The 97,658-nt window shown below is 62.0% G+C and carries 58 protein-coding genes and 2 rRNA genes (1 of these 60 only partly in view); 42 read left to right on the top strand and 18 right to left on the bottom strand.

From position 1 onward, the window contains the following. Positions 1 to 164: 164 nt before the first annotated feature. The 3 genes from CD175_RS05850 (at position 165) to mrdA (ending at position 5,438) form a co-directional block, all read left to right on the top strand. Positions 165 to 3,058 (top strand): 23S ribosomal RNA (locus tag CD175_RS05850). Positions 3,059 to 3,228: 170 nt separating this feature from the next. After that, positions 3,229 to 3,344: ribosomal RNA gene (rrf, locus tag CD175_RS05845) — 5S ribosomal RNA — on the top strand. 201 nt (positions 3,345 to 3,545) lie between these two features. Beyond that, on the top strand, positions 3,546 to 5,438 hold the full coding sequence (gene mrdA, locus CD175_RS05840) for a penicillin-binding protein 2 (RefSeq protein WP_104448048.1): 1,893 nt from the start codon (positions 3,546 to 3,548) through the stop codon (positions 5,436 to 5,438). A gap of 12 nt (positions 5,439 to 5,450) precedes the next feature. Here the strand turns inward: mrdA and CD175_RS05835 are convergent, their stop codons facing one another. After that, positions 5,451 to 6,410 carry a LysR family transcriptional regulator gene (locus tag CD175_RS05835; RefSeq protein WP_104448047.1) on the bottom strand — a complete coding sequence of 320 codons (960 nt, stop codon included), beginning with the start codon at positions 6,408 to 6,410 and terminating at the stop codon, positions 5,451 to 5,453. A 155-nt stretch (positions 6,411 to 6,565) separates the two neighbouring features. Here CD175_RS05835 and CD175_RS05830 point away from each other — a divergent pair, with 155 nt between their 5' ends. From CD175_RS05830 to CD175_RS05805, 6 genes are all read left to right on the top strand, one after another. Further along, positions 6,566 to 7,867: an MFS transporter gene (locus CD175_RS05830; RefSeq protein ID WP_104448046.1), complete on the top strand. Its 1,302-nt coding sequence runs from the start codon at positions 6,566 to 6,568 to the stop codon at positions 7,865 to 7,867. Beyond that, positions 7,864 to 8,619 carry a class II aldolase/adducin family protein gene (locus tag CD175_RS05825; protein WP_007988289.1) on the top strand — a complete coding sequence of 252 codons (756 nt, stop codon included), beginning with the start codon at positions 7,864 to 7,866 and terminating at the stop codon, positions 8,617 to 8,619. Before CD175_RS05830 ends, CD175_RS05825 begins: the two co-directional genes overlap by 4 nt. Continuing rightward, complete coding sequence (locus CD175_RS05820; RefSeq protein WP_104448045.1) at positions 8,616 to 9,557, top strand: 2-hydroxyacid dehydrogenase; 942 nt, start codon at positions 8,616 to 8,618, stop codon at positions 9,555 to 9,557. The genes CD175_RS05825 and CD175_RS05820 overlap by 4 nt, the downstream gene beginning before the upstream one ends. Positions 9,558 to 9,702: 145 nt before the next feature. After that, positions 9,703 to 11,082 (top strand): MFS transporter, encoded by a 1,380-nt coding sequence (locus CD175_RS05815; RefSeq protein ID WP_104448044.1) that lies wholly within the window; start codon positions 9,703 to 9,705, stop codon positions 11,080 to 11,082. Positions 11,083 to 11,100: 18 nt separating this feature from the next. Further along, a complete protein-coding gene (locus tag CD175_RS05810) occupies positions 11,101 to 11,493 on the top strand; it encodes a RidA family protein (RefSeq protein WP_007970696.1) in 393 nt (130 codons plus the stop codon). Beyond that, positions 11,486 to 12,097, top strand: a complete 612-nt coding sequence (locus tag CD175_RS05805; RefSeq protein ID WP_104448043.1) for an RraA family protein — start codon at positions 11,486 to 11,488, stop codon at positions 12,095 to 12,097. Before CD175_RS05810 ends, CD175_RS05805 begins: the two co-directional genes overlap by 8 nt. Here CD175_RS05805 and CD175_RS05800 read toward each other — a convergent pair. From CD175_RS05800 to CD175_RS05760, 9 genes are all read right to left on the bottom strand, one after another. After that, positions 12,094 to 13,011: a LysR family transcriptional regulator gene (locus CD175_RS05800; RefSeq protein ID WP_104448042.1), complete on the bottom strand. Its 918-nt coding sequence runs from the start codon at positions 13,009 to 13,011 to the stop codon at positions 12,094 to 12,096. The two genes, CD175_RS05805 and CD175_RS05800, sit on opposite strands and share 4 nt — an antisense overlap. A 145-nt stretch (positions 13,012 to 13,156) precedes the next feature. Next, entirely contained in the window at positions 13,157 to 14,287 is a 1,131-nt protein-coding gene (locus CD175_RS05795) for a glycosyltransferase family 4 protein (protein ID WP_104448041.1), read from the bottom strand. Next, positions 14,288 to 15,418 (bottom strand): glycosyltransferase family 4 protein, encoded by a 1,131-nt coding sequence (locus CD175_RS05790; protein WP_104448040.1) that lies wholly within the window; start codon positions 15,416 to 15,418, stop codon positions 14,288 to 14,290. Continuing rightward, positions 15,402 to 16,769 (bottom strand): glycosyltransferase family 4 protein, encoded by a 1,368-nt coding sequence (locus tag CD175_RS05785; protein WP_104448039.1) that lies wholly within the window; start codon positions 16,767 to 16,769, stop codon positions 15,402 to 15,404. The genes CD175_RS05790 and CD175_RS05785 overlap by 17 nt, the downstream gene beginning before the upstream one ends. After that, a complete protein-coding gene (locus CD175_RS05780; protein ID WP_104448038.1) occupies positions 16,766 to 18,019 on the bottom strand; it encodes an ABC transporter ATP-binding protein in 1,254 nt (417 codons plus the stop codon). The genes CD175_RS05785 and CD175_RS05780 overlap by 4 nt, the downstream gene beginning before the upstream one ends. Then, entirely contained in the window at positions 18,019 to 18,816 is a 798-nt protein-coding gene (locus CD175_RS05775; RefSeq protein ID WP_104448037.1) for an ABC transporter permease, read from the bottom strand. The genes CD175_RS05780 and CD175_RS05775 overlap by 1 nt, the downstream gene beginning before the upstream one ends. Then, a complete protein-coding gene (locus tag CD175_RS05770) occupies positions 18,817 to 20,259 on the bottom strand; it encodes a mannose-1-phosphate guanylyltransferase/mannose-6-phosphate isomerase (protein WP_104448036.1) in 1,443 nt (480 codons plus the stop codon). 3 nt (positions 20,260 to 20,262) lie between these two features. Then, positions 20,263 to 21,234 (bottom strand): GDP-mannose 4,6-dehydratase, encoded by a 972-nt coding sequence (gene gmd, locus CD175_RS05765; RefSeq protein ID WP_007988274.1) that lies wholly within the window; start codon positions 21,232 to 21,234, stop codon positions 20,263 to 20,265. After that, entirely contained in the window at positions 21,231 to 22,145 is a 915-nt protein-coding gene (locus CD175_RS05760) for a GDP-mannose 4,6-dehydratase (RefSeq protein ID WP_104448035.1), read from the bottom strand. Before CD175_RS05760 ends, gmd begins: the two co-directional genes overlap by 4 nt. 422 nt (positions 22,146 to 22,567) lie before the next feature. On the opposite strand from CD175_RS05760, the gene CD175_RS05755 reads away from it, so the two are divergent. The 6 genes from CD175_RS05755 (at position 22,568) to CD175_RS05730 (ending at position 29,468) form a co-directional block, all read left to right on the top strand. Then, entirely contained in the window at positions 22,568 to 24,145 is a 1,578-nt protein-coding gene (locus CD175_RS05755; RefSeq protein ID WP_240628898.1) for a glycosyltransferase, read from the top strand. Next, on the top strand, positions 24,139 to 25,434 hold the full coding sequence (locus CD175_RS05750; RefSeq protein ID WP_104448033.1) for a glycosyltransferase: 1,296 nt from the start codon (positions 24,139 to 24,141) through the stop codon (positions 25,432 to 25,434). The genes CD175_RS05755 and CD175_RS05750 overlap by 7 nt, the downstream gene beginning before the upstream one ends. Then, positions 25,431 to 26,315, top strand: coding sequence for a class I SAM-dependent methyltransferase (locus CD175_RS05745; protein WP_104448032.1), 885 nt, complete (start codon positions 25,431 to 25,433; stop codon positions 26,313 to 26,315). The genes CD175_RS05750 and CD175_RS05745 overlap by 4 nt, the downstream gene beginning before the upstream one ends. Continuing rightward, positions 26,312 to 27,469, top strand: coding sequence for an acyltransferase family protein (locus CD175_RS05740; protein ID WP_104448031.1), 1,158 nt, complete (start codon positions 26,312 to 26,314; stop codon positions 27,467 to 27,469). The genes CD175_RS05745 and CD175_RS05740 overlap by 4 nt, the downstream gene beginning before the upstream one ends. Then, positions 27,463 to 28,296 (top strand): class I SAM-dependent methyltransferase, encoded by an 834-nt coding sequence (locus CD175_RS05735; protein ID WP_104448030.1) that lies wholly within the window; start codon positions 27,463 to 27,465, stop codon positions 28,294 to 28,296. Before CD175_RS05740 ends, CD175_RS05735 begins: the two co-directional genes overlap by 7 nt. Before the next feature lie 461 nt (positions 28,297 to 28,757). Further along, positions 28,758 to 29,468 carry a response regulator gene (locus CD175_RS05730; protein WP_104448029.1) on the top strand — a complete coding sequence of 237 codons (711 nt, stop codon included), beginning with the start codon at positions 28,758 to 28,760 and terminating at the stop codon, positions 29,466 to 29,468. A 44-nt stretch (positions 29,469 to 29,512) separates the two neighbouring features. On the opposite strand, the gene CD175_RS05725 is transcribed toward CD175_RS05730, so the two are convergent. Further along, entirely contained in the window at positions 29,513 to 31,021 is a 1,509-nt protein-coding gene (locus CD175_RS05725) for a sensor histidine kinase (RefSeq protein WP_104448028.1), read from the bottom strand. A 72-nt stretch (positions 31,022 to 31,093) separates the two neighbouring features. Here CD175_RS05725 and CD175_RS05720 point away from each other — a divergent pair, with 72 nt between their 5' ends. The 9 genes from CD175_RS05720 to qhpG all read left to right on the top strand — a co-directional run bounded on the left by CD175_RS05720 (position 31,094) and on the right by qhpG (position 52,723). Further along, positions 31,094 to 31,435 carry a hypothetical protein gene (locus tag CD175_RS05720; RefSeq protein WP_104448027.1) on the top strand — a complete coding sequence of 114 codons (342 nt, stop codon included), beginning with the start codon at positions 31,094 to 31,096 and terminating at the stop codon, positions 31,433 to 31,435. Positions 31,436 to 31,734: 299 nt separating this feature from the next. Next, on the top strand, positions 31,735 to 42,684 hold the full coding sequence (locus CD175_RS05715; protein WP_104448026.1) for a peroxidase family protein: 10,950 nt from the start codon (positions 31,735 to 31,737) through the stop codon (positions 42,682 to 42,684). A 358-nt stretch (positions 42,685 to 43,042) separates the two neighbouring features. Further along, a complete protein-coding gene (locus tag CD175_RS05710) occupies positions 43,043 to 44,353 on the top strand; it encodes an MFS transporter (RefSeq protein WP_104448025.1) in 1,311 nt (436 codons plus the stop codon). Positions 44,354 to 44,488: 135 nt separating this feature from the next. Continuing rightward, on the top strand, positions 44,489 to 45,718 hold the full coding sequence (locus CD175_RS05705) for a Zn-dependent hydrolase (RefSeq protein WP_104448024.1): 1,230 nt from the start codon (positions 44,489 to 44,491) through the stop codon (positions 45,716 to 45,718). 151 nt (positions 45,719 to 45,869) lie between these two features. After that, positions 45,870 to 46,895 carry a histone deacetylase family protein gene (locus CD175_RS05700; RefSeq protein ID WP_104448023.1) on the top strand — a complete coding sequence of 342 codons (1,026 nt, stop codon included), beginning with the start codon at positions 45,870 to 45,872 and terminating at the stop codon, positions 46,893 to 46,895. Between the two features lie 246 nt (positions 46,896 to 47,141). Next, complete coding sequence (locus CD175_RS05695) at positions 47,142 to 49,046, top strand: sigma-54-dependent Fis family transcriptional regulator (RefSeq protein WP_104448022.1); 1,905 nt, start codon at positions 47,142 to 47,144, stop codon at positions 49,044 to 49,046. Beyond that, positions 49,046 to 50,764, top strand: coding sequence for an ABC transporter ATP-binding protein (locus tag CD175_RS05690; RefSeq protein WP_104448021.1), 1,719 nt, complete (start codon positions 49,046 to 49,048; stop codon positions 50,762 to 50,764). The genes CD175_RS05695 and CD175_RS05690 overlap by 1 nt, the downstream gene beginning before the upstream one ends. After that, positions 50,754 to 51,431, top strand: coding sequence for a subtilisin-like serine protease QhpE (qhpE, locus tag CD175_RS05685; RefSeq protein WP_104448020.1), 678 nt, complete (start codon positions 50,754 to 50,756; stop codon positions 51,429 to 51,431). Before CD175_RS05690 ends, qhpE begins: the two co-directional genes overlap by 11 nt. After that, a complete protein-coding gene (qhpG, locus tag CD175_RS05680) occupies positions 51,428 to 52,723 on the top strand; it encodes a flavin-dependent monooxygenase QhpG (RefSeq protein ID WP_104448019.1) in 1,296 nt (431 codons plus the stop codon). Before qhpE ends, qhpG begins: the two co-directional genes overlap by 4 nt. A 140-nt stretch (positions 52,724 to 52,863) precedes the next feature. Here the strand turns inward: qhpG and CD175_RS05675 are convergent, their stop codons facing one another. Beyond that, positions 52,864 to 54,354, bottom strand: a complete 1,491-nt coding sequence (locus CD175_RS05675; RefSeq protein ID WP_104448018.1) for an aldehyde dehydrogenase family protein — start codon at positions 54,352 to 54,354, stop codon at positions 52,864 to 52,866. Positions 54,355 to 54,905: 551 nt separating this feature from the next. Here CD175_RS05675 and peaA point away from each other — a divergent pair. The 4 genes from peaA to peaD all read left to right on the top strand — a co-directional run bounded on the left by peaA (position 54,906) and on the right by peaD (position 59,495). Further along, positions 54,906 to 56,486: a quinohemoprotein amine dehydrogenase subunit alpha gene (peaA, locus tag CD175_RS05670; protein ID WP_104448017.1), complete on the top strand. Its 1,581-nt coding sequence runs from the start codon at positions 54,906 to 54,908 to the stop codon at positions 56,484 to 56,486. A gap of 96 nt (positions 56,487 to 56,582) precedes the next feature. Continuing rightward, complete coding sequence (gene peaB / locus CD175_RS05665; protein ID WP_104448016.1) at positions 56,583 to 58,013, top strand: quinohemoprotein amine dehydrogenase maturation protein; 1,431 nt, start codon at positions 56,583 to 56,585, stop codon at positions 58,011 to 58,013. Between the two features lies 1 nt (position 58,014). Beyond that, complete coding sequence (qhpC, locus tag CD175_RS05660) at positions 58,015 to 58,338, top strand: quinohemoprotein amine dehydrogenase subunit gamma (protein ID WP_007971075.1); 324 nt, start codon at positions 58,015 to 58,017, stop codon at positions 58,336 to 58,338. Positions 58,339 to 58,376: 38 nt separating this feature from the next. Then, entirely contained in the window at positions 58,377 to 59,495 is a 1,119-nt protein-coding gene (peaD, locus tag CD175_RS05655; protein WP_104448083.1) for a quinohemoprotein amine dehydrogenase subunit beta, read from the top strand. A gap of 122 nt (positions 59,496 to 59,617) precedes the next feature. On the opposite strand, the gene CD175_RS05650 is transcribed toward peaD, so the two are convergent. Both CD175_RS05650 and CD175_RS05645 read right to left on the bottom strand, forming a co-directional pair. Then, a complete protein-coding gene (locus CD175_RS05650) occupies positions 59,618 to 60,019 on the bottom strand; it encodes a lysozyme inhibitor LprI family protein (RefSeq protein ID WP_104448015.1) in 402 nt (133 codons plus the stop codon). A gap of 63 nt (positions 60,020 to 60,082) precedes the next feature. Beyond that, positions 60,083 to 60,481 (bottom strand): GFA family protein, encoded by a 399-nt coding sequence (locus CD175_RS05645; protein WP_104448014.1) that lies wholly within the window; start codon positions 60,479 to 60,481, stop codon positions 60,083 to 60,085. Positions 60,482 to 60,679: 198 nt separating this feature from the next. On the opposite strand from CD175_RS05645, the gene CD175_RS05640 reads away from it, so the two are divergent. Next, the gene (locus tag CD175_RS05640) at positions 60,680 to 61,168 is read left to right on the top strand and encodes an SRPBCC family protein (RefSeq protein WP_104448013.1); all 489 of its coding nucleotides are present in this window, start codon (positions 60,680 to 60,682) and stop codon (positions 61,166 to 61,168) included. Positions 61,169 to 61,502: 334 nt separating this feature from the next. Here CD175_RS05640 and inhA read toward each other — a convergent pair whose 3' ends face one another. Next, positions 61,503 to 62,189, bottom strand: a complete 687-nt coding sequence (gene inhA, locus CD175_RS05635) for an isonitrile hydratase (RefSeq protein ID WP_104448012.1) — start codon at positions 62,187 to 62,189, stop codon at positions 61,503 to 61,505. A gap of 88 nt (positions 62,190 to 62,277) precedes the next feature. Here inhA and CD175_RS05630 point away from each other — a divergent pair, with 88 nt between their 5' ends. Further along, on the top strand, positions 62,278 to 63,261 hold the full coding sequence (locus tag CD175_RS05630) for a GlxA family transcriptional regulator (RefSeq protein ID WP_104448011.1): 984 nt from the start codon (positions 62,278 to 62,280) through the stop codon (positions 63,259 to 63,261). Between the two features lie 40 nt (positions 63,262 to 63,301). Here CD175_RS05630 and CD175_RS05625 read toward each other — a convergent pair whose 3' ends face one another. After that, positions 63,302 to 65,125 carry a glycoside hydrolase family 15 protein gene (locus CD175_RS05625; RefSeq protein WP_104448010.1) on the bottom strand — a complete coding sequence of 608 codons (1,824 nt, stop codon included), beginning with the start codon at positions 65,123 to 65,125 and terminating at the stop codon, positions 63,302 to 63,304. A 256-nt stretch (positions 65,126 to 65,381) separates the two neighbouring features. On the opposite strand from CD175_RS05625, the gene CD175_RS05620 reads away from it, so the two are divergent. The 7 genes from CD175_RS05620 to CD175_RS05585 all read left to right on the top strand — a co-directional run bounded on the left by CD175_RS05620 (position 65,382) and on the right by CD175_RS05585 (position 94,039). Next, on the top strand, positions 65,382 to 66,554 hold the full coding sequence (locus CD175_RS05620; protein WP_104448009.1) for an MFS transporter: 1,173 nt from the start codon (positions 65,382 to 65,384) through the stop codon (positions 66,552 to 66,554). Between the two features lie 186 nt (positions 66,555 to 66,740). After that, positions 66,741 to 67,475 carry a thioesterase II family protein gene (locus CD175_RS05615; RefSeq protein WP_104448008.1) on the top strand — a complete coding sequence of 245 codons (735 nt, stop codon included), beginning with the start codon at positions 66,741 to 66,743 and terminating at the stop codon, positions 67,473 to 67,475. A 244-nt stretch (positions 67,476 to 67,719) separates the two neighbouring features. Next, the gene (locus tag CD175_RS05605) at positions 67,720 to 76,953 is read left to right on the top strand and encodes a non-ribosomal peptide synthetase (protein ID WP_104448006.1); all 9,234 of its coding nucleotides are present in this window, start codon (positions 67,720 to 67,722) and stop codon (positions 76,951 to 76,953) included. Between the two features lie 52 nt (positions 76,954 to 77,005). Then, the gene (locus tag CD175_RS05600) at positions 77,006 to 78,064 is read left to right on the top strand and encodes a TauD/TfdA family dioxygenase (RefSeq protein ID WP_104448005.1); all 1,059 of its coding nucleotides are present in this window, start codon (positions 77,006 to 77,008) and stop codon (positions 78,062 to 78,064) included. An 11-nt stretch (positions 78,065 to 78,075) separates the two neighbouring features. After that, positions 78,076 to 81,174 carry a non-ribosomal peptide synthetase gene (locus CD175_RS05595; protein WP_104448004.1) on the top strand — a complete coding sequence of 1,033 codons (3,099 nt, stop codon included), beginning with the start codon at positions 78,076 to 78,078 and terminating at the stop codon, positions 81,172 to 81,174. After that, a complete protein-coding gene (locus CD175_RS05590) occupies positions 81,171 to 92,978 on the top strand; it encodes a non-ribosomal peptide synthetase (RefSeq protein ID WP_104448003.1) in 11,808 nt (3,935 codons plus the stop codon). The genes CD175_RS05595 and CD175_RS05590 overlap by 4 nt, the downstream gene beginning before the upstream one ends. Before the next feature lie 95 nt (positions 92,979 to 93,073). Further along, on the top strand, positions 93,074 to 94,039 hold the full coding sequence (locus tag CD175_RS05585) for an alpha/beta hydrolase (protein ID WP_104448002.1): 966 nt from the start codon (positions 93,074 to 93,076) through the stop codon (positions 94,037 to 94,039). Between the two features lie 159 nt (positions 94,040 to 94,198). On the opposite strand, the gene CD175_RS05580 is transcribed toward CD175_RS05585, so the two are convergent. Beyond that, a complete protein-coding gene (locus tag CD175_RS05580; protein ID WP_104448001.1) occupies positions 94,199 to 94,546 on the bottom strand; it encodes a DUF6124 family protein in 348 nt (115 codons plus the stop codon). A gap of 583 nt (positions 94,547 to 95,129) precedes the next feature. Here CD175_RS05580 and CD175_RS05575 point away from each other — a divergent pair. The 5 genes from CD175_RS05575 (at position 95,130) to CD175_RS05555 (ending at position 97,577) form a co-directional block, all read left to right on the top strand. Continuing rightward, complete coding sequence (locus CD175_RS05575; protein ID WP_104448000.1) at positions 95,130 to 95,537, top strand: VOC family protein; 408 nt, start codon at positions 95,130 to 95,132, stop codon at positions 95,535 to 95,537. A 50-nt stretch (positions 95,538 to 95,587) separates the two neighbouring features. After that, entirely contained in the window at positions 95,588 to 96,043 is a 456-nt protein-coding gene (locus tag CD175_RS05570) for a GNAT family N-acetyltransferase (protein WP_104448082.1), read from the top strand. Positions 96,044 to 96,051: 8 nt separating this feature from the next. Beyond that, the gene (locus CD175_RS05565; RefSeq protein ID WP_104447999.1) at positions 96,052 to 96,504 is read left to right on the top strand and encodes a hypothetical protein; all 453 of its coding nucleotides are present in this window, start codon (positions 96,052 to 96,054) and stop codon (positions 96,502 to 96,504) included. A gap of 196 nt (positions 96,505 to 96,700) precedes the next feature. Further along, the gene (locus CD175_RS05560; RefSeq protein ID WP_104447998.1) at positions 96,701 to 97,207 is read left to right on the top strand and encodes a PaaI family thioesterase; all 507 of its coding nucleotides are present in this window, start codon (positions 96,701 to 96,703) and stop codon (positions 97,205 to 97,207) included. Positions 97,208 to 97,298: 91 nt separating this feature from the next. Beyond that, positions 97,299 to 97,577, top strand: a complete 279-nt coding sequence (locus CD175_RS05555; RefSeq protein WP_104447997.1) for a hypothetical protein — start codon at positions 97,299 to 97,301, stop codon at positions 97,575 to 97,577. A 41-nt stretch (positions 97,578 to 97,618) separates the two neighbouring features. On the opposite strand, the gene CD175_RS05550 is transcribed toward CD175_RS05555, so the two are convergent. Continuing rightward, positions 97,619 to 97,658: the final stretch of a diguanylate cyclase gene (locus tag CD175_RS05550; protein WP_104447996.1), read on the bottom strand. 1,574 nt of this gene lie beyond the right edge of the window; the window shows 40 of its 1,614 coding nt (coding positions 1,575-1,614); the start codon falls outside the window, past its right edge — the gene reads right to left on this strand; it ends in the stop codon at positions 97,619 to 97,621.

The following is a 97,658-nucleotide window of genomic DNA, read 5'->3' as shown; positions in this document are numbered from 1 at the left end:
TCGTTCTTTAAAAATTTGGGTATGTGATAGAAAGATAGACTGAACGTTACTTTCACTGGTAACGGATCAGGCTAAGGTAAAATTTGTGAGTTGCTCTTAGGAGCTCAATCGAATTTTCGGCGAATGTCGTCTTCATAGTATAACCAGATTGCTTGGGGTTATATGGTCAAGTGAAGAAGCGCATACGGTGGATGCCTTGGCAGTCAGAGGCGATGAAAGACGTGGTAGCCTGCGAAAAGCTTCGGGGAGTCGGCAAACAGACTTTGATCCGGAGATGTCTGAATGGGGGAACCCAGCCATCATAAGATGGTTATCTTGTACTGAATACATAGGTGCAAGAGGCGAACCAGGGGAACTGAAACATCTAAGTACCCTGAGGAAAAGAAATCAACCGAGATTCCCTTAGTAGTGGCGAGCGAACGGGGACTAGCCCTTAAGTGGCTTTGAGATTAGCGGAACGCTCTGGAAAGTGCGGCCATAGTGGGTGATAGCCCTGTACGCGAAAATCTCTTAGTCATGAAATCGAGTAGGACGGAGCACGAGAAACTTTGTCTGAATATGGGGGGACCATCCTCCAAGGCTAAATACTACTGACTGACCGATAGTGAACTAGTACCGTGAGGGAAAGGCGAAAAGAACCCCGGAGAGGGGAGTGAAATAGATCCTGAAACCGTATGCGTACAAGCAGTGGGAGCCCACTTTGTTGGGTGACTGCGTACCTTTTGTATAATGGGTCAGCGACTTATTTTCAGTGGCGAGCTTAACCGAATAGGGGAGGCGTAGCGAAAGCGAGTCTTAATAGGGCGTCTAGTCGCTGGGAATAGACCCGAAACCGGGCGATCTATCCATGGGCAGGTTGAAGGTTAGGTAACACTGACTGGAGGACCGAACCGACTACCGTTGAAAAGTTAGCGGATGACCTGTGGATCGGAGTGAAAGGCTAATCAAGCTCGGAGATAGCTGGTTCTCCTCGAAAGCTATTTAGGTAGCGCCTCATGTATCACTGTAGGGGGTAGAGCACTGTTTCGGCTAGGGGGTCATCCCGACTTACCAAACCGATGCAAACTCCGAATACCTACAAGTGCCGAGCATGGGAGACACACGGCGGGTGCTAACGTCCGTCGTGAAAAGGGAAACAACCCAGACCGTCAGCTAAGGTCCCAAAGTTATGGTTAAGTGGGAAACGATGTGGGAAGGCTTAGACAGCTAGGAGGTTGGCTTAGAAGCAGCCACCCTTTAAAGAAAGCGTAATAGCTCACTAGTCGAGTCGGCCTGCGCGGAAGATGTAACGGGGCTCAAACCATACACCGAAGCTACGGGTATCACCTTCGGGTGATGCGGTAGAGGAGCGTTCTGTAAGCCTGTGAAGGTGAGTTGAGAAGCTTGCTGGAGGTATCAGAAGTGCGAATGCTGACATGAGTAACGACAATGGGTGTGAAAAACACCCACGCCGAAAGACCAAGGTTTCCTGCGCAACGTTAATCGACGCAGGGTTAGTCGGTCCCTAAGGCGAGGCTGAAAAGCGTAGTCGATGGAAAACAGGTTAATATTCCTGTACTTCTGGTTATTGCGATGGAGGGACGGAGAAGGCTAGGCCAGCTTGGCGTTGGTTGTCCAAGTTTAAGGTGGTAGGCTGGAATCTTAGGTAAATCCGGGATTCTAAGGCCGAGAGCTGATGACGAGTTACCCTTTGGGTGACGAAGTGGTTGATGCCATGCTTCCAAGAAAAGCTTCTAAGCTTCAGATAACCAGGAACCGTACCCCAAACCGACACAGGTGGTTGGGTAGAGAATACCAAGGCGCTTGAGAGAACTCGGGTGAAGGAACTAGGCAAAATGGCACCGTAACTTCGGGAGAAGGTGCGCCGGTGAGGGTGAAGGACTTGCTCCGTAAGCCCACGCCGGTCGAAGATACCAGGCCGCTGCGACTGTTTATTAAAAACACAGCACTCTGCAAACACGAAAGTGGACGTATAGGGTGTGACGCCTGCCCGGTGCCGGAAGGTTAATTGATGGGGTTAGCTAACGCGAAGCTCTTGATCGAAGCCCCGGTAAACGGCGGCCGTAACTATAACGGTCCTAAGGTAGCGAAATTCCTTGTCGGGTAAGTTCCGACCTGCACGAATGGCGTAACGATGGCGGCGCTGTCTCCACCCGAGACTCAGTGAAATTGAAATCGCTGTGAAGATGCAGTGTATCCGCGGCTAGACGGAAAGACCCCGTGAACCTTTACTATAGCTTTGCACTGGACTTTGAATTTGCTTGTGTAGGATAGGTGGGAGGCTTTGAAGCGTGGACGCCAGTTCGCGTGGAGCCATCCTTGAAATACCACCCTGGCAACTTTGAGGTTCTAACTCAGGTCCGTTATCCGGATCGAGGACAGTGTATGGTGGGTAGTTTGACTGGGGCGGTCTCCTCCTAAAGAGTAACGGAGGAGTACGAAGGTGCGCTCAGACCGGTCGGAAATCGGTCGTAGAGTATAAAGGCAAAAGCGCGCTTGACTGCGAGACAGACACGTCGAGCAGGTACGAAAGTAGGTCTTAGTGATCCGGTGGTTCTGTATGGAAGGGCCATCGCTCAACGGATAAAAGGTACTCCGGGGATAACAGGCTGATACCGCCCAAGAGTTCATATCGACGGCGGTGTTTGGCACCTCGATGTCGGCTCATCACATCCTGGGGCTGAAGCCGGTCCCAAGGGTATGGCTGTTCGCCATTTAAAGTGGTACGCGAGCTGGGTTTAGAACGTCGTGAGACAGTTCGGTCCCTATCTGCCGTGGACGTTTGAGATTTGAGAGGGGCTGCTCCTAGTACGAGAGGACCGGAGTGGACGAACCTCTGGTGTTCCGGTTGTCACGCCAGTGGCATTGCCGGGTAGCTATGTTCGGAAAAGATAACCGCTGAAAGCATCTAAGCGGGAAACTTGCCTCAAGATGAGATCTCACTGGGACCTTGAGTCCCCTGAAGGGCCGTCGAAGACTACGACGTTGATAGGTTGGGTGTGTAAGCGCTGTGAGGCGTTGAGCTAACCAATACTAATTGCCCGTGAGGCTTGACCATATAACACCCAAGCAATTTGCATGCTTCGAGCTGAAAAGGCGAAAGAGCACCAGATTGCGGTGTGTGAAGACGAAACGAACCGAAAGTTCGAGATACTCACAAAACACCAGCTGTCACATACCCAATTTGCTGAAGCGCGGCCAACTGGCCACGACTCAGTACCCGAATTTCTTGACGACCATAGAGCGTTGGAACCACCTGATCCCATCCCGAACTCAGAAGTGAAACGATGCATCGCCGATGGTAGTGTGGGGTTTCCCCATGTGAGAGTAGGTCATCGTCAAGATTAAATTCCGAAACCCCTATCTGCGTATGCAGGTAGGGGTTTTGTTTTTGCGCGCGAAAAAACAGGAACGGCCCATTCAAGGTCAATTGTAAAAAAAATCACACAAACCGGACTCCCCGGGTTTGGTAAGGTGCAGCTCATTTTTAATGGACTGAGTCTGCGCCCACGGATCGGCATTCTTTTCAAAGAGTTGCTGCACAAGTGCCTGAACCGATACCGATCAAGGACCACGAAAAAGAAACACGCCTGGTCAACAAGAGACTCCTGGCCTGCGCCTTGTTCGTTGCCGCCATTACCTGCGCTCTGGTGGTACGCCTGTATGTCCTGCAGGTCGTCGAGTTCGACTATCACTCGACCATCTCCGAAAACAATCGCGTACATGTCCTGCCGATTACGCCTACCCGTGGATTGATCTATGACCGCAACGGCGTACTCCTTGCGGACAACCGCCCAAGCTTCAACCTGACCATCACCCGCGAACGTGCTTCCAATGTCAACGAAGAGCTGGACGAGGTCGCCAATCTCCTGCACTTGCCCGCTGAAGACCGCTCGCAATTCGACAAGGTGATGAAGCAGGCACGTCACCCCTTCGTACCGGTGACGCTGTTCTATGAACTGAGCGAAGAACAGATCGCCGTACTCGCCGTCAACGAGTTCCGTTTGCCGGGCATCGATGTCGAGCCGCAGTTCGTTCGGCACTATCCGTTGGGTGCGCACTTCGCGCATTCGGTCGGCTACGTCGGACGCATCAACGAGAAAGAGTCAAAGGCCCTGGATACGGTCGAGTACCGAGGCACCCAATCCATTGGCAAGACCGGGATCGAAAAATTCTACGAGACGCAACTGCACGGCCATGTCGGTTATGAGGAAGTCGAAACCAATGCCCAGGGCCGTGTGCTGCGAGTGCTCAAGCACACGGATCCGGTGCCGGGTGAAAACATTGTCCTGAGCCTCGACGTCAAGCTGCAGGAAGCCGCCGAACAAGCTCTGGGCGATCGTCGCGGCTCGGTGGTTGCGCTCGATCCGTCGACCGGTGAAGTGCTGGCCATGGTCAGCAACCCGAGTTTCGATCCTAATCCGTTCGTCACCGGCATCAGTTCCAGGGAGTACTCCACGCTACGCGACTCCGTCGACCGACCGCTGTTCAACCGAGTGCTGCGCGGCCTGTACGCGCCGGGTTCGACCATCAAGCCGGAAGTCGCAATCGCCGGCCTCGACACGGGTGTCGTCACGCCGCAGACCCGTGTGTTCGACCCCGGTTATTACCAACTGCCGGATTTCGATCACAAGTACCGCAACTGGAACCACAGCGGCGATGGCTGGGTGGATATGGACGCAGCGATCATGCGTTCCAACGACACCTATTTCTATGACCTCGCACACAAGCTGGGGATCGATCGCCTGCACGACTACATGGCGATGTTCGGACTGGGTGAGAAAGTCTCCCTGGACATGAACGAAGAATCCCCCGGCCTGATGCCATCCCAGGCATGGAAGCGCGCAACGCGTCGGCAGGCCTGGTTTCCGGGCGAGACGGTGATTCTCGGTATCGGCCAGGGCTACATGCAAGTCACGCCGCTGCAGTTGGCCCAGGCCACGGCGCTGATTGCCAACAAGGGCGTGTGGAATCGCCCGCACCTGGCCAAAACCGTGGACGGCGTCGCGCCGGTGGATGAGCATCCAATGCCCAATATTCTGCTCAAGGATCCACGCGACTGGGAGCAGGTCAACCATGGCATGCAGATGGTGATGCACGATGCCCGCGGGATTGCCCGGGCCGCTGCCGCGGGCGCGCAGTACCGTATTGCCGGCAAGAGTGGTACCGCGCAAGTGGTGGCGATCAAGCAGGGCGAGCGTTACAACCGGGAGAAAACCCGTGAGCGTAACCGCGACAATGCCTTGTTCGTCGGTTTCGCCCCGGCCGAGCACCCGAAGATCGTGATTTCGGTGATGATCGAAAACGGGGAGGCGGGTGGCCGCGTCGCCGGACCGGTCGTCCGGCAGATCATGGACGCCTGGCTACTCGATCAGGACGGGCACCTGAAGCCGCAGTACGCGGCACCGGGCAAGGCGCCGGGCGATCTTCACGTCTGAAGCGTCAGGGCTTCACAGCACAGGCTCGCGGATGCTGAGCATGTGCTGGAAGGCCTCGAGGAACACCGTTTCGGCCTGGCTCATCTTCTGTTCGCGATTCCACAACAACTGGATATCGAAATCCACCACACCGTCTTCCGGCGGCAGGCGCCACAGCAGACCTTGCTCGACATCCCGGCGCACCAGATGCGTGGGCAAGGCGCCTATGCCGTAACCCGCGCAGATCAGGCGGTAAATTTCTTCGAAACTGGTGGAAGACGCGACGATCTTGCCGGTGAAGCCTTGCTGATCGCGGAACAGCGTCAGGGGTGAAAGATTGCCGCCTAACTGGTCGCTGGTGAAGCTGACGAAGTTTTCCGCCGCCAGTTGTTCCAGGGTCAGATTCTCTTGCCCGAACAGGCGATGGCGCTGGCCACAAAAGTAAGCGTAGGTCTCGCGAAACAGCACCCGCTGTTCCAGCCGCGGCTGTGGCAGACGACACAGGCCGACCCCAATGGTCGCGGTCTTTTGCAGCAGCGAACTGATGATGTTCGAGCTGCCCATCACCTCGACTTCCAGCTCGATTTTCGGGTGGGTTTCATGGAAGTCAGCGAGGAAATCATCGTAATGCCGAGCCTGCACACCGCTGACGGTGAGGATACGGATCTTGCCCACCACGTCGTCGTGACGACTCTCCACCACCGTCCCCAGGCGTGAAACATCACCGTAGATATCGGCCGCGATGCGCAGGACTTCTTCCCCGGTTTCCGTCAGGTCAAAGCGTCGACCGCTGCGGGCAATCAGCACGCATTCCAGCTGTTCTTCCAGTCGTTTCAACGCCTGGCTGACGGCCGACTGGGTGATGTGCAGTCGCGCGGCAGCGCGGCTCATGCTGCCTTCCTGGCCGATGACCAGATAGGTGCGCAGCAGGTTCCAGTCGAGGCGGTCATTGAGAAAGCGCCGGCCGACCCACGGGTTGGAAGTGGAGGACATAAAACCTCATGCAGTAGCAGTGCTAATAGTAAAGATAAGGATTTGAAAATTGACTAATCCTGGCATGGAAGCGATAAAGCCTACAAGCGCCATAGAGCGCAACCGTCATCCGCCTTAACACCTGCCCAAAAACTATAAGTACACAGGGTCCTTGCATGCACACTACTCCCCAACCGCGCCGAGCCGCGGCCGCTGCCTTCATTGGCACGACCATCGAGTTCTACGACTTCTACATCTACGCCACCGCGGCGGCGCTGGTCCTCGGGCAAGTGTTCTTTCCCAGCAGCGACCCGGTCATGAGTACCCTCGCGGCATTTGGCAGTTTCGCTGTCGGCTTCATTGCGCGGCCCATGGCCGGGATGGTGTTCGGTCATCTGGGCGACCGTCTCGGGCGCAAGAAAATGCTCCTGGTGACCATGGCCCTGATGGGCATCGCCACCGCCGGCATTGGCCTGTTGCCCAGCTATGCCAGCGTCGGCATCTGGGCGCCGATCGGTCTGATCGTGCTGCGTTTGATCCAGGGCATTTCGGTCGGTGGCGAGTGGGGCGGGGCGGTGCTGATGGCGAGCGAACACGCGCCGGCCAGGCGCAAGACGTTCTACGCCTCGTTCGCCCAGCTCGGCAGCCCGGCCGGCTTGTTGCTGGCACTGATCGCTTTCCGCCTGGTGACGTCCCTTGAACCCGAGGAGTTCCTCGCCTGGGGATGGCGCCTGCCGTTCCTCGCCAGCGGCGTATTGATGATGGTCGGCCTGTTGATCCGCTCCGGGGTTCACGAGTCTCCGGAGTTCGCCAAGGTCCAGGACAACAACGAGACCGCCAAATACCCGGTGATGGACGTGATCCGCACCTGCTGGCGGCAGATCCTGTTCGCTGCCGCTGCGGTGACCATCGGTTCGGCCGGGTTCTTCTTCACCAACACCTTCATGATCACCTACGTCACCCAGTACCAGGGCATTGCCCGTTCGACGATTCTCGATTGCCTGTTTCTGGTGACGGTCATCCAGTTGCTCTCGCAACCGCTCTCGGCACTGCTGGCCGAACGTATCGGTGAAGGACGTTTTCTCAAATGGGTCGCACTGCTGTGCATGCTCACGCCCTACCCGATGTTCCTGCTGGTGGGCACGCAGAACATTCTGTTGATGACACTCGGCATCGCGTTGGCCGTGGTGATTCTCTCGGCGCTGTACGCGGTGATCGCCGGCTACATGACCCAGGCCTTCCCGGTGCACCTGCGCTACTCGGGCATTTCCATCGCCTATCAACTGGCTTGTGCCGTGGCCGGGGGCACCACGCCGCTGATCGGCACCCTGCTGGCCAGCAAGTTTTCCGGACAATGGTTGCCGCTGGCGGTGTTCTTCACCTTGCTCTCGGCCCTGTCCCTGATCGGTGTTTGCGGGTTGGCCCGCCTGCGCGCCAACCCGGTCGTCACCCACGCTGTCAAAGAGGTGTATTCGTGAGTAAACCTGCACACATCGACCCGGTTGAATGGCAAGCCCGTTGCGAACTGGCGGCGCTGTATCGACTGGTCGCGCACTTTCGCATGACCGATCTGATCGACACCCATATCACCCTGCGGATTCCGGGGCCTGAGCACCACTTCCTGATTAACCGCTACGGGGTGATCTTCGACCGTATGCGCGCCTCGGACCTGGTGCGCATCGATCAGGAGGGGCGGGTGGTCGACCCGGAGTACGCCGGCCATCGGGTCAACGCTGCCGGCTTCGTGATCCACTCGGCGATCCACATGGCGCGTCCGGACCTGAACTGTGTGATCCACACCCACACGGCGGCGGGCATGGCGGTCGCGGCGCAGAAGCAAGGCTTGCTGCCGATCAGTCAGCACGCGCTGAAGTTCTACGGCAAGCTGGCCTATCACACCTATGAGGGTATCGCGCTGTCGCTGGATGAACGCGAGCGTTTGATTGCCGACCTCGGCCCGCACCGGGCGATGATCCTGCGCAATCACGGCTTGCTGGTGGGTGGTTCCGGGGTGGCCCAGGCGTTCCAGGAAATCCACTTTCTGGAGCGCGCCTGTCAGGCCCAGGTGCAGGCGCTGGCCGGTGGTTCGGCATTGCATTACCCGTCGCCGGAAGTGTGTGCGCACACCGCCGAGCAGTTTGACCGTGATGAGCAGGACAACATCATCGACCTGGCCTGGGAGGCCGCCCTGACGTTGATCGAATCCCAGCGCGAGTCTTATTTGTCATGAACGCCGACATCAACACCGTGGTTCTGCTGTCCCGCGACACCTTGCTGCTCAAGCAATTGCAGGCGGCGTTCGCCCGCAGTGCGCCGCAGCTCACCGCCGTGCTGGCCGACGATTCGCGGGCAGCCCATGCACAGATGGCGGCGTGCTGGTTTCCTTTGCCGGGCAGTCTCGGTGCATTGCCGAACCTGCAGGTGATTCACTCGGTGGCCGCCGGTATCGACCACCTCGACCACGATCCGTCCTGCCCGGACCTGCCGATTTGCCGCGTGGTCGACCCGGGTCACCGCCAGGGCATGACCGAGTACGTGCGCTGGGCGGTGATCCACTATCACCGCGGTTTCGACCAGGTGTTGTCGCAACAACGGGAGCAACGCTGGGAGCGGCCGCTGCAACGGGCGGCGGGGCAGTTCAAGGTCGGTGTGATGGGGCTCGGATCGCTGGGCAGCGCGATTGCTCTGGATCTGGCCGCCGCCGGTTATGACGTGCGCGGCTGGGCGCGGCGCTGCAAGGACCTGCCGGGTGTGCGTACGTTCGCCGGGGCCGATGGGTTAAATCCGTTTCTCGACGGCGTCGAGTTGCTGATCAACCTGTTGCCACTCACCGGCGAAACCCGCGGCATCCTCGGCCGGGACACGTTCGACCGACTCGCCAACGGTGCAGCACTGGTCAACTGCGGCCGGGGCGGTCATCTGAACATCGACGATCTCGAACAGGCATTGGCCAGAGGACAATTGCGCGGTGCGCTGCTGGATGTCTTCGAACAGGAACCGCTGCCGGTCGATCACCGGCTCTGGAGCATGCCCGGTGTCACCATTACCCCGCACATGGCTTCGGCGGCGTCCCATGATTGTATTGCCGAACAAGTGGCGGAAAACTTCCGCCGATTGAATAGCGGCGAACCGTTATTGAACTGTGCGGACCGATTACTGGGTTATTGAACCCACCGCTCTCCAACCCATAAAAATGCCCTGCGAACTCGCCCGCTCAGTTGGGCGAGCCATAACAACAACCTTCGCCTCAACCGTTTTACTGCCAGTTAAAACAATTAAATAACGAGTTCTTGATGAATTCCTGGAGACAGTGATGAGCGATCTATCGTCCGCAGAAAAGTCCGGCGCACCACCGGAAGTTAATATCAGTATGAAAAAAGTCGCGGTGGCCAGCGTGATCGGCACCACCGTGGAGTGGTACGACTTGTTTGTGTTTGCCACCGCCTCGGCGCTGGTGTTCAACAAAGTGTTCTTTCCGGATTTCGTGCCGCTGATCGGAACACTGCTGGCTTTCGGCACCTTCGCTTCGGCGTATCTGGCGCGGATTGTCGGTGCGGCATTGTTCGGGCATTTCGGTGATCGCCTGGGGCGCAAGTCGATGCTGTTGATTTCGCTGCTGACCATGGGGGCGGCCACCTTTGCCATCGGCTTGTTGCCGGACTTTGCCACCATCGGTATCTGGGCGCCGATCCTGTTGTTGCTGCTCAGGGTCGTGCAAGGCCTGGCTTTGGGGGGCGAATGGGGCGGGGCGGTGTTGATGGCGGTGGAGCATGCGCCGGCCAACAAGCGTGGCCTGTACGGTTCCTGGGTGCAGATCGGGGTACCGGCCGGGACCATGATCGCCAACCTGGCCTTCCTGTTGATCGCGGCGTGGCTGTCCCCTGAGGAACTGTTGGCCTGGGGCTGGCGTATTCCGTTCCTGGCCAGCGTGTTGCTGATCGCCGTCGGTTTGTACATCCGCCTGAACATCGCGGAAACCCCGGCCTTCAACAAGGTCAAGGAGGCCGAGGTGCAGGTGAAAATGCCGTTGGCGGAAGTGTTCCGCAAGTACTGGAAGCAAGTGGTGCTGGGCGGTATCGCCACCATGTCCACGGGCGCTTCGTTCAACATTATCGTGGCGTTCGGTTTGACGTATGGCACGCAGAACCTCGGCTTCAGCCGCGGCGTGATGCTCGGTGTGGTGCTGCTGTCCTGCGCCTGGTGCATCGTCATGTTGCCGGTGTTCGGTGCACTCTCGGATCGTTACGGACGCAAGCCGATCATTGTCGGCGGCATCATCGCCGAAGCGCTGGTGGCGTTCCCGATGTTCTGGCTGATGGACACCAGGGAGCTGCCGATGGTGGTCTTCGGTTATCTGTTGTTGATGACCGCATTCGCCGCCAACTACGGGCCGATCGCGACCTTCCTTGCCGAACTGTTCGGCACCCGGGTGCGGTATTCCGGGTTGTCCATCAGCTACATGTTGTCCGGCCTGCTCGGCAGCGCGGCGACCCCCATCGTCACCACGGCATTGCTGGCCGCGACGGGCAAAGGGTCGTCGGTGGCCTGGTACATGATCGGTGCGGCCCTGATTTCACTGGTGGCGCTATTGCTGCTGACCGAAACCTTCAAGAAGGACATCAGCGAAATCCCGAGCGTCGCCCCGACCGACGATCCGGCCCCCGGCAAACCCTTCAAATCGGCTACGGCCTGACTTCCGGAGTTCAACAGCATGCGCAGAATTCAATCGGCCCCGGGCTACATCGGCCCGGTCGGCCCTTACTCCCAGGCCGTGGTCAGCGGTCACCTGGTGTTCACTGCCGGGCAGATCCCGGCTCACAGCGGCCTCGACGACCAGCCTGCCGATTTTCCCGAGCAGGTGCGGCAAACCTTGCGCAACCTCGAAGCGATCCTGATTGAAGCCGGGTCTGGTTTCAGCCACGTGATCAAGGTCAATGCCTACCTGACCGATCCCGCACAGCTGGAGCCGTTCAACGCCGTGTACCGCGAATTCCTCGGCCATGCGCCGCCGGCGCGCACCACGGTGTGCGTTGCCTTGTGGGGGGTGTCGCTGGAAATCGACTGTGTTGCCGAACTGATTGCCGGGGAGCCGCAACATGGATGAGTCGCAATTGATCGAACAGCTCAAGGCGGTGAGCTTTCCGACCCTCGGGCATTTTCTCGAAGAGGGTTTCGCCGACCCGCAACTGCGGGCCATGGTGCCCAATGTGAAAGTCGTTGGCCGAGCCTTGACCCTGAAACTGCTGGGCGCCGATGCCATTGCCGTCAACCGGGCCCTGGCGCAGATCAGGCTGGGCGACGTGCTGGTGATCGACACGGGAGGTGACCATCGGCACGCCCCGGTCGGTGCGGTGACCAGTTGCGCGGCACGCTGCGCCGGGGCGGTGGGCATTGTGGTGGATGGCGCGGTGACCGACCTGCTGGAGCTGCGCGAAGCCGGGTTGCCGGTGTTTGCCCGTGGCACCAGCCTGTTGACCACCAAGCTGCACGGACGCAATGACAGCGCGATCAATCAGCCCGTTCACTGCGCCGGCGTGACGGTGCAACCGGGGGATTGGGTGCTGGCGGACGACAACGGCGTGCTGTTTCTCGACACGGCATCGGCGCTGGCGGTCATCGAGCAGGCACTGGCTTCGGACCGTGCCGAGCCGCGCTTGCTCGAACGCTTGTGCGCCGGTGAGCCAGTGACGCAAGTCTTGCGCGTCTAGTTCGTCAGCCGTTGCTGCAGGCTTTCAAGAAAGATCGTCTCGGCCCGGCTCATGCGCTGTTCGCGGTTCCACAGCAAATGAATGTCGACATCGGCAATCCCTTCGTGGGGCGGTAGGCGCCAGAGCAATCCGGCGTCGACATCCGCCGCCACCACGTGCTCGGGCAAACAGCCGATACCGAAGCCGGCGATGACCAGTCGCCGGACTTCTTCCAGGCTCGGCGACGAGGCGACGATGCGCCCGCTGAAACCCTGTTGATCACGGAAGATCGTCAGTGGCGAGAGCATGCCGCCGATCTGGTCACTGGTGAAGCTGACGAAGTTCTCCCGTTGCAAATCCCCTTCGGCGACGTCCTGTCGGCCGAACAGCCCATGGTGCTTGCCGCAGAAAAACGCATAGCGTTGACGCAGGAACAAACGCTGCTCCAGGCGTGGCTGCGGGCGCCGATTGAGGCTCAGGCCGAGGGTCGCGGTTTTTTCCTGGAGGGCGCTGACGATGTCGGAACTGCGCATCACATCGACTTCCAGATCGACACGCGGGTATTGGCGATGGAAGTCGGCGAGGAAGTCATCAAAGCGCTCGGAGAAAATCCGGCTGATGATCAGCAACCGCACTTTGCCGATCACTTCATCGGCCGGTTGTTCCAGCACGCTGCTGACCTGGGACATCTGCCCGTAGATTTCCCCGGCCAGGGCGAAGATCTGCTCGCCGACTTCGGTCAGGGCAAAGCGTGGTCCGCGACGGGCAATCAGTTGGCGGCCCAGTTGTTCTTCCAGGCGCTTGAGTGCCTGGCTCACGGCCGGTTGTGTCAGGTGCAGGCGGGCGGCGGCGCGGCTGATGCTCAGCTCCTGGCCAATCACCCGAAAGGTGCGCAGCAGGTTCCAGTCCAGGCGGTCATTGAGCAGGCGTTGCATAGGCATTCAGCAGCCAGTCAGGGGCCAATGGGGAAAGTCCATGGCTTGCACACGCTGTGCGCAAGCCATGGGAAATCTACAGTCGCGGGATCGTAACACTGTTGGCACGCCGCAGCCGAGGCCAGTCGGATCCGGCAAAAAAGCGTCATGCGTAGGCGAGGTTTTTTTCTTCCAGCAGTTCCTCATACAACGCCGCCCATTTGCGACCCATTTCGTCCGCCGTAAACAAAGTCTGATAGCGGGCCTGCGCCTTCTCGCCCATTTGTGCCGCCAGCACCGGGTTTTCCCAAAGCGTGCGCATCGCCTCACGAAACGCCAGTGGATCACTGGGCGGCACCACCAGCCCGGTTTCGTTATGGATGTTGATGTAACTGGTGCCCGTGCCAATCTCACTGGAGATCATCGGTTTGCCATACATCGCGCCTTCCAGCAGTGAAATGCCGAAGGCTTCGGAGCGCAGGTGCGACGGGAACACGATGGCGTAGCTCAGTTGCAGCAGCGCCACTTTGTCCTCGTCTCCCAGACGCCCGAGGAAGTGAACATTGCGTAAACCCAAGGCGGCCGCCTGGGCATGAAGCTCTGCTTCGAGTGGGCCGGCACCGACAATCACTGTCGGGTAATCCAGGTCTTTCAGGGCGTCGAGCAGGATGTGCAAACCTTTGTAGTAGCGCATTACACCCACAAACAGAAAGAACTTGTCGCCAAGCTTCTGCCGCCAGTGGGCCGTTCGATCACTGTCAGGCTCTGGGTAACCTGCCTTGTTCAGTCCATAGGGGATCACTCGGGTCTTGTGCTGAAACTGTTGCAACACATCACTGGTGTGCAGGTAATTGGGCGATGCAGCGACGATCCGGTCGGCGCTGTGCAGAAAGCGATTCATCAGCGGTCGGTATAGTTTGAGCAGGTTTTTCTGGCGGATAATGTCCGAGTGATACGTCACCACGCTGGGTTTTTTCAGGCCGCTGGCGAAATGCACCAGGTCCATGAACGGCCATGGAAAGTGGTAATTGACCACGTCGGCCTCGGCCGCCAGCTCGCGAAACTGTTTGAAGACGCTCCAGGAAAACCCGGTGGAGGCGAACTGAATGTCGAGCCGGGCTCGATGGACTTCATGTTGAGCGATCTGCATCACCGGCGGTGTCGGGTCGGCACTGAGTGTCAGCACCTTGCCTTCAACGCCGTGCAGGGCACCGCTTTCGCACAACTGGAAAATCACTTGTTCGATCCCGCCGACCGAATCAGGCAGGTACGTCTTGAAAAAATGAAGAACTCGCATTCAATCTCCCATGGCCTGGCGATAGGCGCTGGCCGTGACTTGTGCACAGCGCTCCCAGGTAAAAAGCCTGGCCTGTAGCAATCCGGCTTCTCGGCATGCCTGCCAATGCGCTAGATCCTCGATCAGACGGTTCATTGCATCGCGCAAGCCGTCGGGATCATCAGGTTCAATATAGTTGCCCGCAGGGCCTGCCACTTCGGGCATGGCCGAGCGTCGAGTCAAAATGACCGGCGTGCCGCAGGCCATGGCCTCCAGCACCGGCAGGCCAAAACCTTCGTAAATCGACGGAAAAATCAATGCCCGTGCTCCCGCCAACAGCTTTGCAACGTGCTCATCAGGCAGATAGCCCAGCAAGCAGACGTAACCGCAAGCCAGGGCCTGCTGCAATTCTTCACTGAACTGCTCGCGCTGCCAGCCGGCCATGCCGACGATCAGCAATGGAAAACGCTGACGGACTGATTCCGGCAATCGGGCGTGGGCGCGCAGGGCCAGGGACAGATTCTTGCGCGGCTCCAGGGTGCCGACACAGAGGAAGTATTCCCGCACCTCGACGCCATGAGCCTTCAGTACAGTATCGATGGCCTCGGGGGGGCGAGGGTGAAAACGTCCGGCTACGCCCAGCGGCGCGACGACAAACTGCTCGGCCGGTAGCCCGAAATGTGCCTGGGCTTCGTCGGCAATGTATTGCGAGTCGGTCAGTATCAGGCTCGCCCGCTGCACGCCCTCGGTCACGCGCCGTTCGATTTCTCGCAAGCGCGCGGGCGGCTGCGTTTCGGGGTAGTGCAGGTGCGTCAGGTCATGCAGGGTGATGACGGTCGGGCCATCGAACGACAGCGGCCACAAGCTTGGTTCGTGGTAGAGGTCGATAGCCTGCGCGCGACCTTGATCGAAGCGTTTCTGTTCCAGCCACCGTCGGGCCTGATAGGCCCCCGGAATCTGCCGTAGCAAAGGTGTCAGCCGGGAATAACCGGGCATGGCCGCCTCAGGCAGCACAGAACTCCAGCCCCAGCCATGAAACAGCGCCAGCTCAACATCCGGTTCACCCGCCAGGGCGTTCGCCAGTTCGGCGACGTAGTGGCCGATGCCGGTACGTGGCGCCTGGAGAATCCGCGCGTTAAGGGCAATTCGCATGTTGCCTCTCTTCCATGAGCGGCACGTCTACAAGATTGCGCAGGGTGCGTTCAGCCAGTTGCGCACTGGCCTCACGCCAGCCGATCCAGCGCCAGTCTGCGACGTCGCGAGGGGCCGGGAATTGACCGCTGCTCTCGAAACGAACGACCAGATCAGCCAGGCTTTGTGGCTCGGCCAGGTCGAAATACGCCATGAACTCGCCGCCGATTTCACGAAAGACCGCAATGTCGCTGCCCATGGCCGGTAGTCCACGCTGCATGGCTTCTACCAGTGGCAAGCCGAAGCCTTCCACAAAAGACGGAAACACCAGTGAACTGGCGTGGGTGTAGGCATGTTCGAGGCTGGTGTCGCTCAGGTCATTGAACATGAACAGTCGTTGGTTCAGTTGCGGGTGATTGCGTACCCGGGCGAGCAGGGCGTCGCATTTCCAGCCGACTCGACCGGCGATACACAGCCGGGCCCTGGAGCCCGCCGCCCAGGCCAGCTCGAAAGCGTCCAGCAGGTAGTCGTGGTTTTTGCGCGGTTCGATGGTACTGACCATCAGGAATACAGGTTCCGGCGTCTCGAACAGCCGGGCAAGACGCGGTTCCACGGCGGCGGTGACTTCCCTCAGATCGAGTTCGGAACCCAGGTGAAAATAATCGAACCACAACTGGTTGGCCCTGGCAGTGCCCAGGCGCTGCTGAACCTCCTCTCGCACCTGGTCACGCACCGTGGCGGAAATGGCCACGTAGCCATCGGCGGTCCGGGTGATCCAGTCGAACCACTCGTTGAACACCTGCACCAGTCGTGTGTCGTAAAACTGCGGGTGAGTCAGGGGAATCAGGTCGTAGATCACTGAAACGATGCCCACGCCTTCGCGTTTGAGCTGTTCGGCAAACGGGAAAAAGTCGGTGTGCCAGGACGAGTCCAGCAACACCAGTTGATCCCCCGGTTGATGCTGCAACGGTGCGCAACGTTTGGGCAGTTGATACTGATCGAGCTGGTCGATCAGGCGCAACGGCACGCTGAAGCAGGTCAGTGCTGTCAGTCGATAAACCACGTACACCACGCGTCGGGCGAACCGCGATGTCAAACGTTGGTCGAGCCGCTGGTACCCTTGCCAGAAACGATGTGCCAGCCGGCCAAGTCTCCCGCCGAACATCATCAACTGATCGAAAAACGGAATGTTCAGCGCGCCGAGTTTCAGTACCCGATAGAGTTTGCCCTTGAGCATCACCACCGGAATGCATTCAACACCGTCGAGCGATTCCGGTAGCTGGTTGACGACGTTGCGCACTACCCGCTGAATGCCCGAATTGACCTTGGGGTGTTGGAATACGTGGGTGCATTCCACCAAAAGACGGGTCATGGCGTACTCCCCGAGGTGACCGGCGCGCTCGAGCGCGTGACGGTGGTCTTCGCGGCCAGCCACGAGCAGCCGACAAAATCTTCCTGGCGGTTGTTGATCACATGGAACACCAACCCGTAATCGCGCCACTCGAAGTTGCGGTCCAGGTGCGAATCCAGGCGTGACAAGCTCAACGCCACGGAATAGTTACCCTTGCCCAGCCCCATGACGAAAGCAAAGCGGTAGGTCACGCGCTCGCCAGCCTGCAGATCGGTCAGCGCCTGATCCTGGCGATGGGTGTTGATGCCGTACATGGCCTGGCCCAGGCGATCCTTGATCATGAAGCCCAGCACCAGCCGCTCGATGTCCTGGCAAACTTCGACATTCACCTCCAGCACCACCGGCTGGCCGACTTCGGCGGCGTCGATGGACCGCTCATGTTTGTCGAGCAGACGCACGTTCAGAATCCTGGCCTCACCCGTTCCCGAAATGGTACTCACCTGACCGCCAGAGAGCATTTCCTGGCGCACGGTCTGTCCTTCTCGCTCGGCGAGCAGGGCGTTGTAGTAATCCATGACGGCCTCGGGGGTGTCGTGCATGGCCATGTGGCCGTTTTCCAGGAGGATCGCCGAGTCGCAGATGGACTGAATCGCCGAGCGGTCATGGGAGACGATCAACAGCGTGGTGCCGGCTTTGCGAAAGCTGCGGATGCGGTCGAAGCTTTTGTGCTGGAAGTAGGCGTCGCCCACCGACAGTGCTTCGTCGACGATCAAAATGTCCGGGCGTCGTGCAGTGGCCACGCTGAACGCCAGACGCATTTGCATGCCGCTGGAATAGGTGCGCACCGGGTGGTCGATGGCGTCGCCAATTTCCGCGAAACGTTCGATTTCCGGCATCAATGCTTCTATTTCTTCGACCTGCATGCCCAGCAATTGTCCGGCCATGACCGCATTCTGCCGGCCGGTGAAGTCCGCATGAAAACCCATGCCCAGTTCCAGCAGGGCGGCGACGCGGCCTTCGAGCTCAATGGTGCCGCAGGTGGGTTGGGTGGTGCCGGTGATCATCTTCAACAAGGTGCTTTTGCCGGCGCCGTTGACCCCGACGATGCCCACCGATTCTCCGGGGGCAATCTGGAAAGTCACGTCTTGTAGCACCCAATGCTGGCGATGACGGATCGGCGAAAACGGGATCAGCCACTCGGCCAGTCGACTCCAGCGGGTAGGGTACTGTTTATAGGCCTTGCCCAGGCCGGTGACGCGTATGTGTCCCATCAGAGTTCATCCACCATTTCGCCGACCCGCTGTCGAAACAGGCGCAGTCCGATGACGAAGAACAAGACACTGGCGACCATGATCGGCAGCAGCGAACTCCAGACGGGCCATTGATCGTAAAGAAACAGGTTCTGGTAGCTGGACATCAGGTTGGTCAGAGGGTTGAGTTGCAGCAGGCGCTGCACCCAATCGGGCAGAATACTCATCGGGTACACGATCGGCGTCAGCCAGAACCAGAATTGCAGGCAAATGGCGAAAAATTGCCCGACATCGCGAAAGAACACATTCAGTACGCCAAGAATCATCCCCAACCCGGCACAAAACATCACCTGTAACGCGAGCAGAGGAATGAGCGCCAGCAGCGCCATGCCCGGCAGTCGCCCGGTGAGCAACAGAAAGCCGAGGAACAGGCCGATGATGATCGCGAAGTTGATGCCGGCGTTGAACAGCACGATGACCGGCAGGCAGATCCGCGGGAAGCTGATTTTTTTAAGCAGGTTGGCGTTGTCCAGAAACATGTTCTGACTGCGGACGGTGATTTCTGCGAACAAACCCCACGTCAGCAATCCGGCACAGAGGTAGACGCTGTAAGCCAAGCCGTCATCCACCCCAGGCAAACGGGCACGCATGATGTGGGAAAAGATCACGGTGTAGACGATGATCATCGACAGCGGGTTGAGCACGGTCCACAAGGCACCGAACAGTGAATTGCGATAACGCGCCTGGAACTCTCGCTTGACGCTACCGAGGATGAAACCCCGGTAACTCCACAGCGAGCGGTACAAAGAAAGCAGCATTCAAACTGTCCTGCCGTATTGGTCTTCGAAGCGGACGATGTCGTCCTCTCCCAGGTATTCGCCGCTTTGCACTTCGATGATCACAAGGTCGATCACGCCGGGATTCTCCAGGCGATGCTTGTGACCGGCGGCAATGAAGGTCGATTCGTTCTTGGCCACCAGGTGCGTGCCGGTGCCGTTGTTGGTGACCTTGGCCATGCCTTCGACCACCACCCAGTGTTCATTGCGATGGTGGTGCATCTGCAATGACAGCTTGGCGCCGGGCTTGACCACGATACGTTTGATCTTGAAGCGCGGACCCTCCTCGAGCACGGTGTAGGTGCCCCATGGCCGGCTGACCGTACGGTGCAGGCGATAGGCCTCGTGCTCTTTGTCCTTGAGTTGCCTGGCCACCCGGCGCACATCCTGGGCGCGGTCGGCGTGGGCCACCAGCACCGCGTCGGCGGTGTCGACGATGATCAGGTTATCCACGCCCACGGTCGCTACCAGGCGGTTGTCGCTCTGGACAAAGTTGTTGTGGCTGTCGATGAAAATCGCTTCGCCGACGGCGCGGTTGTTCTGTGCATCCGCCGGTACCAGCGCGGCCACCGCCCCCCAGGAGCCGATGTCGCTCCAGTCGAAACGGGCGGGCACGACGACCACCTTGTCGGAGCGCTCCATCAACGCGTAGTCGATGGAAATGTCCATGATTTCGCCAAACAGCGCCGGTGACAGTTCCTGTTGCACGCTACCGGCGTTTTCCACCGCAGCGCTGGCGGCCATGCAGGTTTGCGTCTGCTCCAGCAACGTGGGAGCGTGGGTTTGCAGTTCGGCCAGCAGGGTGGCGACCGAGAAGCAGAACATCCCGGAGTTCCACAGGAAGTTGCCGCTTTCTACGTAATGCGTCGCGGTTTGCAGGTCGGGTTTTTCGACGAAGCGCCGCACGCTGGCAGCGCCCCTGTCGTCCAGTGGTGTGCCGGCTTCAATGTAGCCAAAACCGGTTTCCGGAGCGCTCGGCACCACACCGAAGGTCACCAGGTGACCGCTCCTGGCCAATGTCACGGCATGCTCGACCGCGTCCTTCAGTGCCTCGACATTGACGATCAGATGGTCGGCCGGCATGACCAGCATGATCGCGTCGTCACCATGCAGGGCCTGGAGCGAGAGGGCGGCGGCGGCAATCGCCGGCGCCGTATTGCGCCCCGTTGGCTCGAGCAGGAAGTGCCCGCGATGACGGCCCAGGTGCGCGTCCCGAAAGTGATCCTTGCTCTGGAAGTAGTACTCGCGGTTGGTCACCGTGACGATATCGCCCCAGCCGTCGAGCAGGTCGGCGGCACGCCGATAGGTCTTGCCCAGCAGCGACTGGCCGTCAGGCAAGGCCATGAACGGTTTGGGATGGCCTTCACGCGACACCGGCCACAACCTTGTCCCGGCACCGCCGGAGAGAATCACGGGAATCAGCATGGCCTACTCCTTGGCGACGCGTTTCATGTCCGCATCCATCATCATGCGGATCAAGGTATCCAGGTCGGTTTTTGGTTTCCAGCCCAGCACACGCTGGGCCTTGGCCGGGTTGCCGAGCAGCACTTCCACTTCGGCCGGGCGGAAGAACGCCGGGTCGATCTTCACGTAGTCGCGGTAGTTCAGGCCCACATGATCGAAGGCGATCCGACACATCTCGCGCACGGTGGTGGTCACGCCGGTGGCCACCACGAAGTCGTCGGGTTTGTCCTGTTGCAGCATCAGCCACATGGCTTCGACGTAGTCGCCGGCAAAACCCCAGTCGCGCTTGGCGTCGATGTTGCCCAGGCGCAGTTCCTGCTGCTTGCCCTGTTTGATCCGGGCGGCGGCGTCGGTGACTTTGCGAGTGACGAACTCGATGCCGCGCAGCGGTGATTCATGGTTGAACAGAATCCCGCTGCTGGCGTGCAGGTTGAAACTTTCGCGGTAGTTCACGGTAATCCAGTGGCCATACAGCTTGGCCACGCCATAAGGGCTGCGCGGATAGAACGGCGTGTTCTCGTCCTGCTGTTCGGCCTGGATCAGGCCGAACATTTCGCTGGTGGACGCCTGATAGAAACGCGTGTGCGGACTGAACTGGCGGATCGCTTCGAGCAGGTGGGTAACGCCCAGTCCGTCGACGATGCCGGTGGTCACCGGTTGATCCCAGGAGGCCGCGACAAAGCTTTGCGCGGCGAGGTTGTAGACCTCGTCCGGCGCCGACTTGATCACCGCGCGTTGCACTGAACAGGCATCGGCCATGTCGCCATCCAGGTAGACGATGTCCGCCTCGACCCCCATCTCGCGCAGGCGCCAGCGCGAGTCGCTGCTGCGACGCGCGACCAGACCGTGGACTTTGTAACCCTTGTCGAGCAGCAGTTTGGCCAGATAGGCGCCATCCTGGCCGGTGATCCCCGTGATCAATGCACTTTTAGTCATACTTGTCGTACTCGCTTCTCCCAGTCGGACAGGATCGCCCGCAGGGATTGTTGTGTTGTGATTTCAGACTTCCATCCGGTGATCTGGGCCAGCCTGTCAGGGCTGCCACACACCCGACGCTGATCCGCGCGGCGGAGTCGCGCAGGGTCCTGGACCAGTTGCAGGTCGACCTGGGCAAGATCTGCCAATTGTTCGATCAAACTGCGAATGCTCTGCTCGCGTCCCGAGCAAATGTTGTAGACCTGCCCCGGTGTGCCTTTTTCCAGCAAGGCCAGGTAGGCCGAGACCACGTCCGCGACATCGAGGAAGTCGCGCGTGACGTCGATGTCCCCGACCTCCAATTGTGGCGCTTGCAGGCCTTGCTTGATCCGGCAGATCTGACGGGCGGCGCTGGCGATGACGAAGCTGTCCTTCTGCCCGCTGCCGATATGGTTGAACGGACGGGCGACCAGTACGGGCCAACCTTCGCTCAGGCCCCATTGCAGACTCAGGAACTCGGCCGACAGTTTGCTCACGGCGTAGGGGTTGCGCGGGCAGGGGGGGTGCAATTCAGTGATGGGTAGATGCCCTTCAGCGACCTGGCCATAGACATCACCGGAGCTGACGTACAGAAACGTACCGGTGAACCCGCGCGCCTTGAGGGCTTGCAGCAGGTTCAGGGTGCCCAGCAGATTGATGTTCAGGGTGCCGGCCGGATCACGAAAGGCCTCCGGGACGAACGTCTGGCCGGCCAGGTGGATCACCGCGTCGGGCATTTGCGGCCACAAGCCTTCAAGGCTGTCCGGCGCAGCAAGATCGTAGCGACAAGGAACCGGCAGCAGCTCCCATTCCGAGGTGTCAGCCTGCAAACGCGATTGGATGTGTTGTCCTACGAATCCGCTCAGACCCGTGACAAACAGACGTTTTTTCAAACAGCGACCCCTTGGTCATGCATTTCATCCATTTTCCACAGGCTCCATGGAAAAACTTGCGAGCGACATGATCGCTCGAACGACGGGTGAAATGTTTGTTGTAGTTGTTTGGTAGCCAATCTGTGCCATTTGCTCGGCAATTTCAACAAGTCCAATCGTGACTGATCAGTTCTCCTCAGCGTAGCCTGAATTATTCTCGCCAGGCGGTTCACGAACCCTCGATGGATGTGTTTAGAATGCCCCTCGTCACGATTACCCAGGGTTCGGCAGCGTCGCTTCGAAACTGCGAGAAACTGACTACTAAAACAAGAACGAAGACGGGCAGGAAAATGATGGACGAGCGCCAGCAAACACTGGCTCGAACCCTGTCCTCCCCGTCATAGCGTGAGGCTGCCGGGATGGCGGCGTCACCGTGGGATGCCATGAATTTCATTCTTTACTCGGACATCAACGACAGCTCCATCAGCCAGAGCCTCGGTCGTCCCGAATACAGTTACTACTTCGTGCTCAAGGCCTATCGCCCTGTGCTCGAAAGCCTTGGGCGAGTGCATGTGGTGTCCTCCACCGCCGAGGTCGATCCGCTCTACAAAAAATTATTGGCCGCCGGCGAAGACAGTCTGTTCCTGTCGTTTACGCCACCGCAGAAAACCCCGAACGACCTTGAGTGCCCGACGATCTGCGTGGTGGCCTGGGAGTTTGATTCGATTCCCGATGAGCAATGGGATAACGACCCGCGCCAGGACTGGACACAAATGCTCGCGCGCCAGGGCCGGGTGATCACGCTTTCCAGTCATACCGCCCGGGCGATTCGTCGGGCCATGGGCGAAGATTTCCCGGTGCTGGTGCTGCCGACGCCGTTGTGGGAAAACTTCGCCGACATTCGTAGTCGCCAAACCAGCGTCCCGATCAGCGCCGGCTCGACCCTGGACATCAAGGGTTGCATCTTCGATACGCGCACACTCGGGCTGAACGCCGATGCACTGATCCCCGTCGTGCCGACCGCCGAAGAACTGGCGGCGCTCGAGGCCGAGCTTGAGGCATTGAAGCCACCGCCGCTGACGCTCAAGCGCCGCTTTGTGATTGCTCGCCATTACCTGCGTATGTGGCGCCTGGACAAAGGTAAATCGCTGCCGGTCCCGGTGCATCGCACTCATTTTCTAAGCCAGTGGTATTGGGAAGGGGTTCGCGACCTGTTGTCGCAAGCCGCCCATGAGCGTCTCGCTGACTGGTTGCCGGCCATCGCCGGCCCGCAGACGATTGCAGTACCCGAGCCAGAACCGCGACAGTGGCCGGACACCACCGCCCAGGTCGAAACACAGGTTGACGGTGTGGTGTACGTCACCGTGTTCAACCCGCGTGACGGGCGCAAGAACTGGCATCAACTGATCACCGCATTCTGCTGGGCGTTTCGCGAAACGTCTGACGCGACGCTGGTGCTGAAGATTACCCAAAGTGATCTGTCGTCCTACCACGACGAACTGATGACGTTGCTCGCCCAGCTTTCGCCGTTCGCCTGTCGGGTGGTGGTCATGCACGGCTACCTGGACGACCCGCAATACGCCCGGCTGTACGAAGCCGCCAGTTACTACGTCAATGCCTCGCGCTGCGAAGGGCTGTGCCTGCCGCTGATGGAGTTCATGGCCAGCGGCAAACCGGTGATTGCCCCGGATCACACGGCCATGGAGGACTACATCGATGAGCGTGTGGCGTTTGTGGTCAAGTCCAGCGAAGAACTGACTATCTGGCCGCAGGACACTCGTATCATCTACCGCACCCTGCGTTACCGGCCGGATTGGGGTTCGCTGAAAACCGCTTACGAAAACAGTTACCGTCTGGCCAAGGAACAACCGCTGGAGTATCAGCGCATGTCCCTCGCCGCCATCGAGCGCATGCACGATTACTGCGCTTTCGCCCCGGTGCAGAAACGCATGGCGGATTTTTTCGGGCTGGCACCACAGTCTTTGCCGCCAGCCATCGTGACGGATAACGCCCCATGCTGATCATCATTCATTCGGAAACCAACCAGCACACCATTGCCCGGAACCTTGGCCGTTCGGAGTACAGCTATTACTTCGTGCTCAAGGAGTACCGACCTGTGCTGGAGCGGCTGGGGCGAGTGGTAGAAGTCAGCGACCCCCAGACCGAAGTCGATGCCTTGTACACGGACGCCTTGTCCCGTGGTGAAGCGTGCGTGTTCCTGTCGTTCTCACCGCCTCATCGTACGCCGGTCAATTTCACCTGCCCGACGCTGCCGGTGTTCGCGTGGGAATTCAGCACCATCCCCAACGAACCCTTTGCCGGTGACCCGCTCAATGACTGGCGCACGGTGTTGCGCGCAGCGGGTGCGGCGATTACACATTCCAGCTACACCGTGAATGCGGTGCGCGAGGCGATGGGTGCCGACTATCCGATCATCGCGGTACCGGCCCCGGTATGGGACCGGTTTTCCGAGCGTGGCGCCCACTTGAAGCGTCAGCCCTTGGCCAGTCAGGTGCGGTTGACGCTCAAGGGGTTGCTGGCAGACAGCCGCGAACTCGACTTGCGCGCCTTCGGCCCCGTGGCAACTCGCGAAGGCGTGGGTATTGATTTCCAGGCCCCGCCGAGAGAACACGAGTTGGTCCTCGACGGCGTGATTTACACCTCGGTGTTCAACCCCAGTGATGGGCGCAAGAATTGGGAAGACATGCTCAGTGCCTTTTGCGTGACGTTTCGCGAGGTGGACGACGCAACGCTGGTGCTCAAATTGACGCACCACAATGCTGAAGAAGCGCTGACCGACATCCTTCACCACTTGTACAAAAACCAGTCTTACCGCTGCCGGGTCGTGCTGATTTACGGCTATCTGGCTGACGCGGACTATGAGCAGCTGGTGCAAGCCACGAGTTACGTGGTCAACACGTCCTACGGCGAGGGTCAATGTCTTCCGCTGATGGAGTTCATGTCCTGTGGTAAACCGGCGGTGGCACCACGGACCACGGCGATGATCGATTATCTGGATGCCGAAAATGCATTCCTGATTGACTCCACCGATGAGCTGACGGCCTGGCCACATGACCCGCGCAGAGCGTTTCGTACCCTGCGCTATGTCACCAATTGGGCGTCGTTGTGCAGGGCTTACCAATCAAGCTATGACGTGGCCAAGGATGATCCCGAGCGTTATGCACAGATGTCCGCGCACGCAGTGGCCAGCCTCAGGAAATTCTGCAGCCAGGCCACTGCCGAACAGCGGCTTGAGACATTTTTCGAGCACCTGTTCGAGAACCGTGTCGTGGAAACCCCCGAGGCATGATTCGCGCATTGGTCAGACGTTTCTTTCCAGAGACGAAACCCGAGCCCCGGCCTGCGCCATTGCCGGTCGAGCAATCCCGCGTGTCGCCAAGAGACGTGGGTTTGCACGATGCAATGCATGACGGCTGGTTTTCGGGTGACAGCGGCGAACTGCTCAAAGGGTTTGCCATCACCGCCGACGACACCTTGCTGGATGTCGGCTGTGGCGAAGGCGTGGCGACCTTGTTTGCGGTGCGTCAAGGCGCTTCGGTGATCTTCACCGACAGTGAACACGACAAAGTCCGCGAGCTTGCCCGGCAAGTGGCGGCACAGTCGGACCAACCGAACCTGGGGCTGGTCAGCAACAGTTTGCCGCTGCCGCTAGCCGATGGTTGCGCGAGCAAAGTCGTGTGCATGGAAGTGCTCGAGCATATCGACCAGCCGGAATCCTTCATGGCCGAACTGGTGCGCATGGGCCGCCCCGGCGCGCAGTACCTGCTGAGCGTACCGTCTCCGGTGGGCGAGCATTTGCAGAAAGGCATCGCCCCGGCCAGCTACTTTCAATCGCCCAATCATGTGCAGATTTTCACCCCCGAGCGGTTCGCCGCGCTGGTGGAGGACGCAGGCCTGGTCATCGAACATCGCCAGGCCACCGGGTTTTTCTGGGTCATGGGCATGATTTTTTTCTGGGCCAGTGAACGGGCCGCCGGGCGCGACCTGGGTGGTGCGGTTCGCGACCGGATCCAGGCGCCGTACCCGCCGCTGATGGAGAGCTGGGCGAAAACCTGGCAGGACTTGCTGGCACAGCCCGACGGGTTGGCGATCAAGCAGATGCTGGACCGGTTCATGCCCAAGAGCCAGGTGATCATTGCTCGAAAGCCTCATGTCCAGGAGGGCGCATGAGCAACGAAAAACGGATCATGGACATCGAGCTGTTGCGTGGCATAGCGGTGCTTGGTGTGCTGTTTCATCACCTGCAGGACAGCCTGTTCGCGGCGGCTGTGCCCTTGCTGCAGACCATCACGCTGTACAGCCAGCCGTGGTGGGGCGTGGATCTGTTTTTCGCGATCTCGGGCTTCGTTATTGCCCGCAGCCTGATCCCGGCCATGCGCCGCTGCACAACGCGCCGGGAGTATTGGCAACAGACGCGCAATTTCTGGTTGCGCCGGGCCTTTCGATTGCTGCCGTCGGCCTGGTTGTGGCTGGCGCTGATGTTGCTGGCGTGTCTCTTTCTCAACCGCTCCGGCGCCTTTGGCACCCTGCACGCGAACATTCAGGCGACCCTGGCCGGCGTCGCGCAGTACGCCAATTTCCGCTTTGCCGACAGTTTCTATCGCTACGAATATGGCACCAGTTTCGTGTACTGGAGCCTGTCGCTGGAAGAGCAGTTCTATCTGCTGTTCCCGCTGATGATCGTGCTGTTTCGCAAACACCTTGTGTGGCTTTTGCTGGCGTTGGTTGCGGTGCAGTTGTTCACCTTGCGTACGCCGATCCTGATGGTGGTGCGCACCGATGCGCTGGCCCTTGGCGTGCTGTTGGCGATGTGGAGTACGCAACCGTCGTACCTGCGCTGGGAGCCGACTTTCCTGCGTCGTCCATGGGCGGGTGTCGCCGCACTGATCACGGTGTCGCTGCTGCTCAGCTACATGGCCATGGATCGCTTTACCTTCACCCAATACCGGATCGGTGTGATCGCGGTGCTGTGCGCAGTGCTGGTCTGGATCGCTTCCTACAACCGCGATTACCTGTTGCCGCGCGGCGTGTTCAAGCACCTGATGACGTGGGTCGGCAGCCGTTCCTACGGGATTTATCTGATCCATATCCCGGCCTACTTGCTGGTACGTGAATTCATTTTCCGTTTACAGGCTGCCGGGCTGCCCAGCCCGGCTGGCCATCCGATACTGATGTTGCTGATGGCTGGCGGCCTGATCGTGCTGCTGAGCGAACTCAACTATCGCTACATCGAAATGCCCATGCGCAACCGCGGCGCCTCGCTGGTCAAACGCCTGGGCACCTCCCGAACAGCCGTCTCATCCTCTGGAGCCACCTCATGCTGAGCCTTTTGAAGAAACTCACGGCGGGCACGCCCGCGCCTGTGCAGCCAGAGATTGCGCCTGCGCCACCCGTGGCGGAGAAGGTCGACCCCTATATGCTCGGCCTGCATGACGCCATGCTCAGCGGCTGGTTCAATCAGCAGACCGGCGAACTGTTCAGCGGTTTCCCGGTGACCCCCGAGGACACACTGCTGGATGTGGGCTGTGGCGACGGCGGCAACGTGCATTTCTGCGGGATGCGCGGGGCGAAAATCATCATCGCCGATATCGACGCGGCCAAGGTCGAAGCGACCCGTCAGCGCCTGATCGATACACCGGCCCGCGACGTCGAATGCCACGTCACCGACTGCAACCCGCTGCCGATTGCCGATGCGACCGCCACGCGGGTGGTGTCGACCGAGGTCATCGAGCATGTGGACGATCCGGCCCAGTTCCTCGCGGAACTGGTGCGCGTCGGTAAGCCGGGTGCGTTGTACCTGCTGAGCGTCCCGCACCCCAGCTCCGAAGACCTGCAGAAAGACATCGCCGCGGCCGAATATTTCCAGAAGCCCAACCACATTCGCATCATCAGCGAAGCGCAGTTCAAGGCCATGGTCAGCGATGCCGGCCTGGAAGTGATCAGCCACAGCCAGTATGGATTCTACTGGTCGATGTGGATGCTGCTGTTCTGGGAAGCCAAGGTCGACTTCAGCAACCCGGACCATCCGTTGCTCAACCACTGGGCGGACACCTGGCAGGCGATCCTGGCTTCGCCACGGGGTACACAGATCAAGCAGGCGCTGGATGCCGTGGTAGCCAAGAGCCAGGTGATCATTGCGCGTAAACCCTGATTAGCCAACTGTGGTGGTGACGGTCTGCAACAGGCTGTCCGGCACCTCCATGGGTGGCCCTCCCGTAGCATCGCATCAAGCCGGATCAGCAAAGTCCGCCAGGCTGCGCGGGCAGGCAGACCCTGTTAAAAGCGGCCGGTGCAACAGCGCCGCCACTCTCTCCATAAATGGGGCATTACACCCACCCAACCGGGCACTTACCACCAAAGTTGAGGAATTTTCCCCCTTCACGCTTTTTCCCGTTTGAAACATTCTGAAACAGCCTGTTCATTAATCTGAGCTTTTTCTTCGCCCCAGGGTAATGGCTCATTTGTTGCACCACCCTCAGTCACCCGTAACAGCTGTCGTCCCGGACATCATGGAGACGGCAGGGTTTGCCGGATTCGGCTGGACGCGAGGGGTAAAAAATGAAACACGCGACACCAACTTTGAGCTCCATCGCCTCTCATGAGGAGCTTCTTATGAGTCCCACGATCAAGATTGGCATTGTTGACGATCACCCACTGTTAAGGGATGGGGTCGCAATGGCGCTGAAGAAAATAGCTGACTTTCAGGTGGTCGAGCAGGGCGGGTCGGCCGATGATGCCATGGAGATTGCGGCTCGTTTTGCTCCGAATGTGTTGCTGATGGATGTCAATATGCCGGGCGACAGCTTTGCTGCCGTGCGAGCGATCTCGGCGTCTTCGCCGGCCGTTAAAATATTGATGCTGACGGTATCCGAGTCCATCGAGGACGCCTATTCCGCCCTCGAAGCGGGCGCGCAGGGCTATGCGTTGAAAGGCATCAGCGGTCTTGAGCTTGTGCAAGCCATCAGAAATGTTGCCGGGGGTGAAACCTTCATTACCCCTAAACTTGCCGGCAGGCTGTTAAGCAATATCAGAAAGAACGCGGGTGACAAGCAAAAGGTCGAGCTGACCCATCGCGAAGAACAGGTTATCCGAGAGGTATCGAAGGGCCTGACCAACCGCGAGGTGGCTATCAAGCTTGAGCTCTGCGAGAAGACCATCAAACACTACATGACGAATGTCATGTACAAGCTGCGCGTTCGTAACCGGACGCAGGCGGTGGCTGCAGTGATACGGCATTGGGAGAGTGACCATATATCCAGCCTGTGTGGTGCTCTTCAGCGCCGCGACTGGAATGACAACAGGAAGTCGAATAACGAGCTATAAGCGCTGCGGTGACTTGGGCGCAACGATCAATCTGGTACGGGTTATCAGATTTTGAACTGCGCCCTGGCTTTGGTTCCGGCCTGGGGAGCCGATTCAATGATGAATACGCCGCCGAGGGATTCGACGCGATAACGCATGCCGACAAGGCCCAGACGAGTTCTACCTCGAGCTGGCACACTCGGTTTCTCGGTTGAAATACCCACTCCCGCATCCTCGACTTGCACTTCCAGCAGTCCTTCGGAGTGCGAGGCGCTGAGTTTTTGGCCTTTTCCCCCAGCGTGAACATAGGCATTGTTCAAAGCTTCCTGGGCAAAGCGGTAAATACCAATTTTAAGCGCTACCGGTACATCGTCCGGAAGCGTATCAAGCTGCAGATCGACTCGCGTCTCGGTTCGCTCTTCGTGGCGCTCGGCCAGCAATACCAGGGCATCGTGCAGGGTCAGGTCATTGACTTCCGGAAGTGCCAGGCCGAGTGATATTTCCCGCACTTCGTTTAAAGCATCCTGGCCGGCACGCCTGATCATTTCCAGGGCTTCTACATCCGAGACGCCTTCCGAAGATTCGAGCTCTTCAAGGCGAAGGAGAATAAGTGCCAACAGCTGGGCAGGACCATCATGCAGATCTGCCCCGATCCGCCGCAGAGTAAGTTCATTGATTCTGGAGAACTCGCGATTGGCTTTAGTGACTTTGCGCTGAAGGGCGGCATTGTTTGAGTGCAATCTGGTTTGCTCATCCATTCGCCATTTAAGTGCTGTTTCATGCTGTTTGATTATCTTGTCGCCACGCCGAACGATAAAAAACAACAGTAAAATCATGCCTGTCGTTGCTGTCCCAACAATCGCCCACACTTTCTTGCGAACGTTATTGATTTCGCGCTGTAACGCCTCCGCAGTTTCGTAGAACTCACCCACCGCAATAATCTTTCCAGTACCCGCTTCGCGCAGTGGAGCAAATATTTCATAGAGCGGAATATTCAGGCTTCGCTCAAAGGCATCTTCAACATCGTCCACCGCATAACTTCCAAGATCATTGTCGAACTCTGTATAGATCTTGCCGGTCAGCGCCTGTGAGATCTCCTCTGTCGGAAACGTTTTCTGGACCGTGGATTTGTCGGTGCTGTAGACAATGGTGCCGTCTGGCAACCAGATCTTCACCGAGACAACATGTGTACTGAGCGAGGTGCTGGACAGCAGGTGATCAATGGTCTGAATGGTTTCATCGGGGAGTTCCTTTGCCGTGGTCAATCCCTGGACGAAAGGTTCGAGAAAGTTCTGCATATAACGCGCGCCCGTCTCTGCCGCCGTTTGAACCGTTGCATCTTCGATGCTCTGGCTTACGAGGTTTCCAACGAACGTCATGGTCAAGCCCAGGATGATTGTGGCGCAGATCACGAACTGGGTTGAGCGGCTTAAATGGCGCAATTTCGCACCGGTTCCCTGTCTCCCTGGCCCTGCGCCATGGGACTTTAGGCCCATGTCCGATTCGACCAAGGTCTGATCGGATTCGTTGACCAAGGTCTCGGAATTTGGCTGGGCCTTCGTCTCTGTACACATCCGGGTAGCCCCTCAATACTCATTTTCAATGGAGTGTAAAACTGGTGTTTGAGGTTGAGGGCGGGAGGCGCGATGAGTATTTTAAAAAGATTCTCAAACAGACTGGGTAATCGCTACTTCCTGCAACAACAGCTGGGGGTTATTACCCATTGTGCTCCACTCAATCAGAACCAAACCCATGGTTTGAATGATTTCCTGACGCCTGCACCAGGCGTAAGCAACCACTCTCCAATACATACTAGTCAATTCGTAGTCGATGCCAGTTTTCTCATGGATAAAAGGCTTGTTGACGAAGCCGCATGGACGCAGAACCGTGCCATCACCCCTCAGGAAGTCCCGGACTCTGATCGCTGGATGTGTGGCATCTGTGACAAGCCCCCTATGCCTGAGAGTGCTCCATGGACAGATGCATAACGCCCCGATACGTGACGGGGCCATTAGCAAGTCACCCCTTCTATTCGACCTGCGTTCATGGGCCGTCGCCTCCTTGAAGCGCAATACCCGCCTGTAGATACGGTTGTCACGGGGAATCAATCCCCAGTCGAGCACTGCTGATTGCACGCAATTGGGCAAGGGTTCGGTGCGGCCGTGGTAGCAGGTCCCGTTGTTCAATTTTCGATTTTTTTGTTTATGGGTTTCAGCACTAAACCACGCGTTTACAACCGTGTTTTATGCGTGTGGTTTCCTGATTGCCAAGCATCGAGGAAACAGCCATGGCCAGCTTTATCAAGTCCGATCTCGAGTTCATTCTCGAACAAATCTTCATCTCCGAACGGCATGCGGCAGGCGAGAGTCTGATTGACATGCTGCCAAACGTAGAAGTCCCCTTCGGCCTGCGCACCGTCTCCGGCATCTACAACAACCTGGCCAATCCCCAGTTCGGTGCCGCCGACAACTTCTTCCCGCGCATGACGACGCCGGTGTTCAATACAGCGCAGGTCCATCCGGCCGGCTTCTTCGGGCCCACCGACCCTGGCGGAACCACGCCGACCTCCTACCTGCAGACCAGCGGTGCCGTCTTCGACTCGCAGCCGCGCACCATCAGCAACCTGATCGTGGACCAGACCGCCAACAACCCGGCGGCGGTCGCGGCCGCCGCGGCCAATCCGGATTCACAGGTCGTCTCCAGCCCCGGTCTGGATGGTCTGTTCGGCACCGCCGACGACGTTTCCGTCTTCCAGATCCCCAACATTACGCCGGACGCCGGCCTGACCGTGCCGTTCAACCAGTGGATGACGTTCTTTGGCCAGTTCTTCGACCATGGCCTTGACCTCGTGACCAAGGGCGGCAGCGGCACCGTCTTCATTCCGTTGCAGCCGGATGACCCACTGTTCGTGCCAGGCAGCCCGACCAACTTCATGGTGCTGACGCGCGCCACCAATCTGCCCGGCCCCGACGGCATCCTGGGCACCGCCGATGACATCCACGAGCAGAGCAACACCACCTCGCCATTCGTCGACCAGAACCAGACCTACAGCTCGCATCCCTCGCACCAGGTGTTCCTGCGCGCCTATGAACTCAACGCCGGCGGCGATCCGGTCGCCACCGGCAAACTGATCACCAATCGTGACCTGGGTGTCGATGGGCATTTCGGCACTGCGGATGACGTCGAAATCGGCGGCATGGCCACCTGGGCAGTCGTCAAGGCCCAGGCCCGTGATCTGCTCGGCATCAACTTGACCGATGCGGACGTGTTCGACGTACCGCTGCTGGCGACCGATGCCTACGGCAACTTCATCAAGGGACCCAACGGTCTCCCCCAAGTCGTGATGAAGGGCCTGGACGGCATCGCCGGCACCGCCGATGACGTGCTCGTCGAGGGTAACCGGGCCGCGCCGATCAGCCTGACGAACGCCGTTCGCACCGGCCACCAGTTCCTCATCGACATCGCCCACAGCGCCGACCCCACCGGCGGCCTGACGGCTGACGCGGACACCGTCATTGGCGGCCCGCAAGCACCCGGCACCTACGACAACGAGTTGCTCGACAAGCACTACATCGCCGGTGATGGCCGCGTTAACGAGAACATCGGCCTGACCACGGTGCATGAGATCTTCCACAGCGAGCACAACCGGCTGATTGACCAGACCAAGGAGACAGTGCTGGCTTCCGCCGACCTTGATTTCCTGAACAAGTGGCTGCTGCCCGACGGCCAACTGACAGCGCTGCCAGTGACGCCGGCCGACATCGCGGGCCTGCACTGGAACGGCGAGCGGTTGTTCCAGGCCGCCAAGTTCGGCACCGAAATGCAGTATCAGCACCTGGTGTTCGAGGAGTTCGCGCGCACCATCCAGCCGCAAGTGGACGTGTTCCTGGCCCCCATGGGCAATGACACCACCGTCAATCCGGCGATCGTCGCCGAGTTCGCGCACACGGTCTTTCGCTTCGGCCATTCGATGCTGCTGGAGACGGTCGATCGTTTCGACCCCAACTTCAACGTCGTCGGCGATGGCAATCCGGTTGACCCGGGCAATCAACAGACCGGTCTGATCGCGGCCTTCCTCAACCCTCTCGCGTTTGCTGCAAGCGGCCCCACGCCGGAGGAGGCGGCTGGCGCCATTGTGCGCGGCCTCACGCGGCAGGTCGGCAACGAAATCGACGAGTTTGTCACGGATGCTCTGCGCAACAATCTGGTCGGCCTGCCGCTCGACCTTCCCGCACTCAACCTGGCGCGCGGTCGCGACGCTGGCATCCCGTCGCTGAACGCGGCGCGGCGCGAGTTCTACCACATGACCGGCGACAGCCAGTTGACCCCCTACACGAGCTGGGCCGATTTCGTGCAGCACATGAAGCACCCGGAATCGCTGGTCAATTTCATCGCCGCCTATGGCACGCATTCGAGCATCATCGGCGCCACCACGCTGGCGGAAAAGCGCGCTGCGGCCGCAGACCTGGTGTTCGGCAGCGCCACGGCGCCGGCTGATCGCCTGGACTTCCTGAACAGTACCGGCGTCTGGAGCAGCAATGCCGGTGCGGACGGTATTCTGCACACCGCAGACGACGTGACCACCACCGGCCTGGACAACGTCGACTACTGGATTGGCGGCCTGGCCGAAGAGAAAATGCCCTTTGGCGGCCAACTGGGTTCGAGCTTCAACTTCGTCTTCGAAACCCAGTTGGAAAACCTGCAGAACGGCGACCGTCTGTACTATCTGGCCCGCACCGCAGGACTCAACTTCGGCACTGAACTCGAGAACAACTCGTTCTCCAATCTGGTGATGCTCAACAGCAACGCCACACACCTGGCGGCTAACATATTCCAGACTCCGGCCTTCACCCTGGAGGTCGACACGACGCACCAGTTCAACCCGAGTGTGGTGGCCGGTCCGGACGGTATCGTCGGCACGGCCGACGATCTGCCCGCCAACGCCGACCCGTTTGGCCCGTCAGAGCACCCGATCGGCTCACCAAGGATTGACCATATCACGCCGCTGGTGATCCGCGACAACCCGGACACAGTGGGCCCCGATACCAATTACCTGCACTACACCGGCAGCGACACAGTCGTGTTGGGCGGTACGGCCGGCAACGACATCCTTATTGCCGGCGACTCGGACGACGACACGGTCTATGGCGATGCCGGCAACGATCGGCTCGACGGTGGCTACGGCAACGACAACGTCTTTGGCGGTGCCGGCGACGACATCATCACCGACATCGGCGGCAGCGACACCCTGCGCGGCGAGGACGGCAACGACGTCATCCAGGCCGGCAACTCGACCCTCGGCCTCAACAACCTGGTCTTCGGCGGCGCTGGCAAAGACTTCATCATCACCACCGAAGACATCACGATGACCTTCGCCGGCGCGGGCGACGATTTCATCCTCGGCGCCAAGGTCAACCTCGCGCCGACCGGCAACGAAGGCGACGACTGGATCGAGGGCGGCACCCAGGACGGTGCACCGGGCGATAACATGAGCCCGACTCTGACCGACGATGTGCCCGGCAACGACATCTTCATCGGCACCGGCGGATTCGATGAAATGATCGGTGAAGGTGGCGACGACACCTTCGTCGCCAGCGATGCCCAGGACAAGATGGACGGGATGTCCGGGTTCGACTGGACCACCTACAAGAATGACAAGTACGGCGTGACCGTCGACATGGTCGTTCCTTTCTTCAGTCCCTACCACGCGGTGCCCAATGCTGCAGGCGATATCGTGGGCGCAGTGGGGCAATCGCCCGATGCGGTCTATGACCGGTTCGCGGAAGTGGAGGGCCTGTCGGGCTCGGCCTTCTCCGACTTCCTGCGCGGCGATGAACAAAACGCGGCCATCATCGCCAACATCACGGCCAGGGGCAGCATCCTCACCAACTTCGATCTTGTCAGCGGCCTGCGGGACTTTGTCGGCAGCGCCGGTTTCGGGGCCGACGGTGTCGGGGGCACGGCCGACGATCAGTTCGGCGCGGGCAACATCATCCTCGGCGGCGATGGCAGCGACATCATCGAAGGCCGTGGCGGCAGCGACCTCATCGACGGCGACAAGTGGCTCAACGTGCGCATCAGCGTGCATCAGAATCTGGATGGCACCGGGCCGGAGATCGCCAGCTTCGACAGCATGACGCAGATGATTCCGCTGATGTTGAACGGTACCTACAATCCGGGGCAACTCGTCGCCGTGCGGGAGATCCTGCCGGGCGTGGGTGGCTTCGACACCGTCAACTTCATGGGCCCGCTGGCGAACTACACCATCACCGTCAACGATAACGCCACGCCGCTCGATTTTGCCGACGACATCGTCACCGTGACCGACAATGTCGGCAAGGAAGAAACCGACCGTCTTACCCACATCGAACGGCTGCAGTTCTCCGATCAGTCCATGGTCCTCGTACCCGGGCTCAACGCTGAGCCGGTGGGCGCGCTGACAGTGGACAACACCGCGCCGACCGTTGGCCAGACGCTGACCGTGTCGGCGGCAGGCCTCACCGATGCGGACAACGCCGGCGGGGCGATCCACAATTCCATCAGTTACATATGGCAGTTTGAAGCGACACCGGGTTCGGGCGTGTTCGAGGACATCATCCTCGGGCCAGGCCGCATCGGTATCGGCTTTACCAGAGCGGATGCGCCCACGCTCACGGTGACGTCGGATCTTGCCGGCCTGGCTGTACGCGTCAAAGGCATTTATGCGGACGATCATGGCGTGACCGAGCAGGTATTCTCGGCACCGACTACGGCAGTAGTGGCCGCGGCGCCAACTCCCGCACCAGCGCCTTCGCTGATCGATCCGCAGACCAGTGCCCCCAGCAACGGTGTGCGTTACACGCAATCCGACCTGGCGTTCATCCTTGACCAGATCAAGATAGCCGAACACCACGCGGCCGGTGAGAACCTGGTTTCTCTGCTGCCGAACATACGCGTGCCCTACGGTTTGCGCACGGTCGAAGGGACGGAAAACAACCTGCTCCATCCCGAGTTCGGTGCCGCCGATAACGTATTCCCGCGCCTGACCACGCCGGACTTCCGCCCGGCCGACGCCGGCACGAGTTACACCCAGACCAGCGGCCTGGTGATCGACTCGCAACCGCGCACCATCAGCAACCTGATCGTCGACCAGACCGCCAACAACCCGGCGGCAGTCGCGGCCACATTCGATCCCGGCCTGGATGGCATCCTCGGCACGGCTGACGATGTCCTCAAGGTCGGCGCGCAGGTGGTGACCGGAACCCGCACCGACGGCTCGACATTCGAGACCTTCTTCGACCCGAACGTGAGTCCCGACGCGGGCCTGACCGCGCCCTTCAACCAATGGATGACCTTCTTCGGCCAGTTCTTCGACCATGGCCTGGACCTCGTCACCAAGGGCGGCTCGGGCACCGTGTTCATTCCGCTGCAGCCGGATGACCCGCTGTTCGTGCCCGGTAGCCCGACCAACTTCATGGTGCTGACGCGCGCCACCAATCAGCCCGGCCCCGATGGCATCCTGGGCACGGCCGACGACATCCACGAGAACACCAACACCACCTCGCCGTTTGTCGACCAGAACCAGACCTATAGCTCGCATCCTTCGCACCAGGTGTTCCTGCGTGCCTATGAGCTCAACGCAGCAGGCGATCCGGTGGCCACCGGCAAGTTGATCACCAATCGTGATCTGGGCGCCGATGGGCATTTCGGCACCGCCGATGACGTCGAGATCGGCGGCATGGCCACCTGGAAGGTGGTCAAGGCGCAAGCCCATGACCTGCTCGGGATCAATCTCACCGATGCCGATTTCAACAACGTGCCATTACTGGCAACCGACGCCTACGGCAATTTCATCAAGGGTCCGAACGGTTTTCCGCAGGTGGTGATGTTGGGCCCGGACGGCATTGCCGGCACGGCCGACGATGTGCTCGTTGAAGGCAATCCGGCGGCGCCCATCAGCCTGGCCAATGCCGCGCGCACTGGCCATGCCTTCCTCAACGACATTGCGCACACCGCCGTTCCGGTGGACGACCAGACCGGCGCGGCACTCCTGCCCGATGCCGACAATGTCGTTGGCGGTACACCTGCACCGGGCTTCTACGACAACGAACTGCTGGACGCGCACTACATCGCCGGCGACGGCCGGGTCAACGAGAACATCGGCCTGACCACCGTCCACTCCATCTTCCACCATGAGCACAACCGCCTGGTCGATCACACCAAGGAGGTGGTCCTGGCGACAGCGGCAAGCGGCGATGTGTCGTTCCTCAACGAGTGGCTGCTGACGCCCGTCACTGCCGTTCCGGCCGACACCTCGACCCTGGACTGGAACGGCGAGCGCCTGTTCCAGACGGCGAAGTTCGGTACAGAGATGCAGTACCAGCACCTGGTGTTCGAGGAGTTCGCGCGGACCATCCAGCCGATGGTCGATCCCTTCTTCGCCCCGGGCCAGGTGTACGACACCGCGATCGATCCGAGCATCGTTGCCGAGTTCGCACACACCGTCTATCGCTTCGGGCACTCGATGCTGCTGGAGCAGGTCGACCGGCTCGATCCGAACTTCGCCTCGAGCGATATCGGGCTGATTCAGGCCTTCCTCAACCCGCTCGAGTTCGCGGGTAGCGGCGCCACCCCGGAAGAGGCGGCCGGTGCCATCGTGCGCGGCGTAACCCGCCAGGTGGGCAACGAGATCGACGAGTTCGTCACCGAAGCCCTGCGCAACAACCTGCTGGGCCTGCCGCTCGATCTGCCCGCCATCAACCTGGCGCGCGGCCGCGATACCGGCATTCCGTCCCTGAACGCGGCGCGGCGGGAGTTCTATTTGCCCACCGGTGACGCAGAGCTCAAGCCCTACACCAGCTGGGCCGATTTCGTGCAGCACATGAAGCACCCGGAATCGCTGATCAACTTCATCGCCGCCTACGGCACGCACTCGACCATCACCGGCGCTACCACGCTGGCGGACAAACGCGCCGCAGCTGCGGACCTGGTGTTCGGCGGCGCGACCGCACCGGCCGACCGTGTCGACTTCCTGAACAGCACGGGTGCCTGGGCCAGCAACGCTGGTGCGGACGGCGTGTTGCACACGGCAGACGATGTGACCATCACCGGCCTGGATGCCGTCGACTTCTGGGTCGGCGGGCTGGCCGAGGAAAAGATGCCCTTTGGCGGCATGCTCGGCTCGACCTTCAACTTCGTCTTCGAGAACCAGATGGAGAAACTCCAGGACGGTGACCGCTTCTACTATCTGGAGCGCACCGCCTCGATGGACTTTGGCGCCGAACTGGAGAACAACACGTTCGCCTCGCTGGTGATGGCCAATACCGATGCCACACACCTTTCGGCCAGGGTCTTCCTGACGCCGGCCTACACGTTGGAGGTCAACCAGGCGAATCAGTACAACCCCAGTGTGATTGCCGGACCCGACGGCATTGTCGGCACCGCCGACGATCTGCCGGCCAATGCCGATCCTTTTGGTCCGTCGGACCACCCGATTGGCTCACCGCGCACTGACTTCCTCACGCCGCTGGTGATTCGCGACAACCCCAACACAACGGGCCCGGATACCAACTACCTGCACTACACCGGCGCCGATACGGTCGTGCTGGGCGGTACGGCCGGCAACGACATCCTCATTGCCGGCGACTCGGATGACGACACGGTCTACGGCGATGCCGGTAACGACCGGATCGATGGTGGCTACGGCAACGACCAACTCTTTGGCGGTACCGGTGACGACATCATCACCGACATGGGTGGCGATGACGTCATCCACGGCGAGGAAGGCAACGATGTCATCCAGGGCGGCAACGGCCTCAACCTGATCCTCGGTCAGGCCGGGCAGGACTTCATCGTCACCGGCGAAGACGCGGCCGACACCAGCGGTGGCCTGGGCAACGACTTCATCCTCGGCAGCAAGGCAAACGAATTTGCGCGCGGCGGTGAAGGCGACGACTGGATCCAGGGCGGATCCGCCGATGGCGTTGCCGGTGACAACTTCGACCCATTCGGCAACGATCCGATCAATGGCAACGACGTCTTCATGGGCGATGGCGGACCGGACAACTTCGACGGGGAGGGCGGCGATGACATCATGATCGGCAGCCCCAGCGAGGCGGACCGTTTCATCGGGTTCTCCGGGTACGACTGGGCGACCTACAAGGACGATCCGAGCGGCGTGACCATGGACCTCAACTCCAGGCTGCGCTTCTTCGATCAACCGGCGGTGCCTGGTTCCAACGCGTCGATCCTTGCCCGGCTGGACCTGGTGGAAGGGCTGTCGGGATCGGCCCATGCCGACTTCCTCAGCGGCGATGACTCCACTGCCGACTTGCTCGCCGTCGCTGGCGCCAAGGGCAGCGTGCTCACCAACTTCGACCTCATCAGCGGTCTGCGGGACCTGGTCGGCAGCGCCGGCAACGGCGCGGATGGCATTGCCGGCACGGCCGACGACAAGTTCGACGGGGGCAACATCCTCCTGGGTGGCGCCGGCAGCGACATCATCCAGGGCCGCGGCGGCGACGACCTGATTGACGGCGACAAGTGGCTCAACGTGCGCATCAGCGTGCGGCAGAACATCGATGGCACCGGTCCGGAAATCGCTACCTTCGACAACATGACGCCCCTGGTTCCGCTCATGTTGAACGGCACCTATAACCCCGGCCAGCTCCAGATCGTGCGCGAAATCCTGACGGCGACCGGTCCCGACTTCGACACGGCGCTGTTCTCCGGCAATCTGGCGGATTACACCGTGATCGAAAACGTCAACGGCACCTTTACGGTCACCGACAGTGTCGCTGGCAGGGACGGGACCGACACCCTCAGCCATATCGAGCGGTTGCAGTTCTCCGATCAGGCGCTCGTGCTCGGCGGTTTGAACGCGGCGCCAGTCGGTTCGCTGAGGATCGACGATCCTACGCCCGCCGTCGGCCAGCGGCTGACGGTATCGGCGGCAGACATCACCGATGCCAACAATACCGCGACCGGCGGCGCGATCACCGGGCCGATTAGTTACTTCTGGCAGTTCGAAGCGCGCCCGGGCTCGGGTGTCTTCGAAGACATCACCTTCTTTGCCGCCGGCGAGGTCGCGCGTGCAGAAGGCACGACCGTCACGGTGGGCTCGGAACTCAGGGTCCCACCACCGGCGACCCTCATCGGCGCCGTACCGGCTATCCCGGAACTCGTCGTGGCAGCCGGGCTGGCTCTGCGCGTCAGGGCGGTCTACAAGGACGCCAACGGCGTGCTGGAAGAGGTGTTCTCGGCACCGACCGCACCGATCGCGCCGGCCGGTACCGGCACCGTCAATGTCTTGCCGGTTGGAACGGTGCTGATCAGCGATACGACCCCGGCGAAAGACTTGGGCTTGACCGCTACGGATGCGTTCACCGACGCCAACGGGACCACGACCTCGGTGATTGCCCATCAGTGGCAGGCGGGGAGCGGTGCGATCTTTACCGACATCGCCGGCGCGACGGGCACGACCTTCACGCCCGGCCAGGCACAGGTCGGTCAGCAACTGCGTGTCGTCGCCAGTTACACCGATGACCTCGGCACACTTGAGCGAGTCACCTCGGCTGCAACGACAGTGGTCAGTGATGTGTTTGTCGGTACCGCCGGTGCCGATGTATGGACCGGCACGGCAGGCGACGACGTCGCCAGCGGAGGTGATGGCAACGACATCCTGAGCGCCTTGGGCGGCAACGACATCCTCCATGGTGATGCGGGCAACGACATCCTCATTGGCGGTACGGGTAATGACCAGATGGTCGGCGGAACCGGCAATGATGGCTACATCGTCGATTCAGTCGGGGACGTGGTGGTCGAGTTGGCGGGTGAGGGTCAGGATTCGGTACAGACCACGCTTGGCAGTTACACACTGGGCGCCAATGTCGAACATCTGCTCTACCTCGGCGTCGGCAACTTTGTCGGCAACGGCAACGCGTCGAACAACGTCATGACCGGTGGGGTGGGTAATGACATCCTCAACGGCGGTGACGGCAACGACACATTGCTGGGTGGCCTTGGCAACGACATCCTCACTGGCGGTGCGGGTAATGACGCGATGCTCGGCGGAGCCGGCAACGATGGCTACATCGTCGATTCAGCCTTCGACCTGGTGGTTGAGTCGTCGGGTGAGGGGCAGGACTCGGTACAGACCACGCTGGGCAATTACACACTGGGCGCCAATGTCGAACATCTGCTCTATCTCGGCGCCGGCAACTTTGTCGGCAACGGCAACGCGTCGAACAACGTCATCACCGGTGGGGTGGGTAATGACAGCCTCAACGGCGGTGACGGCAACGACACATTGCTGGGTGGCGCCGGCAACGACATCCTCACTGGCGGTACAGGTAACGACGCGATGGTCGGCGGAGTCGGCAACGATGGCTACATCGTCGATTCAGCCTTCGACCTGGTGGTTGAGTCGGCGGGTGAGGGGGCGGACTCCGTACAGACGTCGCTGACCAGCTACACACTGGGCGCCAATGTCGAGCATCTGCTCTACACCGGAGCCGGCAACTTCACCGGCAACGGCAACGCGTCGAACAACGTCATGACCGGTGGGGTGGGTAATGACAACCTCAACGGCGGTGGCGGCAACGACACATTGCTGGGTGGTCTTGGCAACGACATCCTCACTGGCGGTACGGGTAATGACGCGATGATTGGTGGCGTCGGCAACGATGGCTACATCGTCGATTCAGCCTTCGATCTGGTAGTTGAGTCGGCGGGTGAGGGGGCGGATTCCGTACAGACGTCACTGGCCAACTACATACTGGGTACCGATGTCGAGCATCTGCTCTACACCGGAGTCGGCAACTTCGTCGGCAGCGGCAACGCGTCGAACAACGTCATCACCGGTGGGGTGGGAAATGACTCCCTCTTCGGCGGCGATGCCAACGACACATTGCTGGGAGGGGCCGGCAACGACTTCCTCGATGGCGGTACCGGCAACGACAGTGTTGCTGGCGGGGCAGGCAACGACACGATGGATGCCAGCAGTGGTAACGATATCTTCGTGTTCGGACCGGCCTTCGGCAACGATCGGATCATCGGCTTTGATGCCAACGCGGCCGGAGGCCAGGATCTGCTCAATTTCGCCGCACTCAACATCACGGCTGCGACCTTTAACACCAGTGTCAACCTGGTCGATCTCGGTGCGGATACGTTGCTCAACTTCGGCGCCGGCTCCATCACCCTGGTAGGTGTGGCGGACCCGAACACCGTCTCGGCCGCCGACTTCATTCTGGCCTCTTGAGGTTCTGACAAACACTGTCGCAAGGAGCGTGGAGCACGGAGGGGAGGGCAATGGATGCCCTCCCTTTCTCATTCCGTTCAATTGCCCATGGGGCATCCGGGGCCGAACTCCTGGATTGGCCCGCGCATTCTGAATTCTGCTACCACCGTTTGACTGTCTGCTGAACGCTTACGCATTGCACATCGCGTTCGGCTGCCGCTGCCTTCAATTATAAGTTTGCGTAATACGTCGAATAATAAATAGAAAATTGACTAATCATGGTCCCGGAACGAAAAATCATCCCCAGACCGGCGCCGTCAGAGCGCCGCGGATTTGCCGTTTCCCTCCTGCCAGAAAAATAACCAAAGGAGCCCGACCCATGAAGCCTCAAGCTTCGTCCCAGCCGCGCCGTGCGGCAGCCGCTGCCTTTATTGGCACCATGATCGAGTGGTACGACTTTTACATCTACGCCACCGCCGCCGCGCTGGTGTTCGGCGCGCTGTTCTTCCCCTCCGACGACAAACTGTTCAGCACCATGGCCGCTTTCGGCACCTTTGCCGTGGGCTTCTTTGCGCGGCCGTTGGGCGGGATCGTCTTCGGCCATATCGGTGACCGCATCGGCCGCAAGAAGTCGCTGATCATCACCTTGTTGATGATGGGCGTGGTCACGGTGTGCATCGGCTTGCTGCCGACCTACGCGCAGATCGGCGCAGCGGCGCCGGTGCTGCTGATCCTGCTGCGCATCGTCCAGGGCATCGCCGTGGGGGGCGAGTGGGGCGGGGCGGTGTTGATGGCCGGCGAGCATGCGCCGAAAGGCCGGCGCAATTTCTTCGCTTCGTTTGCGCAACTGGGCAGCCCGGCGGGATTGATCCTCTCGCTGCTGGCCTTCAGCGCCGTCACCCGTCTGCCGGAAGAAGACCTGATGAGCTGGGGCTGGCGCTTGCCGTTCCTCGCCAGTTCGCTGTTGCTGCTGGTGGGCCTGGCGATTCGCCTGGGGGTGAATGAGTCGCCGGAGTTCCTCGCCAGCCGCGAGCAGGCCAGTAAAAACCAGCGCAAGGAACAGGCGCCGGTCATGGAGGTGCTGCGTACCGCGTGGCGTCCGCTGCTGCTGTGCATCGGCGCCAACACCCTGGGGATCGCCGGGGTGTATTTCACCAACACCTTCATGATTGCCTACACCACCCAGCAACTCGAACTTCCACGCTCGCTGATTCTGGAGTGCCTGTTCTTCGTCGCGATCATCCAGTTCTGCATTCAACCGCTGGCGGCCTGGATCGCCGAGAAGATCGGCGCGACCCGCTTCCTGTGCCTGGTGTCGCTGCTGGCGATGGCCTCGCCATACCCGATGTTCGTACTGGTCAGTTCGGCCAAGGCGCCGCTGATCATCCTCGGCATTGCCCTGGCGGTGGTGTGCATGGCGTCGTTCTACGCGGTGATCGCCGGCTACGTCAGCGGCATGTTCGAGACCCGCGTGCGCTACACCGCGATTTCCCTGGCGTATCAGATTTGCGGTGCGCTGGCCGGTGGCCTGACGCCGCTGATCGGCACGATGCTGGCGCACAGGTTCGCCGGCCAGTGGTGGCCGATGGCGGTGTTCTACAGCCTGATCGCCGCGACTTCGCTGCTGTGTGTCCTGTCCCTTGCCCGTCGCCATGCCAGCGCTGAACGCCTGGAACTGGCCAAGGCCTGAACATTTGAACGTGTAGGAGCCGGCTTGCCGGCGATGGCGGCGGAACAATTGTCATCGATGTCGCCCGACAAACCGCTATCGCCGGCAAGCCGGCTCCTACGGAAATCGTCGTTTTGAATTTTCCTGGAGAAACTCATGTTGAAGATTAATGGCGAACGCCTCTGGGCGAGTCTGATGGCAATGGCCGAAATCGGCGCCACCGCCCGGGGCGGCAGCTGCCGCCTGGCCCTGAGCGACGAGGACAAGGCCGGTCGCGAACTCTTTGCCCACTGGTGCCGCGAAGCCGGCATGACCCTGAGCGTGGATGCCATCGGCAACCTGTTCGCCCGTCGCGCCGGCACTGACCCTGACGCGGCACCGGTGATGATGGGCAGCCACCTCGACACCCAGCCCGAAGGCGGGCGGTTCGATGGCGTGTACGGCGTGCTCGCCGGCCTGGAAGTGGTGCGCTGCCTGAACGATCTGGGGATCCAGACCCGCAAGCCGCTGGAAGTGGCGGTGTGGACCAACGAAGAAGGCGCACGCTTCACACCGGCGATGTTCGGCTCGGCGGTGTTCACCGGCATCATGGCGCTGGACGCTGCGTTGGCGGTGCGCGACATCGATGGCATCAGCGTCGCCGAGGCATTGCAGCGTACCGGTTATGCCGGCGAGCGCCCGCTGGGGGGCGCGGTGGATGCCTACTTTGAAGCGCACATCGAACAAGGGCCGATCCTCGAAGACAACGCCAAGAGCATTGGCGTCGTCAGCGGCGGCCAGGCGATTCGCTGGCTCGACGTGCGGGTCGAAGGCATGGCGGCCCACGCCGGTACGACGCCTATGCCGCTGCGCAAGGACGCCTTGTACGGCGTGGCGCCGATGATCCAGGCCATCGAAGCCCTGGCGGCGGACTTCGCCCCCGAAGGCCTGACCACCGTTGGCGAGTTGAGCATCAACAAGTCTTCACGCAATACCATTCCGGGGCTGGTGAACTTCACCGTCGACCTGCGTCATCACCGTGACGAAACCATCGAGGCGATGGAGCAACAGGTCCGTGCGCGGCTTCAGGCGATAGCCGACAGTCGCGGTTTGAAACTGGCGATCACCCCGCACTGGATCAGCCCGGCCACGCCGTTCGACGCAGACTGCGTGGCGGCGGTGCAACAGGCCGTGGATGGGCTGGGCTACGCTCAGCAATCGATCGTCAGCGGCGCCGGGCATGACGCGATCCACCTGGCGCGGTTCTGCCCGACGGCGATGGTGTTCATCCCGTGCGTGGGCGGGTTGAGCCATAACGAAGCGGAAGACGTGTTGCCTGAAGATGTGCGGCAGGGTACCGATGTGTTGCTCAACGCCGTGTTGGCCCGCGCCGGGAAGGCCGACTAAACACAATCCCTGTAGGAGCGAGCCTGCTCGCGATAGCGGTAGATCAGTCTCCATCAATGTTGAATGTGCCGACCTCATCGCGAGCAGGCTCGCTCCCACAGTGGAATGCGGCCGGTTTCAAGATTTTTGTTAACTGACAGGTATTAATCCCATGCGCAGTTTTTTCCACCCCGAACAATTGCTCCACCATCCACGCAGTTACTACTCCCGTGGCCAGATGCGTACGCCGCAGGAAGTGCCGGAGCGTGCGCAGCGCCTGGTGCAGGCGTCTCATGCCTTGGGTTTCAAGGTCGAGCAACCGGCCGACGCCGGGCTCGATCCGCTGCTGGTGGTGCACGGCGCACCGTACCTGAGGTTTTTGCAGGAAGCCCATCAGCGCTGGAAAGAGATTCCCGAGGATTGGGGCGATGAGGTGATGTCGAACATCTTCGTCCGCGAACCGAATGCCCTGCGCGGGATACTCGCCCAGGCTGCGCGTTATCTGGCCGATGGCAGTTGCCCGGTGGGCGAGCAGACCTGGCGTTCGGCCTACTGGTCGGCGCAAAGCGCCATCGCCGGCGCCCGGGCGTTGCTCGATGGCGAGCCGGCAGCCTATGCCTTGTGCCGTCCACCGGGCCACCACGCCCGGGCCGAAGCGGCGGGTGGTTTCTGCTATGTGAACAATGCGGCCGTGGCGGCCCAGGTATTGCGCGACGGGTTCGCACGGGTGGCGGTGCTCGACACTGACATGCACCATGGCCAAGGCATTCAGGAGATTTTCTACGACCGTGACGACGTGCTCTACGTTTCGGTGCACGGCGATCCGACCAACTTCTATCCGGGTGTCGCAGGCTTTGCCGAAGAACGCGGTACCGGGGCGGGCGAGGGTTTCAACCTCAACCTGCCGATGGCCCATGGCGCCAGCGAGGCCGACTTCCTCGAGCAACTGGAGGTAGCGCTGAAGGCGGTGACGGACTTCGGTGCCGAGGTGCTGGTGCTGTCCCTGGGCTTCGATATTTTCGAGTTGGACCCGCAGAGCAAAGTGGCGGTGACCCGCGAAGGGTTTGCCGTGCTCGGCGAGCGGATCCGCAGCCTCGGGTTGCCGTGCCTGATCGTGCAGGAGGGCGGGTATCACCTGGAGAGTCTGGAGGATAATGCCAAGGCGTTTTTTGTGAGCCCTGAGGTGTGGCAGCTCTGAGTTGTGCGCTGCCCGGGATGCCGCCATCGCTGGCAAGCCAGGCTCCTACAGTTGACCGCGTAGAAGACTATATTGAAGCCAACGCAGAATCTGTAGGAGCTGGCTTGCCAGCGATGAACGATAACGCGGTCCACCTGACGGAACACAAACGCCCTACGGCACTTGCCATAGACCTTACGTTAACGTAAAGATTGAGGCAGGGCGCCGACGTATGAAGGCGCAAGGGCGGACGACCCGGAGCGCTTGATGACGCTAATAAAAACAAACTCCCCCAAACTGCATCGCGAAGCCCGGCTGGCCCGGGAAAAGCTGCACCTGGAAGGCGAAGTGCCGGATGGCGTCCTGCGTGCGGAAATCGATGCCTCGTGGCGGCGCAGCCTGAGCCATGGCGTGCATTTCAATGCCAAGCACGAGCTGGCGCTGGAATCGAGCGCCAGCCTGGACCTGTTGTTGGCCAGCAATCGCCTGCTGATCGACGCCGCGTTGCCGGCCATCGATTACCTGGCCGAGCGTCAGGGCAAGGAAGGGCTGATCATCCTCGCCAACTCCGACGCCACCATCCTCGCCGTCGAAGGCCGCGCCGACCGCCTCAAGGGCAGCGGCCTGCAGGACATCACCCTCGGCGCCTGCTGGAGCGAAGCAGTCCGCGGCACCAACGCCCTCGGCACGGCACTGGTGGAAGCCCGGCCGACCCTGATCGATTGCGGCGAACATTATCTGGATCGCCTCAGTGATTTTTCCTGCACTTCGGTGCCGATCCATTGCCCACAGGGCGACATCCTCGGCGTCCTCGACCTGACCCGCGAAGGCCCGCTCGGCCGTGCCCATGACAGCACGGCGCTGCTGGCCATGGCCGTCAGCCAGATCGAAAGCCGGGTGTTCAACGCCAGTTATCCGGACGAAATCGTCCTCGCCTTCCACAGCCGTCGCCAATACCTCGAATCCCCGTGGCAAGGCCTGCTGGCGGTGAGCCTTGGCGGGCAGATCCTCGCGGTCAGCGCCCAGGCTTGTCAGTTGCTCCACGCCGAGCGCTCGGCCCTGGTCGGTCGGCGCTGTGAGGAGTTTCTCGGCGTCGACGGTCTGCAATTGTTGGCGCGCCTGCATCAGGGCGGCACCGGCAGCCTGCAGACCGCCAAGGGTGAATTCTTCTATAAAACCCTGCGCGCGCCGCAACGCTCGATCAACGTCGGCAGCCCGCCGCGCACTGTCGCGAAGCCGGCCAAGGCGCAACCGAATCTGGAAGCGCTCGCCGGCAGCAACAGCCGTTACGCCCGTGCCTTGCGCATGGCCCGTCAAGGGCTGGCCAACGAACTGCCGGTCCTGTTATTGGGCGAAACCGGCACCGGCAAAGAGGTGATCGCCCGCGCCCTGCACATGGCCGGAACACGCTGCGACAAACCCTTCGTGGCGGTGAACTGCGCGGCCATTCCCGAGGGCCTGATCGAGTCCGAACTGTTCGGCTACCGCGAAGGCGCGTTCACCGGTTCACGCCGGGGCGGCATGGTCGGGCGCCTGCAACAGGCCCATGGCGGCACTCTGTTCCTCGATGAAATCGGCGACATGCCCCTGGCCTTGCAGGCCCGACTGTTGCGGGTGTTGCAGGATCGCAAGGTCGCGCCACTGGGCGCTGGCGAAGAGCAGGACATCGATGTCGCACTGATTTGCGCCACCCACCGTGACCTCAAGCGTCTGGTGCAAGATAAACACTTTCGCGAGGACCTGTTCTACCGGGTCAACGGCATCAGCGTGATGCTCCCGGCCCTGCGCGAACGCGAAGATTTCGCCGCGCTGGTCAGCCGTATGCTGGGGACATTGGGCGCACCCGCCGTGGTCCTGCACGATGATCTCGATCGCTTGCTCAGCGGTTATCACTGGCCGGGCAACATCCGCCAGCTGGAGATGGTCCTGCGCACCGCGCTGGCCATGCGCGAACCGGGTGATACCGTGCTGACCCTCGACCACCTGCCCGACAGCATGCTCGACGAATTGACCGCCAGCGAACGGCCCCAGGCCGGCAGCATCCGGGAAAACGAACTGGAGCTGATCCGCCAGTCCCTGGACACGCATCAGGGCAACGTCTCGGCCGCCGCCGACGCCCTGGGCATCAGTCGCGCGACCCTGTATCGCAAGCTCAAACAGTTGCGCTCCTGATGCAACGCCTGATCGTTCGGCTGATCGACAGCCAGAACCCCGAGGCCTTGCAGGCGTCGCTGCGCTGGCTGTACAGCTTCGTGCGCCCCCATCGCCTGGCGATTGCCGGGCTGCTGGGCCTGTCGGTCTGCGCTTCGGCGTTGGTACTGGTGCAGCCGTGGCTGACCAAACTGTTGATCGACGACGGCCTGCTGGCGCGCAACTTCCCGATGCTGGTGCTGATCGCCGGGCTGATGATCGTTGCCGGGTTGCTGGGCACGGCGCTTTCGGGCATCAACCGCTACCTGCACACGCGCCTGTCCGGGCGCATGCTGTTTGCCTTGCGCGATGACCTGTACCGGCATCTGCAAACCCTGTCGCCGAGCTTTTACGGGCAGCGGCGCATCGGTGACCTGATGTCGCGCCTCGATGGCGACGTCGCGGAAATCCAGCGGTTCGCTGTGGACTCGCTGTTCTCGGCAGTGTCGAGCGTGATTGGCCTGGTGGTTGCCATCGCGATGCTGGTGACGCTGTCGTGGAAACTGTCGCTGCTGGCCCTGGTACTGATCCCCCTCGATGTCCTCTGGCTGCGCTGGATGCGGCGCAAGGTCGAGCGCGATGTGCGGCAGTTGCGCGAGCGTTCGGCGGACATGTCGTCGTTCATGGTCGAGACCTTGCCGGTGATGAAGTTCATCCAGTCCGCCGGCCAGCAACAGCGCGAAGCGCGGCGCCTTGAAACGCTGGGGCAGGGCTACATGAGCCAGTTGCTGCGCCTGCAAGTCACCGAGTTTTTCACCCAGGCCGTGCCCGGCACGCTGACCTCGCTGTCCCGGGCCTGCGCCTTCCTGATCGGCGGATACTGGGTGGTGCAGGGCACCTGGCAGCTCGGTGCGCTGATTGCGTTTTCCACCTACCTGGGGATGGCCGTGGGGCCGGTACAGAGCCTGCTCGGGCTCTACGTGGCGATTCAGCGGATGACCGTCAGCCTCGGCCGGGTCATGGAGTTGCGCGGCGAACAGCCGACCGTGTCGACGCCTGCCAGACCACAGCCGATGCCCGATGGCGGCGATCTCTGGTTCGACAACGTGCACTTCGCCCATCCCGGTCGCCAATCGACCCTGCGCGGTATCGAAGCGCGGATTCCCTACGGTTTGAAAGTGGCCCTCAGCGGCGGTTCGGGCGTCGGTAAATCCACCCTGATCGACCTGCTGCAACGGCATCACGATCCGCAATCGGGACGGGTACTGCTGGGCGACGTCGATGTGCGCGAGCTGGACCTGTTCCAGTTGCGTCGACGCATTGCCATCGTCAGTCAGGACATCGTGCTGTTTCGCGGCAGCCTCGCCGACAACCTGGCTTACGCGGTGCCGGACGCCAGCCGCGAAGCGATTGCCGAAGTGGCGCGCCTGGCGCAACTCGACAGCCTGATCGAGTCCTTGCCCGAGGGCCTCGACAGTCCGCTGGGCGAGCGCGGCCAGCAATTGTCCGGTGGGCAGAAGCAGCGCATCGCGATTGCCCGGGCGCTGTTGCAGGACCCTTTGATTCTGGTGCTCGATGAAGCGACCTCAGCGGTGGACGAAGCCACCGAGCGCGAAGTCATCGACGCCATCGACCGCTTGTTTGCCGCACGCACGCGCATCCTGATCAGCCATCGCCCTTCAACCCTGGCCGATGCCGATCTGCGGTTCGAATTGCTCGACGGCGTGCTGACCTCGAAAACGGTGCTGCATGAAACCTGAGTTGCGCGTGGGTGTGGTGGACAGCGGCCATTCAGCGGCGCAAAGGGTGCAAGTGATCGCCGGTCGGCGCTTTTCATTGCTCGAAAATGGCCTGGCCGAGGGCGACTTGCGCGACGATCCGCTGGGGCATGGCAGTGCAGTGATCGAGGCGATTGGCCGGCGTGCACCCTCGGCGCTGTTTTGCGTGGCCCAGGTGTTCGACCAGCGCGGTGTCACCAGCGCCTTGCAGATCGCCACGGCGATTGACTGGCTGGTGGCGCAGAACGTGCGACTGATCAATCTGAGCCTCGGCCTGCGCCAGGATCGCAGCCTGTTGCGCGCGGCCTGCGCGGCGGCGGTGGCCCGGGGCGTTCTGTTGTGTGCGTCGAGTCCGGCCCAGGGCGAAGGGGTGTTTCCGGCCAACTATCCGCAGGTGTTGCGGGTGACCGGCGATGCGCGCTGCGCCGAGCAGGAATGGTCGTGGCTCAACAGCGCCCAGGCGGATTTCGCCGCCTGTGTGCATGGCACGTACCCGGGGCAATCCGGGGCGAGCCTCGGTTGCGCCGCGTTGAGCGGGCACATCGCCGGGTTCCTCGTCGAGCAGCCTGATGCCAGCAACGAGCAAATCATCGAGTGGTTGCGCGACCATGCCCGTTACCGTGGCCCTGAACGGCGCTTCGGGCCATGACGGATATCGTCATTCTTGGCGCCGGACCGGCTGGAGCCGCTGTCGCACTGGGGCTACGGCGGCTTGGCCATGGCGTCACGCTGATCAGCGAATGGCGCCGGTTTGCGGCGCTTGAAGGCGTGTCCGTGCGGGTTCTGGATGCCTTGCGCAGCGCGGGCCTGCATCAGGCGTTGACGGAGGCGGCGCTGCCTTCTCAACGCCAGGTGAGCTGGAACGGCCAGCACCATGCGCAGAACATCGAGTACTTGCTCGACCGTCCGGTGTTTGACCGAGGCCTGCGTGAGGATTTGCGCCTTGCGGGGGTCGAGCTGATCGAAGGCCGGGTGCTCAGGGTTCAGTCATCGGCCAATGGCCACCGAATCGAAATCGACGGACACGAACCGCTGCTCGCGCCGTTTCTCGTGGAAGCCCGAGGACGTCAGGCACCCGCTATCGGCAAGGGCTTGCGTGGCCCCGAGACCGTCAGTCTGCTCAATCGCTGGCAAGGTACGCCGGGCAGCACCGCCAGCGCCGTGGAAAGCCTTGCGGACGGCTGGGCATGGATGGCGCGAAGGGCCGACGGCCAGTGTTACTGGCAATGGACGGTGGACGTGGCCAGTGCCGGGTTGCCGGGCAAGGCCATGTTGCTCGATTACTGCCGGCAAAGACGTGGGGAGTCGGCGGTGGCCCGTGGTTTTTTCGGCGGCGAACCCGAGCTGGATCTACAGCTGCATGCCCGCAGCAGCACGGCGATTCTCAACCCGCAGGTGTGCGGCGATAACTGGATTCGGGTCGGTGATGCGGCGATGGCTGTGGACCCGTTGTCGGGCAATGGCATCTTTCAATCGCTCTCCTCGGCGTTGCAGGCACCGACGGTGATCAACACGCTGTTGTGCAAACCTGAGCGAGCGGCTCTGGCCCGGCGTTTCCACCAGCAGCGGGTGGAACAGCTGTTCCTGCGGTTCGCGCGGATCGGCCGGGATTTTTATGCCGATGAGCAGCGTTGGCTGGATCAGCCCTTCTGGCAGGCACGACGGCAATGGCCGGATGCTGAAATCGCCCATGCCGAGGCTAACTTCAATGCCCTGAGAATCGAACGCGCACCGGTGCTGCGCGATGGTTTTGTCGACGAGGCCGAGGTGGTGATAACGGTGGATCAACCGCTGGGGATCTGGCATGTGCAGGGGGTGGAGGTGGCGCCGCTGGTGCGGCGATTGCGCAGTGAACCGGCTGAGCAGGTGTTGGCTGGGTTAACCACAGAACAGGGAAGGATGGTCAGGAGTTGGTTGTTGGCTCAGGGATTCAAACCCTGACATTTGAGCCGTCTCGACCGGCCTCATCGCGAGCAAGCTCGCTCCCACAGTGGACTTGTGTTGAGCCATGATCCTGAGATCGACGCAAAACCCTGTGGGAGCGAGCTTGCTCGCGATGGCGGCCTAAAGAGCGCCGACTATCAAAGTTTGATCAACACCGACTTCAACTCGGTGTAATGCTCGATCGCCGCATACCCCATCTCACGCCCGACCCCGGACATCTTGTAGCCGCCGAACGGCAACGCCGGGTCCAGTGCGCTGTGGCAGTTGACCCACACCGATCCCGACTTGATGCGCGGAATCATCCGGTGCACCGCCGCCAGATCATTCGACCAGATGCTCGCCCCCAGGCCGTAGGGGCTGTCATTGGCCATGCGCAGGGCATCGGCTTCGTCGTCGAACGGAATCGCCACCAGCACCGGGCCGAAGATTTCTTCCTGCACCAATGAGTGCTTCTGATCGACATCGACAATCACCGTCGGCTTGACGAAGAACCCCGGCCCGAATTGTTCGCCCCCGCAGGCGATGGTCGCGCCGCTTTCCCGGCCCTTCTCGATGTACCCGTAAACGCGCTCCTGCTGGCGCGCCGAGATCAACGGTCCCATGTCAACGCTCGGGTCCAGGCCGTTGCCGAGTTTCATCGCGTTGGCGATTCCAGCGATGTCCGCCACCACATTGTCGAAATGCTTGCGCTGCACATACAGCCGCGAACCTGCGCAGCAGACCTGGCCCTGGTTGAAGAAAATCGCACTGGCAGCCCCGGCCGCGGCGGTTTTCAGGTCGGCGTCGGCCATGACGATGGTCGGCGACTTGCCGCCCAGTTCCAGGGTGACCCGGGTCATGGAGTCCATGGCGATCTTGCCGATCTGCTTGCCCACCGCGGTGGAGCCGGTGAAGGTCAGCTTGTCCACCAGCGGGTTGTGGGTCAGGGCGGAGCCTGCGGTGATGCCGGTGCCGGTGACCACGTTGAACACGCCTTCGGGATAACCGGCCTCCAGCACCAGCTCGGCGAGTTTCAGTGCGGTCAGCGGGGTTTCATCGGCCGGTTTGAGTACAACCGTGCAACCGGTGGCCAGGGCCGGGCCGAGTTTCCAGCAGGCCAGCAGCAGCGGGAAGTTCCAGGCAACGATGGCACCGACCACGCCCACCGCTTCACGACGGATGAAGCTGTGGAACTGATCGTCGGGCATCAGCGGTGCCGACACGTCAACCGTCGAGCCTTCGATCTTGGTCGCCCAGCCGGCCATGTAACGCAGGAAGTCGATGGCCAGTTGCACATCCATCACCTGGGCCACGGCCGCGCTCTTACCGTTGTTCAGGCATTCCAGTTGCGCCAGCAGTTCGGCGTCGCGCTGCATCAGGTCGGCGAGTTTCCACAACAGGTTCTGCCGCTCCCGGGGGCGGGTGCGGGTCCAGGACGAATCGTCGAATGCCTGGCGCGCGGCAAGTACCGCACGATCGACATCCTCCGGCGTTGCCCGTGGCACCACGCACAGCACTTCACCGGTGGCCGGATTGTGCAGGGGCATGGTCTGGCTGTCGGCGGCCTCGACCCAGTCGCCGCCGATGAGCATGCGCGGGGCGCGCTGGATGAATGCCGAAGTGGCGGGAAGCAGGTTTGGGAGCGACATGATGAAACCTCGTCTTGTTCGTGTGGCGAGGTCTTTCGCAATGGCTGTGCCAGTTTGCCGAAAGCGCCGCGTCAGCAGGCTTCGGCGGAAAAAGCAGCGCATGAGCGAGTGCTGGACTGTCGCAAACTGAGACGCCACTGACACACTCGCAGCACCCCGTAGGAGCTGGCTTGCCAGCGATGGTCGTTAACGATGACGCGTTCTTGCAGGGTGATTGCGTTGCCTGGGAGTCCATCGCTGGCAAGTCAGCTCCTACAAAAAACGAGCGAATTGATAGAAGGTCATCCGCCCTCCGCAGGCTCACCTATGCTCGTCTCAGAGTGCAACAGTTGTCGCGAAATTGAACGTGTTGCCGCGATGGCATGACTGGCAAAACCCCTGTTGATTCCGGCAAATCATTGATTCATTGAGGTATTCATAAGCTGGCACGCTCCGTGTATTGCTCATCGCAGACGTTTCTCTTGCCTCCGCCAGCGGTTCACCGCCGACGGCAGAAACCATAAAAACGATAGCCACAACAATAAGAACGCACCGTGCGAGGTTCGACGTTGATGAAGAGAAAACTCCGATCAGGCATGAGCGCCAGCCTGCTGGCCGTAGCCGCTTGTGTAGCGCTGCATTCGCCTCATAGCCTGGCAGCCCGCGACGCCCAGACCATCCTCAAGGAAACCTGTCAGGGCTGTCATACCCCCGAAGCCGATAACGGCCTGAGCCGCATCAGTCACCAGCGCAAGACGCCGGAAGGCTGGCTGATGAGCATTGCCCGGATGCAGACCATGCACGGTTTGCAGATCAGCGACGACGACCGTCGCACGCTGGTCAAATACCTGGCCGACACCCAGGGCCTGGCGCCGAGCGAAACCGACGGCGTGCGCTATGCGCTGGAGCGCCGGCTCAACACCGTCGAGAATTTCGATGACCAGACCAGCCAGATGTGCGGTCGCTGCCACTCCGGTGCGCGGGTGGCCCTGCAACGGCGTCCTGCCCAGGAATGGGAACGCCTGGTGAACTTCCACCTCGGCCAATGGCCGTCGCTGGAATACCAGGCGCTTGCCCGCGACCGCGACTGGTTCGATCTGGCCCGCAAAGAGATGGTGCCGCTGCTGGCCAAGCGTTATCCGCTGGACAACCCGGCCTGGAAAAAATGGCAGAGCGCTGCACCGAAAAGCGAGGCGCTGGCGGGTGACTGGAGCTTCAGCGGTCACTTGCCGGGCAAAGGTGAACTGGCCGGTGTCATGAGCGTAACCGCCGATGGCAGCGACACCTTCAAGGTCAGCGTCAAGGGCCAGTACGCCGACGGCAGCCCGTTCAATGGTGACGGCAGCGCGATTCTCTACACCGGCTATGAATGGCGCGGCAACGTGACCATCGATGGCGTGACCATGCGCCAGGTGTTCGCCGCGCAAGGCAATGCCATGCAGGGCCGCATGTTCGAGGCCGAACACGACGAGCGCGGCCTGGACTTCGTCGCCGCCAAACAGGGTTCCCAGCGTTTGCTGGCGGTGCAACCGGGCTACGTGAAAGCCGGCAGCGAAACCGAAGTGACCCTGATCGGCAGCGGTCTTTCCGGCAAGCCGAACTTCGGCAAAGGCGTGGAAGTGGTCGAAGTCGTCTCGCAGAGTCCGGAGCAGATCAAGGTCAAGCTCAAGGCCGCCGCCAATGCCCAGCCGGGCGCGCGTGCAGTCACCGTCGGTACGCTGAAAGGCCCGAGCCTGTCGGTGTACAGCAAGATCGATGCAGTCAAGGTCGTGCCTGAATTCTCGGTGGCACGGATTGGCGAGGGTGGCGGTTCGACGCCGAAGGTCCAGGGCCGATTCGACGCGGAAGCCTGGGGCAAGGGCGCCGATGGCAAGCCGTATCGCATCGGCGTGTTCCCGGCGCAATGGAAGGTCGAAGCCTTCGACGATCGCGCCAAGGAAGACGAAGACGTCAAGTTCGCCGGCACCATGCGGGCTGACGCGGGCGTGTTCACACCGGGCGATGCCGGGCCGAACCCGGCACGCAAGATGTCCACCAACAATGCCGGCAACCTCAAGGTGATCGCCGCCGTCGACGACGCAGGGAAATCCCTGACCGGCGAAGGCCACATGATCGTGACCGTGCAACGCTGGAACAATCCACCCATTCCGTGATGTTGAAACCTGAGCTTGGCTGACCAAAACGGTTTCAGACACTTTTTCGGAATGACCGCAAGCCCCGCAAACCGGGGCCTGCACAGGAGGTTTGCAATGGGCGCTATCTTGAATCTGGTCGAACGCAACCTGCACGAAGTGCAGGTCGATGCCGACCGCATGCTGTTTCACATTCCCAGCAGTTCGCTGTTCGCCAGCGATGAACTGACGGGCACCATCATCGATACCCTGCGCGGTCCCGGCTGCTCCTCGGACGACCTGATCCAGCGCCTGGCCGCGCGTTTCAATGGCGAGGAGATCACCGAGACCCTGCGCGAGCTGATGGCCCTGGAACTGGTCAGCGACGGCTCGCCGCTGACCCCGGACATCGCCACCAAACGGGTCGAGCGCACGGCGATCAACACCGTGGTGCTCAACGTCAATACCGGCTGCAACCTGAGCTGCACCTACTGCTACAAGGAAGACCTCGACAAGCCGTCGGCGGGCAAGAAAATGGACGTCGAAACGGCCATCGCCTCGGTGGAAATGCTGCTGCGCGAATCCCCGGATGAAGAGCGTTTCACCGTGGTGTTCTTCGGCGGCGAACCGCTGAGCAACCGCAAGCTGATCGAGTACATGGTCGATTACTGTGAGAAGCGTTTTCGCGAGGCCGGCAAATTCGTCGAATTCGTCATGACCACCAACGCCACGCTGCTCACCGAAGAAACCGTGGACTACCTCAACGCCCACCGTTTCGGGCTGTCGGTGAGCATCGACGGGCCGAAGACCGTGCACGACCGCAACCGCATCACCGTGGGCGGGCAGGGCACCTATGACGTGGTGCGGCGCAAGGCCGAGATGCTGCTGTCGCGCTACAACAGCCGTCCGGTGGGCGCGCGGGTGACCCTGACCACCGGCGTGACCGACGTTGAAACCATCTGGGATCACCTGTTCAACGAGCTGGGTTTCGCCGAAGTCGGCTTTGCCCCGGTGACGTCTGGCGACATCAGCACGTTCAACCTGACCAGCGACGAGTTGATCGAAGTCTTCGCCAGTATGAAACGCCTCGGTCGGCGTTACCTGGAAGCGGCGCTGGAGCACCGCAACATCGGTTTCTCCAACCTGCACCAGTTGATCACCGACATCCACGAAGGCCACAAAAAGGCCCTGCCGTGCGGCGCGGGCCTGAAGATGCTGGCGGTCGATCACAAGGGCGAGCTGAACCTGTGCCACCGCTTTACCGGTTCGAGCCTGCCGACCTTCGGCAACGTGCACAGCGGTGTCAAGCAGGTGGAGTTGAACGACTTCCTGTCCCAGCGCCTGGACCGCACCAACACCGGCTGCGAAGACTGTCAGATCCGCAACCTGTGCTCCGGCGGTTGCTACCACGAGAGCTACGCCCGCTACGGCGACCCGACGCACCCGACCTATCACTACTGCGAACTGATGCGTGACTGGGTCGACTTCGGCATCGAGGTCTACACCCGGATCATGGCCCATAACCCTGCGTTCATCAGCAGTTACATCACTCCGCGCAAGGCTCACTGATATGAAACATCTCAAGGCAATCAATAACAAAGCGTTGAAGCTGGATCAGGCCGCGGACGAGAACCGCATTGAGGAAGTGGTGGCCATGAGCTCCGTGGCGGGCTGTGCCTCGACCACCGACCCGGGCTGGGAAATCGATGCGTTTGGCGGTGTGTCGTCACTGTGCCAGCCGATGGAGGCCGACCTCTACGGGTGCTCCGACCCGTGCTGGTGGCCGGCCCAGGTGCCCGACATGATGAGCACCTACCCGGACTGGAACAAGGATGCCCAGGCGTCCAACGAAAACTGGCGCAACCTCGGCACTGTCTTCCCCAAGGACAAGTGATGCCCTTGAAAGCAGCGTATAACAAGAAGGATTCCAGCATGCACAGCATCAAAGCCTGCGGCCTGGCCGCGTTTGCCGTCCTGAGCAGTTGTTCGGTCAGTGTCCTGGCCGATGAAAACACCGCGTTGCAAGACGGTCACGAATACATGTTGACCACCAACTACCCCAACAACCTGCACGTGATCGACTTGGCCACCGACACCTTGTACAAGACCTGCAAGATGCCCGACGCCTTCGGCCCCGGCACCGTGCAGTTGTCGCCGGACCGCAAGACCGCCTACGTGCTGAACAACCACTACGCGGATGTCTACGGCGTCGAACTGGACAGCTGCAAACAGGTGTTCCACGCCAGCATCACCCAGAAGCCGGGGGAGAAAGCCAAGTCGATGTTCGCCTTCACCCTCAGCCACGACGGCAAGGAGCTGTTCACCATCGCCAACCCGACGCTGATGATGAACGACCGCTACGAAGTGCAGCAGCCTCGGCTGGACGTGTACTCGACCGACGCCGGGATGGATGCCAAACCGGTGCGCAGCTTCCCGGCGCCGCGGCAGCTGACCATCATGCAGAGTGGCGACGACGGCACCTTGTATGTGGCGGGGGCGGACGTCTACAAGGTCAATGTGCAGACCGGCAAGTTCGACGTGCTGATCCCCAGCCGTCACTGGAAACGCCCGAACTACAGCGCGCCGGACGTGCTCTACGTGTGGAACCAGCAGACCTACCGGCATGATTTCTCGCTGCTCTACACCGCCGCGAAATTCAAGGACAAGAAGCAGGACCCGGCCACCGCCGAATACCTGTACGGCCTGTTCAGCGTCGACCTGAAAACCGGCAAGACTGAAACCACCGACTTCGGGCCACTGACGGAAATCTATTTCAGCGGCATGCGCTCGCCCAAGGACCCGAACCTGATGTTCGGCGTGCTCAATCGCCTGGCCAAGTACGACATCAAGGAGAAGAAAATGCTCCAGGCGGCGACGCTTGATCACTCCTACTACTGCATTTCCTTCAACAAGGACGGCAGCAAGATCTACCTGGCCGGGACGTTCAACGACGTGGCGATCTTCGATGCCGACAGCCTGAAACAGACGGGCAGCATCAAATTGCCGGGCGGGGACATGGCGATTACCACGGCGCAGATATTTGTCCGGTAATTGCGGCGACTGAAAGGACGCCATCGCCGGCAAGCCGGCTCCTACAATGGATCCCTGTCTACTGACGATCTACTGTAGGAGCTGGCTTGCCAGCGAAGAGGCCCGCAAAAACACTGAAAATCTCAGCCCCCTGGCACCGGACAACTCATATCCCCCTCCTGGCACTTCAGGTAGTTCTTGAACGTCTGCACCCGCGCCTTGGTCAATTCCGTCACGCAATTGCTGTAGATCAGCGGATACACACTCCCGCCTTCCACCCCGGACGCCGAGAACTTGCACTCGGCATCGCGGAACGCAACCCACGCCCGCTGCGCACCCACCAGCAGTTTCTTGTTGTCCGGGTTGCCCTTGAATCGCGAAGTGATCTGCTGGTACAGCGCATTCAATTCCTTGTCGGCGGCCGCATTCTGCTGTGCCGCGCACTGGTTCATCGTCGCCTGGTTGCTGGCGTTGTCGCAGTCCACGGCGACAGCCATGGAGGTGAACAGCAGGGGCGTCAATGCCAATAGTAAGCGTGGGTTCATGCCGGATTACTCGCTGTGACCGAATGTTGAGGTGCAGTGTAGCCGTGTGACGGATTCAGCCCGCTACGCTTGCCACTGCGCATGCTTGTCCACCGATTGGTATTCAAGCCATGGCACATCATGAGACGTCCAGATATGCGCTTGGGGCGTCATCTGCGGATCTGCATCCAGTGTCGCCACACGAACAATCACGTGTGGCTGGGCCGGCCGTTCGGCCATCAGGTGTGAACCGCAGACCGAACAGAAATATCGAAACTTTCCCGGTGACGATTCGTAGCGGCTCAGGCGATCCTGGCCTTTGATCCAGCGAAAGTGCTCGCGCATGACCCCGGCGGTCGATGCAAACGCTGCCGCGTGAGCCTTGCGGCAGGTCTGGCAATGGCAGTGGCTGATGGGCATGTCGAGGCTATCGAGTTGGTATTCGATGGTTTTACACAGGCAACTGCCGCGCAGGTTTTTCATGGACGACTCCTTTCGTGGGGCGATCTGGAGGGAGAACGTTAGCAGTTTCGACCTCTGACTTTGTGATTGCCCCAGAATTTATCCCCGCAAATGCAACCGAATATCTCAGGCATGGTTGATTGCGCATCCCGATTGGTACAACTTTAGGGTTGGTCTTGTGGTCTTACTGGCCTACTGTTCAAGTACAGGAGGTGACTTATGAACCCAGCATCTGATCGCATCGAAAGGAAAATCCTGCTCAAGGCCAAGCGTTCGCAGGTCTGGCGCGTGCTGGCCAATGCCGAAGAGTTCGGACAGTGGTTTGGCGTGGCGCTGCAAGGCAAGCGTTTTGTGGCAGGCGAGTGGACCCAGGGGCAGATTACCTACCCCGGTTATGAGCATTTGCGCTGGAATGTACTGGTGGAGCGGGTCGAGCCGGAACGGCTGTTTTCGTTTCGCTGGCACCCTTATGCGGTAGAGCCGGAGTTCGATTACTCCCAGGAACCCACTACCCTGGTGAAGTTCGAGCTTGAAGACATGGATGACGGCACGCTTCTCAAGGTGTCCGAGTCGGGTTTCGACCACATTCCCCAGCATCGTCGCCTCAAGGCGTTCCGGATGGACAGCCGTGGTTGGGATGAGCAGATGAGCAACATCGAACAGTTTCTTGTGGAAAAGGCCAAGGCCCACGAGCTTCAGGGTGACTGACCAGAGCCTGGCCGTCGAAAGTCAGCTGGAGGCCTTTAAACTCGCGGCTTCCAGGCCAGGCACCTGAGGCGCCTAAGGGTTTTCGGAAGGTGGCTTATAGCGAATGTCTTACACGCGATGGTAGCGATATCGCCTGTTACAAATTGGATCCGATGCGTATTCTGGCCTCACCCACTGAAGCACAGGATGTGCTCAGGATCACGGATGATCGACCATATGCAAGGAACGCTGCGACAAGGAGTCGTCATGGTCTTGGAAAAACCCGCTTCGGCGGGTTTTTTTGTGGCCGCAGGAAAAGCCGGGGCGGCAGAAAGTGCGTTCCTGCCGCCACTTTTTACTGACGGTCGAGTTTCGCCGCCGCGCGCTCGGTGATTTCCGCCCGCAGCTTCAATGAGCCGGCAGCCCGCTGGCGAGCCTCCTCCAGCACACTGGCCGGCGCCGTCTCGGGGCTGCCCGCCGTAAACGGCGGAGCCGGAGCGTATTCCAGTTGCAACTGCACCAACTCGGCGGTGGCCGGGTCGAACAGCTCGGCGGCCAGGGTCAGGGCGAAGTCGATACCGGCGGTGATTCCGCCACCGGTCAACAGATGGCCGTCGCGAACCACCCGGTCCTTTACCGGGATTGCGCCCAGCGGCTTGAGCAACTCGTGATAGGCCCAGTGAGTGGTGGCGCGTTTGCCCTTGAGCAATCCCGCCGCGCCTAGCACCAGTGCGCCGGTGCACACCGACGTGATGTACCGGGCGTTGGCGGCCTGGGCCTTGAGGAAGTCCAGGGTCTGGTCATCTTCCATCAACGGCCCGACGCCGCTGCCACCGGGTACGCAGATCACGTCCAGTGCCGGGCAGTCCTCGAAGGTGGTCGTCGGTTTCAACAGCAGGCCGGTGCTGGCGGTGACCGGCATCAGGTCCTTCCAGATCAGATGCACTTTCACATCCGGCAGCGAGGCCAGTACGTCATAAGGGCCGGTCAGGTCCAGTTGCTGAACCTGTGGAAACAACAGAAAGCCGATCTGCAACGTCATGGTGTTTTTCTCGTGAAGTGGGTGGACGGTTTGACTGTAGGCTCGTAGGATTTGGCGTATACGCCAATATCCCCACGAATTACGCCAAATGTCGAAAACCATTCATGTACTCGCGTTCGCCAACGTGCAATTGCTCGACGTCACCGGGCCGTTGCAGGTATTCGCCTCGGCCAACGACATTGCCCGTCAGCAAGGCCTGCCGCCACCCTACGCGCCGACGGTGATTGCCGGCGGCGGCGGGGCGGTGATGTCGTCGGCGGGCCTGGCGCTGTTGGCCGAACCCTTACCGGATGACGGCACTGACACCCTGATAATCGCCGGTGGCTGGGGCGTCTACGCGGCGGCGCAAGATGCGTCGTTGGTCGCCTGGGTGCGCGAGCATGCCCGTGGCTGCCGACGGGTTTCCTCGGTGTGTACCGGTGCGTTTCTGCTGGCGGCCAGCGGCTGGCTCGATGGCCGGCGCGTGGTCACCCACTGGACCCGCTGCGAGCAACTGGCGCAACAGCACCCGCGCTTGCAGGTCGAACCCAACCCGATCTTCATCAACGACGGCCCGGTCTGGACCTCGGCCGGAGTGACGGCCGGCATCGACCTTGCGCTGGCCATGGTCGAACAAGACCTGGGACGCAACATGGCCCTGGAAGTCGCCCGGCAACTGGTGGTGTTTCTCAAGCGTCCGGGTGGCCAGTCGCAATTCAGCGTGACCCTGTCCCTGCAACAGGAAGGTAAGCGATTCGACGAACTTCACGCCTGGATCAGCGAAAACCTGACCAAGGACCTTGGCATCCCGACCCTGGCCTTGCAGGCCGGCATGAGCGAACGCAGCTTCGTGCGCCACTACCGCGCAGACACCGGCCAGACCCCCGCCCGGGCCATCGAACTGATCCGCGTCGAAACCGCGCGGCGCCTGCTCAGCGATACCGGTGTGCCGATCAAACGGCTGGCGGTGCAATGCGGCTTCGGCAGCGAAGAAACCCTGCGCCGCAGCTTCCTGCGGGCCATGGGAGTGACACCGCAGGCTTACCGGGAGCGGTTTTCGGTCAGTGCTGGAGTAGATCCAGTAGTGCCTTGAGTCACTTACTGCCTGAACTCGAACATTGTTTGATCCGTACTTACGGCTGCCAAACAACCTTCTCCCCACTCAACCTGCGGTCCAGAAAACACGCCGCACTGATCAACGCCAGATGCGTCAGCGCCTGCGGTGTGTTGCCCATGTGCCGCCCATGGCTGTCGAACTCTTCGGCATACAACCCCAGCGGGTTGGCGTACCTGAGCAACTGTTCGAACTCCAGGTGGGCCTTGTCGAGCTGGCCGGCGCGGGCCAGGCATTCGACGTACCAGAACGAGCAGGCGGCGAAGGCGCCTTCGCTGCCGGGCAGGCCGTCGATCCGGCTGTCGTCGTTGCGGTAGCGGTAGATCATGCCGTCGCGCACCAGGCTCCTTTCGATGGCTTGCAGGGTCGCCAGCCAGCGCGGGTCGCGGGCGCTGACAAAGCGCACCAGCGGCATCAGCAGCATCGAACCGTCCAGGCCGGTGCCGCCGATGTGCTGGACGAAATGCCCGTGCTCTTCATTCCAGAAGTTCTCCCAGATGTCGGCATGGATCGCCTGGCGGGTCTGGTCCCAGCGGGCGAACGGGGCGGGCAGCGAGCGTTTGGACGCGAGGCGGATGGCGCGGTCCAGGGCGACCCAGCACATCAGCCGTGAATGCAGGAAATGATACTGCTCGCCGCGCATTTCCCAGATACCGACGTCCTTTTGCTCCCAGGTTTCGCAGACCTGGTCGATGACTTCCACCGTGTGTTTCCAGCCTTCATGGGAGATGGCTTCGCCGTACTTGTTGACCAGGTAAATCGCGTCCATCAGCTCGCCAAAGATGTCGAGCTGGACCTGCTCGTACGCCTGGTTGCCGATGCGCACCGGTTGTGCGCCACCATGACCGGACAGGTGCGTCAGCTCGATCTCCGGCAACTCCTGGCGACCGTCGATGGCATACAGGATGTTGAGTTTCATCGGCTTGCCCTGACAGTCGCTGACCCGCCCGCGCAACCAGCGCATGTAGGCGTTGGCCTCTTCGACGAAGCCCAGGCGCATGAACGCATAGACCGTGAACGAAGCGTCGCGGATCCAGGTGAAGCGATAGTCCCAGTTGCGCTCGCCACCGGGGCTTTCCGGGAGGCCGAAAGTCGCCGCGGCGAGAATGGCGCCGTGCTTGCGCGAGGTCAGCAGCTTCATTGCCAGGGCCGAGCGGTTGACCATTTCGCGCCAGCGCCCGCGGTAGCTGGACTGGCCGATCCAGTCGCGCCAGAACTTCAGGGTGCGCATCAGGCACAGATCGGCGGCACCCTCCTTGAAGCGTGGGTCGCCAGGCGCACCGAGCAGGAACTGGGCGGTCTGGTCTTGCTCAAGGGTGAACTGCGCGACCGCCCCATTGGCATCAATGTGCATGGCTTGATCGGCGCGCAGTCGCAGGGACGGCTGGTCGGCAGCCTCGAAGATCACGTCATCCTTATCCATGCTCGCGCGGGTGCTGGCGCGGGCGTAGTCATGGCGCACGGCGCAACGCATGTGGAAGGTGGCGCGGCCGCTGACCACGCGGATCCGCCGCATCAGCAGTGGCAGGTCGTCTTCGGTGTCGCCGACGGGCAGCAGGTCGGTGACCTCGACTACCGCTCGGTCACTGAGCCAGCGGGTTTGCAGCACGTTGGTGTCGGGCAGGTAAATCTGTTCGCGGCGGGCGTCGGGCAAGTCCGGCGACAACTGGAAAATCCCCGCCTCGGGGGTGTCCAGTAGCGAGCAGAAGATCGACGGGCTGTCGAACTCCGGCCAGCAGAAAAAATCCACGCTGCCCTTGTCGTTGACCAGCGCCGCGCTGCGCATGTCGCCGATGATGCCGTGGGCGTCGATGGGGCTTTGGCGTTCGGGGTGATCAGCCATTGTCGCGGAACTCCGGGAACCTGGGGGCCTAAGTAGCTGACTGGTTTGGGGGGGCGAGAGTTCATTTGGCGGGGGCGTGCGTTGTCTGTACTGGCCCCTTCGCGAGCAGGCTCGCTCCCACAAAGGACGGCGTACAGCGATCAACTGTGGGAGCGAGCCTGCTCGCGAAGGGGCCTTCACATTCAATCAACAATTTGCTGCTTCCCCCGCAATCAGCCGTTATGGCAACGTGCAGTCCCCTGATGAGACCTGACCCATGGCAAACCCCTATCGCGAGTTGTTCAAAGCCCCAGGCAGCGGCGCATTCGTACTGGCGGGCATGCTCGCGCGCATGCCGATTTCCATGACCGGCATCGGCCTGATCACCATGCTCTCGCAGTTGCAGGGTGGCTACGGTCTGGCGGGCGCGGTGGCGGCGACGTTCGCCCTGGCCACGGCGTTTTGCGCACCGCAGGTCTCGCGGCTGGTGGATCGGTATGGCCAGGGACGGATTCTGCCGGTGGCGGCGCTGCTCGGCGGTGGGGCCCTGTTGTTGCTGTTGCTGTGCACGCGGTTGCAGGCGCCGCACTGGACGCTGTTTGTCTTCGCTGCGCTGGCCGGTTGCATGCCGAGCATGTCGGCGATGGTGCGGGCGCGCTGGACCGAGGTGTATCGCGGTCGCCCCGAGCTGCAGACTGCCTACGCCCTGGAATCGGTACTGGATGAAGTCTGCTTCATCGTCGGGCCGCCGCTTTCCGTTGGCCTGTGTGTGGTGGCGTTTCCCGAGGCCGGGCCATTGGCAGCCTTGCTGGCGCTGGCCGTCGGCGTCACCGCGTTCGTGTTGCAGCGCAGCACGGAGCCGCCGGTACATCCCCACGAAGATCACCATCAAGGCTCGATCATTCGCTCGCGCGACATTCAATTGCTGATGCTGTTGATGGTCGCCATGGGCACCATCGTCGGCGTGGTGGACGTGGTCAGCGTCGCCTTCGCCCAGCAGCAGGGTCAACCGGCGGCGGCGAGCATCGTGCTGTCGGTGTACGCCATCGGCTCGTGCCTGGCCGGTCTGGCCTTCGGCGCACTGCGTTCGAAAGTACCGCTGGCGCGCCTGTTCCTGTACGGCGGCGTGGCAACGGCGGTGACCACCTTGCCGTTGTTGCTGGCGGCGAACATTATCGGCTTGTCGCTGGCAGTGTTTGTCGCGGGGCTGTTTTTTGCCCCGACGCTGATCGTCGCCATGGCCCTGGTGGAACAGATCGTGTCGCCGGCCAAACTCACCGAAGGCCTGACCTGGCTGGTCACCGGACTGAGCATCGGCGTAGCGATCGGCGCCGCCGGCTCCGGCTGGCTGGTGGACGCCTTCGGCGCGCGCAGCGGGTTCTGGCTGGCGATTGCGGCGGGGGCGCTGGTGCTCGGCTCGGCGATCCCGAGTTATCGCCATCTGAAATGAAGATCGACCTGTGGGGCATTTCCCTGTGGGAGCGAGCTTGCTCGCGATGGCGGCGTGTCGGACACCAATGATGTCGACTGATACTGCGCTATCGCGAGCAAGCTCGCTCCCACAGGGTTACTCATATGGCTAATTCCCGGAACACCTCATCCGTTCTCCATACAGACAACTCTCGAGGAAATCCCGGTGACCCCGCTGACATTGCTGTGCCTGCCCTATTCGGGCGCGAGTGCCATGGTCTATAGCCGCTGGCGGCGCAAACTGCCGGAATGGCTCAAGCTGCAACCGGTGGAATTGCCGGGGCGGGGCGCGCGCTATGGCGAGCCCCTGCACACCGACATGCGCCGCCTGGCGCTGCAACTGGCCCACGAACAGAAGGCCACGCTCAAGGCGCCGTATGCGTTGTTCGGCCATAGCATGGGGGCGTTGCTGGCCTGCGAGATGGCCCACGCGTTCCGCTCGCTGGGTTACCCGGAACCGGTCGCACTGTTCGCCTCGGGCACCGCTGCACCGACCTTGCGCGCCGAATACGACCGCGGCTTTGCCCAGCCGAAAACCGATGCCGAACTGATCGAGCAATTGCGCACCCTCAACGGCACCAGCGAAGAGATCCTGGCCAATGAAGAGTTGATGAGCCTGACCCTGCCGGTGCTGCGCGCGGACTTCCTGTTGTGCGGGCGTTTCGCACCGATCCAGCGCCCGTTGCTCAAGTGCCCGGTGCACGTGCTCGGCGGCAAGGCCGACCGCGCCACCACCGAGCAATTGATCGGCTGGAGCCAGGAAACCCGCGGCAGTTTCTCGGTGGACATGCTGGCCGGCGGGCACTTCTTCATCCATGAGCAGGAGGCCAAGGTGCTGCGGGTGATCAAGGACCAGCTTGAGGGGCATCATCGGCGGCATGGGTTGATGGCGGTGGGCTGACCCTATTCTGAATTCACCACAAAACCTGTGGGAGCGAGCCTGCTCGCGAAAGCGATGTGTCAGACACCATTGATGTCGACTGACACGCCGTCTTCGCGAGCAGGCTCGCTCCCACAGTGGTATTTATCAACCTGTTTTTCCGCGCTTCACCTTTCGCCTGATCCGCTAATTTTTCCCGCCTGCATTCGTTTTATAGGGACGACGCGCCCTTGCGCCTGCTGCCTACTGATGCGGATGCCGATAGATGAATGCTGAAGACTCCTTGAAACTTGCTCGCCGGTTTATCGGGTTGCCCGTGGAAAAGCGCCAGATGTTCCTGGCGGCCTTGCACAAGGAGGGCGTGGATTTCGCCCGTTTCCCGATCCCGGCCGGCATCGAGGCCGAGGATCGCCAGGCGTTGTCGTACGCCCAGCAACGCATGTGGTTCCTCTGGCAGCTGGACCCGCACAGCGGCGCCTACAACCTGCCGGGCGCGGTGCGGTTGACCGGGCACTTGAACCTGTCGGCGCTGGAGCAGGCGTTCGCCAGCCTGGTGGCGCGGCATGAAACCCTGCGTACGCTGTTCCAGCGTCAGGTCGACGATAGCTTGCAGCAAGTGCCTGCCACGGCGCCGTTGCTGATCGAACAGGTGGATTTCAGTGCACTGCCCGCCGAGGAGCGCGAACGGGCCGTGGCGCACACCGCCGAGCAGCAATCGATGCTGCCGTTCGATCTGGCGACCGGTCCGCTGCTGCGGGTCACCTTGCTCAAGCTCGCAGAACTTGAGCACGTGCTGTTGCTGACCCTGCACCACATCGTCTCCGACGGCTGGTCGATGAACGTGCTGATCGACGAATTCATCCGCTGCTACGACGCCTTCGATGCGGGCACCCAGCCGCAGCTGGCAGCGTTGCCGATCCAATACAGCGACTACGCCCTGTGGCAGCGCCGCTGGCTGGAGGCGGGCGAGCAGGCGCGGCAACTGGCGTACTGGCAGGCGCAACTGGGCGATGAGCATCCGGTGCTGGAATTGCCCCTGGATCATTCGCGCCCGGCCATGCCGAGCTATCGCGGCACCCGTTATGAATTCGCGGTCGAAGCGCAACTGGCCGAACAACTGCGCAGCACCGCGCAGAAGCACAACATCACCTTGTTCATGCTGTTGCTCGGCGCCTTCAACGCGTTGCTGCATCGCTACACCGGGCAAACCGACCTCCGCGTCGGCGTGCCCATCGCCAACCGCAACCGTGCGGAAATCGAAGGCCTGATCGGTTTCTTCGTCAACACCCAGGTGCTGCGTACACAGCTGGACGGCCAGACCCGGGTCGACGACCTGCTGCGCGCCGTCAAGGAAACCGCCCTCGGCGCCCAGGCCCATCAGGACCTGCCGTTCGAGCGCCTGGTCGAAGCGTTGAAACTGGAGCGCAGCCTCAGTCACACGCCGTTGTTCCAGGTGATGTACAACCACCAGCCGCACGTGGCCGACATGGCCTCGGTCAGCACCGCCTCCGGCCTGATGCTGGGCAGCATCGACTGGCAAAGCCGCACCACCCAGTTCGACCTCACCCTCGACACCTGGGAGAAGGGCGGCAAGCTGCACGCCGCGCTGACCTACGCTAACGATCTGTTCGAAGCCGACACCATCGCACGCATGGCCCGGCACTGGACGCGCCTGTTGCAGGCGTTAGTCGACGACTCGACGCAAAAAATCGGCGAGTTGCCGATGCTGAGCGCCGATGAGCAGCAGATGCTGGTGCAGGACTGGAACCGCACCGCCGAGGTCTATCCCGTCGAGCAGTGCATGCATCAGCTGATTCAGGCCCAGGCCCGACGCACGCCCGAGGCAACGGCCCTGGTGTTTGGCGAGCGCCAGCTCAGCTATGCGCAACTCGATGCCCGCACCAATCGCCTGGCCAATTACCTGCGCAAGCAGGGCGTTGGCCCGGATGTGCTGGTGGGGATCTGCGTCGAGCGTTCGCTGGACATGGTCATTGGCCTGTTGGCCATTCACAAGGCGGGTGGTGCCTACGTACCGTTGGACCCGGAGTACCCGGCCGAACGTCTGGCCTACATGATCGACGACAGCGCGATTGGCGTGCTGCTCACGCAAAGCAACCTGCTCGGCGCGCTGCCCACCGACGACGTCAAGGTCATCGCCCTGGATCAGCCGCAAGACTGGCTCGACGGCTACAGCGAAGCCTGCCCGCAGGTCGAGGTGCATCCGTTGAACCTGGCCTATGTGATCTACACCTCCGGTTCCACCGGTAAGCCCAAAGGCGCCGGCAACAGTCACGCAGCGCTGGTCAACCGCTTGTGCTGGATGCAGCAGGCCTACGGGCTCGATGGCAGTGATTCGGTATTGCAGAAAACCCCGTTCAGTTTCGACGTGTCGGTCTGGGAGTTCTTCTGGCCGCTGATGACCGGCGCGCGTCTGGTGGTGGCGCCACCGGGCGCACATCGGGAACCGGCGCAGTTGATCCGCCTCATCGCTGACCACGGCATCAGCACGCTGCACTTTGTGCCGTCGATGCTCCAGGCGTTCATCCACGAGCCGGGCGTCGAGGCGTGCACCGGCCTCAAGCGCATTGTCTGCAGCGGAGAAGCCTTGCCGCTGGATGCGCAATTGCAGGTGTTCAAAAAGCTGCCGGGTGCCGGGTTGTACAACCTGTACGGCCCGACCGAGGCGGCCATCGACGTGACCCACTGGACCTGCGTCGACGAAGGCGCCGACAGTGTGCCCATCGGCCGGCCCATCGCCAACCTGCGCACTCATGTGCTGGATGCGCAATTGCTTCCGGTTCCGGCCGGCGTGGCGGGGGAGTTGTATCTCGGCGGCGCCGGGCTGGCGCGCAGTTATCACCGGCGTCCGGCGCTCACCGCCGAGCGCTTCGTGCCGTGTCCGTTCCACGACGGCGCGCGCTTGTACCGCACCGGTGACCGCGTCCGGCAGCGCGCCGATGGCGTGATCGAATACCTCGGGCGCCTCGACCATCAAGTCAAATTGCGCGGCCTGCGCATCGAACTGGGGGAGATCGAAACCCGCCTGATGCAGCATGAGCTGGTGCGCGAGGCCGTGGTGCTGGTGCAGGGCGGCAAGCATCTGGTGGCGTATCTGGTGCTGGAAAGCGCTGACGCCGATGCGCAGTGGCCGCAAACCCTCAAGGCCTGGCTGCTCGGCAGCCTGCCGGAATACATGGTGCCCACGTACCTGATGCCGCTGGATGCCTTGCCGGTGACCGCCAACGGCAAACTCGACCGCAAGGCCTTGCCGCCACCGGACGCTGCGCCGCAACAGGCGTTCGTCGCACCGCAGGATGCCATGCAGGCCATGCTGGCGCAGATCTGGCAGGACGTATTGGGCACGCAACCTGTGGGCCTCGAAGACAATTTCTTCGAACTCGGCGGCGACTCGATCATTTCCATCCAGGTGGTCAGCCGCGCCCGTCAGGCCGGCATTCGCCTCAGTCCGCGGGATCTGTTCCAGTACCAGATCGTGCGCAGCCTGGCATTGGTCGCGACGTTCGACAGCCGCAGCAGCATCGATCAAGGCCCGGTCAGCGGCGAGGTGATCCTGACCCCGGCGCAGCATTACTTCTTCGAACAGGCCATCGCCCAGCGTCAGCACTGGAACCAGTCGCTGCTGCTGACACCCCGGGAAGCGCTGGATCCGCAAGCATTGGAAAGGGCGCTGGTCGCCGTGATCAACCACCACGACGCCTTGCGCTTGCGCTTCATCGACGGTGCCCAAGGCTGGCAGCAACACCATGGGCCGCAGGTCGAATCCGCTAGGTTGTGGCTGCGTCGGGCCTCTTCGGCCGAAGCCCTGACTGCGCTGTGCGATGAAGCGCAACGCAGCCTCGATCTGGCCAATGGGCCGCTGCTGCGCGCCTTGCTGGTCAACCTCGACGATGGCAGCCAGCGCCTGCTGCTGGTGGTCCATCACCTGGCGGTGGATGGCGTGTCGTGGCGGGTGTTGCTCGAAGACTTGCAACAGGCTTACCGGCAAGTGGCGCTGCCCGAGAAAACCAGCGCCTATCAAGCCTGGGCCGCGCACCTGCAACAGCATGCCGGCATCTTGTCTGGGCAACTGCCGTACTGGCAGGCGCAACTGGCGGATGCCCGGGACCTGCCGTGTGACCATCCGCAGGGCAGCTTGCAGCAGCGCCACGGGCACAAGATCGTATCGACACTGGATGCCGAACTGACCCGCCAATTGCTGCAACAGGCACCGGCGGCCTATCGCACCCAGGTCAACGACCTGTTGCTCACGGCGTTGGCGCGGGTCATCTGCCGCTGGAGCGGGCAGGGCTCGACGCTGATCCAGCTCGAAGGCCATGGTCGCGAAGACCTGTCCGACGACCTCGACCTGAGCCGCACCGTCGGCTGGTTCACCAGCCTGTTTCCCGTGCGCCTGCAACCCGAGGCCGGGGCGGCGAATTCGATCAAGTCGATCAAGGAACAACTGCGCGCCATTCCCGGCAAAGGCCTGGGGTATGGGTTGCTGCGCTATCTCGGCGAGCCGGCGCAGCGCCAGACGCTGCAAGACTTGCCGGCGCCTCGCATCACCTTCAACTACCTGGGGCAGTTCGACCGTCAGTTCGATGAGGCTGCGCTGTTCGTCCCGACCGCGGAAAGCGCTGGTCAGGCCCAGGGCGATGATGCGCCGCTGGCCAACTGGCTGACCGTGGAAGGCCAGGTGTATGGCGGACAGCTCTCGCTGCAATGGGGTTTCAGCCGCGACATGTTCGCCGAATCCACGGTCCAACAACTGGCCGATGCCTACACCGAAGAACTCAAGGCACTGATCGAACATTGCTGCGCGACAACGCCAGGCCAGGTCACGCCGTCGGACTTCCCGCTGGCGCGCATCACCCGGGCACAACTCGATGCCTTGCCTGTCCCGGCACCGGCCATCGAGGACGTTTACCCGCTGACGCCGATGCAGCAGGGCATGCTGTTCCACACCCTGTACGAACCCCAGGCCGAGGCCTACATCAATCAGTTGCGCCTGGACATCCAGGGGCTGGAGCTGGCCGCATTCGGCCGGGCCTGGCAGGCGGCGATCAACCGACACGACATCTTGCGCAGCAGCTTCCACTGGTTGGGGCTTGAGTGCGCGCATCAGGTGATTCATCGCCAGATCGACCTGCAACTGCAAGTGATCGAAGTGGCCGATGTCGACCTCGATGCACTGGCCGCCGAAGAGCGCAGTCGCGGCTTCGAACTCAGCGCCGCGCCGTTGTTCCGCCTGGTGCTGGTGCGCCGAGGCACTGAAGACTGGCACCTGATCTATACCAGCCATCACATCCTCATGGATGGCTGGAGCAACGCGCAGTTGCTCGGCGAAGTGATCCAGCAGTATGCCGGGCAGACGCTGGCCAGGCCGATGGGGCAATACCGCGACTATCTGGGCTGGATTCAACAGCAGCCGCTGCTGGCCGCCGAACAGTTCTGGAAGCAAGCGCTGGCGCCACTGGAAACGCCGACGCTGCTGGCGCAAGCCTTGCCGACACCGGTCGAAGGGTGCGGCATGGGCGAGCATCAATTGACCCTGGAGAGCGCCGCGCTACAGCGCCTGGGCGATTTCGCCCGCCAGCAGAAAATCACCCTCAACACCTTGCTGCAAGGCGCCTGGGGCCTGCTGTTGCAGCGCTACACCGGCCAATCCTGCGTGGCGTTCGGCGCCACCATGGCCGGACGCTCCGCGCCGCTGCCGGGCATCGAGCAGCAATTGGGGCTGTTCATCAACACCTTGCCGATCATTGCCGCACCGCCGGCAGGGCAGTCGGTGGCCCAGTGGCTCAACCACCTGCAAGCACTGAACCTGAGCCTGCGCGAGTTCGAACACGTGCCGCTGTACGACATCCAGGGCTGGGCCGGGCAACAGGGGGCGCTGTTCGACAGCCTGCTGGTGTTCGAGAACTTCCCGGTGGCCGAAGCCCTCAAGCAAGGGGCGCCGGCGGGCCTGACCTTCGGCGCGCTGCGCAATCACGAAATCACCAGCTACCCACTGACCCTCGGCATCGAAGTCGGCGCCACCCTGCGTCTGGATTTCAGCTTCGACCGCAGCCGGTTCAGCGCGGTGCAGATCAGCCAGTTGGGCGCCAGCCTGTTGCGGGTGCTGGAGCAATTCGTCGCACAGCCACAGCAGGCATTGGGCGCGGTCAGCTTGCTGGATGCACAGGCTCAAGCAAAGGTGTTGAACGGTTCGCGTCCACCCGCGCCGCCACTCGATAGCCCGTTGCTGGCCCATCAGCGTTTCGAGCAACAGGCGGCACGCACGCCCGATGCACTGGCGGTGATGGTCGGCGACGAGTGCCTGACCTACGCCCAGCTCAATGCGCAAGCCAACCAGCTCGCCCATCGCCTGCGCGCCCAGGGGGTGGCACCGGGGCAGCGGGTCGGCCTGTCGGTGCGGCGCAATGCGCAGATGATCGTCAGCCTGATGGCCATCCTCAAGTCCGGCGCCGGTTACGTGCCGCTCGATCCGGATTACCCGGCCGAGCGCCTGGCCTACATGATCGAAGACAGCGGCATGGATCTGCTGCTGGCGCAACCGGGCTTGCTCGCCGATGTAGCGCTGCCGCAAGGTTTGCCGCGCCTGGGGCTGGAGGCGAGCGTTGACGGTTACTCCACCGAAAACCCGGAAAACCTCGCCAGCGCCGAAGACCTCGCCTACCTGATCTACACCTCCGGCTCCACCGGACGCCCGAAAGGCGTGTGCCTGGCCCACGCCGCGCTGCGCGAGTTTTGCGTGATCGCGGCGGACTATTCACAACTCACAGCGCAAGACCGTGTGCTGCAATTCGCCACCTTCAGCTTCGACGGCTTTGTCGAGCAGTGCTACCCGCCATTGTGCGTGGGCGCGGCGCTGGTGATGCGCGGCGATGAGTTGTGGGACACCGACACGCTTTATCGGCAAATCATCGCACGCGGCGTGACCCTGGCCGACCTGCCGGCCGCCTACTGGTTCTTGCTGGCTCAAGAGTGGGCTGCGCAACCGCAGCGTGACAAAGGGCGCTTGCGTCAGGTCCACGTCGGTGGCGAGGCCATGTCGCTGGAAGGCCTGAAGTTGTGGCATGCCGCCGGTCTGGGCGATGTGCGCCTGCTCAATACCTATGGGCCGACCGAAGCCACAGTCGTTTCCAGTACCCACGAATGCACCCTGGCCGATACCCGCAATCCCCTTGGCGTGCCGATTGGTCGCGCGCTGCCGGGGCGTGCGTTGTATGTGCTGGACAGCGAAGGCCACCTGCTGCCGACCGGTTGTGTCGGCGAGTTGTGCATCGGTGGTGATGCGGGACTCGCCCAGCGCTATCACCAGCGTCCGGGTTTGAGCGCCGAGCGTTTCATTGCCGATCCGTTCTCCGCCACACCGGGGGCTCGGTTGTACCGCAGCGGCGACCTGGCGCGTTATCGCGAGGACGGTGCACTGGAATACCTGGGGCGTATCGATCACCAGGTGAAAATTCGCGGATTCCGCGTCGAACTGGGTGAGTTGGAGGCGCACCTGCAAGGCCTGCCGATGATCAGCGAAGCCGCAGTGCTGGTGCACGAAGGCGTCGGCGGCAAGCAGTTGATCGGCTACGTGGTGCCGGCCCTGGATGAACAGCTGGACGCGGATGCGCGACAACTCACCGACACCGTACGCCGCGCCTTGGGCGAGCGCCTGCCGGACTACATGCTACCGACGCAACTGGTGGTGCTGGCCGCGTTGCCCCTCAACCGCAACGGCAAACTCGACCGCGCCGCGTTGCCGGCCCCGCCAGTCTGGGAGGCGGCAACCGGTAGCGCACCGCAGGGGGCACTGGAAATCCAGCTGGCGCAGATCTGGCAACAGGTGTTGCAGGTCAGTCGCGTCGACCGCGAGAACAGCTTCTTCGAATTGGGCGGGCACTCCTTGCTGGCGACGCAGATCGTCTCGCAGATCCGCCAGCGCATGGGCCTGTCGGTGAGCCTGCGCAGCCTGTTCGAACACCCGCGCCTTGAGGATTTCGCCGCACAGGTACAGACACTGCAACTCCGTTGTGAACGCCCGGCGCTGGTGGCGGACACCTCTGGCGAACGCCAGCCGCTGTCCTTTGCCCAGCAGCGCCTGTGGTTCCTGTGGAACCTGGAACCGGACAGTTCGATGTACAACATGCCGGGTGCCTTGCGCCTGCGCGGCGAGCTAAACCTCGACGCCCTGCGCCAGACCTTCGAAACCCTGGTACAGCGTCATGCGGTGTTGCGCACCACCTTCTACGAAGAAGACGGCCAGACCTGGCAACGGGTACACCGGCAATTGCCGTTGAGCTTCGAGGCCGGCGACCTGCGGCATCTGCCGGCGCCGGACGTCGAGGCGCAACACCTGGCCCGCGAGGAAGTCGCGCGGCCATTCGACCTGCGCCACGGCCCGTTGCTGCGGGTGCGGGTGCTACAGGTCGCGGATCACCAGCATGTGCTGTTGCTGACGGTGCATCACATCGTCGCCGATGACTGGTCGTTCCGCGTGCTGATCAATGAATTCGTCGCGCTGTATCCAACCCTCAACCGTGGCCAGACCCCGCAACTGCCGGCGCACAGCGTGCAGTACGCCGACTTCGCCAAATGGCAGCGCCAGTGGTTGGAGCAGGGCGGCGAGTTGCAACGCCAACTCGACTACTGGCAGCAGCGCCTTGCCGAGCCGCAAGCGGTGCTGGAGTTGCCCGCCGATGGCGACCGGCGCACCGCGCAGGAAGGTGCCAGCGCACATTTCACCTTCAGTGCCGAACTCAGCCAGCAGTTGCGCGACTTTGCCCAGCAGCGCGATCTGTCGCTGTTCATGCTGCTGCTGGCCGGTTTCACCCTGGTGTTGCGCCAGCGTACCGAGGTCAGTCGGGTGCGCATCGGCACCGATATCGCCAACCGAAATCAAGCCGAGCTTGAAGAAATGGTCGGCTTCTTCGTTAACCAACTAGTACTGCAAGTGGAAGTCGATGCCGGGCAGCCGGCCGCGCAATTGCTGGAGGCCTGTCGCCGGGCGGTGCTGGAGGCTTCGGACCACCAGGACCTGCCGTTCGAGCGTCTGGTGGAAGCCTTGCGCTTGCCGCGCCGGGCCGGACGTTCGCCGCTGTTCGACATCAAGCTGATTTACCAGGAAGGCGTCGGTCGCTTGCCCTCGATGGATGGGTTGCACGTGGAGGATTTCCCGTCCGGGCGTCAGGCCGCCGAGATCGGCATGGTCGCTGCGTTCTACAACGACGCGCAGCACATCCACCTGAGCTTCGAGACACCGGCCGGCCAGTACCTGCCGAGCACGCTGGAATGTGTATTCGAACAGATCCGGGCGGTGCTCGAGGCGTTGGTAAGCGCTGAGCCGTTGCAGGTCGGTGAGTTGCTGAACCTGGCCAGCGATGTCCAGCGCCGTGCCGATGCGCGCTTGAACGAGCAACGCAAGGCCCTGCTCGGCGGTGCCATGGCGATCAAGCGCCGCTCGGCGAACCGGGGCGCGTCGACCGCGCCAACCGCAGCGGACTGATACAGGCGACGGCGTCCTTTAGCGCCGCCGTCAACATTTTCTGGAGGGGTTTATGACCGTTTCAACGACCAAGTCCATTCCCAAGATGGGTCGTGGTGCCCGCAAAAGCCTGTCCACCGATCCGACGCGGCTGGTGAGTTTTGCGCCGATGTTCGAAGGCCACAGCATGCCGCTGGTGTGCCGTCCGGCCGTGTCCGGCGTGAACCTGGTGGAATGGGCGAGCCAGAATCGCGCGCTGATCGAAAGCAAGCTGCTGGAGCACGCGGTGATCCTGTTCCGTGGCTTCCAGGTGGCCGATATCGGCGAGTTCAACCGCTGCGTCGATGCGATTTCCGGCGGCGCCTTGGAGTACCTGTTCCGCGCCTCGCCACGTACCCAGATCACCGGTCAGTTCAAGATCTACAGCTCCACCGATTACCCGGCGCCGGAGAAAATCTTCCCGCACAACGAGCACTCGTATTCGCCGGTGTTCCCGCGTCACCTGTATTTCTACTGCGACACCCCATCGGCCACCGGCGGCGAAACGCCGTTCGGCGATACCCGCCGGATTCTCGCGCGGATCGACCCGGCGGTGCGCGAAGAGTTTGCCCGTAAACGCATCATGTACGTGCGCAACTACGGCGACGGCATGGGCCTGCCGTGGCAGACCGTGTTCCAGAGCGAGGACCGCGCCGAGGTCGAAGCCTACTGCGCCAAGATCGGTATCCAGGCCGAGTGGAAGTCCGGCAACCGCCTGCGCACCCGGCAGAACGGCCCGGCCATCGTGCGCCACCCGCTGACCGGTGAGCGCTTCTGGTTCAACCACGGCACCTTCTTCAACGCGCTGACCCTGCCGGACAGCATTCGCGACAACCTGCTGCGTGAATTCGGCCCGCAAGACCTGCCGCAGAACACCTTCTTCGGCGACGGCTCGCCGATTCCCGACGACGTGATCCGTCACCTGCAAGGCATCTACCGCGAGGTGATGGTCGAGTTCGCCTGGGAGAAGGGCGACGTGGTCCTGCTCGACAACATCCTCAGCGTGCATGCGCGCAACGAATTCACCGGCTACAGAAAAATCCTCACGGCCATGGCCATCGCGCAGAAAAGCGCCGACCTGGATCAGGAATAAGGACACCCGACATGAACACCACCGCCCTCGAACCTTCGACAGACGTCTTCCAGACTTCGGCCCAGCAGGCCTTTTATTTGCGCGTCCAGGACCTGGGCGCCCAGCCGCTGTTCGCCGCCCTGACATTGCCGGTCGCCAGGCCGGTGGATGGCCAGGCGTTACGGGCGGCGCTGGAGACACTGGGCCGGCGTCACGAAACCCTGCGCACGGTGTACCGCCGCTTGCCGGGCATGAAGTGGCCGGTGCAGAGCCTGTGCGAAGCGCTGCCACTGACGGTGCTGGGCGACCAGCCTTCGGTGGCCGAGGCCTTGAGCCGCAGCCGTGAAGTCTTGGTTGAGGATTCGAACCAAGTGCTGGTGGTGGCACAGGTCGAGGGCGAAGCAGGGCAATCCATCGTCACTCTGCTGACCCCGGCGTGCAGCTTCGACGAGGCCTCGCTGCGGGTGCTGTCGGCTGAACTCGCCAGTCTGTTGCGCGGCGAACCCCTGGTCGAAGACGAGGAGGCGCTGCAATACCTGGACTACAGCGCCTGGCAGCAAGAGCTGCGCGAAGAAGACATCGGTCACCAGGGCGCCGCGTTCTGGCGCAACCTGCAACAGCAGTTCGCCGTAGCCCATCGCTTGCCCTTCGAAAAAGCGCTCGATGTCACCTTGGTTCGTCGTCAGGCCACCTTGATTGACGCCCAATGGTTGGCTGGCGTGCAACGGGCCGCTGTTGATGCGGGCGTTGAGTCGGAGCAATTGGCGCTGTTGTTGTGGACCGCATTCGTTGCACGCATCGGCCAGCAGGAAAAACTGCTGATGGGCTGGCAGGTGGACGGTCGCAACGAGCAGACCGCCGCCACCCTCGGCCGATTCGCCCGGCGTCTGCCGGTGGCCTTCGAGCACCGTAGCCAGCAGACACTGACGCAAGCCTTGGCCACCTTTGCGGCCAGCGTTGAGCAGTCGCTGTCCTGGCTCGACTGCCTCAACGAGTTCGAACTGAGCGCCGAAGGCACCGCGCCGCTGCGTTACGGCTTCGTCTATCAAGCCGCCATTGATGCCGACATCGAGGTGGACGACGCCAACCCCGAAGTCCTGCGCCTGCGTGTCCAGGGCGAGCAGTTGCAGCTGTCATGTCTCGACGGTGCGCTGCCGGAGTCGATGCTGGCCGAATGGCTGGAGCAGTTTGTCGAGTTCAGCCGTGAATTACTGGCATCGCCCGAGCTGACCCTGGCTCAGGCGAGTCTGGTCAATGCGGCACAACTGACCCGCCTGATCGAGGGCTTCAACCCGAACGCCACCGGGCAGGCATTGCCGTGCCGCTTCCTGCAGGAGTTGTTCGTCGAACAGGCGCGCCTGCATCCACAACGTATCGCCCTGAGTATCAACGGTCAGCGCCTGACCTATGCCGAGCTGGATGCGCGCGCCAATCAGGTGGCCAATACCTTGCGCGCCCAAGGCTTGGCGGCGGATGAAATCGTCGCGGTCTACGGCCAGCGCTCGCTGGAAATCGTCATTGCCTTGTTGGGTACGCTCAAGGCCGGCGCTGCGTACTTGCCGCTGGACCCGAACTACCCGATCGAGCGCCTGGCGTTCATGCTCGCCGATACCGATGCGCGCCAGGTGCTGGCCTGCCAGCCGCTGCCGGACGCATTGCGTCATGAACGGATAATTTCCTTGATGCCGGGGGCCGACGTCTGGGCCGCCGCGCAAACCGAACCTGCGCCTCAGGGCGACAGCGCGAACCTGGCCTACGTCATCTACACCTCCGGCTCCACCGGCAAACCCAAGGGTGTGATGATCAGTCATGCCAATGCCGTGGCCTCGACCCTGGCGCGCACTGGGTTTTATCGCCAGCCGCTGCGCGCGTTCCTGATGCTCTCGTCGTTCTCCTTCGACAGTTCGGTGGCCGGGGTGTTCTGGGCGCTGGGGCAGGGCGCGACCCTGTGCCTGCCGGACGAGGACAGCTACAAGGATCCGGCCCGATTGGCCGAGTTGATCCAGCGCGAAGAGGTTTCCCACTACCTGACCTTGCCGTCCTACCACGCACAGATTCTCGAACACCTCGATCAACAGGCCCTGGCCTGCGTCATCGTTGCCGGCGAAGCCTGCAGCAACGCACTGGTGCAGCGACATCGCGAGGCATTGCCGGGGGTGGCACTGGTCAACGAATACGGCCCGACCGAAGGCACCGTGTGGTGCTCGGCCTGGGAATTGCCGCTCGGTCAGGACGCCGACAGCATTCCGATCGGCCAGCCGATTGCCGGCATGCGCATTCACGTGCTCGGCCCGGACCTGCAACCGGTGGCCGTGGGCGTCGAGGGTGAACTCTACGTCGGTGGTGCCGGCATTGCCCGGGGCTACTTGCAGCGTGCCACGCTGACGGCCGAACGCTTTGTCCCCGACCTGTTTGCAAAGACGGCGGGCCAACGCCTGTACCGCACCGGTGACCTGGCGCGCTATCGCGCCGATGGCGTGCTGGAGTATCTGGGCCGGGTCGATCACCAGGTGAAAATCCGCGGCTTCCGCATCGAGCTGGGCGAAATCGAAGCGGCCATGCGCAGCGCGCCGGGCATCGAGGATGCCGCCGTCATCGCCCGGGAAACCCCGACCGGCCCGCAGCTGCTGGGCTTCGTGGTGTCCCCGGCGGACACCGCCGACATCCGCCTCAACGAACTGCGCAGCCATCTGGCCGAGGTGCTGCCCGAGCACATGCAGCCGGCGCGCTTGCAGGTGCTGGAACGTTTCCCGCTGATGCCCAACGGCAAGCTCAATCGCCAAGCCTTGCTCGATCTCGATGTGCGCCGCAGCGCCTTCGTCGCGCCGCGCAACGACCTGGAAAAAACCCTGGCGGCAATCTGGGCCGAAGCGCTGCACGTCGAGCGCGTCGGTGTGCACGACAGCTTCTTCGAACTCGGCGGGCACTCGCTGCTGGCCACGCGCATTCGTGCGCGGATTCAGGACGAACTGAACCTGGCGATCCCGCTCAAGCTGTTTTTCGACGGTGACACCCTGGAACGCCTGGCGGCACAGATCGAGCAGTTCCGCGAGCAAAGTGAACACCAGGAAAACGATGTAGACGCCCTCGAAGCGTTGTTCGACGAAGTGGATGAGGAACACGCGCAATGAGTGCTGCACCGGACAGAATGATGACCCTGGCCCAGCGTTTCTGCGACTTGAGCGCGGACGCCCGACGTGCGTTGCAACAAAAGATGCACGCTCAGGGGCTGACCCTGGAATTACTGCCGATCCCGCCGCGGGACCGCACCGTCGACACGCTGCCGGCGTCCTACGCGCAGCAGCGCTTGTGGTTCCTCTGGCAGATGCAGCCCCAGGCCACGGCCTACAACCTGACCGGTGCCTTCCGCCTCAATGGCGAGCTGAACCGCGATGCATTGGCGCAGACCCTGGCGACACTGGTGCAACGTCATGAGGTGTTGCGCACCACGTTCGTTTTCGACGAACAGCAAGTGCTGCAGCACATCCACCCGCAGATGGACACCCCGCTGGTCGAGGTCACTGCCGCCGACGACATCGAACTGCAACGCCAGATCGCCCTCAACGCCGAGCAGCCGTTCGACCTGCAGCACGGCCCGTTGATGCGCTGCCGCTTGATTCGCCTCGATGCCCGGCAACATGTGCTGGTGCTGACCTTCCATCACATCGTCACCGATGGCGGCTCGCTGCCGATCCTGTTGCAGGAGTTCACCCAACTCTATGGACAACTCAGTGCAGGGCAGGCTGCGCAGCTAGCGGAGCCGGGCATTCAATACGCCGACTTCGCCCGCTGGCAGCGCCTGTGGCTGGAGGCCGGTGAAGCCGAGCGTCAGCTCGATTACTGGCGCGGGCAGTTGGGCAGCGAGCATCCACCGCTGAACCTGCCGACCGACCGCCGTCGCCCGGCGATCCCGAGCCAGCAGGGCGCCAGCGTCGAGCTGAAAATCCCCGCTGCGTTGACGGCGCAACTGCGCGAGCTGGCCCGCCGCGAAGGCTGCACCCTGTTCATGCTGCTGATGGCAGCGTTGCAAACGCTGTTGCATCGCTACAGTGGCGAACAGGACATTCGCGTCGGCGTGCCGATTGCCAACCGTACCCGCCAGGACGTGGAAAACCTGCTGGGCTTTTTCGTCAACACCCAGGTGCTGCGCAGCCAGCCCCGGGCCGACCAGCCGTTTGTGCAATTGCTGGCCGAGGTCAAGGCCGCAGCGCTCGGCGCGCAGGCTCATCAGGACCTGCCGTTCGAGCAACTGGTCGATGGCCTGGGCGTGGAGCGCAGCCTGAGCCACACGCCGCTATTCCAGGTGATGTTCAACCACCAGCGCCACAGTGGCGACCCGCAACGCTGGGACTTGCCGGGCCTGAGCGTCGAACCGCTGATCTGGGACGAAAAGACCACCAAGTTCGACCTGATGCTCGACACCGTCGAAAGCGACGAGGGCATCCACACGTCGTTCGTCTATGCCACCGAACTGTTCGACGCCGCGACCATCGAGCGTCTCGGCCGGCACTGGCTAAACCTGTTGCAGGCCATCTGCACCGACGCCGGTGTGGCCTTGGCCGACCTGGGCATGCTCGACGCCTCCGAGCAGCAAGCCACCTTGCTGGATTGGAATCGCAGCGCCGAAATCAACGCGCCAGAAGCTGCGAATGCCCTGTGTGCCCATCAACTGATCGAAGCCCAGGCCGCCGCGCACCCGAACAACATTGCCGTGACCTGTGAAGGCATCACCCTCACTTACGCCGAACTGAACAGCCGCGCCAACCGCATCGCCCATCGTCTGCGCGAACGCGGGGTCTGCCCGGACGTGTTGGTGGGCATCGCCCTGGAGCGCTCGCTGGAGATGATCGTCAGCCTGCTGGCGATCCTCAAGGCCGGGGGCGCCTATGTGCCGCTGGACCCGGATTACCCGCAGGATCGCCTGGCCTACATGCTCGCCGACAGCGGCACACGCCTGTTGCTGACTGACTCAGCCCTGATGCCACGCCTGCCGTTGAACGAAGGCATTGAAGTGATCTGCCTCGATCACGCCAGCGACTGGCTCGATGAGGCCAGCGCCGACAATCTGCCGAACCTGACCGCTGCAGCGAACCTGGCCTACGTCATCTACACCTCCGGCTCCACCGGCAAACCCAAGGGCACGCTGCTGCCCCACAGCAACCTGACCCGCCTGTTCAGCGCCACCGGGCACTGGTTCGGTTTCAATGCGGACGACGTCTGGAGCCTGTTCCATTCCTATGCCTTCGACTTTTCCGTATGGGAAATCTTTGGCGCGCTGTTCTACGGCGGCAAGCTGGTGGTCGTGCCGCACGCGGTCAGCCGCTCCCCGGAAGACTTCGCCCGCTTGCTCAGTGATGAAGGTGTCACGGTACTCAACCAGACCCCCTCGGCCTTCCGCCAGTTGATGCCGTTCGCCTGCGCCAACGCGCCAGGCATGGCCCTGCGCTACGTGGTGTTCGGTGGCGAGGCGCTGGACGTGGCCAGCCTGCGGCCGTGGTACGACGCCTTCGACGACCGGCAGCCATTGCTGATCAACATGTACGGCATCACCGAAACCACGGTGCACGTGACCTACCGCCCGCTGTCCCGCGCCGACCTCGATGGCGCCAACAGCTCGCCGCTGGGCGAGCCGATCGCCGACCTGCGCTGGTACGTGCTCGACCCGCGCCTGAACCCGGTGGCCAAGGGCTGCGTCGGTGAGCTGTACGTCGGCGGTGCCGGTCTGGCCCGGGGTTATCACCAGCGTGCCGATCTGACCGCCATACGCTTTGTGCCGGACCTGTTCGCCGCTGAGCCGGGCGCACGCCTGTATCGCACCGGCGACCTGGCGCGTTATTGCGCCGATGGCAGCATCGAGTACGCCGGGCGTATTGACCATCAAGTGAAGATCCGTGGCTTTCGCATCGAACGGGGGGAAATCCAGGACCGCCTGCAAAGCCACCCGGCCATCGAGCAGGCGCTGGTCCTGGCACCGCAGGTCAACGGCAGCCAGCAACTGGTGGCGTGGTTCACCGCGACCAACGACGACAAGGATTTGCGCCAGTCCCTGCGCGAACATTTACAGGGCGGTCTGCCGGACTACATGGTGCCGGCGCATCTGATCAAACTCGAGCACTGGCCGCTGACCAGCAACGGCAAGCTGGATCGCAACGCATTGCCCAAGCCTGATGCGGCGCTGGCGCAGCAGGCTTACACGGCGCCGATGGATGACATGCAGACCGAGCTGGCGGCGATCTGGCAAGACGTGCTCAAGCTCGAGCGCGTAGGCATCGATGACAACTTCTTCGAGCTGGGCGGCGACTCGATCATCTCCATCCAGGTGGTCAGCCGCGCGCGTCAGGCCGGGATTCGCATCACCCCGCGCGACCTGTTCCAGCACCAGACCGTGCAGAGCCTGGCGAAAGTCGCTGTGCGCAGCGCCGGGCTAATCATCGATCAGGGACCGGTGCGCGGTGACGTGTTGCTGACGCCGATTCAGCACTGGTTCCTCGAACAAAGCATCGAGGCCCGTCATCACTGGAACCAGTCGGTATTGCTGGAGCTGCGCGAGCCGCTGGATAGCGGTTGCCTGCAACAGGCACTGGCGGCGTTGCTGGAACATCACGATGCATTGCGCCTGCGCTTGCGTCAGGTCGATGGTGTCTGGCAACAGGCACAAGCCGAGCAGTGGAGCAGCGCTGATGTGCTGTGGCAGCGCCAAGCCGCCGATGCCGATGAACTGCTTGAACTGTGTAATGCCGCACAGGCGAGCCTGAACTTGCAGGACGGTCCGTTGCTGCGTGCCTTGCTGGTGGACATGGGCACGACAGGCCAGCGTCTGTTGCTGGTGGTGCATCACCTGGCGGTGGACGGCGTTTCCTGGCGTCTGCTGCTCGAAGACCTGCAAGCCGCCTACGCTCAGGCACGTCGGGCCGAGCCGCTGCGCCTGCCGGCCAAGACCAGCGCCTATCAGGCCTGGGCTGCACGTTTGCAACGGCATGCGCAAAGTCCGGCGCTGGCGCAGCAAGCCGCTTACTGGCAAGCCCAATACCACGACGTCGCGGTGCAACTGCCGGCGGACAACCCGCAAGGCAGCCTGGCCAGCCAGCACGCCATCAGCGTGGAAACCGTGCTCGACAGCACCTTGACCCGCCAACTGCTGCAAGACGCCCCCGCGGCTTACCGCACCCAGGTCAACGACCTGTTACTGACGGCGCTGGCGCGGGTACTGGGCCAGTGGACCGGTCAATCGTCGACCCTGGTCAAACTGGAAGGCCACGGTCGCGAAGACCTGTTCGACGACATCGACCTGACCCGCACCCTCGGCTGGTTCACCTCGATTTTCCCGGTCAAGCTCACCCCGGCCGACGACCTGGCCGCGAGCATCAAGGCGGTCAAGGAACAGCTGCGCGCCGTGCCCGACAAAGGCATCGGCTTCGGCATCCTGCGCTATCTGGCCGACGTTGGCCTTGAGGCTCTGCCGTCACCCCAGGTCACCTTCAACTACATGGGCCAGTTCGACGCCAGCTTCGACGAGCAGGCGCCGTGGCGTCCGGCGAAGGAAAGCGGCGGTGCCGAGCAGGGCGCCTCGGCCGAGCTGGACCGGGGCCTGAGCATCAACGGCCAGGTCTACGCTGGCCAACTGCGCTTGAGCTGGACCTTCAGTAGCGACCTGTTCAAAGCGCAAACCGTACAACACCTGGCCGATGCCTATGCGATGGAGTTGCAACGGCTGATCGAACATTGCCTGAGCGGTGCCGGTGGCCTGACCCCGAGCGACGTACCGCTGGTGCGCGTCGATCAGGCGCAACTGGATGCCTTGCCGCTGGCGGCCAGCCGCATCGAAGACATCCTGCCGCTGTCGCCGATGCAGCAAGGCATGCTGTTCCACAGCCTGTTCGCCCCGGATGCCGGTGCCTACGTGCCGCAGATGCGCGTGGATGTACAGGGGCTGGACGTCGAGGCATTCGGCGATGCCTGGCAGCAGACGCTGGCGCGCCATGAAGTGCTGCGCGCGGCGTTCTTCAGCGAAAGCAACGGCTCGCGACCGCTGCAAGTGATCCTGGCCGACGCCACGCTGCCGATGAGCCTGCTCGACTGGCGCGACCGGCCTGATCTGCCGCAAGCGCTGGAGCGACTGGCCGAGGACGATCGCCTGCGCGGTTTCGACCTGACGGCGGCGCCACTGCTGCGCCTGACCCTGGTGCAGACCGCCGATGACAGCCATCACCTGATCTTCACCAACCACCACATCCTGCTGGACGGCTGGAGCACCTCGCAGTTGTTCGGCGAAGTGCTGCAATGCTACTCCGGCGTCATGCCGGCGCTGGGTGTTGGTCGTTATCGCGATTACATGAGCTGGCTGGGCACCCGTGACCGCGCTGCGTGCGAAGCGTTCTGGCTGGAGCAATTGCACGCCTTCACCGAGCCGACCCGCCTTGCCGGCGCCTTGCCGGGGCCGGTTGCAGGACAGTGCAGCGGTCATCGCACCCTGCACCTCAACCTGGACCGCGCGGCCACCGAGCGCCTGAGCGGGTTCGCCCGTCAGGCCCGCGTCACGCCCAACACCCTGCTGCAAGCCGCCTGGCTGTTGATATTGCAGCGCTACACCGGCCAGTCGACGGTGGCGTTCGGCGCCACGGTGTCGGGGCGTCCGAGTGAGTTGCAAGGCATCGAGCAGCAGATCGGGTTGTTCATCAACACCTTGCCGGTGATCGCCACGCCGCACCCCGAGCGTACGGTCAGCCAATGGATCGATGAAGTCCAGGCGCTCAACCTCAGGTTGCGCGAAGTCGAGTACACGCCGCTGGCGGACGTGCAGCGCTGGGCCGGTCATTCCGGCGAGGCGCTGTTCGACACCCTGCTGGTGTTCGAAAACTACCCGGTGGCGCAAGCGTTGGAGGAGGGCAACAGCAGCGTGCTGAAATTCTCCGGCATCGATCACCACGACCAGACCAGTTTCCCGCTGGCCATTGCCGCCGAGTTGGGCGAATGCCTGGACCTGCGTTTCAACTACGACACGGCGCTGTTCAGCGCCGAGGCTATCGAAGGTTTGAGTTCGCGGCTGGTTGCCTTGCTTGATGCCATGGTCTGCGCGCCGCAGCAGCCCTTGGGGCGCTTGAGCCTGCTCGATGCTGTGCAAACGGCGCAGCAGGTCGAAGGCTTCAACCGCACGGTGCAGGGCTGGGCGGATGTGCGCCCGGTCTACCAGTGCTTTGAAGCCCAGGTGCTGCAAACCCCGGAAGCCCCGGCCCTGGTGTTTGCCGGCCGGACCCTGAGTTATCGCCAGCTCAACCAACAGGCCAACCGACTGGCGCACCTGTTGCGCCGCCAGGGTGTGGGCGCCGAAGTGTTGGTGGGCATCGCTGCCGAGCGTTCGCTGGAACTGGTGATCGGCTTGCTGGCGATCATGAAGGCCGGTGGCGCCTACGTGCCGATGGACCCGGACTACCCCCGCGAACGCCTGGAACACATGTTCGACGACAGTGGCGTGCACTTACTGCTGACCCAGCGTCATCTGCTTGAGCAGTTGCCGATTCCGGCCGCCACCACGGCGATCTGCCTGGACGACATGGCGCCGCTGCTCGAAGGGCTGAGCGACGAAAACCTGCCCTGCGTGGTCGAACTGCAATCTCTGGCCTACATGATCTACACCTCCGGCTCCACCGGCAAACCCAAGGGCGCGGCCAACCGTCACGATGCCTTGTACAACCGCCTGGCGTGGATGCAGGGCGCCTATCCGCTGGACGGGCGCGACACCGTCTTGCAGAAAACCCCGTTCAGTTTCGACGTGTCGGTCTGGGAGTTCTTCTGGCCGCTGATGACCGGCGCACGGCTGGCCCTGGCCGAACCGGGTGCCCATCGCGATCCGGCGCAACTGGTCAGCCTGATCGAGCAGTACCGGGTCAGCACCCTGCATTTCGTGCCGTCGATGTTGCAGGCGTTTGTCCAGGGCGAAGGCTTCGAGCGTTGCGCCAGCCTGCGGCAGATCATGTGCAGCGGCGAAGCCTTGTCGGCAGACTTGCAGCACAGCCTGTTCCGCGTCCTGCCGGACGTCGGCCTGTACAACCTGTACGGCCCGACCGAAGCGGCGATCGATGTGACCCACTGGACCTGTGTCGATGATGGCGGGTTCAGCGTGCCGATCGGTTATCCGATTGCCAACCTGGTGACCTACATCCTCGACGACAGCCTGCAACCGCAGGTGCAGGGTTGTGTGGGCGAGCTGTACCTGGGCGGCATCGGCCTGGCCCGTGGTTACCACAACCGTCCGGACCTGACCGCCGAGCGCTTCGTCGCCAGCCCGTTCGGTGAGCAGGGCGAGCGCCTGTACCGCACTGGCGATCTGGCGCGCTATCGCGAGGACGGCGTGATCGAATACGTCGGCCGCATCGACCATCAAGTGAAGATCCGTGGCTTGCGCATCGAGCTGGGGGAAATCGAAGCCTGCCTGCTGGAGCATCCACAGGTGCGTGAAGCCGTGGTGATCGCCCTCGATGTCGGCAAGTCCAAGCAATTGGTGGCTTACGTCGTAGGTGATGCCGCTGTTGATCGTCTCAAGCAACACCTGCGCAACGCGCTGCCAGAGCACATGCAGCCGAGCCACGTGTTGCCGCTCGATCAGTTGCCGGTGACACCCAACGGCAAGCTCGACCGCCGCGCATTGCCGCAACCGGACCAGCAAGTGCGCGAATACGTTGCGCCGCGCAACGCCGTGGAAGCGACGCTGCAAGCCGTGTGGCAGGCGTTGTTCGAAGTGCCGCAAGTGGGCATGCACGACAACTTCTTCGAGCTGGGCGGCGATTCCATCGTCTCGATCCAGGCCGTCAGCCGCGCACGCAAGGCCGGCTTGAGCATTTCGCCCAAGCATGTGTTCAGCCATCCGACCCTTGCCGAACTGGCGACGGTCGCCCAACCGGTCGCGGTGGATCAAGCCGTGCCGACTGTGGTTGCACCGGCAGCAAAAATCGAACTGAGTGAAGCGCAATATCAGGCGCTGGAACTGACGGCGGACGAAGTCGAGGACGTTTATCCGCTGTCGCCGATGCAGCAAGGCATGCTCTTCCATTCGGTGCAGGACGGCGATACGGGGCTGTACGTCAACCAGATCGAAGTGGGCGTGCGCGGCGTGGATGGCGCGCGTTTCCGCGAGGCCTGGGCCGATGCTGCCCGGCGTCACGGGATTTTGCGCACCGCATTCCTCTGGGAAGGCGACAAGGAGCCGCTGCAAGTGGTGCGGCGCAATGCGCCTGCGCTGCTGGCCGAGCTGGACTGGCGCGGGCTGGATGATCAACCAGAACGCGTCCGTCAACTGGCGCTGGAGGAGCGCGAACGCGGTTTCTCGCTCAATCGCGCCCCCTTGTTGCGTCTGTTGCTGGTGCGTCTGGAAGACGACCGCTATCGCCTGATCTGGACATACCACCACATCCTCATGGACGGCTGGAGCGTGTCGCGCCTGATCGGTGAAGTGCTGCGCCATTACAGCGGCGATGAGCACGAGCCGGTGGCCGCCTATCGCGACTACATCGACTGGCTCGGCCAGCAAGTCGCCGAGGCCAGCGAGGCGTTCTGGAAAGGCAAACTCGCCAACCTCGAAGGCGCCACGCACCTGGCCCGCGCCTTGCCGGTCAAGGCGCCGCAAGCGGGTTACCACGCGATCTACACGCACCTGAGTGCCGAGCAGACCGCGCGTTTGCAGGCGTTTTCCCAGCAACAGCAGGTGACGCTCAACACCCTGGTGCAAGCCGCGTGGTTGCTGCTGTTGCAGCGCTATACCGGCCAGCGCACGGTGACGTTCGGCGCCACCGTGTCCGGGCGTCCGGAAATCCTCAACGGCTCCGAGAACATGCTCGGGCTGTTCATCAACACCTTGCCGGTGGTCAACAGCGTGCCGACCGAGGCCCGCGTCGGTGACTGGCTGCGCGAAATCCAGGCCTACAACCTCGACATCCGCGACTTCCAGCAAACCCCGCTGAGCGATATCCAGCGCTGGGCCGGGCAGGGCGGGCAGTCGTTGTTCGACAGCATCATCGTCTTCGAAAACCAGCCGGTGGACCGCACCCTGCGCGAATGGAACGGCGACTCGCTGCGCTTCGAAGACGTGTCCGACTTCGGCCTGACCAGCTTCGCCATGGACCTGATGGTCAGCCTCGACGAGGGGCTGCGCATCGAGTACATGCACCAGCGCGATCAGTTCGATCTGGCGACTGTCGAAACCCTGCGCGGCCACATGGAAAGCCTGATGCAGCGTCTGTGCGACGACGCCGGGCGTGCCGTCGGTGAGCTGGGCCTGCTGACCCTGGACGAAGGCCGGGCGCTGGACGGCGAACTGCAAGTGGTGGCAGACGGTGACGAGACGCCGGTGCACGAGCTGATCCGTCAGCGTGCGCGATTGCAACCGGATCACACGGCGCTGGTGCTCAGCTATGCCGACCGTGACGCCGAGCACCTGAGCTACGCCGAGCTGGACCGGCGCTCCGATGCGTTGGCGGTGCATCTGCTGGAACAGGGCGTGCAGGTCGAAGACGTGATCGGCGTGTTCATGGAGCGTTCGCTGGAGTTGGTGGTGTCGCTGCTGGCGGTGATGAAGTGTGGCGCCGCCTACGTGCCGCTGGACCCGCAATACCCGCAGGAACGCCTGCGCTACATGATGGCCGACAGCGACATGCGCCTGCTGCTGACCCAGGAACGGCTGCGCGACACAGCGCAGTTGAATCCGGGCACGGCCATGGTCGCGGTGGACCGATTGAACCTCGACGTCGAGGTGCCGGCACCGCAACGTGCTGTGCACGCCGAGCAACTGGCCTACCTGATCTATACCTCGGGTTCGACTGGCAAGCCGAAGAGCGTCGCGGTCGCCCACGGACCATTGAGCATGCACGTACAGGCCATCGCCGAGCTGTACGAAATGGACCCGGGCAATCGCGAACTGCACTTCATGTCGTTCGCCTTCGATGGCGCCCATGAACGCTGGATCACCGCGCTGATCAGCGGCTCGACCCTGGTCATTCGCGACAATACGTTGTGGACCGCCGAACAGACCCTGGCCGTGCTGCACCGCCAGCGCATCAGCGTCGCCTGCTTCCCGCCGGCGTACCTGCTGCAACTGGCCGAGCACGCCGAACTGCAGGGCGGTGATCCGCCGCCGGTGCGCATCTACTGCTTCGGTGGCGATGCGGTGCCGGACGCCACGTTCGAGCGGGTCAAGCACACACTCAAGCCGCAATACCTGGTCAACGGCTACGGCCCGACGGAAACCGTGGTCACGCCGCTGCTGTGGAAGATCGCCGCCGACGGCCATTGCCAGGCGATGTACGCGCCGATTGGCCAACGCGTCGGCAGCCGCAGCCTGCACGTGCTGGACATGGACCTCAACCCGCTGCCGGTGGGTATGGTCGGCGAGCTGTACATCGGCGGACGGGGTGTCGCGCGTGGCTACCATCGTCATCCGTGGCAGAGCGCCGAGCGCTTCGTCGCCGATCCGTTCAGCCCTGAAGGCGGGCGCCTGTACCGCACCGGTGACCTGGTGCGCCGTCGCGAAGATGGCGTGTTCGACTACGTCGGGCGCATCGACCATCAGGTCAAGGTGCGCGGCTTCCGCATCGAACTGGGCGAAATCGAAGCCCGCTTGCGCGAGCAGGCCGGGGTCAACGATGCGCTGGTGGTCGTGCGGGACAACGGCCAGGGGCCGCAACTGGTGGGCTATGTGGTGGCGGCACAAGACGATGGCCTCGGCCCGCGTTGCCAGGCGGCATTGCGCGAAAGCCTGCCCGACTACATGGTGCCGACGCAGGTCGTGGTGCTGCCGCGCTTCCCGCTGACACCCAACGGCAAGCTCGACCGCAAGGCCCTGCCGGATCCGGCCTTCACCGGCCGTGACTACGTGGCCCCGCGCACGCCGCTGGAATGGGTGCTGGCGGACATCTGGCAACAGGTGCTGGGCATCGAGAAGGTCGGCATCACCGACAACTTCTTCGAATTGGGCGGCGATTCGCTGCGCACCCTCAAGGTGATCTCGAAAGTGCGTGCGCTGAACGAGCCGGATTTCCAGATCAAGCTGCGCGACATGATGGCCAAGCCGACGATTGCCGGGTTGTCCGGTGTCGATGAGCAGCCCGTGCGCCAGAGTCCGCAACCGCTGTTGCTGCTCAATCAGCTGGTGGCGGATCAGCCGGCATTGTTCTGCCTGCACGCCGGTTTCGGCACGGTGTTCGATTACGAGCCGTTGGCCCGGCGCCTGGACGGTGAGCGCACGGTGTACGGCGTGCAATGCCGGATGCTGCTCGACCGGCAATGGCACGACACCTCGCTTTCGCAGATGGCCGCCGACTACGTCGAGGCGATCCGTGCCAGACAACCCCAGGGGCCGTACCACGTATTGGGCTGGTCGCTGGGCGGGGCGTTGGCGTTGCTGGTGAGTGAGCTGTTCAAACGGCAGGGCCAGCGTGTGGCGTTCGTCGGTCTGGTGGACAGCTTTGTACCGACCCAGGCCAATGCCGTTGTCAGTGCGGATGAGTGGCGTGTGGATCTGGCCGAGTTCCTCGGTGCAACCTTGGGCATGGACGGCGAGGTGATCGCCCGGGCGTTGAGTACCGAGTCGGCGGGGGACCACGATGCCGTGGCGCGGATCATCCGCGCGGTGATCGACAGCCAAAGCGATCAGGCCAGTGGTTATGCGCTGCTCGGTGCCGATGAGCTGGCTCAGACGTTCATGGTCAGCACACGCTTGAAGGCACTGTCGCGGCAGGTCGACACCCTGCCGATTCCGCAAGTCGGGCTGCATTGCTGGTGGGCCGATGGCAACCCGACGGCCGAACGCGCCACGCTGGAGCGCCAGCAACCGCGGTTGCGACAGGTGCAAACGGTGAAGGCCGGGCACTTCGATATCCTGCAGCAGGATGAGTGCCTGAACGCCGTGGTGGCGCTGCTTGGCCGGGAGGTGGTGCCGCAGCTCTAGGGCGTGCACGCGACAAAAACAGGCTCGCCCTAATGAACGACCCTCCCGGTTCGTTTACCAGGGCAAGCCTGTTTATTTTTTGGAGACTACCGCCCATGGCACTGCACCCGGACATCGAAGGTTTTCTGGAACTGGCCGAGTTCGGCCGCCTCAGCGGCAAAAGCCAACCCATGCACGAGCTGACGCCTGGCGAAGCCCGACAGCAATTCGAACAGACGTCGCAGTTGCTCGATGCCACCCCGACGGGTGCATTGACGGTGACGGCGGTCAGCCTTCCAGCGCGGGACGGGCATGTGCTCAATGCGCGGCTGTACGCCAAACCGCAACCGCACAACGAGCCACGCCCGGTGTTGTTGTACTTCCATGGCGGCGGCTACGTGGTGGGCAGCCTCGATTCCCACGACACCCTGTGCCGGCGTCTGGCGCTGGCAGGAGAATTTGCCGTGTTGTCGGCGGACTATCGGCTGGCGCCGGAACACCGTTTCCCCACCGCTTACAACGATGCCGAAGACGTAACGCGTTGGCTGGCTGTTACCGGTGCCCAAGCCTTGGGACTGGACGCGAGGCGCATTGCGCTGGCAGGGGATAGCGTCGGCGGCAGCCTGGTGGCATCGCTGTGCATCGCCATGGCCCAGGACCCGCTGGGATGGCCGCTGGTGCCGCGCCTGCAAGTGTTGCTGTACCCGGTGATCGACGCGGTTAAAGAACGCCCGTCCCTGGCGCGATTCGCCGAAGGCTATCTGCTGGAAGCCACCACGCTGGAATGGTTCTACCAGCAGTACCAATGCAGCGAAGCGGATCGTGCCGACTGGCGTTTTTCACCGCTGTACACCGAGCGCGTGGAAAGCCTGACGCCGACGGTGCTGTGGCTGGCCGAGTACGATCCATTGCTCGATGAAGGTTTGGCCTGGGCCGAAAAACTGCGGGCCGCAGGGCAACCCTTGGCGCTGGAGGTGAAGGCCGGCATGACCCACGACTTTGCGCGCATGGGCGAAATGGTCCAGGAAGTGCCGGGGATGCTGGTGCAACTGGCGGCGCAGATCAGCGAAAGCCTGGTCTGATTTGTGGGAATTGCCCTGAGGTCGATCAGTTAAGCACAACCCCTGTGGGAGCGAGCTTGCTCGCGATAGCGGTCGTACATTCAACATCTATGTGTCTGACCCAACGCCATCGCGAGCAAGCTCGCTCCCACAGGTCTATCGGTGATCTGGATATTGTGGTCAGGGCGGATCAAGCCGATCCAGCGCCCGATTCACCGCCAGTTCCCCCAGCATGATCACCTGCGCAATCCCCAACAGCGCATTGCGACTTGTCCCCTGTAAATGATCCACCAGATCGTTGGCCATGACATTGGCCGACGCCAACGACTCACAAGCGTGCACCAACAGGGTTTCGGTACTGAGTTCGGGGTTCACGATGAACATGGTACTGAGTGTGCGCGGGGTGGCCATGATGTTGGGGCCTGGATCGAAGGCGCATTCGGCGGTTTCGTGGACTTGTCTTGATTCGGGACTTTCGTGTGGGGAGGCCGGGTCGGAATCCGGCGGATTGGGTGTGGGCTTGAACATGGATGGTAAACCTCTCAGTTGAGCCGCACCTGTCTCGCTACTAAACGGAAGGGTGGCGGCTGTGCGCAAGTTAGTAGACCGGATTACCACCCAAATCCGGCGCACCCGAAGGCGCCATGCACACAGCCACCATCAAATGCAGGCGGACACCTGATTGAAGGACGCTTATGCAACCGATTTTGGATGGTAAGACGGGCTACTAAACCCGATCACTGACAATCAGTGACCCGAACCAAGTTACCGACCACCCCCAAGGCGCACAAGCCGGCGGATTCTGGCGTACCTGTAGGCAACGACGCAAGGCGTTGTGGCTTTCATGAAGTAACCTGTAGGCCGCTTAACACGGATAACGCAATACCTGTAGGAGCTGGCTTGTCGGGTCGCCGCATCGCAGCGATGGTCGTTAACGATGACGCGTGAGAACTGGATAAACGCGGCGCACTTGAGAACATCGCCAGCAATCGAGCGTCGACCGGCTGCTCCTACAGGTACTGCGTGAAGAACCAAAAAAAGCAGTCCCTCGACACTTCACTCAAAACTGCTAAATTCATCGCCCGATTGGCACGACAAGGAGTGTTCGTTCATGAAATTTGGCTACCTGATCATCTACGTCAAGGATGTAGAGGCCTCTCTCAAGTTCTTCTCATCGGCCTTCGGGCTCAGCGTTCGATTCCTCCATGAGTCAGGCACTTATGGCGAACTGGAAACCGGCGAAACCGCGCTGGCATTCGCCGCCGATGAACTGGCCGCATCGAACTTCAGCACCGGTCATGTCCCGGCGCACTCATCCCTCAAACCGTTAGGCATCGAAGTCGGGCTGGTAACCGAGGATGTCCCCGCGGCCCATGCCAAAGCGATCCGAGCAGGCGCTAGCGAAATAGCTGCCCCGACTGCCAAGCCCTGGGGGCAAACCGTGTCTTACGTTCGATGCCCTGACGGAACGCTGGTTGAGCTGTGCACACCCGTAAACGCTACCGAGAGTGAGTCTTGAAAGCCGGGCGCGAAGCGAACCAGGCAGATAAGTCTGGCAGTAACCTGCAAGTGGTCACACCAACAGAGCAATTGGCGATACTTGAAATCTCAGGGATTACGCCGCAACTCCGGGAGTTGGAAACGGAGGCCGTTGCAGAGGGCTTCAGGTTCCTCTCCCGGTTGATCGAGGAATGGGAAAGCGGTGCCAATCGATTCGATCAGCAGGGTGAGTGTCTTTTCGGGGCGTTTCGCAACGGGCGGCTGGTTGCCATAGGCGGTCTTTCGTCAGACCAATTTGCCGAATCGGATGTAGGGCGATTACGGCGGGTCTACGTCGCACGTGCATCAAGGGGCCAGAATGTGGGCAAAGCGTTGGTGCAGCAACTGCTGGAACTGGCGTCCAGGCATTTCCGCGTTGTGCGACTGTCCACGGACACACCCGAAGGCGCTGCCTTTTACCTTCGCTGCGGGTTCCAGCCGATACAGGATGATTTCGCCACGCATATGAAGTCGTTGGTGGAGTGACATAGCCGATGCGAACTTTTAGAAAAAACCTCATCAGTTGCCTGATATTCCCCATCGCCCCAGTCGCCGTCATTTATCTCACCGCCGCCCTGTGCAGGGACATCTGGGTGGAAAGTTTCTACACGCCCGGCGAGGATGGCGGGGAAGTCGAACTCACGTTGACGCTCTACATCTTTCCGCTGCTGCTGATTATTTTTGCCCCTTTGCTGGCGGGGCTGACCGTGTTGACTCGTTGGGGCGCGCGGCGCTTTGCACCTGGTGCCTGGTGGCGGTGGGGCATGGCGATTCCACGTGTCATCCTGGCGGCCATTCCATTGTTTATGTTTCTGCTTTCGACCGGTTTTCTGATGGGGGATGTACTCGGCCCTTTCAGGCATTGGCAGGTGGCGTGTGCGTGGGTAGCCTGCGCGGTCACCGTAGGAGCATTTGTGGTTCAGCAATTCTCACGCCTGAAGGAATAGTTCTCAAGCCACGGAGGGGGTTGCCGAGCTATCTTCCGCATCGCGTATCGGCTATGTAATATCGACATCGGCCCGATGCTACCCGCCGTTCACTCCCGCCGGGAAAGAGAAAAGCGTCTCCTCCTTATTGATCAGCCGTTGCGATCCGGTGCGACCTGACCCGCTTTGAACCACCTGCTACTAGGATGAACACGCCATGACCACGCAGGACATTTCGCTTCAAGACATCGCCGCGCCTGAAGGCGTTTGTTATGGCTGCGGCAGCCAGAACCCGCACGGGCTGCACATCAAGAGCTTCTGGCATGAAGACGGGGTGCATGTCATGGCCGAGCATATGCCCGATGACAAGTATTGCGGCTGGCCGGGTCTGGTTTACGGCGGTTTGATCGCGATGCTGGTCGATTGCCACTCCAACTGGGCCGCGATGGCTTATCACTACCGCGCCGAACAGCGCGAAGTGGGCAGTTTGCCCCACGTCACCTGCGTCACCGGTAACCTGGGCATCAAGTACATCAAGCCCACCCCGATGGGCGTACGTCTGACATTGCGGGCAAGAGTCGAGGGTGATGTCGGGCGCAAAAGTCGCGTCATCTGTGAGATTTTCGCCGGGGATGTCCTGACCGCTGTCGGGGACTCCACGTTTGTCCGCGTCGATACCGAGCAACTCCGGGCTGCCGCGCACGACAGCAAGGTCGGTTCCTGACCCCGGCGCCTTCGCCGTTCGTCAGCGAGCCAGCACCTTTCCCGATGCCGGGTCTTCCAAGGTTTTACACCTCACCGGGGAGACCCAAATAATGAACAGGAAAATGCTCGCACTCATGGCTGCGGGCCTGCTGTCGACGGGTTCTTTTTTTGCGCTGGTCGCCGAGAGCGCGACGGCGGGTTCCGCTGTCCCGCCTGCTGCCGTTCCTGGCATCAACCAGCCGCAGGTTGCTGAATCCAAAGACGAGAAGGCTGACAAGAAGGGCGAGGAGGCCGCGGGCTCAAACTCCGGTGCCGATTCGCAAGCGGCGCAAAAGGATGCCGCGACCTCAAGTGGTTCGAAGGACGAAGTAAAGGAGCCCACGCAGTGACGGCCTGAATCGACCGGTTTTTCCCGGCCATTACGCGACGTCTACGCCATCACCCGGTTGCGCCCGCTCTGCTTGGCCAGA

Source organism: Pseudomonas laurylsulfatiphila, assembly GCF_002934665.1.
Lineage (GTDB): Bacteria > Pseudomonadota > Gammaproteobacteria > Pseudomonadales > Pseudomonadaceae > Aquipseudomonas > Aquipseudomonas laurylsulfatiphila.
This window is presented reverse-complemented; position numbering and strand designations above follow the sequence as displayed.

Coding starts and splice junctions, on each gene's coding strand:
- CD175_RS05835 (WP_104448047.1), bottom strand. CDS start 6,410: ATGTCCTCCACTTCCAACCCGTGGGTCGGCCGGCGCTTTCTCAATGAC.
- CD175_RS05830 (WP_104448046.1), top strand. CDS start 6,566: ATGCACACTACTCCCCAACCGCGCCGAGCCGCGGCCGCTGCCTTCATT.
- CD175_RS05820 (WP_104448045.1), top strand. CDS start 8,616: ATGAACGCCGACATCAACACCGTGGTTCTGCTGTCCCGCGACACCTTG.
- CD175_RS05815 (WP_104448044.1), top strand. CDS start 9,703: ATGAGCGATCTATCGTCCGCAGAAAAGTCCGGCGCACCACCGGAAGTT.
- CD175_RS05810 (WP_007970696.1), top strand. CDS start 11,101: ATGCGCAGAATTCAATCGGCCCCGGGCTACATCGGCCCGGTCGGCCCT.
- CD175_RS05805 (WP_104448043.1), top strand. CDS start 11,486: ATGGATGAGTCGCAATTGATCGAACAGCTCAAGGCGGTGAGCTTTCCG.
- CD175_RS05800 (WP_104448042.1), bottom strand. CDS start 13,011: ATGCAACGCCTGCTCAATGACCGCCTGGACTGGAACCTGCTGCGCACC.
- CD175_RS05795 (WP_104448041.1), bottom strand. CDS start 14,287: ATGCGAGTTCTTCATTTTTTCAAGACGTACCTGCCTGATTCGGTCGGC.
- CD175_RS05790 (WP_104448040.1), bottom strand. CDS start 15,418: ATGCGAATTGCCCTTAACGCGCGGATTCTCCAGGCGCCACGTACCGGC.
- CD175_RS05785 (WP_104448039.1), bottom strand. CDS start 16,769: ATGACCCGTCTTTTGGTGGAATGCACCCACGTATTCCAACACCCCAAG.
- CD175_RS05780 (WP_104448038.1), bottom strand. CDS start 18,019: ATGGGACACATACGCGTCACCGGCCTGGGCAAGGCCTATAAACAGTAC.
- CD175_RS05775 (WP_104448037.1), bottom strand. CDS start 18,816: ATGCTGCTTTCTTTGTACCGCTCGCTGTGGAGTTACCGGGGTTTCATC.
- CD175_RS05770 (WP_104448036.1), bottom strand. CDS start 20,259: ATGCTGATTCCCGTGATTCTCTCCGGCGGTGCCGGGACAAGGTTGTGG.
- gmd (WP_007988274.1), bottom strand. CDS start 21,234: ATGACTAAAAGTGCATTGATCACGGGGATCACCGGCCAGGATGGCGCC.
- CD175_RS05755 (WP_240628898.1), top strand. CDS start 22,568: ATGAATTTCATTCTTTACTCGGACATCAACGACAGCTCCATCAGCCAG.
- CD175_RS05750 (WP_104448033.1), top strand. CDS start 24,139: ATGCTGATCATCATTCATTCGGAAACCAACCAGCACACCATTGCCCGG.
- CD175_RS05745 (WP_104448032.1), top strand. CDS start 25,431: ATGATTCGCGCATTGGTCAGACGTTTCTTTCCAGAGACGAAACCCGAG.
- CD175_RS05740 (WP_104448031.1), top strand. CDS start 26,312: ATGAGCAACGAAAAACGGATCATGGACATCGAGCTGTTGCGTGGCATA.
- CD175_RS05735 (WP_104448030.1), top strand. CDS start 27,463: ATGCTGAGCCTTTTGAAGAAACTCACGGCGGGCACGCCCGCGCCTGTG.
- CD175_RS05730 (WP_104448029.1), top strand. CDS start 28,758: ATGAGTCCCACGATCAAGATTGGCATTGTTGACGATCACCCACTGTTA.
- CD175_RS05725 (WP_104448028.1), bottom strand. CDS start 31,021: ATGTGTACAGAGACGAAGGCCCAGCCAAATTCCGAGACCTTGGTCAAC.
- CD175_RS05720 (WP_104448027.1), top strand. CDS start 31,094: ATGAGTATTTTAAAAAGATTCTCAAACAGACTGGGTAATCGCTACTTC.
- CD175_RS05715 (WP_104448026.1), top strand. CDS start 31,735: ATGGCCAGCTTTATCAAGTCCGATCTCGAGTTCATTCTCGAACAAATC.
- CD175_RS05710 (WP_104448025.1), top strand. CDS start 43,043: ATGAAGCCTCAAGCTTCGTCCCAGCCGCGCCGTGCGGCAGCCGCTGCC.
- CD175_RS05705 (WP_104448024.1), top strand. CDS start 44,489: ATGTTGAAGATTAATGGCGAACGCCTCTGGGCGAGTCTGATGGCAATG.
- CD175_RS05700 (WP_104448023.1), top strand. CDS start 45,870: ATGCGCAGTTTTTTCCACCCCGAACAATTGCTCCACCATCCACGCAGT.
- CD175_RS05695 (WP_104448022.1), top strand. CDS start 47,142: ATGACGCTAATAAAAACAAACTCCCCCAAACTGCATCGCGAAGCCCGG.
- CD175_RS05690 (WP_104448021.1), top strand. CDS start 49,046: ATGCAACGCCTGATCGTTCGGCTGATCGACAGCCAGAACCCCGAGGCC.
- qhpE (WP_104448020.1), top strand. CDS start 50,754: ATGAAACCTGAGTTGCGCGTGGGTGTGGTGGACAGCGGCCATTCAGCG.
- qhpG (WP_104448019.1), top strand. CDS start 51,428: ATGACGGATATCGTCATTCTTGGCGCCGGACCGGCTGGAGCCGCTGTC.
- CD175_RS05675 (WP_104448018.1), bottom strand. CDS start 54,354: ATGTCGCTCCCAAACCTGCTTCCCGCCACTTCGGCATTCATCCAGCGC.
- peaA (WP_104448017.1), top strand. CDS start 54,906: ATGAAGAGAAAACTCCGATCAGGCATGAGCGCCAGCCTGCTGGCCGTA.
- peaB (WP_104448016.1), top strand. CDS start 56,583: ATGGGCGCTATCTTGAATCTGGTCGAACGCAACCTGCACGAAGTGCAG.
- qhpC (WP_007971075.1), top strand. CDS start 58,015: ATGAAACATCTCAAGGCAATCAATAACAAAGCGTTGAAGCTGGATCAG.
- peaD (WP_104448083.1), top strand. CDS start 58,377: ATGCACAGCATCAAAGCCTGCGGCCTGGCCGCGTTTGCCGTCCTGAGC.
- CD175_RS05650 (WP_104448015.1), bottom strand. CDS start 60,019: ATGAACCCACGCTTACTATTGGCATTGACGCCCCTGCTGTTCACCTCC.
- CD175_RS05645 (WP_104448014.1), bottom strand. CDS start 60,481: ATGAAAAACCTGCGCGGCAGTTGCCTGTGTAAAACCATCGAATACCAA.
- CD175_RS05640 (WP_104448013.1), top strand. CDS start 60,680: ATGAACCCAGCATCTGATCGCATCGAAAGGAAAATCCTGCTCAAGGCC.
- inhA (WP_104448012.1), bottom strand. CDS start 62,189: ATGACGTTGCAGATCGGCTTTCTGTTGTTTCCACAGGTTCAGCAACTG.
- CD175_RS05630 (WP_104448011.1), top strand. CDS start 62,278: ATGTCGAAAACCATTCATGTACTCGCGTTCGCCAACGTGCAATTGCTC.
- CD175_RS05625 (WP_104448010.1), bottom strand. CDS start 65,125: ATGGCTGATCACCCCGAACGCCAAAGCCCCATCGACGCCCACGGCATC.
- CD175_RS05620 (WP_104448009.1), top strand. CDS start 65,382: ATGGCAAACCCCTATCGCGAGTTGTTCAAAGCCCCAGGCAGCGGCGCA.
- CD175_RS05605 (WP_104448006.1), top strand. CDS start 67,720: ATGAATGCTGAAGACTCCTTGAAACTTGCTCGCCGGTTTATCGGGTTG.
- CD175_RS05600 (WP_104448005.1), top strand. CDS start 77,006: ATGACCGTTTCAACGACCAAGTCCATTCCCAAGATGGGTCGTGGTGCC.
- CD175_RS05595 (WP_104448004.1), top strand. CDS start 78,076: ATGAACACCACCGCCCTCGAACCTTCGACAGACGTCTTCCAGACTTCG.
- CD175_RS05590 (WP_104448003.1), top strand. CDS start 81,171: ATGAGTGCTGCACCGGACAGAATGATGACCCTGGCCCAGCGTTTCTGC.
- CD175_RS05585 (WP_104448002.1), top strand. CDS start 93,074: ATGGCACTGCACCCGGACATCGAAGGTTTTCTGGAACTGGCCGAGTTC.
- CD175_RS05580 (WP_104448001.1), bottom strand. CDS start 94,546: ATGTTCAAGCCCACACCCAATCCGCCGGATTCCGACCCGGCCTCCCCA.
- CD175_RS05575 (WP_104448000.1), top strand. CDS start 95,130: ATGAAATTTGGCTACCTGATCATCTACGTCAAGGATGTAGAGGCCTCT.
- CD175_RS05565 (WP_104447999.1), top strand. CDS start 96,052: ATGCGAACTTTTAGAAAAAACCTCATCAGTTGCCTGATATTCCCCATC.
- CD175_RS05560 (WP_104447998.1), top strand. CDS start 96,701: ATGACCACGCAGGACATTTCGCTTCAAGACATCGCCGCGCCTGAAGGC.
- CD175_RS05555 (WP_104447997.1), top strand. CDS start 97,299: ATGAACAGGAAAATGCTCGCACTCATGGCTGCGGGCCTGCTGTCGACG.